The 115,343-nt window shown below is 50.8% G+C and carries 94 protein-coding genes and 5 pseudogenes (1 of these 99 running past the window's edge); 23 read left to right on the top strand and 76 right to left on the bottom strand.

The window, feature by feature from the left end; genetic code table 11:
- From glnA to ACTHRH_RS11995, 9 genes and pseudogenes are all read right to left on the bottom strand, one after another.
- On the bottom strand, positions 1 to 282 hold the 5' end (the start) of the coding sequence (gene glnA, locus ACTHRH_RS12035; protein WP_144933500.1) for a type I glutamate--ammonia ligase. 1,047 nt of this gene lie to the left of the window's left edge; only the first 282 of its 1,329 coding nucleotides appear in the window; it begins with the start codon at positions 280 to 282; its stop codon lies off the left edge, out of view.
- Positions 283 to 320: 38 nt separating this feature from the next.
- Positions 321 to 722: a MerR family transcriptional regulator gene (locus tag ACTHRH_RS12030; protein WP_144933499.1), complete on the bottom strand. Its 402-nt coding sequence runs from the start codon at positions 720 to 722 to the stop codon at positions 321 to 323.
- A 215-nt stretch (positions 723 to 937) separates the two neighbouring features.
- Entirely contained in the window at positions 938 to 2,194 is a 1,257-nt protein-coding gene (locus tag ACTHRH_RS12025; RefSeq protein WP_144933498.1) for a methionine gamma-lyase family protein, read from the bottom strand.
- 90 nt (positions 2,195 to 2,284) lie between these two features.
- Positions 2,285 to 3,571: a GTPase HflX gene (gene hflX / locus ACTHRH_RS12020; RefSeq protein ID WP_440415689.1), complete on the bottom strand. Its 1,287-nt coding sequence runs from the start codon at positions 3,569 to 3,571 to the stop codon at positions 2,285 to 2,287.
- Between the two features lie 27 nt (positions 3,572 to 3,598).
- A pseudogene (locus tag ACTHRH_RS12015) lies at positions 3,599 to 4,012 on the bottom strand (AAA family ATPase); the annotation flags it as partial.
- A complete protein-coding gene (locus ACTHRH_RS12010) occupies positions 3,984 to 5,633 on the bottom strand; it encodes a recombinase family protein (protein ID WP_440415703.1) in 1,650 nt (549 codons plus the stop codon). The pseudogene ACTHRH_RS12015 and the gene ACTHRH_RS12010, both read right to left, overlap by 29 nt.
- Positions 5,634 to 5,775: 142 nt before the next feature.
- Positions 5,776 to 6,018 carry a hypothetical protein gene (locus tag ACTHRH_RS12005; protein WP_144933494.1) on the bottom strand — a complete coding sequence of 81 codons (243 nt, stop codon included), beginning with the start codon at positions 6,016 to 6,018 and terminating at the stop codon, positions 5,776 to 5,778.
- Between the two features lie 128 nt (positions 6,019 to 6,146).
- Positions 6,147 to 7,265 (bottom strand): GerAB/ArcD/ProY family transporter, encoded by a 1,119-nt coding sequence (locus tag ACTHRH_RS12000; RefSeq protein ID WP_440415687.1) that lies wholly within the window; start codon positions 7,263 to 7,265, stop codon positions 6,147 to 6,149.
- Between the two features lie 28 nt (positions 7,266 to 7,293).
- On the bottom strand, positions 7,294 to 7,518 hold the full coding sequence (locus ACTHRH_RS11995) for a hypothetical protein (protein WP_144933492.1): 225 nt from the start codon (positions 7,516 to 7,518) through the stop codon (positions 7,294 to 7,296).
- A gap of 311 nt (positions 7,519 to 7,829) precedes the next feature.
- Between ACTHRH_RS11995 and ACTHRH_RS11990 the strand changes: the two genes are divergently transcribed.
- The 9 genes from ACTHRH_RS11990 (at position 7,830) to ACTHRH_RS11950 (ending at position 15,810) form a co-directional block, all read left to right on the top strand.
- Positions 7,830 to 9,359, top strand: a complete 1,530-nt coding sequence (locus ACTHRH_RS11990; RefSeq protein ID WP_440415684.1) for a spore germination protein — start codon at positions 7,830 to 7,832, stop codon at positions 9,357 to 9,359.
- 209 nt (positions 9,360 to 9,568) lie between these two features.
- Positions 9,569 to 11,095: an FMN-binding glutamate synthase family protein gene (locus tag ACTHRH_RS11985; RefSeq protein WP_440415682.1), complete on the top strand. Its 1,527-nt coding sequence runs from the start codon at positions 9,569 to 9,571 to the stop codon at positions 11,093 to 11,095.
- 20 nt (positions 11,096 to 11,115) lie between these two features.
- Positions 11,116 to 11,853, top strand: coding sequence for a YqjF family protein (locus ACTHRH_RS11980; protein WP_379289499.1), 738 nt, complete (start codon positions 11,116 to 11,118; stop codon positions 11,851 to 11,853).
- A 60-nt stretch (positions 11,854 to 11,913) separates the two neighbouring features.
- The gene (locus tag ACTHRH_RS11975) at positions 11,914 to 13,113 is read left to right on the top strand and encodes a Ger(x)C family spore germination protein (RefSeq protein WP_186328211.1); all 1,200 of its coding nucleotides are present in this window, start codon (positions 11,914 to 11,916) and stop codon (positions 13,111 to 13,113) included.
- Positions 13,114 to 13,119: 6 nt separating this feature from the next.
- Positions 13,120 to 13,356: a hypothetical protein gene (locus tag ACTHRH_RS11970; RefSeq protein ID WP_144933487.1), complete on the top strand. Its 237-nt coding sequence runs from the start codon at positions 13,120 to 13,122 to the stop codon at positions 13,354 to 13,356.
- A gap of 17 nt (positions 13,357 to 13,373) precedes the next feature.
- Positions 13,374 to 14,219, top strand: a complete 846-nt coding sequence (locus tag ACTHRH_RS11965) for a GerAB/ArcD/ProY family transporter (protein ID WP_440415679.1) — start codon at positions 13,374 to 13,376, stop codon at positions 14,217 to 14,219.
- The gene (locus tag ACTHRH_RS11960; protein WP_440415677.1) at positions 14,182 to 14,472 is read left to right on the top strand and encodes a hypothetical protein; all 291 of its coding nucleotides are present in this window, start codon (positions 14,182 to 14,184) and stop codon (positions 14,470 to 14,472) included. Before ACTHRH_RS11965 ends, ACTHRH_RS11960 begins: the two co-directional genes overlap by 38 nt.
- A gap of 84 nt (positions 14,473 to 14,556) precedes the next feature.
- On the top strand, positions 14,557 to 15,516 hold the full coding sequence (locus ACTHRH_RS11955) for an AAA family ATPase (protein WP_440415675.1): 960 nt from the start codon (positions 14,557 to 14,559) through the stop codon (positions 15,514 to 15,516).
- Between the two features lie 87 nt (positions 15,517 to 15,603).
- A complete protein-coding gene (locus ACTHRH_RS11950; RefSeq protein ID WP_144933484.1) occupies positions 15,604 to 15,810 on the top strand; it encodes a cold-shock protein in 207 nt (68 codons plus the stop codon).
- A 296-nt stretch (positions 15,811 to 16,106) separates the two neighbouring features.
- Here ACTHRH_RS11950 and ACTHRH_RS11945 read toward each other — a convergent pair.
- A pseudogene (locus ACTHRH_RS11945) lies at positions 16,107 to 16,676 on the bottom strand (AAA family ATPase); the annotation flags it as partial.
- 357 nt (positions 16,677 to 17,033) lie between these two features.
- Between ACTHRH_RS11945 and ACTHRH_RS11940 the strand changes: the two are divergent.
- On the top strand, positions 17,034 to 17,795 hold the full coding sequence (locus ACTHRH_RS11940) for an N-acetyltransferase family protein (RefSeq protein WP_440415673.1): 762 nt from the start codon (positions 17,034 to 17,036) through the stop codon (positions 17,793 to 17,795).
- Positions 17,796 to 17,893: 98 nt separating this feature from the next.
- Here ACTHRH_RS11940 and ACTHRH_RS11935 read toward each other — a convergent pair whose 3' ends face one another.
- The 17 genes from ACTHRH_RS11935 to ACTHRH_RS11855 form a co-directional block, all read right to left on the bottom strand.
- Positions 17,894 to 18,523, bottom strand: a complete 630-nt coding sequence (locus ACTHRH_RS11935) for a YdcF family protein (protein ID WP_440415671.1) — start codon at positions 18,521 to 18,523, stop codon at positions 17,894 to 17,896.
- Between the two features lie 30 nt (positions 18,524 to 18,553).
- Positions 18,554 to 19,213, bottom strand: a complete 660-nt coding sequence (locus ACTHRH_RS11930; protein ID WP_440415669.1) for an alpha/beta hydrolase — start codon at positions 19,211 to 19,213, stop codon at positions 18,554 to 18,556.
- A gap of 832 nt (positions 19,214 to 20,045) precedes the next feature.
- Positions 20,046 to 20,750: a peptidylprolyl isomerase gene (locus ACTHRH_RS11925; RefSeq protein ID WP_186328215.1), complete on the bottom strand. Its 705-nt coding sequence runs from the start codon at positions 20,748 to 20,750 to the stop codon at positions 20,046 to 20,048.
- A 290-nt stretch (positions 20,751 to 21,040) separates the two neighbouring features.
- Positions 21,041 to 23,620 (bottom strand): PBP1A family penicillin-binding protein, encoded by a 2,580-nt coding sequence (locus ACTHRH_RS11920; RefSeq protein WP_440415667.1) that lies wholly within the window; start codon positions 23,618 to 23,620, stop codon positions 21,041 to 21,043.
- A 42-nt stretch (positions 23,621 to 23,662) separates the two neighbouring features.
- Positions 23,663 to 23,824, bottom strand: coding sequence for a hypothetical protein (locus ACTHRH_RS11915; RefSeq protein WP_440415665.1), 162 nt, complete (start codon positions 23,822 to 23,824; stop codon positions 23,663 to 23,665).
- A gap of 289 nt (positions 23,825 to 24,113) precedes the next feature.
- Positions 24,114 to 24,353 (bottom strand): RNA chaperone Hfq, encoded by a 240-nt coding sequence (hfq, locus tag ACTHRH_RS11910; RefSeq protein WP_144933478.1) that lies wholly within the window; start codon positions 24,351 to 24,353, stop codon positions 24,114 to 24,116.
- A 66-nt stretch (positions 24,354 to 24,419) separates the two neighbouring features.
- Positions 24,420 to 25,391, bottom strand: a complete 972-nt coding sequence (miaA, locus tag ACTHRH_RS11905; RefSeq protein ID WP_440415663.1) for a tRNA (adenosine(37)-N6)-dimethylallyltransferase MiaA — start codon at positions 25,389 to 25,391, stop codon at positions 24,420 to 24,422.
- Positions 25,388 to 26,161 (bottom strand): class I SAM-dependent methyltransferase, encoded by a 774-nt coding sequence (locus ACTHRH_RS11900; protein WP_144933476.1) that lies wholly within the window; start codon positions 26,159 to 26,161, stop codon positions 25,388 to 25,390. The genes miaA and ACTHRH_RS11900 overlap by 4 nt, the downstream gene beginning before the upstream one ends.
- A gap of 130 nt (positions 26,162 to 26,291) precedes the next feature.
- Positions 26,292 to 28,445: a DNA mismatch repair endonuclease MutL gene (gene mutL, locus ACTHRH_RS11895; RefSeq protein WP_144933475.1), complete on the bottom strand. Its 2,154-nt coding sequence runs from the start codon at positions 28,443 to 28,445 to the stop codon at positions 26,292 to 26,294.
- Between the two features lie 121 nt (positions 28,446 to 28,566).
- Positions 28,567 to 30,018 carry a S41 family peptidase gene (locus ACTHRH_RS11890; protein WP_440415660.1) on the bottom strand — a complete coding sequence of 484 codons (1,452 nt, stop codon included), beginning with the start codon at positions 30,016 to 30,018 and terminating at the stop codon, positions 28,567 to 28,569.
- A 41-nt stretch (positions 30,019 to 30,059) separates the two neighbouring features.
- Positions 30,060 to 32,711: a DNA mismatch repair protein MutS gene (mutS, locus tag ACTHRH_RS11885; protein ID WP_150959967.1), complete on the bottom strand. Its 2,652-nt coding sequence runs from the start codon at positions 32,709 to 32,711 to the stop codon at positions 30,060 to 30,062.
- A 992-nt stretch (positions 32,712 to 33,703) separates the two neighbouring features.
- On the bottom strand, positions 33,704 to 35,158 hold the full coding sequence (locus ACTHRH_RS11880) for a putative amidoligase domain-containing protein (RefSeq protein ID WP_440415658.1): 1,455 nt from the start codon (positions 35,156 to 35,158) through the stop codon (positions 33,704 to 33,706).
- A 224-nt stretch (positions 35,159 to 35,382) separates the two neighbouring features.
- The gene (locus ACTHRH_RS11875; protein ID WP_144933471.1) at positions 35,383 to 35,952 is read right to left on the bottom strand and encodes an outer spore coat protein CotE; all 570 of its coding nucleotides are present in this window, start codon (positions 35,950 to 35,952) and stop codon (positions 35,383 to 35,385) included.
- Positions 35,953 to 36,242: 290 nt separating this feature from the next.
- Entirely contained in the window at positions 36,243 to 37,070 is an 828-nt protein-coding gene (locus ACTHRH_RS11870; protein ID WP_440415700.1) for an ABC transporter permease, read from the bottom strand.
- Positions 37,057 to 37,854, bottom strand: a complete 798-nt coding sequence (locus tag ACTHRH_RS11865; RefSeq protein WP_186328208.1) for an ABC transporter ATP-binding protein — start codon at positions 37,852 to 37,854, stop codon at positions 37,057 to 37,059. The genes ACTHRH_RS11870 and ACTHRH_RS11865 overlap by 14 nt, the downstream gene beginning before the upstream one ends.
- A 68-nt stretch (positions 37,855 to 37,922) precedes the next feature.
- Positions 37,923 to 38,924 (bottom strand): ABC transporter substrate-binding protein, encoded by a 1,002-nt coding sequence (locus ACTHRH_RS11860; protein WP_144933468.1) that lies wholly within the window; start codon positions 38,922 to 38,924, stop codon positions 37,923 to 37,925.
- A 439-nt stretch (positions 38,925 to 39,363) separates the two neighbouring features.
- A complete protein-coding gene (locus ACTHRH_RS11855; RefSeq protein ID WP_440415654.1) occupies positions 39,364 to 40,878 on the bottom strand; it encodes a carboxypeptidase M32 in 1,515 nt (504 codons plus the stop codon).
- 114 nt (positions 40,879 to 40,992) lie between these two features.
- Between ACTHRH_RS11855 and ACTHRH_RS11850 the strand changes: the two genes are divergently transcribed.
- From ACTHRH_RS11850 to ACTHRH_RS11840, 3 genes are all read left to right on the top strand, one after another.
- Complete coding sequence (locus ACTHRH_RS11850; protein WP_440415652.1) at positions 40,993 to 41,352, top strand: iron-sulfur cluster biosynthesis family protein; 360 nt, start codon at positions 40,993 to 40,995, stop codon at positions 41,350 to 41,352.
- A 214-nt stretch (positions 41,353 to 41,566) separates the two neighbouring features.
- Positions 41,567 to 42,025, top strand: a complete 459-nt coding sequence (locus tag ACTHRH_RS11845; protein ID WP_144933465.1) for a hypothetical protein — start codon at positions 41,567 to 41,569, stop codon at positions 42,023 to 42,025.
- Positions 42,026 to 42,030: 5 nt separating this feature from the next.
- The gene (locus tag ACTHRH_RS11840) at positions 42,031 to 42,312 is read left to right on the top strand and encodes a YxcD family protein (RefSeq protein WP_144933464.1); all 282 of its coding nucleotides are present in this window, start codon (positions 42,031 to 42,033) and stop codon (positions 42,310 to 42,312) included.
- A 292-nt stretch (positions 42,313 to 42,604) separates the two neighbouring features.
- On the opposite strand, the gene ACTHRH_RS11835 is transcribed toward ACTHRH_RS11840, so the two are convergent.
- From ACTHRH_RS11835 to ACTHRH_RS11790, 10 genes are all read right to left on the bottom strand, one after another.
- Positions 42,605 to 43,291 (bottom strand): MIP/aquaporin family protein, encoded by a 687-nt coding sequence (locus ACTHRH_RS11835; protein WP_144933463.1) that lies wholly within the window; start codon positions 43,289 to 43,291, stop codon positions 42,605 to 42,607.
- A gap of 269 nt (positions 43,292 to 43,560) precedes the next feature.
- The gene (gene nagA / locus ACTHRH_RS11830; RefSeq protein ID WP_440415649.1) at positions 43,561 to 44,727 is read right to left on the bottom strand and encodes an N-acetylglucosamine-6-phosphate deacetylase; all 1,167 of its coding nucleotides are present in this window, start codon (positions 44,725 to 44,727) and stop codon (positions 43,561 to 43,563) included.
- 275 nt (positions 44,728 to 45,002) lie between these two features.
- Entirely contained in the window at positions 45,003 to 45,629 is a 627-nt protein-coding gene (locus ACTHRH_RS11825; RefSeq protein WP_440415647.1) for a hypothetical protein, read from the bottom strand.
- A 29-nt stretch (positions 45,630 to 45,658) separates the two neighbouring features.
- Positions 45,659 to 49,315 carry an S-layer homology domain-containing protein gene (locus tag ACTHRH_RS11820; RefSeq protein ID WP_440415645.1) on the bottom strand — a complete coding sequence of 1,219 codons (3,657 nt, stop codon included), beginning with the start codon at positions 49,313 to 49,315 and terminating at the stop codon, positions 45,659 to 45,661.
- Positions 49,316 to 49,627: 312 nt separating this feature from the next.
- The gene (locus ACTHRH_RS11815) at positions 49,628 to 50,203 is read right to left on the bottom strand and encodes an S-layer homology domain-containing protein (protein WP_440415643.1); all 576 of its coding nucleotides are present in this window, start codon (positions 50,201 to 50,203) and stop codon (positions 49,628 to 49,630) included.
- Positions 50,200 to 53,319: a chitobiase/beta-hexosaminidase C-terminal domain-containing protein gene (locus tag ACTHRH_RS11810; protein ID WP_440415641.1), complete on the bottom strand. Its 3,120-nt coding sequence runs from the start codon at positions 53,317 to 53,319 to the stop codon at positions 50,200 to 50,202. The genes ACTHRH_RS11815 and ACTHRH_RS11810 overlap by 4 nt, the downstream gene beginning before the upstream one ends.
- Positions 53,320 to 53,333: 14 nt before the next feature.
- The gene (locus ACTHRH_RS11805; RefSeq protein WP_440415639.1) at positions 53,334 to 54,815 is read right to left on the bottom strand and encodes an RCC1 domain-containing protein; all 1,482 of its coding nucleotides are present in this window, start codon (positions 54,813 to 54,815) and stop codon (positions 53,334 to 53,336) included.
- 306 nt (positions 54,816 to 55,121) lie between these two features.
- Positions 55,122 to 57,683 (bottom strand): LuxR C-terminal-related transcriptional regulator, encoded by a 2,562-nt coding sequence (locus ACTHRH_RS11800; protein ID WP_150959976.1) that lies wholly within the window; start codon positions 57,681 to 57,683, stop codon positions 55,122 to 55,124.
- Positions 57,684 to 57,819: 136 nt separating this feature from the next.
- Entirely contained in the window at positions 57,820 to 58,857 is a 1,038-nt protein-coding gene (locus ACTHRH_RS11795) for a FecCD family ABC transporter permease (protein WP_144933458.1), read from the bottom strand.
- On the bottom strand, positions 58,854 to 59,915 hold the full coding sequence (locus ACTHRH_RS11790) for a FecCD family ABC transporter permease (RefSeq protein WP_150959977.1): 1,062 nt from the start codon (positions 59,913 to 59,915) through the stop codon (positions 58,854 to 58,856). The genes ACTHRH_RS11795 and ACTHRH_RS11790 overlap by 4 nt, the downstream gene beginning before the upstream one ends.
- Positions 59,916 to 60,114: 199 nt before the next feature.
- Here ACTHRH_RS11790 and ACTHRH_RS11785 point away from each other — a divergent pair, with 199 nt between their 5' ends.
- On the top strand, positions 60,115 to 60,669 hold the full coding sequence (locus ACTHRH_RS11785) for a hypothetical protein (RefSeq protein WP_144933456.1): 555 nt from the start codon (positions 60,115 to 60,117) through the stop codon (positions 60,667 to 60,669).
- A 60-nt stretch (positions 60,670 to 60,729) separates the two neighbouring features.
- On the opposite strand, the gene ACTHRH_RS11780 is transcribed toward ACTHRH_RS11785, so the two are convergent.
- From ACTHRH_RS11780 to ACTHRH_RS11715, 14 genes are all read right to left on the bottom strand, one after another.
- Positions 60,730 to 61,542: an alpha/beta hydrolase gene (locus ACTHRH_RS11780; protein WP_225312699.1), complete on the bottom strand. Its 813-nt coding sequence runs from the start codon at positions 61,540 to 61,542 to the stop codon at positions 60,730 to 60,732.
- Positions 61,539 to 62,525, bottom strand: a complete 987-nt coding sequence (locus ACTHRH_RS11775; RefSeq protein WP_144933455.1) for an ABC transporter substrate-binding protein — start codon at positions 62,523 to 62,525, stop codon at positions 61,539 to 61,541. Before ACTHRH_RS11775 ends, ACTHRH_RS11780 begins: the two co-directional genes overlap by 4 nt.
- 30 nt (positions 62,526 to 62,555) lie before the next feature.
- Positions 62,556 to 63,767, bottom strand: a complete 1,212-nt coding sequence (locus ACTHRH_RS11770) for an AraC family transcriptional regulator (protein ID WP_440415635.1) — start codon at positions 63,765 to 63,767, stop codon at positions 62,556 to 62,558.
- Positions 63,768 to 64,145: 378 nt separating this feature from the next.
- Positions 64,146 to 66,785, bottom strand: a complete 2,640-nt coding sequence (locus ACTHRH_RS11765) for a DUF4855 domain-containing protein (protein WP_225312701.1) — start codon at positions 66,783 to 66,785, stop codon at positions 64,146 to 64,148.
- Between the two features lie 257 nt (positions 66,786 to 67,042).
- Positions 67,043 to 68,593 carry an extracellular solute-binding protein gene (locus tag ACTHRH_RS11760; protein ID WP_150959978.1) on the bottom strand — a complete coding sequence of 517 codons (1,551 nt, stop codon included), beginning with the start codon at positions 68,591 to 68,593 and terminating at the stop codon, positions 67,043 to 67,045.
- Between the two features lie 108 nt (positions 68,594 to 68,701).
- Complete coding sequence (locus ACTHRH_RS11755) at positions 68,702 to 69,568, bottom strand: carbohydrate ABC transporter permease (protein ID WP_440415632.1); 867 nt, start codon at positions 69,566 to 69,568, stop codon at positions 68,702 to 68,704.
- 75 nt (positions 69,569 to 69,643) lie between these two features.
- Positions 69,644 to 70,579 (bottom strand): ABC transporter permease, encoded by a 936-nt coding sequence (locus ACTHRH_RS11750; RefSeq protein WP_150959980.1) that lies wholly within the window; start codon positions 70,577 to 70,579, stop codon positions 69,644 to 69,646.
- A 174-nt stretch (positions 70,580 to 70,753) separates the two neighbouring features.
- The gene (locus ACTHRH_RS11745; protein WP_440415630.1) at positions 70,754 to 72,970 is read right to left on the bottom strand and encodes an AraC family transcriptional regulator; all 2,217 of its coding nucleotides are present in this window, start codon (positions 72,968 to 72,970) and stop codon (positions 70,754 to 70,756) included.
- Between the two features lie 574 nt (positions 72,971 to 73,544).
- Complete coding sequence (locus ACTHRH_RS11740) at positions 73,545 to 74,924, bottom strand: ABC transporter substrate-binding protein (RefSeq protein WP_150959982.1); 1,380 nt, start codon at positions 74,922 to 74,924, stop codon at positions 73,545 to 73,547.
- Positions 74,925 to 75,053: 129 nt separating this feature from the next.
- Positions 75,054 to 75,842, bottom strand: coding sequence for a carbohydrate ABC transporter permease (locus ACTHRH_RS11735; RefSeq protein WP_150959994.1), 789 nt, complete (start codon positions 75,840 to 75,842; stop codon positions 75,054 to 75,056).
- A 99-nt stretch (positions 75,843 to 75,941) separates the two neighbouring features.
- Positions 75,942 to 76,877: a carbohydrate ABC transporter permease gene (locus ACTHRH_RS11730; RefSeq protein ID WP_150959983.1), complete on the bottom strand. Its 936-nt coding sequence runs from the start codon at positions 76,875 to 76,877 to the stop codon at positions 75,942 to 75,944.
- A gap of 163 nt (positions 76,878 to 77,040) precedes the next feature.
- Positions 77,041 to 78,636, bottom strand: a complete 1,596-nt coding sequence (locus tag ACTHRH_RS11725) for a response regulator transcription factor (protein ID WP_225312703.1) — start codon at positions 78,634 to 78,636, stop codon at positions 77,041 to 77,043.
- Positions 78,633 to 80,357, bottom strand: coding sequence for a cache domain-containing sensor histidine kinase (locus ACTHRH_RS11720; protein ID WP_150959984.1), 1,725 nt, complete (start codon positions 80,355 to 80,357; stop codon positions 78,633 to 78,635). Before ACTHRH_RS11720 ends, ACTHRH_RS11725 begins: the two co-directional genes overlap by 4 nt.
- Positions 80,358 to 80,565: 208 nt before the next feature.
- Complete coding sequence (locus tag ACTHRH_RS11715; RefSeq protein WP_150959985.1) at positions 80,566 to 81,693, bottom strand: glycoside hydrolase family 88 protein; 1,128 nt, start codon at positions 81,691 to 81,693, stop codon at positions 80,566 to 80,568.
- Between the two features lie 214 nt (positions 81,694 to 81,907).
- On the opposite strand from ACTHRH_RS11715, the gene ACTHRH_RS11710 reads away from it, so the two are divergent.
- Positions 81,908 to 82,327, top strand: coding sequence for a hypothetical protein (locus ACTHRH_RS11710; protein WP_144933452.1), 420 nt, complete (start codon positions 81,908 to 81,910; stop codon positions 82,325 to 82,327).
- Positions 82,328 to 82,602: 275 nt separating this feature from the next.
- On the opposite strand, the gene ACTHRH_RS11705 is transcribed toward ACTHRH_RS11710, so the two are convergent.
- The 20 genes and pseudogenes from ACTHRH_RS11705 to ACTHRH_RS11610 form a co-directional block, all read right to left on the bottom strand.
- Positions 82,603 to 83,469, bottom strand: coding sequence for an SMP-30/gluconolactonase/LRE family protein (locus tag ACTHRH_RS11705; RefSeq protein ID WP_144933511.1), 867 nt, complete (start codon positions 83,467 to 83,469; stop codon positions 82,603 to 82,605).
- A gap of 89 nt (positions 83,470 to 83,558) precedes the next feature.
- The gene (locus ACTHRH_RS11700; RefSeq protein WP_144933450.1) at positions 83,559 to 84,404 is read right to left on the bottom strand and encodes a carbohydrate ABC transporter permease; all 846 of its coding nucleotides are present in this window, start codon (positions 84,402 to 84,404) and stop codon (positions 83,559 to 83,561) included.
- A 41-nt stretch (positions 84,405 to 84,445) separates the two neighbouring features.
- Positions 84,446 to 85,318 carry a carbohydrate ABC transporter permease gene (locus ACTHRH_RS11695; protein WP_191964361.1) on the bottom strand — a complete coding sequence of 291 codons (873 nt, stop codon included), beginning with the start codon at positions 85,316 to 85,318 and terminating at the stop codon, positions 84,446 to 84,448.
- A 100-nt stretch (positions 85,319 to 85,418) separates the two neighbouring features.
- Positions 85,419 to 86,798: an ABC transporter substrate-binding protein gene (locus ACTHRH_RS11690; RefSeq protein WP_186328203.1), complete on the bottom strand. Its 1,380-nt coding sequence runs from the start codon at positions 86,796 to 86,798 to the stop codon at positions 85,419 to 85,421.
- 596 nt (positions 86,799 to 87,394) lie between these two features.
- Entirely contained in the window at positions 87,395 to 88,189 is a 795-nt protein-coding gene (locus tag ACTHRH_RS11685; protein WP_144933447.1) for an IclR family transcriptional regulator, read from the bottom strand.
- 192 nt (positions 88,190 to 88,381) lie between these two features.
- Positions 88,382 to 89,320, bottom strand: coding sequence for an aldo/keto reductase (locus ACTHRH_RS11680; RefSeq protein ID WP_144933446.1), 939 nt, complete (start codon positions 89,318 to 89,320; stop codon positions 88,382 to 88,384).
- A gap of 232 nt (positions 89,321 to 89,552) precedes the next feature.
- Complete coding sequence (locus ACTHRH_RS11675) at positions 89,553 to 91,562, bottom strand: exo-alpha-sialidase (RefSeq protein WP_191964362.1); 2,010 nt, start codon at positions 91,560 to 91,562, stop codon at positions 89,553 to 89,555.
- Positions 91,563 to 91,876: 314 nt separating this feature from the next.
- Positions 91,877 to 92,647, bottom strand: coding sequence for an SDR family oxidoreductase (locus ACTHRH_RS11670; RefSeq protein WP_150959988.1), 771 nt, complete (start codon positions 92,645 to 92,647; stop codon positions 91,877 to 91,879).
- Between the two features lie 75 nt (positions 92,648 to 92,722).
- Positions 92,723 to 93,505 carry an SDR family oxidoreductase gene (locus tag ACTHRH_RS11665; RefSeq protein ID WP_150959989.1) on the bottom strand — a complete coding sequence of 261 codons (783 nt, stop codon included), beginning with the start codon at positions 93,503 to 93,505 and terminating at the stop codon, positions 92,723 to 92,725.
- A complete protein-coding gene (locus tag ACTHRH_RS11660; RefSeq protein ID WP_144933442.1) occupies positions 93,502 to 94,341 on the bottom strand; it encodes an HpcH/HpaI aldolase family protein in 840 nt (279 codons plus the stop codon). Before ACTHRH_RS11660 ends, ACTHRH_RS11665 begins: the two co-directional genes overlap by 4 nt.
- 195 nt (positions 94,342 to 94,536) lie before the next feature.
- Entirely contained in the window at positions 94,537 to 95,514 is a 978-nt protein-coding gene (locus tag ACTHRH_RS11655) for a Gfo/Idh/MocA family oxidoreductase (protein WP_144933441.1), read from the bottom strand.
- Positions 95,515 to 96,219: 705 nt separating this feature from the next.
- On the bottom strand, positions 96,220 to 96,708 hold the full coding sequence (locus tag ACTHRH_RS11650; RefSeq protein ID WP_144933440.1) for a GNAT family N-acetyltransferase: 489 nt from the start codon (positions 96,706 to 96,708) through the stop codon (positions 96,220 to 96,222).
- Positions 96,709 to 96,874: 166 nt separating this feature from the next.
- Positions 96,875 to 97,297, bottom strand: coding sequence for a VOC family protein (locus ACTHRH_RS11645; protein ID WP_144933439.1), 423 nt, complete (start codon positions 97,295 to 97,297; stop codon positions 96,875 to 96,877).
- A gap of 161 nt (positions 97,298 to 97,458) precedes the next feature.
- The gene (locus ACTHRH_RS11640; protein ID WP_186328201.1) at positions 97,459 to 97,599 is read right to left on the bottom strand and encodes a hypothetical protein; all 141 of its coding nucleotides are present in this window, start codon (positions 97,597 to 97,599) and stop codon (positions 97,459 to 97,461) included.
- Positions 97,596 to 97,949, bottom strand: coding sequence for a metalloregulator ArsR/SmtB family transcription factor (locus ACTHRH_RS11635; protein ID WP_144933438.1), 354 nt, complete (start codon positions 97,947 to 97,949; stop codon positions 97,596 to 97,598). Before ACTHRH_RS11635 ends, ACTHRH_RS11640 begins: the two co-directional genes overlap by 4 nt.
- 110 nt (positions 97,950 to 98,059) lie before the next feature.
- Positions 98,060 to 98,977, bottom strand: a complete 918-nt coding sequence (locus ACTHRH_RS11630) for a helix-turn-helix transcriptional regulator (RefSeq protein ID WP_144933437.1) — start codon at positions 98,975 to 98,977, stop codon at positions 98,060 to 98,062.
- A 186-nt stretch (positions 98,978 to 99,163) separates the two neighbouring features.
- Positions 99,164 to 100,587 (bottom strand): annotated as a pseudogene (locus ACTHRH_RS11625) (ATP-binding cassette domain-containing protein).
- 224 nt (positions 100,588 to 100,811) lie between these two features.
- Positions 100,812 to 101,270 (bottom strand): DoxX family protein, encoded by a 459-nt coding sequence (locus ACTHRH_RS11620; protein WP_440415621.1) that lies wholly within the window; start codon positions 101,268 to 101,270, stop codon positions 100,812 to 100,814.
- An 18-nt stretch (positions 101,271 to 101,288) separates the two neighbouring features.
- Positions 101,289 to 101,750: a DUF2269 family protein gene (locus ACTHRH_RS11615; protein WP_150959991.1), complete on the bottom strand. Its 462-nt coding sequence runs from the start codon at positions 101,748 to 101,750 to the stop codon at positions 101,289 to 101,291.
- A 26-nt stretch (positions 101,751 to 101,776) separates the two neighbouring features.
- The gene (locus tag ACTHRH_RS11610) at positions 101,777 to 102,367 is read right to left on the bottom strand and encodes a TetR/AcrR family transcriptional regulator (RefSeq protein WP_144933435.1); all 591 of its coding nucleotides are present in this window, start codon (positions 102,365 to 102,367) and stop codon (positions 101,777 to 101,779) included.
- A gap of 224 nt (positions 102,368 to 102,591) precedes the next feature.
- Here ACTHRH_RS11610 and ACTHRH_RS11605 point away from each other — a divergent pair, with 224 nt between their 5' ends.
- From ACTHRH_RS11605 to ACTHRH_RS11595, 3 genes are all read left to right on the top strand, one after another.
- Positions 102,592 to 103,173 (top strand): TetR/AcrR family transcriptional regulator, encoded by a 582-nt coding sequence (locus tag ACTHRH_RS11605; protein WP_144933434.1) that lies wholly within the window; start codon positions 102,592 to 102,594, stop codon positions 103,171 to 103,173.
- A 26-nt stretch (positions 103,174 to 103,199) separates the two neighbouring features.
- Positions 103,200 to 104,402 carry an MFS transporter gene (locus ACTHRH_RS11600; protein ID WP_144933433.1) on the top strand — a complete coding sequence of 401 codons (1,203 nt, stop codon included), beginning with the start codon at positions 103,200 to 103,202 and terminating at the stop codon, positions 104,400 to 104,402.
- A gap of 357 nt (positions 104,403 to 104,759) precedes the next feature.
- Positions 104,760 to 106,013 carry an MFS transporter gene (locus tag ACTHRH_RS11595; RefSeq protein WP_379291608.1) on the top strand — a complete coding sequence of 418 codons (1,254 nt, stop codon included), beginning with the start codon at positions 104,760 to 104,762 and terminating at the stop codon, positions 106,011 to 106,013.
- A 69-nt stretch (positions 106,014 to 106,082) separates the two neighbouring features.
- On the opposite strand, the pseudogene ACTHRH_RS11590 reads toward ACTHRH_RS11595, so the two are convergent.
- A pseudogene (locus tag ACTHRH_RS11590) lies at positions 106,083 to 106,193 on the bottom strand (CysS/YqeB C-terminal domain-containing protein); the annotation flags it as partial.
- Positions 106,194 to 106,497: 304 nt separating this feature from the next.
- Between ACTHRH_RS11590 and ACTHRH_RS11585 the strand changes: the two are divergent.
- The 5 genes from ACTHRH_RS11585 to ACTHRH_RS11565 all read left to right on the top strand — a co-directional run bounded on the left by ACTHRH_RS11585 (position 106,498) and on the right by ACTHRH_RS11565 (position 111,952).
- Positions 106,498 to 108,240 carry an ABC transporter ATP-binding protein gene (locus ACTHRH_RS11585; RefSeq protein ID WP_379291672.1) on the top strand — a complete coding sequence of 581 codons (1,743 nt, stop codon included), beginning with the start codon at positions 106,498 to 106,500 and terminating at the stop codon, positions 108,238 to 108,240.
- 197 nt (positions 108,241 to 108,437) lie between these two features.
- Positions 108,438 to 109,199, top strand: a complete 762-nt coding sequence (locus tag ACTHRH_RS11580) for a MerR family transcriptional regulator (RefSeq protein ID WP_379291610.1) — start codon at positions 108,438 to 108,440, stop codon at positions 109,197 to 109,199.
- A 46-nt stretch (positions 109,200 to 109,245) separates the two neighbouring features.
- A complete protein-coding gene (locus tag ACTHRH_RS11575; protein ID WP_440415617.1) occupies positions 109,246 to 110,181 on the top strand; it encodes an ABC transporter ATP-binding protein in 936 nt (311 codons plus the stop codon).
- Complete coding sequence (locus ACTHRH_RS11570) at positions 110,178 to 110,912, top strand: ABC transporter permease (RefSeq protein WP_379291614.1); 735 nt, start codon at positions 110,178 to 110,180, stop codon at positions 110,910 to 110,912. The genes ACTHRH_RS11575 and ACTHRH_RS11570 overlap by 4 nt, the downstream gene beginning before the upstream one ends.
- A 398-nt stretch (positions 110,913 to 111,310) precedes the next feature.
- Positions 111,311 to 111,952, top strand: a complete 642-nt coding sequence (locus ACTHRH_RS11565; protein ID WP_379291674.1) for a transcriptional regulator — start codon at positions 111,311 to 111,313, stop codon at positions 111,950 to 111,952.
- A 304-nt stretch (positions 111,953 to 112,256) separates the two neighbouring features.
- On the opposite strand, the gene ACTHRH_RS11560 is transcribed toward ACTHRH_RS11565, so the two are convergent.
- From ACTHRH_RS11560 to ACTHRH_RS11545, 4 genes and pseudogenes are all read right to left on the bottom strand, one after another.
- On the bottom strand, positions 112,257 to 112,394 hold the full coding sequence (locus ACTHRH_RS11560; RefSeq protein WP_379291616.1) for a hypothetical protein: 138 nt from the start codon (positions 112,392 to 112,394) through the stop codon (positions 112,257 to 112,259).
- A gap of 90 nt (positions 112,395 to 112,484) precedes the next feature.
- Complete coding sequence (locus ACTHRH_RS11555; protein ID WP_379291618.1) at positions 112,485 to 113,195, bottom strand: alanyl-tRNA editing protein; 711 nt, start codon at positions 113,193 to 113,195, stop codon at positions 112,485 to 112,487.
- 149 nt (positions 113,196 to 113,344) lie between these two features.
- Positions 113,345 to 113,611 carry a hypothetical protein gene (locus ACTHRH_RS11550; RefSeq protein ID WP_379291620.1) on the bottom strand — a complete coding sequence of 89 codons (267 nt, stop codon included), beginning with the start codon at positions 113,609 to 113,611 and terminating at the stop codon, positions 113,345 to 113,347.
- A 31-nt stretch (positions 113,612 to 113,642) separates the two neighbouring features.
- Positions 113,643 to 115,192 (bottom strand): annotated as a pseudogene (locus tag ACTHRH_RS11545) (2-isopropylmalate synthase).
- Positions 115,193 to 115,343: the final 151 nt, after the last annotated feature.

Genomic DNA, 115,343 nt, shown 5'->3' with positions numbered 1-115,343 from the left:
GACATCGCAAATCAAACGGGCCACCCGATCCTCGGCCACCCAGGGAAAAATAACCCACGTGCTCAAATCGGGATACAAGTACATATCCGACTCTTCGATCCGTACATATCCTTCGATGGAGGACCCGTCGAACATCATTTTATTATCCAGTGCTTTGGGTAATTGGCTCAGGGGAATTTCCACGTTCTTGATCGTACCCAGCAAATCCGTAAACTGCAGTCGGATAAAACGAACGTTCTCCTCCTTGGCAATCTTCAAGATGTCTTCCTTCGTATAGCTCATCCTATGTCCTCCTCAACTAGGCTGGAAAGCGGTCTATATCATCTTTTGAAATAAGTGGAAATATCTCCTTGATTGAGAGAAACCTGATCCAGGCGGTTCCCGCCGTTCAGCTGCTGCTTAAGCAAACGATGCAATTGCGGATCAGTCGGCTCCTGCCGCTTGAGCGCTGACGGCTCGCGACCCATCCTTTCTCCGTCGGCCGCCTGATGAATCATCCGCTTGATCCCGGCAATGTTGATGCCTTTTTCCAGATGCTTCTTAATTTCCAGTAAACGTTCGACGTCATTGAACGAAAACAGCCTCTGATTGCTGTCTGTCCGAACCGGCTTCACCAGCTCGTGCTGCTCATAATACCGGATCTGCCTGGCGGACAAATCCGTGAGCTGCATAACTATCCTCATCGGAAACAGAGCCATGTTTCTGCGGATTGCGTCGCTCATCAGCCATCACTCCCATGAGTGGTAATCTCCATACTGATTGTAACTTTCCGGCTCTCACCGCGTCAAGAAACTGCTGCCTCCAATTTGGTTCCCTGCCTCCTTATAGACAGAGTGAAATAATAGGCCAAGACCTGCTCTTTTTAAAAACTGCTTTATCCCAATCAGAAAGTGGCTCCATTTTTAATGCTCTAATGAACTTAAACTTTCTAATGCAGCTACAGAGCCAGCAGCCCCCGCTGCCACAGATGCTCCAGCGCTTTGACGGCGCCGAGCTTCGCATGCGAATAGGTAAGCCCTCCTTGCATATACGCAATGTAAGGCTCGCGAATAGGCGCGTCCGCCGACAGCTCCAGGCTTCCCCCTTGGATGAAGGTACCGGCGGCCATGATGACCGCATGCTCATAGCCCGGCATTTCCGAAGGCTCCGGCACCACATAGGCATCCACCGCCGCAGCCTGCTGAATTCCTTGTACGAAAGCAACGAGATGATCTGGCCCGGTGAAGCGAATCGCCTGAATGAGATCGGTTCTCGCCTCATTCCAGCGAGGGCTTGTCTCAAAACCGAGCTGCTCATACAGGCAAGCGGCGAAGATGCTCCCCTTGACAGCCTGTCCGACAAAGTGGGGAGCCAGGAAGAGCCCCTGATAAATACTTCTGGTCGTATCCAGCATGGCTCCGACTTCCCCGCCGATTCCCGGGGCTGTCAAACGATAGGCTGCCTGCTCCACGTACTGCCGCTTGCCTACGATATAACCGCCGGTCGGAGCTATGCCCCCGCCCGGATTTTTGATAAGCGAACCGGCCATTAAATCGGCTCCCGCCTCTGTCGGCTCGAGCGTCTCGGTAAATTCTCCGTAGCAGTTGTCGACAAACACGATGACATCGGGCCGAAGCTGCTTGACAAAGTCCGCCATTTCCCGGATTTGCGCAATTGTGAAGGAAGGCCTCCAATCATAGCCCCGGGATCGCTGGATGCCGACCACCTTCGTCTCGGGCGTCAGCTTCCGCCGGATCTCCTCCCAATCGGGGCTGCCGTCCTCCCGCAGATCTACCTCGTCATAGCGGATTCCCCAATCCCGGAGCGAGCCGGTACCGTCTCCAGGACTTCCGATCACCTTATGCAGCGTGTCATACGGGGTGCCCGAAATGTAGAGGAGCTGATCTCCCGGCCGCAGCACACCGAACAAAGCGGTAGAAATCGTATGAGTTCCAGAGGCAAAATGAGGCCGGACCAATCCCGCCTCCGCCCCGAACACCTCGGCATAAACACTGTCCAGCACCTCCCGTCCGCGATCGTTATACCCGTAGCCTGTCGAGGATGCGAAATGATAATCACTGACCTGGTGCTTCTGAAAAGCACGGATGACCTTCCATTGATTATGGTCGATCACTCGGTCTACTTCCTGCAGCCGGCCTTGAATTTCCCGTTCGACCCTTTCGATATATGGGCTTAAAGCTTCATTCACTTGCATGATTTTCTCTCTCCCTTGTTCTGTCTGCACATAATCAATATTTAAGGCACGATCCACCGGCTCGCCGGGACCGACCAGCGCAGAAAGGTCTCAGAACTCGTATTCCTTCAGCGCATGGCCATGTACCTCATATTCCGGGCGGCCGATCTGAACCGTCAGCCTTATCTCTTCCCCATCGGTTTGCGAAGAGGTCACTTCTCCGATCCTGTAAGCCTGCGCCAACAGATCGCCGCGATGTGCGGGAATGCGGTACTCCAGGCTGACCCCGCCTATTTTATCCTGAATCCGCTCCTTGAGTTTGTCCAAATCTTCCGCGCGATAAGCCGACAGACGCATGAAGTCGCCGGGCCCCGTTAACAGATCCCGTTCTTCCGGCGAACACAGATCGACTTTATTAAACAGCGTAAGCTGCTCCTTGCCCTGCGCCCCCAGTTCCGCCAGCACTTGCTGGACGACCTCCATCTGCTCCTCCCTCATCGGCGAAGCACTGTCCACCACGTGCAGAATGAGATCGGCTTCCAGCACTTCTTCCAGCGTAGCCCGGAAGGCGGCCACCAGATCATGGGGCAAGTTCTGAATAAACCCGACCGTATCCGTCAGCAAGATTTCCTTCCCGGCCGGAAGCTTCAACAAGCGGGAGGTCGGATCCAGCGTGGCGAAGAGCTGGTTCTCTACCAATACATCGGCATGCGTCAACTGCTTAAGCAGCGTCGACTTGCCGGCATTCGTATATCCGACCAGCGCGGCCTGGTACACTCCGGTTTTTCTCCGCCTCGCCCGATGAAGCGTGCGGTGGCGGATCACTTCGGCAAGCTGCCGCTTTAAATCGCGGATCCGGCTGCGGATGTGCCTGCGGTCGGTTTCCAGCTTGCTCTCCCCGGGCCCTCTCGTTCCGATCCCTCCTCCGAGACGGGACAGATTCTTGCCATGACCGGACAAGCGCGGAAGCAAGTAAGTTAATTGCGCAAGCTCCACCTGGAGAATTCCTTCGCGCGTCCGGGCTCTCCGGGCAAAAATATCAAGGATGAGCTGAGTCCGGTCGATGATTTTCAAATCCAGCGCTTCCTCCAGATTCCGCACCTGGACACCCGATAGCTCCTGGTCGAACAGGACCATATTAGCGTTCAGCGCCTCCGATAGCTCCCGAAGCTCGCTCACCTTTCCTTTCCCGATGAACCACTTCGAATCGGCAGCCTCGCGGCTTTGAACGACGGTATCGAGAACAGAGACCCCGGCCGTCTCGGCCAATCGGATCAGCTCCTCCATGGAATAGCCCGCTTGGCGGGCCCGGCTCTTCCTATCCTCCTGCGTAAGCAGGCTGACGAGAATGGCACGCTCCTCCGCTGCGGCGATCACATCATGAGTGGTCGGCTTCATACAACGTCTCCTTCAAAAGTTATTATTTCAGGCCCGGTCCAGCCGCAAGTCTTCCGGACGCAAGGTCATCAGCTCCTGCCGCGACGGATGCTGCTTGTTAAGCTGCAGCAGACGGACCGCTTGATGCCGCATAGCCTTTTCGATCAGATTCCGCACAAGCCTGGCATTGCTGAATGTCCCGAAGCTGTTCTCGATTTCCCGTGTCAAATACTGCTTCAGCTTCCATTCCGCTTGCGGATGGAAGGAATACTCCCGTTCCTTCATCATCCAATGAGCAATCTGCATCAACTGCTCCACCGTATAGTCGGGAAAATCCACCTGAATCGGAAACCGCGACGGCAACCCCGGATTGGTCCGCATAAATTCATCCATTTCATCCGGGTATCCCGCCAAAATAAGAACGAACTGGTTCTTATAGTCTTCCATCGCTTTGACTATGGATTAGGTTTTGATAAGTGCATTCGCTCATCGCCATTATAAGCTCAATCCTGCCATCCTCATGAAGCACCGCTTGGTCGATTAACAATCCGATGAATGCACGTTTGTTGGCCATGCTCAATGAAGAGGACGAAAGCAAATCTTTCAGTTGTCGCACATATTTTATCACACGGTCCGCATAATTAAAATTTTCGCAGGCGTGTTGAAGCATTTCATCAATGAACTGCATATCCTTCCGCAAAATATTCAATTGTTCGTCCAGGCTCTCCAGCTTCGTCTGAAGCTCTTCCTTCGTCCGAATGATGCCGTAAGCATACAAATCCACATATTTGCTTCTCGCCCCGGCTTTGTCCGTGATCATGCGCTGGAGCTCCGCTTTGCGAAGCTGCAGCTCCTGCAGCTTGTGGTGGCTGGACAATCCTTCTATATATTTAATGACGTAGGGCTCGGGTTTTGCAAGAAGAACCGAGAGCCGCTGCCAGACGATCGCATCCACCCGGTCGACCCGCCAATTCCTCCCCCGGCATACCGGTCGGGCGGGGTCCGCCGCTCCTACCTTATATCCCTTCTTTGTCTTACCGGTGCAGGTATAGTACTTGACTCGGCCTCCGGCTGTCTTCGTCGTCACGCCCGACGTCACCGCGGCTCCGCATCTTCCGCACCGGGCCAGCCCTCTCAGCAGATAGTCCTCGGAAGGCCGTCCGCCTGTCTTCCTCCAGCTCTTAAGCCTGTGCTGGATTTGCTCGTACGTCGCTCTCTCAATGTAGGCCGGAATCGGGATGGCTATCCACTCCTCGCGGCTTTTGCGGACCGACCGCGGCTTGCCCTGCTGCTGGACGACTTCAGTTTTGCCGTAATAATAAGTTCCCGTATAGGATTCGTTCTTCAAAATTCGGCTGACGGTCGCCTGATACCATACAGAGCCGTTCGGAGCCGCAATCCCTCTGGAGGACAGTTCTCTCGCTATCCTCGAACATGAATAGCCTTTATTCAGAACCATATCGACCATCATCATATAGATACGTCTTTCTTCCGGATTTTCCACGATCCTGTCTTCTTCCGTATCGAAGGAATAACCGTATAACCGGCGCATCCCGACTGCCTCGCCCTTCAGTGCTTTTGTTCTTCGCCCACGCTTCGTGTTGGCCAAAATTTTGGCTTTGTTATACTGCGCGATGCTTCCCTGTACATTGAACATCAGCATGGATTCGGGGTTATTTTTATCCAGATCGAATTCGACAAATTCAATGTCGCAGCCCAAATCCCATATTTTGGACGACAGCTCGATTTGCAAATGCAGATACCGGCTCATTCGGTCCGGATGCAGAAAGATCGCTTTAGAGCCGATTCCCCGCTCCAGCAAATACAGCAAATAATTAATCAGGGGACGGTCCGGATTGTCACCATGTTCCCCCGCTTCTACCAGGATCATTAACTGCTCGCGGCTATAGTGATGCTTGCTCTCGGCATACCGGACACACCTCTCGATTTGCGACTCCAGAGAATAGCCATATTTGGCCTGGTCATCTGTAGATACCCTTACATAAACAAGAGCCTTGATCTGTTCGATCAAGGCATTCAATTGTTCCGTATGGAGTTGGTAAGCTTCCCGGATAATGATCATCGGCACCACCTTGCGGGTCTGCAAGTGAATAGAATCCTATTGCAGAATGCAAGCCCTATCCTCCCGAAAGAGCTTGCTTCGCGCCAAAGCCCGGATAACCGGAACGCTGTTAACTCATGGTTAATGCTGTTTCCGCTTACCGCTATTTCCGTTCCCCCTCCTTCTGACCGGACTTACATAATGGAAGAGATGATAGCTCTAGAAAATAATCCCGGCCCCGTCTTTCCGTCCGGGTCTCCTCCGGGTCCGGATACTTGCTCAGGACACCGGCCACCCAGGCAGCCAGCTCCCGAGCGAGCTGTTCCTCAGACTTCCACGCAGAAGTATTGCCGCTTCGGAATACTAAATCAGCGGATAATTCCTTCTTCATTAATCTTCCGGTCATCCTCCCCTTTCTGCTCCATGATAATACGTATTCCGTTCGAGAATTGTCCGATTCGTTCTAATTCATATTCCCCGTCTATTCGGCAGGAACGGCCCAAGAACCTCGGACACTCAACCGATCCGTCCGTTCTAAGCCTCTTCGTTGTCCCCGCCCCTCTGAAAACGGCGGCGAACCAACGCCAATACGAGAAGAAGGAATGGAAGCAGGACGCCAAACAAAAAAGTAATAACCGGCAGTGTAAGTCGGCTCCATTCCATCAAATGGGCGGAATTGGTAAACAGGTCAACCGACAATGCCCACGCGACCAATGCTAACGGAATGATATAAATCGAATTCTGACGAACCCCTGTCAGCTTCCCCAACGCCTGCAGAGAGGCATAAAAATAGATCAGCAGCTTGATAAACAGCGAGATCATCCAAATAGTGGGGATCGATGCTTCAATCCGAGTAAAAAAGTCCCCTATATTCACCCTTTGCGCCAAGACATAACCGGGAAAAGTGTAGGTCGCTGCTGCTTTGGCCCCTAATACGGAGATGGCCACCGTACATATAAGCCAGAGAACCAAACCTCCCCACAGAGTTCCCCATATAAAATTTCTGGCTGCCTTGCGGCGATTCTTCACATGGATTGGATAAATCGTGAGAAAGAAAAATAACGGAAAGGTAGAGAAGCTATTATAGGAAATCGCTCCCCGTAACAAGGATGATAATGGTGTGGTTAGGGCCGGCTTGAATTGATTCGCATCCATCTCGGGAATGAGGGCTGCAGTCAGCAGTACGAACAAAAAAATAAAGACCAGAATGTAAATCTCGCTGGCCCGGGCGATAGTAGCCAACCCCAAACGCAGGGCATAAACAGCCGTGATGACAAACAATCCGTTCAAATAAAAGATCGGAGTATCCGGAAAGATCTGATTACCGAGAAAAAAGCCTACATAGTACACCAAGCTGATCACACAAACGAAGTAGGCAAACAGAAAGGTTAACGCAATGGCCAGCCTGCCCGCCCATTTGCCCATCAAGATTTCCATCAAATCATACAATGTCTTATCCGGATAGAAGCTGGCCAAACGAAGGTACAAACCAACGACAAGCAAGTTGATGATAATCCCGATCCCCAGTGCCAACCATGAATCCTGCTGCGCTTCTTCAGCCAATTGCGAAGGAACGAACAGGATCGAGCTGCCGATCGTAAACAGAGTAACCAGCAGGCAGAACTGGCGGGTGGTTATCTCAGAACGGTTCATGCAATCATTCCTTTGCCCTTCAATTCTGTCATCCCCCGAACCATTCCACAAGCGGACTCACAGCTATCATGATCCATTCCATCAAGTTGGGAAACGGAAGCTGCAAGCTCTTAATGATTCCGATAGCTATCGCCGCCAACAGGGCAATGCTAAACAAGCGAAGCTCTCTGTAGAGCTTCTTACGTCTTAATCCGGGAACCTCCAGCCATACTCCCAGGGCGCCGGCCAATACGATCACCACGGCATACTCCAATGTTTCTCCCTCGCTTCCGGCACACTGTCAAATACAGGACTAACTTCGCGCCATGCCATATAACGACAGTCTGCTATCCTGGCCGGATGGTCCATGGATTGATTGTCGGGCGGCGCTTAATCTGATAATTCATTATTGACATAATTAAAACGGGATAATCATGGGGCAGGCACTTCCGGGCCGGATGCGGGAGGGTGCCGATTCACCGGCTTCCCTTATATTAAGAACATGTTATTCACGAATCACCCATGTTTAGGTCGTTTGCGATATGCCAATAATGTAAGCAAAACTCGCTTAATTGAGGTAGGCCCATGAGATTAAATCTTGTCCTTCAGGACAATCTGAACTTGCTTAGAGAGGCTTTTGGAAACAGCGACGACCTGATATTCCGGGAGCTTACCCTCGGTCCGCCCCCGGGCATCCGGGCAGCCTTCATATACATAGACGGAATGGCCGACCGGACCTCCGTCTATCGCCTAATAGAGTCACTTGCATCTCAGGCCGCTCACGACCAGTGGAGAGATTCCTCCGAGGCGGTCAGGCTTATGCGAATTACAGTAGGAGATTATCGCAGCTTGACCGATTGGGAGACCGTTCATCATGCTATCCTCTGTGGCGAGACGGTTATCTTGATCGATCAGCAAGCTCAGGCCTTTTCTGTAGATACGGTCGGTTTCGAACACCGGAATATAACGGAGCCTACCTCACAAACCGTGGTGCGGGGGCCGCAAGAAGGATTTACCGAGGCTCTGCAGACGAACATTACGTTGATTCGCCGCAAAATTAGAGACCCGAACTTATGGTTGGAAATGAACCCGGTCGGGCGCATAACGAAGACCAAAGTGGCGATCATGTACATGAACGGTCTGGTCAATGAGACGACATTGGAAGAGGTTCGTATACGCCTGCAGCAAATTGATATAGACGGTATTTTGGAAAGCAACTATGTAGAAGAGTTTATCCAGGACAAAACCTATACCGTCTTCCCGACGATCAACAATTCGGAACGGCCCGATGTCGTGGCGGCATCTCTGCTGGAAGGAAGGATAGCTATCCTTGTTGACGGTACGCCTTTCGTGCTGATGGTGCCCGCTTTGTTCACCCAGTTCCTTCAGTCGGCAGAAGATTATTATCACCGTTCGGATTTCGGTCTGCTGCGGCTGATTCGATATGTTGCTTTTTTTATCTCCTTGTTCGGTCCCTCTATTTATATCGCCGTCACCACCTTCCACCAGGAGATGCTGCCGACAGACTTGTTGATCAGCCTGGCTGCCCAGAGAGAGGCCATTCCGTTCCCGGCCTTTATTGAGGCGTTGATCATGGAAATCACCTTCGAGCTGCTGCGTGAGGCGAGCATACGAATGCCCAGAGCGATAGGCACGGCCATTTCCATTGTCGGAGCCCTCGTATTGGGACAAGCAGCGGTTGAGGCGGGCCTGGTTTCCCCCGCGATGGTTATCGTCGTATCCATCACCGCCATTGCCGGCTTCATCTTTCCAAGCTTCGAAATAGGAATATCGGCACGTATTCTGCGCTTCGGGTTCATGGGGCTTGCGGCCTCCTTTGGGTTCTATGGAATTTTCCTCGGAACGATTGCTCTCGTTCTTCACTTATGTCACCTGCAATCGTTCGGCGTTCCGTATATGACCCCGTTCGCTCCTTTTCGCGTTTCCGACCAGAAGGACAATGTCATCCGCATGCCTTGGTGGAAGATGTATACCCGGCCGGATATTGTAGTTAAGCAGAATACCGTCCGCACCAGAGATAGCGGACAGAGCGGCGGCGGGCGCTCCGGAACCGGAAGCGAAGCTTCTGCACAGAAGCAGAAGGACGAACAATGATGAGAATTCAAATGCAAAAAAGCTCCTGACGGAGCCCTGTAAAATCCACCAAGGGAAAGCCACACGTCGCATTCCGGGTCGGTAAATCCGGTGGACGACCATTATTAAAAACGCGGGTTCCGGGAATGAAGCTTGGATGGTTCAAGAAGCTCCCGCCCCCTGCTATCCTCAGGTTTAACTTACGATGACCATACAGAAGGAGATGCCTTATGCAAACATCGTTGATAGGGTCATTCCTGGTTTCTATAGCGGGCACCCTGCTGGCCTTCCTGCTTGTTATAGGCATGCTGGTCATCTTCTTCAAACCGATTACACAACGGCTGCTCGCTATGTTCATGAAAAAACTGATGTCTGAACGATATCCGGTTAATATTTGGGAGATGGTTACCGCCTTGACCCGCACAAATCCGATCAAGGTGATGGAGAACAGCCTCCGGGCGGCTTCCGGCGCCATTATTGAGAGGCCATTCGGCAGTCCACGCAAGCATCTGAGCTTCGACGGGCTGATTTTTACACCGGCTCAGTTAGCCGTACTCCCTGCCCACGAGGATGAGAATGTGGACCTTGAGGTGACCATCGGTCCGAAGGCCAAGAAGCCCATGACGCTGCAAATTCCTATTATGGCCGGAGCTATGGGGTATGGAATAGGAGTGAGCGAGAAGGTCAAAATCGCAATGGCCCGAGGAACAGCCGCCGTCGGAACGGCGACCAACACGGGGGAAGGCGGTTTTCTGCCCGAGGAACGCAATCTTGCCAAATTTCTCATCTTGCAGTACAACTCCGGCCACTGGTCGAAGCAGCCTTCCATTCTCAATCAAGCGGATGCTATAGAAATTCATATCGGCCAGGGAGCTACCGCAACAGCCGCGAGCATTATTCCGCCTGAATTTATGCCCGGCAAAGCGCGTCAGGTCATGAACGTGAAGGACGGAGAAATCGTCGTTATTCCTTCCCGTCACCAGGAAATTAACCAGCCGGACGACCTGATCCCTTTGGTTGAAAGGCTGCGTTCGGTGACCGGCGGAGTGCCCATAGGCGTGAAGCTCTGCGCCAGTGCGAAGCTGGAGGCGGATCTGGAGGTAGCTATCCGGGCGAACGTTGATTTCATCAGCTTAGACGGAAGCCAGGCCGGAACGAAAGGCGGTCCGCCGATTCTCGAGGATGATTTCGGCCTCCCCACCCTGTTTGCCTTATGCCGTGCCGTCCGTTATTTGAATCAACGCGGAGTCAAGGATCAAATCAGTCTGTTGGTCGGCGGCGGGTTTTCCAATCCGGGGGAATGCCTGAAGGCTCTTGCGCTGGGAGCAGACGGAGTATACATGGGCACCGCCCTGCTGTGGGCCATGACGCACGAGCAAGTGACCAAAGCGATTCCGTGGGAGCCGCCTACGCAGCTTACCTTTTATCCGGGGGAGATGGCCGAGCAGTTCGATGAAAATCTGGCCGCCCGTCATTTGGAGAACTTCTTCACTTCCTTCGTCGAGGAAATGAAGCTGGGCATCCGCGCCCTCGGGAAAACCAGTCTGCAGCAGGTGCAGGCAGAAGATCTGGCCTCGTTGGACGAATGGACAAGCAAGGTGACCGGCATTCCCTTGGCCACGCAAGCTTACGACCCGCTCGGAGGTCCAGACCCGATGGAGCCTGCAGGGGACACCCAGGCAGTGCCGCAGAAGCCGACTTCTCCGACCTACCCGCAGAAAGGGAAAAACTGGTTTGACTATTTCAAGAAAAAATAATGAACGAGGGGGAACGCCGCATGAGCCATAGCCATTTCCCTCCGGCACAAGACGAGGACGCCTGGATCATGAAACAGAGCTGGCAGCATGTGCTGTTCCTTCACTGGCCGGTTCCGGTTTCCTCTATAAGAGAGAGGGTCCCCCGGCCTTTAACGATAGATACGTTCAAAGGGCAGGCCTGGCTTGGGGTTGTCGCCTTCCGCATGACGGGAATTCGGTTAAGGGGCTGCCCCGTTCCTTACCCCTTCTCTTTCCCGGAAGTGAATGTACGTACCTATGTCTCCCACCAACAGGGGCCGGGAGTGTATTTCATTACTCTGGACGCCTCCGATCCCATTGTGCTGAACATCGCCAAATGGTGGTACAAGCTTCCATACTACCGGGCCAAAATGCAGCTTAAGCACAAAGACGGATTTTTGAAGCTTTCAAGCCGGAGAGTGACATCGGAGTCCCCTTCTTTTGCGGCCCATTACCGTCCTTTGTCCGCGCCTTATCAAGCGGAGAAAGGCACTTTGGAGCACTGGCTGACGGAACGATACCGGTTTTATTGCATTGCGAAGCCGTACGTGAAAATCTACTGCGGTCAAGTCTTCCACCCTCCTTGGCCGCTGCAATCCGTTGAATTGGCCCAATTGGCGAACACATTGACGGATGCCTTGGGAATCCACTTACCGGACGAGCCTGTATTATTGCACTATTCCAGAGGGGTGAACGCCCGTTTTTCCGCTTTGCACACATACCCGGCAGTGTTCGTTTAAATTGATCGCCCCGAGTTAATAATGTTACTTATAACCAATGACAGAAGAATGGTGAGCCTAATGAAACGCCGCTTGAGTGTTGCACTTGTATGGGTACTCCTTACAATCCTTCTGACCAGCTGCTGGAGCCGCAGGGAACTGAACGACCTGGCGATTCAGGTCGCCGTGGGCATTGACAAGGCAGGAGAATTATACAAATTGACGGCACAGGTCGTCGAACCGTCCGAAGTGGCGAAAAAAGGGGCGGGAGGCGTTCGCTCTCCCGTCACTACTTATTCGGCCACAGGCAAGACTCTGATGGAGACTTATCGGAAAATGACGTTGACATCCCCGCGGCGATTGTACGGGGCTCACCTTCGCATGATTATTCTGAGCGACGAAATTGCCAAGGAAGGGCTTAATAAAGTAATGGATGTTTTCTCCAGAGATCATGAATTCCGAACGGATTTCTATATTGTCGTAGCCAAAAACACCAAGGCGGAAAATATGCTTAAAATCGTTACCCCCTTGGAGAAAATACCGGCGAACCGGCTGCTGTCTTCATTGGAAACCGCGCAGAGATACTGGGCCCCTGCTGTTGGAATTGCCATGCACGACCTGATCAACGACCTGATTAGCGATGGACGCGAGCCAGTCTTAACGGCGTTGGAATTGATAGGAGATCAGCGAATAGGCGAAACCCAGCAAAATGTCAAGGAGATCACTCCGGAAGCCGTCCTCCGGTACGCCGGTCTCGCCATTTTTAAGGATGACAGGCTCATCGGCTGGTTTGATCAGGATAACAGCAAGGGGGTAACCTACCTTCGCAAAAAAGTAAAAAGCACTGTGGCCATCATACCTTGTCCGGAGGGGCAGGGAGAGATAACGATTGAAGTCGGTAGGGCCGACAGCAAAATGATAACGAAGCTTAAGGACGGGCAGCCGGAGGCACAAGTAAAGATTAACATTGAAGGCAGCATCGCCGAGGCTAGCTGTTCCATCGATCTGACCAAGAGAGTCGTTCTCCATCAATTGGAACAGTTATATAAGGAAAGTTTGGAGAAGAAAATCCTGACCTCCATTCGTGCCGGACAAAAACTAGGCTCGGATGTGTTCGGCTTCGGAGAAGAGGTTCACCGTTCCAACCCGGCCTACTGGAAAAAAAATAAAAAAGACTGGAATAAAGCCTTCAGGAAAATGCCGATTCAAGTCGATGCGAAAATCAAATTGAGGCATTCCGGAACGATCGGGAACCCGTTTATGAAGACAGCTAAGGAGTAGGTTTGGATGTGGAAGAGTATTGGAATTATTCTGATCGGAGTTCTAATCGCGATCAAGGAAATACCTTATCTGAGAAAGCATCGACTGGCGAGAGAAGAAATTTTCTTCTGGCTTCTGCTCCTTATGGCCACAGGTTTGACGGCCGCTTATGTCATGAAAGTAAATATTCCTAATCCGCTGGATTGGATTATTGTCCTATATAGACCAATTAGCGAAGCATTGAAGCCTTGGCTGATAGAATAGAGGTGGGTCAGATACAGATGAGCGATAAATACACGGTCCGGCAATTTGCCATCATGGTCGCTCTGTTTTCCATTGGCACCGCCATTCTTATCGTCCCTTCCAGTATGGCTGAACTCGCCAGACAGGATGCCTGGATCGCCGCTGTGATTGGCACAGGATTAGGGCTGTGTCTATCCTGGCTGTATACGGTCGTGGGCAAACGGAACCAAGGCTTAACGCTGATGGAAATGAACGACAAAGCCTTCGGCTCTTTGGCGGGAAAAATCATTTCCCTGACCTTTGTTTTTTTCACCTTCGTTACCTCAGCCGAGCTGGTTTATTTCATGGGGCAGTTTATTACGATTCAGATTCTGCCCGGAACTCCCATGTGGGCCGTCAATATCACATGTATAATGCTTGTGCTATACAGCGTTCGATTGGGCTTGGTAACTATTGCACGTTCCGCTGACATTTTGTTTCTGTTCGTGGTGTTTTTATTCTTTATCCTGTTGGTAGCCCTTTCCCCGCAAATTGATATCAATCATCTGGGGCCGGTCATGGCCGAAGGACCGAAACCGATTATAAAGGCATCTGTTTTTTATATGAGTATTTTTTCCTTGACTCCCGTCGTGTTCCTGATGTTCTATCCATCCGGTGTGAACAAGCCGGACAAAGCAAACCGCGCTTTCGTCATTGGGGCTGCTATTGGCGGAGCCGTGCTTATCCTTATGATCTTTCTGGCCATAGCCGTACTAGGGGCACAAATGACCGAAATGCAAGTGTACCCCAGCTACTCTTTGGCCAAGATGATAAACGTGGGGGATTTTTTCCAGAGGGTCGAGGTCATTGTGGCCACCCTTTGGTTTGTTACTATTTTATTATAAAATGACCATCCTGTTCTATGTCTCTGCTACGGGTCTCACCCATATTTTCAAGCTGAAAGATTACCGTCCGCTGACTTTGCCCTTAGGAATGATCCTTGCGATTCTGTCTCTGATCGTCCACCCGGATTACGCTCATAATGATTACTACAATAAACAAATATGGCTCCCCTACGGAGGCACCTACGGCATTATACTGCCATTGGTTCTGCTCGCGGTCACTTCCTTCAGGAGGAATGCAAAAAATAAGGGTTAACAGTAAGTCCGGGAGACGGTTTTACCATTTTAAAATATTCTTGCCCCTTCGCTAATATAATGTATAAGCGAGGTGGTAAGCTTAATGGCGGAAAGTGCTGAAGTAATCACTAAGGAGGTCCGGATTAAGAAAAATCCCGGGCAGATCAACATCGTTCTTAACAAGAGAGAACCGGAAGAAAATCAAGACCGCAAAATACTCGAAATTGATCCATGCAAAGAAGTTCTGGATGAGCTTCATCAAATGATCGGTTTGGATAGGGTCAAAAAATTGGTTTATGAAATTTACGCCTTCCTCAAAATCAATCAGCTGCGGGAAAATGCCGGGCTCAAGACAAACAAGCAGGTATACCATATGATTTTTAACGGCAATCCCGGTACTGGAAAGACAACGGTTGCCCGGATACTGGCTAAATTATTCCAGAAAATGGAGGTCTTGTCCAAGGGCCATCTGGTGGAGGCGGACCGGGCGGATCTTGTCGGGGAATATATTGGCCACACCGCCCAGAAAACCCGCGAATTGGTCAAAAAATCGCTTGGAGGAGTTCTCTTTATTGACGAAGCCTATTCTCTCTCCCGAGGAGGAGAGAAGGATTTCGGCAAAGAAGCCATCGATACCCTTGTCAAAATGATGGAGGATCACCGTAATGATTTCATCCTGATCCTGGCCGGCTACCCGCTGGAAATGGAAACTTTCATCTCCCTGAATCCCGGCTTACCTTCTCGCTTCCCCGTACATATTGATTTTCCCGACTACACAATCGAAGAATTAATGGACATCGCACGTCAGATGGCGAAAGATCGGGATTATGAGTTGTCCGAAGCATCGGAGCAGAAGCTGAAAGCGGACTTGGTCCAAGAGAAAGAACAAAATCTTGTCAATTTCTCCAATGCCCGCTATGTCCGAAATGTCATTGAGCAATCAATCAGAAACCAGGCCGTACGATTAATGCAATTTTACTCTCCGCAGATCAATCGGCTATCCAAGAAGGAGCTGCGGACCCTTCGAGCCGAGGACATTCTCATCCAAGAGCAGGGATACTGACCGAATAATTACCTGCAGATCATCACATATTATAAATGCGGTTCGATGGAAAATATTGTGGGATCATGATGGAAGGAGGGCTTTGTTTTGTATTCACGCAAAACTTTTGAAGAAATCGAACAAAGAGAGACGGAGGTATGGGCTTGCACCAATCAGGATTGCAATGGATGGATGAGACAGGATTTCTCCTTCGTGGACACTCCGGCTTGTCCCTTATGCCATAATTCTATGGAAAAAGAGGCCCGAATGCTTCCGGTTGTAGAAAATCTTACTCATCGAATGGTAAGTACTTAATGACACGATGCCTGCCGGCCTCAATCGATGATCCGTTCACGGCTCTCCCAAACTTTCTCTACATGCGCTAATTGCTTTAAATAGTTAAAACGCATCTATAAGGTACAAGGAAGCCGTATTCATAAATGCCCTTTTGGCAGCAGATTTTTCGAGAACCAGGGTCGTCCTAACTTTAAAACGAAAATCAATGAAATTCATGCTTCAGCCTCCTCCCTGCCGCGAGAAACCAGGTTCCTCTCAAGGGGAGGATTTTTTACGCCCATTTTCCGCCCAATCAATACCCGCATAAAAACCTAATCCATCGCCTTAACGAGGGTGTCGATGGCTTCCTTGCCGAAGTCCTTGTCGCCTCCCCGGGCCAGGCTGTAAGCCTCATCGATAAACAATGCCCCGCCCATCGCTTTCTTAATCAGTTCCTTCGTCTTCAATGCGGTATGCCCTATATATTCGCCGACCAGCTCCGCACGATCCACCTCGATCAGATGACCTTTGGACAGCACCCCCAGCTCATGCAGCAGCTTGGCGACGATTCGGGCGACGGTGGTCTTTCCCGTTCCCGGATTTCCTTTGAAGACCATGTGATAGACATGAGCGTCATAGTGGAGACCCGCCTCGGCCCGGTACTGCTTGATCAGCAGCAGAGCGTAGATTTCATAAATAAGCTCCTTCACATTCTCCAGTCCGATCATTCGGTCCAGCTCTTTCAGAATCGCGGAAAATTGCCGGGTCGGAGCTCTGTCGATCTTGGACAAGGGCGGCGCTTCGGCGGCAGCGGCAGTCCCTTCAGGTGAATTCAATACAATGCTGATACGCCGCGAAGGATCTTCCGGATTTCGGTGGATGGTTGCCGTATATCGACCGCTCATATCGGATCACCTCGTATATTTTTTGTGTAAGCAGTATACGCAGGAGCCCAGAAAAGGGTTCCCGACAAGCCCCGCTCCGCCCCGCCTTCGCCCTAAAGACGCCAAGGAAAATGTGGATGGCCGCGTTGGGAGAGTCTGCAACTGGTACGATTGACGACCCGGTGATTTTTATTTCATGCGGCTAAACCAATTGGGAAAAACTGGCGATCTCAGGCACCCTTATTATTTGCAGCATATCTCGTCTTCGGATTTTACTCAAATAAAAATTCAGTCAAAAACACATTGCATATTTATTCATTAAAATGTATTATTATAAAAATCATGAAAATATCGAGGTGCAGACGGGAGGAGCTTATAGTGGAGAAAGACCGGGCGTTCATAGCCTTTATTGAACAATTGGCCGCCAATACCTGGCCTTCTATCGTTCAGCAAGCTTATGGGGGCTGGAAGCTAAGAGCGGCCGAAGGAGTTACCCGACGGGCCAACAGCGTATGGACTTGCGGGGATCTGCCGGAAGGAAACTGGCGGGAAGAGGTCAATGCTTTTTACAGCCGCCGCGGGCTGCCGGTTTGTTACCAAATCAGTCCGGCCTCTCCGCCGGAGTTGGACAGACTGCTGGAGTTTGAAGGGTATCGCAAAGAAATGGTTACGACCGTAATGATCTCGAGTATTGAAAAAGTCAGGGCTTGTCTAAACCCCCCCGAAGACGATTACATCATCCTCCATTCCGGCCCTTCCGGGGAATGGATAGATGACTTTATCGCTTTCGAGCAATTCCCGGTAACGCGAAAGCCGGTCTACGAAAAAATGTTTGCCGCTATCGGGCCTAGGCATACCTTTCTCACTTTGAAAAATGCCCGAGAGGAGACGATCGGGGTAGGAACGGCCATCGTCGAAAGAGGCTGGGCGGGATATACCAACGTCGTTATCGCTCCTCCATTCCGCAGGCAGGGTGCCGGCCGCCGCCTGGTCCGCGCGCTGGCCGACTGGAGCGGCCAGAACGGGGCCTCGAATCTTTATCTGCAAGTCTCCGCAGATAATGAGCCGGCTATCGCCCTCTATACCCGTTCCGGTTACCGTCCCTTATATCAATATCATTATCGGATTGGAGGAGGATAAACGAAAAGCTCCAGGTTGTCCAATTGTCCAGCATAATGCTTCTCCGTGATACATGACAGCGTCTGACGAACGTGCATCTGTTCCCCCGCGGTCCAAATTCAAGGAGCAGATGAAAGGCCCAGCCACATCATCCATTTGTCCAAGGTCCATTTCCCGTAAGCCAGCGTCTCCCTCGTCTTGTGCCAAGTAATATTCATCACTTCCGAATCGACCGTATACACTCTCGGGTTCTCGAAATGGAGGAATCGGGCCATATCGAGAGCCCGGGCGCCATGATAATGATGAGTAACAATGATGGCCGTCGTCCATTGATTCGCTTTCATAATATTCTGGCTGAAGGACAAATTTTGCAGCGTATTTCTGGCCTCATCTTCCTTGAACAGATCGGATTCGGGGATGCCGCGCTCCAGCAAATACCTCTTCATCCCTTCCGCCTCGGTCACGGTCGAGCCATGTGTACCCAGTCCCCCGGAAAGAATAAATTTATCTACTATGCCTTGCTCGTACAGATCGACGGCCCCTTCCAGTCTTTCCCGAAGGCCCGGACTGGGGACGCCATTCCAGAGGGCGGCCCCAAGAACGATCGCGACATCTGCCGGCTCCGAATTTTGGCTGTGCTGAACCGAGTAAATTTTCCACTGCACATACCCAACCCATAGGACTAGCAAGCCTGCCAATATCCCGGCGGTTTTCAACCAGAATAAGGCCTTGGCTTTTCTTCTTTTCATTCGGTTCCCCCTCAGCTCCCGCGAACACAATCAATATTGCAAAAACTGCTCCACTTCGCCGAACAAACGATCCGCTTCCTCCCCAAAGCAAAGCAAATGCCGGGAATTCGGCAAAATCAGCAGTTCCTTAGGTGCGGATATTTTCTCGTAAATATACTTTGCACTGTAAGGATGTACAATATGGTCCTCCGCCCCTTGGACAATCAGCGTCGGTACGGACACTTGCTCGAATTCCGGCCTGATCTCCTTGACCAGCTTCATAAATTCCACCACAGCGCGCACAGGCGTCCCGGCCTTGCCCGGCGTATCCTTCGTTCTGCTTCCAGCCAGCCTTCCGGCGATATCCCGGATCATCCTTCCCGGGCTGATGTAAATGACCGGCGTTCCCAGTAAGGCCAGTCTGCGAACCGGAAGCCGGTTAGCCACATAAGTAGCCAGCAGTCCGCCCATGGAGAATCCGACCAGATCGATCGGACCACAGCGTTCAACCAGCTTCTCGGCTTCGGTTAAGGCTTTGGCTATCCAGTCGGCCCGGGTATAACGCTTGAGTTCACGTAATTTCCCTCCGTGGCCGGGAAGCTCCGGAACCGTGCATAGCACTCCCCGCTTCCGCAAATGGTCCGCTAAAGGACCTAATTCATAAGGTCCTCCGGTAAAACCGTGGATTAGCATACAAGCTCGCGTGGACACTGGCTATCTACCTCCCAAGGGCACCTCATGAGTGCCGTTTCCGAGAAGAATTCCAAATGCTGCCCCGCACACTTTTAGACTTACTTGCCATTAAACGTACTGCTGCATTAATTCTAGAAGTAAAAATTTTCAAACGAAGCCCTGTAAATCCCCCACAAGCACGTGAGCTGTCGCGCCCTGTAAATTCCCCACGTGACGCGTAGCCTTTGAAGCTTATTCAGGGTACTTTGCGGGAGCCCTGTAAATTCCCCACAAAGTGACGCATAGCCTTCGAAGCGTATTCCGGGTACTTTGCGGGGAGCCCCCTGGAATTAAAAGATTTAAAGCCTGCAATTCTGCACGAATTTTAGGTCGTTTTACTCCGTATACGCGGCAAAGCCTGAAAAAAATACACCTTTTTTCTCGTTCCAGGGATAATCGGGTGATTTAATGTCGAAATTAGAATATTTTCGCAGGCTTTTCTCCATAAGTATCCGAATCGCTTCTAAATGGATGTATTATCGCAGCAATTCTTGATCCATTACCGGTCGTTGCCTTTCCTCTACTCTCGGTCGCTCTTTATGACCTGCAATTAATACTTGCTTTTAATACAGTACTTTGCGACCAGCCCTGTAAATACCAATTATTGTTTTACACTGTAAAAAATTAAAGAATTCGATATGTGGCAAGGATAAACGGCTATCGCCGTCCTTTGGACAGGCTCGTTTACCGATGAAATATAAGAACAGGTATAAGGTGAAACTTATCCTTTCTATATTTTAAAAAATAATCAGAGGCAGGTTCTGCTAAGAAAGAGGCCGCTTCAACAGCAGCCTCTATGTCCAAGGCCGGTTTATTGTCCGGCTTCATGAATCGTCACTTTGTTGATCGTCACGGTCTCCGTCGGAAGGCTCGGCGTGCGATCATTCCCCTTCGGGTTCATCTTAACCGGTGTAGCCGCAATTTCCTGCACGGTATCCATACCTTCAATCACTTTGCCGAAGATAGAATAATCCGGCTGCAAATTCAGGTTGTAGCTATCTTCACCCGTGCATATAAAAAACTGGCTTCCGTTGCGGTCCTTCCCGGACTTCGCCATAGCGACTATTCCAGGCTCGTAGGTATACCCCGAGTCCAGTTCGTCCTTAATGTAATACCCGGGCGTTCCGGTCCCCGTACCCGTCGGATCGCCGGTCTGAATCATGAAGGTCTCAATGATTCGATGGAAAGTGACTCCATCGTAATAGCCCTCCTTTGCCAGAAAGACAAAATTATTGACCGTATTGGGCGCTTCTTTCGCAAATAACTCAATTGTAAACGTGCCTTTGCTCGTTTCGAATTCGGCTTGATAGGTTTGTTCCGGATCGATAGTCATAGCCGGGGGCTGTGACCATTTCTTGGCTTGTCCCGGCGAGGCGGATGGAGCCTGTGTCGTTGCCGGCTGCCCGTTCTGGCTGCCTTGCCCGGCTTCCCCGCCCGATTTGCCGCCGCACCCTGCCAACAGTGCTGCGGCTAGTGAACAGACTAACGCTGCTTTAAATCCTTTACTGTATGGAATCAATGATGAACACCTCAGTTGGAAAAATATAACCCATTATAGCATATTGAAGAAATCACTCTCAAATCTTGCGATTGCTTTAACGAAAGAGATTCGATAGTAAACATTGAGCAGAATGACCTTCCCCCAGTACATCATTTGTTCAACCAGATAACGATGAAAGAAAAAGAGCGAGAGTTAGCGGACAATTGCCCACTCCCCTCGCCCTTTTTTGGCGATATATGAACTTTTCACCGGTTGAGCCTGTTTCTCCATATGAATGAACTAACTGTTGAGACAACCCCACCGGATCATGGAGCCGCTGTCTCTCCGCCTTCTTCCTGACCCCGATTGTTCTCAATGGGATCAATGATCTCCGGCGTTCCCCCCGGATTCATTGTCGAATTGGAGGAGGATTGATGACGATCCGGGTCATCGGGCTCCCGACCCGGGCTTGGAGTCGGGGTCGGATCGGGCCGATTTGATGAATCCGGGTTCTGAGACGGGCTCGGATTCGGATCAGGTGTTTCCCCCGGCTCCCGATCTTTGTCTTTGTCTTTATCTTTGTCTTTATCTTTATCCCTGTCGTTATCTTTATCCTTGTCTTTATCCCCATGATCCGGATTGTCGGGCGGTACCGGTGTCTCATCGGGAGAAGAATCATCTTCTCCGTTCTCCCCCGGTATAGCTACCTCCACAACATTCGATTGTTCCCCGGTCGTATCTTTCTCCGGATCATAAGCAACGACATAGTATTGATAGGTTTCTCCCGGGAAGGCTGAAATGTCGTTCGCCTCCGCCGTCTTAACCTCCAGCAGGAAGCTGAAGTCCCCTTCATTGGAGCCTTTCCGGTAAATCTTGTAATTGACATTACCGGTTACCGCTTGCCAGGAAAGCTTGACCTTCCGGCTTTCCTTATCGTAATGCGCGTTGAAATTCGTCACCGTCTCCGGTTTTTCCTCATCGGCCGGCGGCTCCTCCTCCACCTTCGTACCCGGGAACGGTTTGACCGGCTCCTTGGCCAATGCCTTGGACATTACTTCCTTGAACAAGGCGGCCGCTTGACCGCTCTTGATCGTGATGTAGTGGTCTTTGTCCGCTTTGTCGAAGCCCATCCATACAGCTGCGGTCCATTCCGGAGTATAACCGGCAAACCATATATCCTTGTCGCGTTTGTCCACGAATGGATGCTGGGTCGAGCCTGTTTTACCGGCGACCGGGCGGTTCATCGCGGCGCTGGCGCCCGTTCCTCCCGGCTCCACGACCTTCTGCATCAGTGCCGTCATGGATCGGGCCGTAGATTCTTTCATCACCCGTTTGCCCTTCGTATTTTTAAAGGCATGAATTTCTTTGCCGTTTCTATCCTTGATGCTGACGATGGCATGAGCCTCATGCATTATTCCATCATTGGCAAAAGCGCTGTACGCCTGCGCCATCTCTAACGGCGAAACCCCGTAAGTCATTCCCCCGAGAGCGATAGCGAGGTTCCTGTCATTTTCATCAAAAGTAATTCCAAGCCCCTCTGCGAAATTCATCGCATACTTCAGGCCTACTTCATTCAACAGCCATACGGCAGGCATGTTCCAGGAATACTTCATCGCATCGAACATCGTGACTTCTCCGCGATATTGACCGCTCAGGTTGCTGGGCGAATATCCGTTGAAAGACATTTTCTCATCCTTCAGCATCGAATAAGGCGTAAATTTGCCGGATTCGATCGCCGGAGCAAAGCTGATGATAGGCTTGAAGGATGAGCCCGGCTGCTGCTTGACCAATGCACGGTTCCAGCCCTTCCGCTCATAGTCCCGTCCGCCAATCATCGAGACAATTCCGCCCGTCTTATGGTCAATAATGACCATACTTCCCTGCATAGCCATCGTCTGCTTGTCTGTCTTCTTCTGGAACATTTTATCGTTCTTGAAGGTTTCCTCCAGAATTCTCTGGGCATTGGAATTCAGGGTCGTCTCGATTCTGTAGCCGCCAAGCAGCAGCTCCTCTTCCTCGATATCGTATAGCTTGCTTGCTTCCTGAACCACATAATCAATATAGGAAGGAAATTGATTGCTCGTCTGGATGTCCGTCGACATGGCGGGATCGTAGTCCACCGCCTTCGCCTGATTCATCTCTTCCTCTGTGATCAGCCCCTGCTGATGCATCAGCGTGAGGACAACCCCGCGCCGCTCTTTCGATTTCTCCGGATTATTAAGAGGAGAGTAGGTCGTCGGCGCTTTGGGCAGTGCCGCCAGCGTAGCGATCTGCCACAGCTCCAATTCGTTCAGGTCGGAAATGCCGAAATAGCGTTTGGAGGCCATCTTGATCCCCCAGGCGCCGCTTCCGAAGAAAATCCGGTTCAGATACATTTCCAGTATTTCATCCTTCGTAAACTCTTCCTCCAAAGCGATGGCGATGGAAACCTCGGTCGCCTTCCGGAACACCGTCTTGTCCGCACTGAGGAACAGGTTTTTGGCCAACTGCTGGGTAATCGTACTGCCGCCCTCCACGACTTTGCGGGCAATGACGTCCTTGACCAATGCCCGGCCGATCGCCCATAGATCGATACCTGTATGCTCTTCAAATCTTCTATCCTCGGTCGCGATGAAAGCTTTACGCAAGAGCGGCGGAATATCATCGAGAGCTACCAGCTCCCGGTTTTCCAGATAAAGCTTGGCCACCTCGTTGCCTTGAGAATCCAGAACAACGGAGCCTTCCGTAAGCTGCAGCTTATTAGCCTGCTCATCCAGTATATTTTTCCCCATGTAAATAATGATCAAATATCCGGCCAAGGCGACGACAACGGCCAGAGCGGCGGTGACCAAACTCAATGCCGCCATTTTCCTCCATGTAAAGACACGTTTCTTCGGTTTCGCTTTGGCTTTCTTCTTGGATGTCAAGTTTCTCTCCCCCTTGTCTCCTCCCTGGAAGTTATCTTTCTTCTATCTCTTGTCCTTGATCTCGCTTCCGGTGAATGATGGATGGCTTCTCGTCAAGTTTGCATAAACGATCAGCAATTCATGCCTGTTAAACATCCAACGGTTGAATCCTTTCGTCATGCCAGGCCAAAGCCTGCGCAGATCCGTCCCCAACCGGATTTTCAATCTTTATTCACCGGCAGCACGCAAGCTCAACCTTCCCTTCCTAATGTATAAACGAATATAAACGATTAAAAGTTTCATAGCAAGCCAAAACCCACGGCACCTCTTGTCAAACATTAACCTGCAAAAGGCCAACCGAACCTTTCAGACTACCGTTCTTGAGAACAATCCGTAGAGAAAAACATGCACAGACCGTTAATAATCCATCCGGAAAAGCCTCCAGAAAAAGAACAACCCTTCACCTGAATCAGGTGCAAGGGTTTTCTCCGTTTACCAATATTTACATAATCGTCTACTTATCTGATTCTATCTCCGGAGCAAACGATACCGCTCGCATTGGCGTGAACGTTGATATCGCATGCTTGTATACCATCTGCTGTCTGCCTTCGCTATCGATGATGATCGTAAAATTGTCGAAGGCTTTAATAAGCCCGCGAATCTGGAACCCGTTCGTCAGGTAAACCGTTACGGGCACACTTTCTTTACGCAACGAATTAAGAAAATTGTCCTGAATATTAATTGTTTTGTTCATCCATTGGTCCTCCTTCAAATAGTTGGAACAGACAGCCATCTAAACTTTATGGAAGAATTAGCTACGTTACGAAGTGTATTCCGTATGGGGCGTTAACTTTCCTGCTATTATATCATTAATTGTCCGCAAATGTTTAGAAAAATTTGAATGGTCTGTCACATCGACCCAACAGATGTCCTTCATTCGTCTAAACCAGGAAAGCTGGCGCTTGGCAAAACGCCTTGTGTTCCGTTTAAGCAGCGTAATTGCGTCTTCCCAAGACATCTCGTTGCGTAAATAAGCGGCGATTTCCTTATAGCCAAGTCCTTGCATGGAAACAAGGTGCTCCCCATATCCGAGACGAAGAAGCTCACGCACTTCTTCGACGAGTCCTTCCTCGACCATCTGATCGATACGGTCTTCAATACGTTTATATAGTAATTCCCGGTCCATTGTCAAGCCTATGATGCAAAGATTATAAGGAGATTCCCTGCGCTGCCCGGCCAGATGCTCCGACAACGGAATTCCTGTCAAGTGGGCGACCTCCAGAGCCCGGATGACCCTGCGGTGATCGTTCGGGTGAAGCCGCTCCGCGGTGGCCGGATCGATCTGGCGAAGCCTGTCATGAAGAGCCTGCTCCCCATGCTGCTCCAGATAAGCCCGCTGTTCCTCACGGAATGGTTCGTCGGAGCCGGCATCGCTAAATTGAAAATCATAGCACAGCGATTCAATATACAGTCCGGTGCCCCCGACAATGAAAGGCAGCTTGCCCCGGGCGCCGATTTGCTCGATAAGCCGCCGGGCCCGTTCCTGAAATTCGGCTACGGAAAAAGGATGATCCGGATCGTGAATATCGATCATATGATGGGGAACCCGGGCTCTTTCTTCCTTCGTCGCCTTGGCCGTGCCGATATCCATGCCCCGGTATACCTGCATCGAATCTCCGGAAATGATTTCGCAATGAAGCGATTCGGCTATATCCAGGCTGAGCCTTGTCTTGCCGACGGCCGTCGGCCCTACGAGAACAAGCAGTTTAGGTTGGTCAGATTCACGTGTCATCCTGAGATCACCCCGTAAGCGATTTTCGAGCTGGAACGAACGACCTCTCCGAAGCCAAGCCGTTCGAATTCCCGGCTTCCCCGCAGCTCCTTAAGAACAACCGCTCTCCGCGCAACCCGCTTGGCCTCCTCAATGGCGGAAGGCTGCAGGGAGGCGGAATTCGCCACCTCTCGAAGCGGGGACAGGTGGCTGGTCTCCTGCACCGGCTCCCGGAACATCGGATCGAAGTACACGATATCGAAGCTCTTGTCCGCAAGCTGCTTTAAATATTCCGCATGGTCCCGGTGAACCACCTGCACCCGGCGCATCGCTTCGTTCAGTTGGGGAATTTCGGAAATATAGGTCTTAAGCCCTTCCTTCAGCAAAACGGCCAGAGCCCCCTCGCTCTCCAGCGCGGTCACATGCCCGCTGCTTCCGACCGCATGAGAAAATACAATGGCATCCGAGGCCAAACCGGCGGTACAGTCCAGCACCGAATCTCCTTCCCGGACACCGGCGGCTGCGAGCAGCGAGTCGGACTCCCCGCGCACGATTCGCTTGATTCTTACCAGCGCCATGCTGGGATGAAAAAATAAAGGCGGCTGCGAGCCGCAATAATAATTCAGCTCTTGCTCGGAGACGGACCAAATCCGTTCCTCTCCATATTTATCGGCAAGCTGCTTGAGAGATTGGCGTTCCCGGGGCACCCAGGTCCAGCCGTTCTCGGCAGCAATCCTTCGGGATCGCGCTATCGCGCCATCCGTAGGGTTATATGTAGTCGTTACAATCATGCCATCACCCGGTCATTTCTATGCTCGTCTGCAAGAAAACATCTTCCCTTGCCCCAAGAGTATACTCTATTTTGCCCCAAAAGTATAATCCGGCTCCCCTATGCTGCGGAAGCCGGAATCATCTGTTGAGCTACATTACTCTTTTAAACATTTTTTCCAGTTCATATGTGGAGAAGCTGACGACAATCGGCCGCCCGTGCGGACACGTATATGGAATCCGGCAGGAAGCGAGCCGTTCCAGCAATGCCTCGATTTCCGCCAGGCTCAGTCGCTGGTTCGCTTTAATGGACGCTTTGCAGGAGCAAAGCGTAGAGGAAGCTTCCCGCAGCTTGGCCACGTCAATCTGTTTCTTCTCCGCCAATATCCATTCGGCCATTTCTTCTATAATGTCCTTCTCTTCCCCTTCCGGAAACCAATGGGGATAGGCGCGGACGATGAAGCTGTTCCCGCCGAAGCTCTCCAGATAGACGCCGACCTGTTCGAAATAGTCCAGCCGCTCCTTAAGCCGTTCCGCTTCCGCAGAGGTGAATTCCAGGGTTAGCGGAACGAGCAGCTCCTGGCTGGCCTCCTGAGGCTGGCCGAATTTATCATAATAGTATTCGTAATTAATCCGCTCATGGGCGGCATGCTGGTCGATCATGTACAAGCCATCCTCGTTCTGGGCGAGGATGTATGTGCCATGCAGCTGGCCGATCGGCTCGAGCCGCGGGAACGCGGGCATCCCGCCGCCTGCCTCCGCCTGCGCGAGCACGCCTGCGGCCGCCTCCGCCGCCGCACGCGCCTGCGCGCCTGCGCCGCCGCCGAAGCCGCCCTCGCGGCCGGCCGTCCCTGTACGGGAACGATTCCCGTACGGGGACGCTGCCGGCCCCTGCGGGGCGGCCGACCGCGCCTGCGGCCCGCGGCCCGACGCTGCGCCGGCGGCTGAGCGCCACGCGTCGTTCGCGTGGCTGGGCCGCTCCGGCGCAGGCGCGGTCGCGTCGGCGCCGGCAGCGGCGGGCGGCTCGGCTGCGCAGGCGCGCGGCGATGCGCCGGGCGGCGCGCCGTCACCGGCGGCGGCCGCTGCGAGCAGAGCGTCGTCCGGGCCTATATGTGGCCCGGTGGGACGCTGCTCGCTGGCGGGCGCTTCGCCGGCCGGGCGCGCCGTAGGCGCATCCGCCGCGGCAGGCGGCGCAGCCTGCGGCGGCGGGGGCAGCGGCTGTTCGCCAGGCGCTGCGGCAGGCTCGCTGCCGTACCACGCCAGCTGCTCGTGCACCACAGGCTGGCGCTTCACCGGCTTGGAGCCGCTTGGTATCAGCACCTCCTGCCGCAGGGCCGAGCGCACCGCCTCCTCCAGCAGCTGCATCAGCTCCGCTTCCTTGCTGAACCGGACCTCGAGCTTCGAAGGATGAACGTTGACATCGATCAGGCTCGGGTCCATCTTCAGATGGACAGCGGCCAGCGGATACCGGTTAATGGGCAGCAACGTATGGTAGCCCTTCAAAATAGCCTGAACGAGTCCATAATTGCGAATATACCTTCCATTAATCAACGAAGAGATTCCGAGTCGGTTCGCCCGCGTCCATTCCGGCAGCGAAATGAACCCGGTCAGCGTATAATCCAATGTCTCCCCGGAGACGGGAACCATTTTCTTGGCTGCCGCACTTCCATAGACGGCTGCGATAACCTGCAGCAGATCTCCGTTGCCCAGTGTCCTCAACAGCGAGTTGCCGTTATGCTTAAGGGAGAAAGCTATTTCGGGGTGTGCGAGCGCCAGCCTGTACATGAAATCCGACACGTGGCCTAATTCGGTCTGGATCGTTTTCATGTACTTAAGCCGGGCCGGCGTATTGTAAAACAGTTCCTTCACCAAAATATCCGTGCCTCTATTGGCCGCTGCCTCCTCCTCTGTAACGACCGTTCCGCCTTCCACCACTATCCGCCGGCCGAGTCCTGATTCATTGTCGGAGGTCAGGCATTCCACCTTGGCTACGGCAGCGATACTTGGCAGGGCTTCCCCTCTGAAGCCGAGCGTACGGATGTGAAATAAATCTTTGCCGCTCGAGATTTTGCTGGTCGCATGGCGGAAGAAAGCGGTCCGGCAATCCTCCGCCGCCATCCCCGACCCGTTATCCGTCACCCGGATCAACTGAATGCCGCCTTCCTCCAGACTGACGTCCACCCGGGTGCTTCCGGCGTCTATCGAATTTTCGACCAGCTCTTTCACGACCGAGGATGGCCGTTCCACCACTTCACCTGCTGCAATCTGGTTAGCGATATGCTCGTCCAACAGTCGGATAATTCCCATCCGGACCGCCTCCTTTCCTCATTTTCCAAGCGTATCGTTTAATGCAAATTTTATAAGTGCCACATAATAGCGGCCCGATCCGGCCGATTGGGACTTCATTTCTGATCGGATAGCTTGTGCATTAAGATATCGTAAGAGTCAACTGCCCGGCTTCGTCGGACCAATCGAATTTGCCGTACGATTGCTTGAAGGCATTCAGTTCAATATACGTCATGTCTTCTTTCATCTTCATTTCCGCTCCGAGCGGGAATTGAACCGCATGGCCATCTAGCGTCATTTCAACCATTTGCCGGTCGGCCTTCCATTCGATGGTGCTGCCGGCCAGAGAAGCAAGAATGCGGGAATGAACGAACGTACGGCCTTCTTCGCGAAGAACAGGCACGCTCCCGGCAAATTCCACTCCGTTAATCCGTACCGCCTGTCCCTCCGACTGGCTTACCTGCAAATTGTCTGCACCGGCCGTACGAAGTGCGGTTAACAATTGAGGAAGATCTCCCTCTGCGTGAACGTCCGGCGTAATTCCGACTCCGTTCACTTTATCCGATTTCGGAGTCAAGTACTCTTCTATCGTCAGCTTCAGGACACTGCCATCGGATAGCTCATAAGAAGCCTGTACGCTACCTTTGCCGAATGTCTTCGTACCTACAATGGTTGCCTTGCCGTGATCCCTCAATGCTCCGGACAACAATTCCGATGCGCTGGCGCTGTTCTCGTTGACCAGAAGAACGACCGGATAGCTCACTTCAGAACCACCGTCAACCTTGATCTCAGCCTTCTTCCCGCTGCGATCCTGGGTTTGCACGATGACCCCTTCCTTCACAAAATGCTTGGCTATCTCAACCGAAGCATCCAACAGCCCTCCGGGATTATCCCGAAGATCTATGACCAAGCCGCGGATGGACTCGTTTTTCCACTGCTCCATAATCTTGGAGAACTCCGCTGCCGACTCCGTGGAAAACATGGTCAGTTCAATATAACCGATGCCTCCTTGCAGCAGTTTGCCCGTTGCCACAGGCACCGTTACCTTTTTCACCGTCGCCTTGATTTGCAGCGTTTCCTCGCCCCGGCCAACGGAAAGCTCCACTTCCGCATTTTCCTCTTTCGGAATAAGGGCAACCATTTCATCCAGAGTCATTTGCTCCGTCACCGGCTGGCCCGCGACAGACAGTACCCGGTCACCTGCCATCAAGCCGGCTGCCTCCCCGGGGGAACCGGGAATCACCCGTTCAATGGCGATTCCTTCAGGAATCTTCGTCACTACAATCCCCAATCCGGTATACTGTTGGTCTATTGTGTTCTGGAAAGCTTCCCATTCCTCAACCGTCATAAAACTGGTATAAGGATCATCGACTGCTTGCAGCATGCCCTTGATAGAAGCTTCCGACAGCGTCTCAGTATCCACACCGCTCACATGAAGATTCTTCAACAGCTCATAAACTTCAAGTACACGATACTCCAGGTCATCCACATATAGTGCTTCGTTTGCCTCTTCCGCATAAGCCGGAAGCGCAAGCGTCAATGCCATAATGACGGCGAGCATAAGCGATTTCCAGCGATAAGTCCTGTTCTTCAATCTGATTCCTCCTCCATTGGATTGCAGCTTTCGGGTATAAATTAACAATCGTTCTTGAGTTCATATAGAAAATTCATCGCCTGAAGAGGAGTCATATTGATCAAATCGGCATTTTTCAACCGTTCCATCACCTGCTCCGCCTTGCCTGACGATTTACCGTCTGAAGCGGCGTTATACCGGGCTGCTTCTCGTTCCCGGGATTTCGAGCCCGAGGCTCCCGGTTTTGCTTCGGATAGGGAAGCCTCCGGCGGGAAGAAGCTCAACTGGACCGCCGCTGCCGCCGCTTCCTCCTCGGCATGCTGTACGGCGGCTCTGGCCTCGAAGGCGTTAAGCAGCGTGTAGGATCTCTGGATGATCGATTCCGGGAGGCCGGCAATTTGTGCGCAATAAATTCCGTAGCTCGTGCTCGCAGCCCCGGGGATCAGCTTGCGCAGGAAGGTAACCTGCTGCCCGCTTTCTTTAACCGCCATACAGAAATTACGCAGGTGCGGCAGGCTCTCGTCCAAATGTGCCAACTCATGAAAATGAGTCGAAACAAGCGTCTTACACCCAACCTGGTCATGCAGGTATTCGATCACCGCCTGGGCTATCGCCATTCCTTCCCCCGTGGATGTCCCGCGGCCCAACTCGTCGATGATGACCAGGCTGCGATCCGTCGCTTTCTCGGTCATCACCTGAATGTCCATCATTTCGACCATAAAGGTGCTCTGCCCGCCGATCAGATCGTCGGCCGCCCCGATCCTCGTAAAAATCCGGTCAACCAGCGGAATGACCGCACTCTCCGCCGGGACGAAGCTGCCGATTTGCGCCATGATCGACAGAATGGCCACCTGCCGCATATAAGTGCTTTTACCGGCCATGTTCGGACCGGTAATAAGCATGATCCGGCCTTCGTTCATCTGCAGCTCCGTATCGTTCGCGACAAAGGCATGCTCCTCCAGCACCGCCTCGACAACCGGATGTCTCCCCGCCTTGATGGACATATCGCCGCTCTCTGCCAGGACCGGACGGCAGAACCGCCGTTCGGCGCCTACCGTTGCCAGAGACTGCAGAACGTCGATGGTGGCGATGATCCCGGCCAGCTTCTGCAGCCTGTCCATCTGTCCGGCGATTCGCCCGCGAAGCTGCTGGAACAAGTCGTATTCGATGACTACAATCTTCTCCTGGGCTTCCAGAATGAGTGCTTCCTTCTCCTTCAGCTCGGGCGTAATGAACCGCTCGGCATTCGCCAGCGTTTGCTTGCGCTCGTAGGTGCCCTCGGGGATCGAATGCAGATTGGAACGGGTTACTTCTATGTAATATCCAAATACTTTGTTATATCCGACCTTCAGCGATTTAATTCCGGTCTTCTCCCGTTCCCTGCTCTCCAGTTCGGCAATCCATTGCTTTCCGTTGCGGTCGGCTTCGCGGAGCTGGTCGAGATATTCGTGATAGCCGTCACGGATCAGCCCCCCGTCTCTTACGGATACCGGCGGTTCGTCAACGATCGCTTCCTCGATCCATGCGCGGATGTCCTGGCAATCGTCCATTCCTTCAACGAGCTTATGTAGTGTGGAGGAACCCGACTGGACGCATACTTCCCGCAGCGCCGGAACTTGCCTGAGCGAATGCTGCAGCGCCACCAGGTCTCTGCCGTTCGCGTTGCCGTAGGAGATCCGGCCGACCAACCGCTCCAGATCGTAGACCTCCTTCAGAGCCGAGCGGAGATCATCGCGGACGATGACCTGATTATGTAAGCGTTCCACGGCTTCTAGCCTTTCCTCGATCGGCCCGCGCGTTATCAGCGGCTTCTCTATCCATCGGCGCAGCATCCTCGCCCCCATGGAGGTCACGGTTTGGTCCAGAAGCCATAGCAGGGAGCCCTTTTTCGAACGTTCGCGAACGGTTTCGACCAATTCCAGGTTGCGTCTGGTGAAGGGGTCCATTACCATGAATTGATTCGTCTCATAACGCCGGATGGAAGTAATATGAGCGAGCGCTCTCTTCTGCGTTTCACTCAAATACGCCATAAGGACCGAAACGACCTTCTTCTCGGCTTGTCCAAGCGTGCCCCACTCTTGCTCTCCAAAGAAGGAGCCGGCTTCCGGATCCTCCGCCTCTCTGACCGTATACAGCGGAGCTTTGGCCTGGCCTTGCAAGGCTGTTCTAACCCTGTTCAGCAGCGCCTCCTCCCCGATCACCTCCGAGGGAGAATAGACGGACAGCTCGTCCAGAAGCGATTCCTCCGCCTCCACCTCTGTCACATACAGCTCCCCGGTAGATAGGTCGCAGGCCGCGAAAGCGAAGCTTCCTTCCACAGAAGCAAGACAGGCCACATAGTTGTTGGTGCCTTCCGGCAGCTGCTTGCCTTCCATGACCGTTCCCGGAGTAACGATCCTGACAATTTCCCGGCGGACAATTCCCTTGGCCTCCTGCGGATTCTCCACTTGCTCGCAGATCGCCACTTTATAACCCTTATCTATTAATCTGGAAATATAGTTATCGGCCGAATGATAGGGAACGCCGCACATCGGAATCCGCTCTTCCGCCCCGCCCTCCCGACCGGTCAACGTCAGCTCTAGCTCCCGTGAAGCAATGATCGCATCCTCGAAAAACATCTCATAGAAGTCGCCAAGCCGGAAAAATAGCAAAGCGTCCTTCGCCTCGGCTTTGACGGACAAATATTGCTGTATCATCGGTGTATACTTAGTCATTTCAAACCCCCATAACAGAAACAGCGTATAAATTTCATTATAACATGAATGGTTGGAGGCCCGCCTGATTTTTTGACAACTCATTTCCATTTCTTTAGAGGTCCGCCAGGACAAGCTTGGATTGAACCAGGTATACATCCGGCCGTTAGCAGCGACGTCTGCGGATCGGATCCTCCAAACGTTTGCTGGCTCTATTAAACAGTTTCTTTTTTCACGGTCACGCTGTTTCGAAAACTCGCTGCAAATCACCGACATGACTTAGGGCATCCGTTCAGAGAGCGACGGCACCTTCATTAATATAATGTAAGTGGGAGAATCGACGAGTTCCATCAGGGTCCGTGGAGTCAAAAACCTGCGAAAGTACATCTTTTGGAATGTTTGCCGAGCTGTCTCGGGGAAAGCCTGCAAAGATACATCTTTTTGGCTTGTTGAAGCGGCGGTTTGGTTATTTCGAACGAGAATTCCTGTATTTTCGCAGGCTTTTCTTCCCGATATCTAGATTCGCTACATAATTGATGTACTTTCGCAGGAATTTATGTTCGCCGAGGAATGAAGTGCCGATAATCACTGACGTTGCTGATTATTCGGGATATAGTCATGCATATTTTCGCGAACCTTCTCCACAACTGTACCGGTGATGTCCCAAAAGACAAGCAAAGTGCATGACTTTTGGCGAAAATCCGGCAAATCCCGAAAAAGACGTGCAAAACTGCATGTCCATTCCTGGAAAAATATGGGATATCAACAAAATGGATAAATTTACGCAACATTTGCATGTCTTTGGCTGATCTCAAGTTAAATATTACAAAAAGACCTGCCGTTTTGCAGGTCTTTCTTCATCAGTCTTTTAGAAGCTCGCAAAAATTATGCCAAAACGCACGTTCGAAAAGCATGAGCATCCTTTGTCAGAAATGCGTAAATGTGAAGCCTGTTGGTCCAGACCGCTCCTGGCCGATGGCGCAACTCGGGCTAGGGATATTTGCCCTAACTGATCAGAGCCTCTCCAAAGTTTTCCGGCCTGCCGGAAGGTTCAATTCCGAAGCGGCGGGGAGCTTCCAGGCACCGCGAAAATCACCCGCCGGCAGAACCTTCCCGCCAAATACGATTTGCTTCAATGCGTCCAGCTCTTTCCTGTAGGTGGAATAAGCGGTCAATCGTTCAAGCTCCCCCCATAGTTCACGGACCACCGGGCGCAAATACGTTTTGTTGCCTTCGTAAAATGCCTGCTGCACCTCGAACCGTGTCAGCGGCTCCTGCTTTAGCTCGCCATAGTGATCGATGATGCAGCGGGTCAGGCACAATACCCCTGCGCTCAGACGGGGGGAACCGAGCCAACTCGCCAACGAGCGGTATTCGAATCCGCCATGGGCTTTGCGGCGAATATCTCCCAGATAGCCATAGCGGGGCCGGCGATATCGATCACGCTCTTCCTCCGTCAGCAGCATCGGGAGGGCCAAATAATTATCGAGCATCCGGACCAATCGGGAATGAAGCCAGATTCCGCTAATATGAATATGGCCGCCGAGCGGAATCCCGCGCACGGGCATGCCTCCCGCTACCCAGGCAAGATCGCGGTCCGTAATCAACCGGGTCGCCTGCAGAAGACTTCTCCGCAGATGGCGGACCAATTGCCTCGGATCGGAGGCGGGTTCCGGACGCAGCTCCACCAGCGGCATGAACGTTCGCTGTCCGCGCACAATCACGTTATCGCAGCCGACTGCCCCTTCCTTGTCCATAAAACGGGAGGCGGGAGTAATTTTCCCTTCCCGATTCTGCAGCACGAATTCCGGGTCCGCCCCGAGCATTGCTGCAGGTGCCCCTCCCGCCTGCTTCCTGACATCCGCGGCAAATTGACGGATCGCCTCGACAAGCCTTCGGACCCAGCCGCCCATCAGCTTCGGATTGGGCTCCACATCAACAATGACGGTCCGGCTGTCCGCCGTTACCGCCGTTCGTACCAGTGCAAAGTCCAGGCCCAAAGCATAAACCGCTTTTAAAGAATCCTTAACCGCTCTGCGCACAGGGTGGCTCCAGTTCTCCTCCCCCAGCTCACGGAAAGCCGGACGGATGGCGGAGGCCGAACGAGCCAGCAGAGGTTGAGCGGCCTTCTTCTCGTAGACGGTCAACACTTCCAGATGAAAGACGGGGATCATATACTCATGTGTATACATAGGAAAGCCGCTTCGTTCCGCCCTCGTTTGAAGTATTCCCGGCTTTAATCCGTGAAGCCTCAGTATCTCTTCCCTCTCCGGCCGGTTACCGGCCCGCAGTACGGGTTTCAGCCGATTGAGCGTCAGCACTCCTTCCGGCTCCTCCACCTTCGTCCCCCACCGAATGACCGCTTCTACCGGAAAGTCTTCCGGCAGCCTATCTCCGTGCGGCAGGTCCAACTGCTTCAGCAGAGGCTCCAGTTCTCTCTCCCGGCCATGCAGCACAAAAATCCCCATAACCGCCCCTCCTTGCCGGCACCAACCCTGATGCCGAAAAAAAGCTTCCATTGATGCATACTCGGAGATGTCGTCGAATCCTTCTTTAGAGGTAGCTTTTTATGCCAATAAGAGTCTTATTTTACGAATTATTTATGCTGTAAAAAAATAAGACCCTTATGCGGTAAAAAAGAGGGCTCCCGCCCTCAGCATAATAAAGCCTGTTACATATAATGGTTAATAAGTCAGGTGTAGTCCTCGTCGATCAGTTCAGGATCCAGATCTTCATAATCGCCGAGATCCTCGCCATCAAAGTCATAGGATTTATCATGGAAATCCGGGCATCCGTTCGGATTCACAAGGACGCATACTTTCGTTTCCGCCACCATTTCGATCATAAACTCCCGCTCTACCCTAATAATGACACAGCTACCGTCTGCCGATACGCTCGCCTCGACGCAGTTCGGTTCCTGTGTCGCAGTAGCAGATACTTCTGCCGTGGAAGCCCTATGTTTTTTGTCAATGTAAGATAACGGGATGACATCGACATACGAAACCGTTTCTTTGGCTACGTCCGTCTTCGTATTCCGATCATACGAATACCAGATGTTAATATCATAAGTACCTATTACTTCTACTCCGTCGCTCGCTTTGGCCGCTTCGTACTGATGATTGATAATCCACGCGCCTAGGATGCTGGTTGGAGCATGAGACGGAGTTACGGTATGGCTCACCTGACTGAATTTACGTCCTTTGCCGCAAACTGCTTTTGTTATGATCTCTCTAAACTGCAGATCTTTATCTGTAATCGACATCGTTTCAACCTCCTCCATACAATCATTCTTTTAAATTGTATGCAGGACATTCGTCTAGGGTGACAAAAATTTTTGAGAATCCGAGAAACCACGCCAAACTTGTTCATTCCTGATTTTCTAGGATTTTTGGCGGCTGCCCTTGCCTTGTCGGACAACCCTCGGCTTTCTTCCTTCTTTTTGTCTTCTATTCTTAAACCGGATGTCGACGGAGGGAAGGAATCCCCCCTGCAGCGTGGGAGTCCCCTCCGGGCCGCCGGTTCCCGACGAAGTCCGCCTGCTGAAGCAAATCTTTAATTCTTCCTTGCAAGCCTTCCTTCCAAGTAGGCTACCGCTTGATACATCAAGGTCGCTACGATCGCGATAATAAACAGACTGCCGATAACCAGAGAGAAGTTGAACACCTGGAAACCGTAGATGATCAAATAGCCCAGTCCTTGTTTCGACACAAGAAATTCCCCGACAATCACCCCGATCCAAGCCAGACCGACATTCACCTTCAGAGTGGAAACAATCGTCGGAAAGGAAGCCGGCAGAATCACCTTGCGAAACACCTGGGTCCGCTGCCCCCCGAAGATCCGGATCACCTTCACATAGTTCGAATCCACCTCGTTGAAGCTGGAGTAGATGACCAGTGTCGTTACTATGACCGTTATAGCCAATGTCATGGCAATGATGGACAGGACGTTGGGACCCAGACCGACAATAAAAAGAGGTCCGAGCGCTACCTTGGGCATACTGTTCAGGACGACGATGTAGGGATCGAGAACCTTTTGCAAAAAAGGCGACCACCAGATCAAGATCGCTATAGCCGTACCCACAAGCGTACCTAGAATGAAGCCGACCAGTGTCTCCAGCACCGTCACCCCGATATGCGGAAGCAGACTGCCGTCCAGCAGCTTGGAATACAGCAGCTCGATGATTTTGCTGGGGTAGCTGAACAGCAATACATCTATCCATTTATTCCTTCCCGCCATTTCCCATAGGATCAACCCGCCCGCAAGGATCGCCAGCTGGGACAACCATACCAGCCACTTCATTCTTCTGCGCTGCGCCAAATATTGTCCGAAGATCGATTCTGTCAAAGCTGTCCGTCCAGATGACTTGTTACCGGTTAGCATCATTGACACCACTCTTTCTTTCTTGAGTCTCCAGCTCCCTCCAAATTTGATTGAAGATCGGGTGAAATTCAGCCGCCTCCCTGGCCTTGAAAGGCGTCTCATGCCTTATCGGCTCCGGAATGATAATCTCCTTGCGCAATATGCCGGGGTTGCGGCCCATAACCAGTACGCGGTCACTCATCGCCACCGCTTCGGAAATATCGTGGGTGACGAGCAGGGCGGTTTTGCCTCTGGCCTTCAGGGTAGCGGACAGCAAATCCTCCAGCTCCAGCTTGGTCTGATAATCAAGCGCCGAGAAAGGCTCATCCAGAAGCAAAATATCCGGTTCGGTCACAAGAGTCCGCACCAAAGCCACACGCTGCCGCATCCCTCCGGACAATTGAGAAGGATACTGATCCTTCGTATCGGCCAGCCCCAGCTCATTTAACAGATGAAGGGCATACTCCCGGTTAGCCTTCGTAAGCTGACCGGTCAGTTCCAACCCGACCAAAACATTCTGGTAAATAGTCCTCCAGGGAAACAAATAATCCTGCTGAAGCATATAGCCGACCTTGCCTGACGGGCTCTCTACCGTTTCTCCAAAAATCTGCACCGTCCCGGATGTTGGCCGGATCAGCCCGGCGATTATCGAAAGCAGGGTTGTTTTTCCGCAGCCGCTAGGACCGACCAGACCGACAAACTCACCTGGTTCCAGCGACAGGTTGATCTCTTCGATGGCGAGGGAGGCGCCTCTTTCGGTTACGTATACCTGAGTAATCTCATTCAGACGAACTGCGGCTTCCATTCCGATTCCCCCTTTGCCCGTAAATATAGATTTACTTCACCACTCTTGTTTAAATCCCTCAGGAATTGTTACTCCTTCTGTTTGGCCTGTTCCGCATACTTGTTGTTAACCAGTGCAGCCGGTTCAATTCTTTCCTTCAGCTCTCCGGCTTCCTCCATGACATCAAGCAGATTATTCCACTCCTCGTCATCGATGATAGGATCGCTTGCATAGCTTCCTTGCTCTTTATAACGCTGAACTACGCGGATTATAATGTCCTTCTCCGTATCCTGGAAGAAAGGAGCGATGGATTCGGCTATGGCCTCTACCGGCTGGCTGTCGACCCATTTCTGCGCGCGTTGAACCGCGTTAGTGAATTTTTGAATAATCTCTTCGTTCTTGTCGATATAGCTTTTCTTGGCCATAAAAACGGTATAAGGCAAACGTCCGCTCTCCACTCCGAACGATGCTATGACCGAGCCTTTGCCTTCCTTCTCAAACACGGATGCCTGCGGCTCGAACAGCTGGACATAATCTCCCGTGCCCGAAGCGAAGGCTGTCGGGATGTTGGCGAATTCGACGTTTTGCAGCAGGTTCAAGTCTTTATGCGGATCGATTCCGTGCTTCTTCAATGTAAATTCACCCGCCATCTGTGGCATTCCGCCTTTGCGCTGACCAAGGAAAGTGCTCCCTTTCAGCTGCTCCCATTTGAAGTCCGGCATCTCCTTGCGGGCTACCAGAAACGTCCCATCCGTTTGCGTCAGCTGGGCGAAATTCATGACCGGATCATCACTTCCCTGCTGATGGACATAAATGGAAGTTTCCGAACCGACCAGCGCGATGTCGATCCCTCCGGAAAGCAGTGTGGTCATCGTTTTATCTCCGCCGAAGGTAGTCGTCAGCTCCACCTCCAGCCCCTCCTCTTTAAAAAAACCTTCTGATAGGGCTACATACTGGGGAGCGTAAAAAATCGAACGGGTTACTTCTCCCAGTCGGATTTTCGTTGCTCCTCCGTTTTGCGAGCACGCGGGCAGTATAAGCCCGAGCGCCAGCATCAGCACAAGGAACGCTTGCCATCCCCGTTTACTCATGAACATCATTCTCCTCCCCGCTAGTGATTGTTCCCTGTATCATATGCAGAAGCCCAGCAAGTGGTTTAACCTCAGCCGACTTTTTCCCTATTTCCTGCTGTATACCTGGGAAAAAAGAACGAACCCGAATGCTCTATCCGGATTCATCATCTGAGCGTTATCCCTTCCAATCAAGGAGTGAATAACCAATCATCACAACACTTCTTCTGGAGTGTCGCGATAACCTTCCTTCATGACCCGGCAGTTAGCCACATTCAATTCTATTTCAGCATGCGCCGGTCACTGATTCGTTGTTTGAAGCTTCGTCACTTTCCTTCGGAACGGAATGGACGCCTTAGGTAGAAATCCATTTTCATCCGTCTAACAGACTCCTTGTATCCTCCATATGAGAAAAAGCGCCCCGGAATAAGGGCGCTTCATATTCATGCGATCCACCTGCTTACAGCTTGTAGATCGGTTTATATTTCTCTTCCAAATACCGGACTAGGTAATCCGGATTCAGTTCCTCGCCTGTCACCTGAAGCACAATCTCTCCGGGGTCCAGCAGCTTGCCGTACTGATAAATCTGCTCGGTCAGCCATTCCTTGATCGGCAGCAGGTCCCCTTTCGCTATTTTGTCTTCCGTATCGGGCATCTGACCCAGCAGAGTATGGCGGAATTGGGCCGCATACATATTTCCTAACGCATAGGACGGGAAGTAGCCGAACATGCCTCCGGCCCAGTGAACGTCCTGCAGTACGCCTTCCCCGTCATTCGCCGGGACAACCCCTAAATAGTCCCTATATTTCTCATTCCAGAATTCGGGCAGATCCGCAACGCTCACCGTTTCTTCAAACAGTGCTTTCTCGATTTCATAGCGGATCATGATATGTAAATTGTAAGTGACCTCATCCGATTCCGTACGGATCAAGGATGGCTTGGATTCGTTGATAGCCCGGTAGAAGTCGGAAAGCGGCACGCCATCCAGAAGTCCGCTGAATGTCTGCTGTAGCTCACCGTAGTACCGCTGCCAGAATGAATAGCTTCGGCCGACCATGTTTTCCCAGAAGCGGGATTGAGACTCGTGAATGCCCATCGAAGTGCCGGAGCACAGATTGGTACCCATCAAGTCTTTGGTTATATTTTGTTCATACAGAGCGTGACCGCCTTCATGAATCGTGCCGAACAGTGCCGTCGCCAGATCATCCAGCACAAACTTCGTCGTGATCCGAACATCTCCGGGATTAAGTCCGATAGCAAACGGATGCACCGTCTCATCCAGACGTCCGGCCTCCAGATCATAGCCCATCTCCCGCAGGATGAACAGGTTGAACTGCCGCTGCTTCTCCTTATCGAAGGTTTGCTTAAGGAAGGATGTGTCCGGCTGATGGGGAGACTGCTGTATTGCGGCTACCAGCGGCACTACCCGCTCTCTTAAGGCTCCGAACAGCTGATCCAGCTTAGCCATGGTCATGCCCGGCTCATACATGTCCAGCAGAGTATCATATTTGTTAGTTTCATAGCCCAAGAACTCGATAAATTCGAGATTTGTGGCCACTATTTTTTCAAGATAGGGACGGAATTTGGCAAAATCAGAGGTTTCCTTCGCCTCCTCCCAGACAGACTCGGCCTGTGAAGTAAGGACGACGTACTGCTGGTATAGATCGGGCGGAATTTTTTTGCTCCGGTCATACTCTTTCTTTGCCACAGCGATCATTTTTTTCTGAGTCCGGTTCAGCCGTTCTTCATGGTCGGGCCGGGACAGCTCTTCCAGGATGGCTCCCATCTCGTCGGATGTCGATAATCTGAACAATTCCCCCGACAACTGTCCGATCACTTGTGATCGGCCTTCGACTGCTTTCTTGGGGGCACCTGTCCGCAAATCCCAGTGCATCAATCCGACGGCTTCTCCATAAGCGATCATTTTTTTGATCAGTTTTTGAAAATCATTCAAATGCTGTTCAAAGGCGCTCATTCCGACAACTCCTTCCCATTATATGGTACACTTTGATATTACTTTTTCTTCGTTTTATAATCAACATGTAGATTAATTACATAAGAGCGCCGATAAGTACAAGGAGTGATGATGATGCATATAGAGGTGGGACAGGCTGCGCAAAGCGAAATTTTACAACGGTTCGGCAGAGAAGGCTATGCCCTGAAGCTCGTCTACGATTCGGAGGGATGCGGATGCGCTGTGAGCGGGGTTCCGCAAATTTGGGTGGTGGATCCGATGGAGCCTTCGGAGGAATCTTCTGCGGCCGCATGTTCTCCTATTTCTATCCTTTACGAGAAGAGACAGGAGGTTTTTTTCGAGGATAATCTGAGGCTGGATTATAATACCGAGAAGAAAGTGTTCCAGCTCAAGAGTAATCAGCAAATCTACAACGCCTCGATGACCTTGCTGGACAAAAGAAATACCACTTCGTCCGTTTCCAGAACGCAATAGATTGTTATAATCCCAAGAACGGCAAGCTTGGAGCCGGGCGTGAATGGCTGCAGCGCTAAGAACCGGATGTGCCTTCCCCTTGGAAAACCGTTTATAGTCCGAGGCCTGCTTGCCAAGTAATAAAACCTTTTTTCTAACTATAATGAAACGGTTGCTCTGGACGTCCGTATTTAGTATTGTATAAATAGATTTTACAAACTTCAGGAGGGGAACTATGAAAAAGTTCATGCTAGTATTTATGGCCTGCTTCTTATTATTTGCCACGGCAGCTCCGGCCATCGTCGATGCCAAGCCGAGAGGCGGAAGCTACAAGTCTAATACCGGCAGTTTCAAACAGCAGCAGAACACACCGTCCAAGAGCCAGGATAGCGTCAACAAGGATTCTGCTACCAACCGTTCTACGAATAGCACCGGTACGGCCGCCAATGCCAACCGCGGATTCTTCAGCGGAGGCAGCTTTATGAAAGGGCTAATGATCGGCGGACTCGCAGGTATGCTGTTCGGAGGCTTGTTCGGCGGAATGGGCTTCATGGGAGAAATTCTTGGTCTGCTGGTTAATCTTGCTGCATTGTTCATCGTCATTTTTGTCGTATTTGCGATCGTTCGGGCAATCTTCAACGCCATGGACCGCCGCAAGAAGCAGCAAATGCACAACGATCCCTACAAGAGGTAAGATAGATGATACTGAACGAACAAGAACTTATTAACGCTATCTGCCTTCACATTGCGGAGCGCAAGCAAATTCAGCCTACTCAGGTGCAGGTGCAGCTCATGTGGGATGAGGAGCTGGGCTTCTCCGCCGAAGTGACGGCAGAGGGACGCAACCAATATTTGATCGAAGCGAACATGAAGGAAGCGATCGAGAGGTACATGCTTACCCAGTACGACCGCCGCGTTTTCCGCAGCGAGATTGAACTGGATGTCGAAGACGAAATGTTCGCGATTATTCGCGAGGAATAATCAATCCACTCATACTACCACGGCTGCCTATAACGGGTTATGCGTTATATAGGCAGCTTTTTTACGTGCGAATCATTATTTTGCCACTCCTGCCCTGCCCTTGCTTATTAAGTGGCTAATTAGCAAAAAAAACCGCTTGCACAATGAAGTGCCGAGCGGTTTTTGTTGCAGAATTAACGGGTGTCGGTTCCCAGGCAGTGCCAATCTGTTCAGGAAGGCTGCAAGTTCCCCGATTCCGCAAGTATTCGTAATGATATTTTAATGCTATCTAGGTTGAACCCATTTGCGGCAGCTATGCCTCTTTGCCAACATTCAACAGCCGGTATACGATGGCGGCCATCACCGCACCGATGAGAGGGGCCACAATAAATACCCATAATTCTGCCAGAGCTTCCCCGCCCAATAGAATGGCCGGACCGAAGCTTCTTGCCGGATTGACGGACGTGCCGGTAAGGCCTATGCCCAGAATGTGAACGAGCACCAGCGATAACCCGATAACCAGCCCTGCTACATGACTATTCGCAGAATCGGAGGTGACGCCCAATATGACGTATATGAAGATGAAAGTCAATACGATCTCCACGATGAACGCCATGCCCGCGGTGATTCCGATTCCGTACCCTTCACCGAATCCGTTCTGTCCCAGACCAGTTACGGGCAGACCCGTTGAATGAATAATAGCGTACAGCAGCACCGAACCCGCTACGGCCCCGGCTGTCTGAGCTATCACATAACCTATGAATTCCTTTCCCGACATCTTGCGACGGATGAGCATTGCCAGCGAAACCGCCGGATTTATATGGCATCCGGAGATGGGGCCGATCACATAAGCCATCGCAACGATGGACAATCCGAACGCGAAGGCGATTCCCAGATAGCCTAACTCGCCCCCGGCCGTTGCCGCACTTCCGCAGCCTATCAGCACCAGCACCAACGTACCGATGAATTCGGCCGCATATTTTTTCCATGAGGGATACATTTCTTTCCTCCTTCCCTTGTATACTTGAACCTGAAATAGAATACAAGGTCAAACTAAACAAAAAATGAACAGCTGTTTAATCACAGGTGTCTCCCGCCATATTTTGTTTCCTGCATACCTCTTCGAAAAATAGACGTTACCTGAATTAAATATCAGGAGCAAATGAAATAACACCTCCCACCGATCACGTCGAAGAGAGGTGCTTATCACTTTAACCCGGCCAGATCCTGGGATGATTCCGAGCCGGAAACTTTCCCATGCGTTAAACATTAAATCCGTATGGTAGAGGGGATTAATTTTCCTTCGATCATCGTCCACTGCACGTCGAAGCTGTCGTTGAGCAATACTAGATCGGCCTGGCAGCCGGCAGCGATTCTTCCCTTATGCCGACGGCCTAATATATTCGCAGGCGTCGTCGATGCCATCTGAACCGCATCGGTTATGGAAATTCCGAGCTCGACCGTCAATTGCAATGCTTTATTCATTGTAATCGTGCTCGAGGCTAACGTTCCGTCCTGTAAACGGGCAATCCCGTCGGCTACTTCGACTTGATGCCCTCCGAAAGTATAAATTCCGTCTCCCAAACCCATGGCTTGAAGAGCATCCGTAATCAAAACCATGTTATCGGCGCCCTTCACACGATGCATCAATCGAACGATGGCCGGATGGAGATGGACATTATCCACTATAGCTTGCAGGCTCACATGCTCCTCCTCAAAGGCGGCTGCGACAAGTCCGGGATCCCGGTGATGAATGGGCCGCATGCCGTTGAAGCAATGAGTCACGTGACTGGCCCCACGGGCGAAGGCAAGCTTCGCCTCTTCATAGGTAGCATCGGAGTGGGCGGCCGCCACAATGGTCCCTTGTTCCCGCAAGTAAGAGATCATTTCCATTCCGCCGGGTAATTCGGGAGCAATCGTCACCATTTTAATCCAACCGTCCGCTTCCCGGTAAATTCTCCTCATCTCTTCGATATCGGGATGCCGGAGGAATTTTTCATTCTGCATTCCTTTCCGTTTCTCGTTTAAATAGGGGCCTTCCAAATGAATACCCGCGATCGCGGCTCCTTCCTCATGACCGATGACCCGCTTCACACTTTGAATCATCCCCAGCAAATCTTCTATCGTCGAGCTTACGGAAGTGGCCAGAAATGAAGTGCATCCGCTTGATGCACAGGCAAGGGAAACTTCCTGGACACTTTGTGCCGTACCATCCATCATATCAAAACCGTTGGCTCCATGAATATGTACATCAATCATTCCGGGAATGAGCAGCATTCCTTGACCATCGATAAGCTCGTAATTTTGTACCTGCCCCGAAGATAGAGGCCGGGTGTCGATTTTTTCTATTAATCCGTCACAAATCCAAACATTAGCCGGCCATAGCACCTCATTCCCGCATACGGCCCTTACATCATAGATAATTTTGCGGTTCAAGCGCATCTCCTCCTTCTCGTTTGCTGATAAATAGAGCGTAGCATACCCCGGGGCAAAAAGAAAAACCCAAAGTGGTTTCTTTCCTGACTAATCCGGGCGTAATACAACTCCTAATGACGTTATTGTATTCGAATCCGATCGCCCTCCTGCAGCTGCCCGCTTCTCTCCTGTATAATACCAAACGAATATACTTCGCCCGCTTCCGTTAACATAAATGGTATGCGTTTTCCGCCGCGACGCAGTTGGACTGATCCGTTGGTTAACCGATTCATCAGTTATAAATTTCCTTGTTTCTTCAAAAGGTCGTTTAAAATTTTAATCGCCTCTTGTAATTTCTCGTTTAATGATTGGAACTCCATCCAATCCTGCTCAAGCTCGGTTTTGTAAAAATCAATCCTGGTTTGTACCGAATCGACGGCCTGTTCAATATCTTGCTTCATTCGGATTTTGACCAGACTTCTTCTCAAGTCATGATTGCTCTCGTTCAATTCGGCTGAACCCCGGATGATGTCTTCTTTCGAACCTGCCACTGTACTCGGAATCGGCGTTTTAGGCGTCGAATCGGCTGCAAAAGAACGATGCAACTCGTTGAATTTAGTTAACAGACTCACCAGTTTGCTTTGTTCAGTCTGCTTCAATCTGATGTCATCAAGTTTTTCACTGACCTGATTTTGCAGCATCTCCACCCTTTTTCGCTGAACCTCGATCAGTTGACATTCAATATCACAACTACCAGGATCACCCGGAAAACCAGGTGAAAAACCGGATGTATTTAACATCATGGCTTGCTTGACTGCAGCTTGGGCAGAAACGTATGGTGAGTTAAACGGCATCAAACCGGACATTGCGATCATCACACCCATCCATACTGCCAAAAATTTAACGATGTTTTTTCGGTTCATGAACCACACCTCCATCTTTACATCTTCAGTTATGAAGAAGAACGTTCCAGCATCCTGAGCAGCATGACTGCCGCTTCCGCACGAGTGGCCGTGTCGTTCGGTACGAACCGGTTCCCTCCGCGGCCATCGACGATGCCAAGTTTGCGAATCGCTTCTACTGCGCCCTTCGCCCACTGTGGAATAGCTTCGTTATCGGCAAAGCCGGTTGTCGCACTCGAATTAGTCTGCATCTTAAGAGCCCTTGCGATCATCGCCGCCAGCTCTGCACGAATGATCTGCGCGTTCGGACGGAAGCTGCCGTCTTCATATCCTTCTACAATCCCCGCTTGTACCGCCTGCGCAACGGCCTGTTTCGACCATGCACCGATTTGTTCGTTGTCGGTGAACATAAGCGCGGCACCTTCACCTTTCAGTTTCAAAGCGCCTGCCAGCATCACCGTAAATTCGGAGCGAGTGACCGGATGATGGGGCTTGAACGTTCCGTCCGGATAACCACTGACAATTCCCTTCTCAGCAGCGCGTTTGATGTAGCTTTCCGACCAGTGTCCGGGGATGTCGGTAAAGGAGATCGCCGGTATTACAGCTTCAACAGGTTGGATCCGCTCTATAGTGAGCGTGTACGTCTTCCGCGAACCGTCTTCTGCCACAACGATCAGCGGAATGATATTTCCGCCTTCTTTCAGGTCGATTGCGAAACCGCTGCCTAGCTGTTGATCCTGCCATGTCACTTTGGCTGCCGAGTGCTCGGCAGATGCTTTCAACTCGATTTGTTTCGCTTCCGTCTTAGCCGTATAAAACAAGGTATCCGATCTAAAGGAAGGCATTAAAGAAACACGTTTGCCATCCACCCATACCTCAAGCGCTTTTAAATTGGCGTTGCTGGATAAATACCAGCCGGCACCGGAACCGCCTCCCGAATCTCCACCGCCGGACGAAGCACGAGGGAGCGTTCTTGCCGCATTGCTTAATCCGGATTCGCTTTCGTTCCCCGCAGCATCATAGGCATGGACAGTAAAGCGATAATTAGTATCAGGTGACAGGTTTCTCATCGTATACATATAGACGCTGTCCGTTACCGAATATTCATATTTGTCGCTTGCTCCGTCCGCCTTCTTCTCGTCATTCAAGTAGAGACGATATCCGATAACAGCAACATTATCTTGTGCAGCCGGCCATGACAGTTTGACGCTGGTTCGGGTGATATCCGATACGAGCAGTTCGCTCCTATCCGGCCATGCCGGTGGTTCGGTGTCCGGTTCGGACGGATGCGGCAACGTCTTTGCCGAAGCGGTTAGTGCCTCACTCTCGTTCCCTGCCCCGTCATAAGCCGTTACTTTGAACGTGTAGATTGTATCTACCTTCAATTCGGCAACGGTAGTTTTATAGGTGCCTCTGCTGATAGTTATCCTTTTCTGATCGTTGACGTAAATACGGTAGCCGGTTACTCCGATGTTATCTAATGCGCTCGGCCAGGACAGGCTCACGCTCGATTGTGTGATGTCCGAGACACTCAGTTCATCGCCTTCATGCCATTGAGGTGGTTCGGTGTCCTGTTCCATTGAATCTGCTTGCAGCATAACATTCATTGTTCCTGCAGTCGTTGTGTCACTAATCAATGTCGCTTTTAAGGTTGCCTGCCCCGTCGATGCTTGGGCCGTTACCGTCAACAGACCTTGTTCAGAATCAATGCTTACTCCATCGGCATCTGTGACGCTCCACCATACAGGCTCATTCGGCATCATTTCATCATTTTCATCCAGCACAATCGCTTCATATTGCTCCGTTGCGGACGTTTCGCCGCCAGTCGGGATGGTGATCTCCTTGGCACCACGGATTTCGATCTTACTTGGAGCTGGCGTGTCTCTTATTACCTCTATCCTGATTTCCGCCTGCAAGGAAGTCGGGTGATGAATATACTCGGGCAATTGCACTAGTCCGGTAATGGTATAAATTCCCGCCTGCTCAGGGTCATAATCAGTTTGGACAACATCCCAAACGACATCAAGGTCAACTTCAGCGGCATTGGATAGTTGAACGCGAACGGCCTCAGGCAAGCGAAGATGCTCGATCGCTATTCCTTTGGGGACTTGCAGCGGGTGAAATGGTTCAACCCATGCAATTGTTGCATACGGAGTTGCCGATACCGGTTCCGCAAAGCCGCTCTCCGCTCCCCCCGCACTCACTGCTTTTATCGTGAGCCAATAGGGCAGGCCAGCGGTCAGGTTGTTGACGGTATAGACCGTATCTGTAACGGCCTCCTCATGTATGCTCACCCAATCCGCAGGATCATCGGGAGCCGTTATGCCTTGATGCATATAGATCTGATAACGGGCAGCTCCATCAACCCAATTCCATGTCAAATGTACTGCTCCCTCATCGGCATTAGCTGTGACTTCGTCCGGAGCAGCAAGGGATATCGCGCCAAGCACATACAACTTCCCATTCAGTGAACCCACATAGATCGTACCGTCCGCGCCGATCGCCGGGGAGGAACGAGTCCCACTCTCTATTTGATAAAACCACTTTAGGCGATCCGCTTCATCCGCAGCATGCGAATCCAGCGCATACAACTTCCCGTCGTACGATCCGACATAAATCGTGCCGTCGGCGTCAAGGATCGGCGAGGATCGTATGCCATTCTCAGTTTGGTAAAACCACTTTACACGATCAGCGTCACTAACAGCATCCGGATCAAGCGCATACAATTTTCCATCGGAGGAACCGATATAAATCGTGTCGTCCAAGCCGATTGCCGGGGAGGAAACAATCGCGCCATCGGTTTCATAGAACCACTTCACACGATCCGCATCACCTGAAGCATGTGGATCCAGCGCATACAGTTTCCCATCGTACGAACCGACATAAATCGTGCCGTCGGAACCAATCGCTGGTGAAGATTCGATCACCAAGCCTGTATCATAGAACCACTTTACGCGTTCCGCTTCATCCTTAGCATGCACATCCAGTGCATACAATTTCCCTTCATACGAACCTACATAGATGATGCCCGCCGAATCGATAACCGGAGAAGAAACAATCCAATCCTCAACGTCATAAATCCATTTCACACGATCCGCATCACCTGAAGCATGCGGATCCAGTGCATACAATTTCCCATCATACGAACCGACATAGATCGTACCATCCGCCCCGATGGCGGGGGATGAAGCAATCCAATCTCCTGTTTCATAGAACCAATTCACACGATCCGCATCATCTGAAGCATGTGAATCCAGCGCATACAAGTTTCCGTCATGCGAACCGACATAGATCGTGCCGTCCGCGCCAAGCGCAGGCGAAGAAACGATCCAGCCCCCTGTGTCATAAAACCACTTTACGCGACCCGCTTCATCCTCAGCATGCGGATCCAACGCGTACAACTTCCCATCATTCGATCCGACATAAACCGTACCGTCGGAACCAATCGCCGGCGAAGATTCCAGCATATCCCCTGTTTCGTAGGACCACTTCTCCTCATCAAGCGAGCTGCCCTTATATCCGGATTGTCTCGTCCAATTGAATGCCGTTGGCTGTGCAGCATCCGGATCGTACGCTCCGCCCTCATAGCCAATCCCTTGATCGAACAGAACATCGACAGCCCTTCCGATCGAGGTGGGGAACAGCCCTATACAACTAATCCAAATCGTGAGAATCAGAAGCCAAACTTTCTTACTCCGCTGACCCATCCCATACAAGTCCTCCTTTTGCTTCTTTTTGAAATTCATTCCTGATGATTATACAAATATCCCGCTTTTTTGTGATCAACCTTGTCTGTCGCCATAAATCAAAAGGTTGAGTTAGGGGGTGGAGATATACCGTGAAAACATGAAAACCATTCCTCTTTCTTTCCTAATTGAAAAAGAGGCATTTCCTATTTGCGAGTGGAAATGCCCCTTTCATCGTCTTAATCACCTGTTCGAATATCGCTCACTATAGCGTCGTCCGCCGTTACTTATAGAAATCGGTGGGTTTTATCATACGGTGATCTTTGCGTTCATTTATTTGTGTTCTAACATCCGAAGCAGCATCACCGTTGCTTCCGCGCGGGTAGCCGTTTCGTTCGGCATGAAACGGTTTTCGCCACGGCCATCGACAATGCCCAGCTCGCGAATCGCCTCGACCGCACCTCTTGCCCATTCCGGTATCGTCTCGTTATCGGCAAATCCGGTTGACACATCAGCGTTAAGCTGCAGTTTAAGCGCCCGGGCGATCATCGCCGCCATCTCTGCACGAGTGATGCGGTTGTTCGGCCGGAAACTGCCATCATCGTATCCTTCAATAATTCCTGACTCTACAGCCTGTGCAACGGCTTGTTTTGCCCATTCACCGATTTGTTCGTTGTCGGTGAACGTAAGCGTGGCACCTTCACCTTTCAGTTTCAATGCGCCAGCCAGCATCACTGTAAACTCGGCTCGAGTGACCGGATGGTCCGGTTTGAACGTTCCATCGGGATAACCGCTGACGATGCCTTTAGCCGCGGCATGCTTGATGAAGCCTTCCGCCCAATGTCCGGCGATGTCCGTAAATTTAATGACCGGTTCGGTTGGCTTTGGCGTTTCGCGGTAAATGGTCAACGTATTTTCTTCTTCGTCCCGTTCATCGCTTGTACCGTCAGCACAACCGTATTATTACCTTCCTTCAAATCGATTTGGATGCTGTCCGTAAAGACTTTATCCTCCAGCATCACTTTCGCACCGAAGTGAGCTTGTTTCGCCACAATCTCGACCCGCTTGGCTTCTGTACGTGCTGCATAATCTGTCGTTTCCGAAGCAAACGATGGGTCCAGCTTCAGCTTCTTATCATTGGCCCATACTTGCAAATCTGCCAGATCAGCGTTATTGGATAAGATTGGGCCGACAACAATGCCCGAATGGCCGGAATCGCCTCCTGCTGCTCTTGGCGTTGCTGTTGCTATGTTGGAGAAGTCGCTGGCGCCTTCTGCATATATAGCTTTAACGGCGAACGAATAGGCCTTTCCGTTCGTCAATCCCGTGACCATGTAGGAATTCGCGGTAATATTTGATTGGGTGAGCTTCCAGTTCGCCGGATCGACAGGAAGCGTTGCATTTTCCGCTTGGTAAACTGCGTAAGTCACGCTACTTGTTCCTGTGACAGCATCCCACTTTAAGGTAACAGAACGATCACCCGCCGAAGCGGTCAGATTCGCTGGTGCAGGTAGCGGCGTAATCGTATAATGCTCCTCCATCACTTCGCTATCGAGCATGCCTTCCTTCACCGCAATCGCCTTAATCGTCATCTCCGATGTCACTTCGATAGGCGCGGTATATTCGACGCTGCCGCTGGTCGGATCGCTGCCATCCGTTGTGTAGTAAATCGTCGCCCCATCGGTCACCGTGCTCAATGTTACCTTGGTGCCTGACGGAACCGTACCGCCAACCGGACTTGCAATTGGCTTCGCAACTTGCTCTGGGGGCAGGATGGTATAACGCTCCTCCATCAATTCGCTATCGAGCATGCCTTCCTTCACCGCAATCGCCTTAATCGTCATCTCCGTTGTCACTTCGATAGGCGCGGTATACTCGACGTTGCTGCGGGTCGGATCGCTACCATCTGTTGTGTAGTAAATTGTCGCTCCTTCAGTCGCCGTGCTCAATGTTACCTTGGTGCCTGATGGAACCGTACTGCCAACCGGACTTGCTATTGCCTTCGCGACTTGCTCTGGGGGCAGGATGGTATAATGCCCCTCCATCAATTCGCTATCGAGCATGCCTTCCTTCACCGCAATGGCTTTGATCGTCGTCTCAGATGTCATTTCGATAGGCGCTGTATATTCGACGCCGCCGCGGGTCGGATCGCTTCCATCTGTTGTGTAGTAAATCGTCGCTCCATCGGTCGCCGTGCTCAATGTTACCTTGGTGCCTGACGGAACCGTACCGCCAATCGGACTTGCGATCGGTTTGGCAACTCGCTCCGGCGCCCCTTGTTCGTTTAAGGTGATTTCCAGCTTGCCGGTGACACCGGGATTTGCTTTCACACTTGCCGTTACTGTTATCGATCCGGCAGACGCTTGATCGGTTACCGTCAACACGCCCGTTTCCGGATCGATGCTGACGCCTTCCACCGCTGTAACGCTCCATTGCACTTTCTCATCCGGCATCACTTCGCCATTTTCATCCAGCACATCAGCTTCATACGTCTCCATTACCGGCTGTTCATCGTTGGATGGAATCGTAATCTCCGTGGCACCGTGAATGCTGATCTTGCTCGGAACGGGTGGTTCCACTACTCTCGCTTGCAAAGTAACACTGAACTCTGCGGAAATAGCTGTGTCACTAACCAACGTCACCGTTAACGTTACCTGCCCCTCAGACGCTTGATCCGTTACCGTCAACACGCCCGTTTCCGGATCGATGCTGACGCCTTCCGCTACTGTAACGCTCCATTGCACTTTTTCATCCGGCATCACTTCGCCATTTTCATCCAGCACTTCGGCTTCATACGTCTCCATTACCGGCTGTTCATCGTTGGATGGAATCGTAATCTCCGTGGCACCGCGAATGCTGATCTCACTCGGAACGGGTACTTTTTCACCTTGATACTCATATGCGCCCAGGTCAACACGTTCACCGACAAAGCGTGGATTGCCGTCCCGATCGGTTGTAACACCGGCTGGGACAAGATCGTTATTCCCGCCATTGATCGCCGGCGAACCTTGTTTCAACCTATAGTCACCCTTTATCGTTGGCGCGTTGTCGAGAGACTCGGGAGCTTGAAACAGCGTATCGACAGTGACACTGTCCAGATCAACCCCATCAGGGATCACGGCATTTGGTTCGCCGATCAGGCTAGATTGAATGTTCGGGCTGATGGAATCGTGGTTTATTACATTGGTTCCATTGCCCCAGATAATGCTATTGTGGATCGTAGTAGGGATGCTCAAATTATAATTATACATCCCGCCACCAGCACCTGCCCTATTCCCACTGATCGTCACGTTTATTAAAGTCGGAGTGCTTTGTTGCCCGTTCAATATCCCGCCGCCAGTGACGGCTGAATTCCCGCTAATCGTCACATTCGTCAACATGGGACTGCTATTATGATGGTTGGACATTCCACCTCCAAAATAAGCTGAGTTTCCACTTATCTTCACATTCGTTAACGCGGGACCGCTATCGGCATTGTACATCCCGCCGCCGGTATGGGTTATTTCACTCCCGGCCGAATTCCCGCTTATCGTCACGTTCGTCAACGTAGGACTGCTGTTATCGTTATGCATCCCTCCGCCCGAATTGTGAGGATATTTGCCGTTGGCCCTTCCCCCTGTTATCGTTACACCATCCAAAACAGCGGTTTGATCCACACGACTGTGGTAGAACACGTGGTACACATGGTCGCTATCATCATCGCCCGGCCCGATTTTCCCGCTCAGTATCGTTTCGTTGTCGATAAAATCGCGCTTTGCAAGATCGAATGTCTTCGGATCCTCGTTCCCGGCGAACCCGCCATAGATCGATACGTCGTTCTTCATCTTGAAATGAACCGTTCGCGGATCGTTCCCGATTTGGTTGCCGGTCGGGACGTATGTGCCTTTGGCGATCCAGATTTCGTCGCCCGCCTTCGCTTTGTCAAGAGCATCCTGCAGATTGCCAAAAGCGTTAGCCCAACTGCATCCTGAGCCGGTGCTCCCTTGCCTTACATAATGAATCGTTGCATTTGGGCATTCTTCCACAGGCGTACTGTCGCTTACATAATGTCTAGTGTTCGCGCTTTCCCTGCAGTGAATCGAAATTCCAGCGTCATCGTACCTACTGGCAGTTTCGCGAGAAAAAGCTTTGCCAACGTTACCGTACTGCCGTCCTCCTCGTAATCCACGCCTGCCGCAAGTTGCGCCGGCCCATTCCAGATGCCGGTCAACTCATTGCCGTTTAGTGTCAAAGATACGACGACATCCTGTTGCTCCGCCGGATTTTTGTCAAAGGTTGCTTCGTGTGGGGCGATTGAACTGTTCGGAATGATTTCTTCAACGAGTACTAAAGAATGGGTAAGTCCTGCTGCAATCACGCTCACCTTCGACAATCCCTGAATCTTCTCAGGAACAGGTTTTATACGCCCGTCTCCATGACCCAACTGACCGGAATCGCCAAGCCCGAATGAGTATACTTCACCCGTTTCCGTCAACACCAGGGAATATTCATTTCCCGCGGCAATCTCTTTGACGATATTCTCAGTCAAGCCTTCAATTTTCTTCGGAATGGGTTCATTCAATCTGCTTCCATGCCCTAATTGACTGTGGTAACTATTGCCGAATGAATACACTTCGCCCGCTTCCGTCAGGACAAGAGAATGCATCCCTCCTGCTGCAATAGCCTTGACTTCGATCCCGGTCAAAGCCTCCATTTTCTTCGGCAAGGATTGATTCATGGTATCTCCGTGTCCTAATTGACCATAATAACCGCTGCCATACGAGTATACCTCTCCTGCTTCCGTCACCACGAGAGAATGCAGGCCTCCTGCTGCAATGGCCTTGACATCGGACAAACCTGCAATTTGCCGCGGACTGCGTTGATGTGCATCTCTCCCATGGCCCAATTGTCCCAAAGAACCGGAGCCGAATGAATATACTTCGCCCGCTTCCGTCAATACAAGGGAATGTCCTCCCCCGGCTGCAATGGCCTTGACTATGATCCCGGTCAAACCCTCGATTTTCTTCGGCAAGGATTGATTCTCGTCATCTCCGTGACCCAATCGACCAGTAAGGCCATACCCGAAAGAGTACACTTCTCCTGCTTCTGTTAACACAAGAGAATAATGATCTCCCGCGGCGATCGCCTTGACTTTGATCCCGGCCAAAGCCTCCACTTTCTTCGGCAGGGATTGATCCTCGTTATCTCCATGTCCTAATTGTCCGTAACCGCCGCGACCAAACGAGTACACTTCCCCTGCTTCCGTCAATACAAGGGTATGTTCAGAGCCCGCCGCAATTGCCTTGACCTTGTGGCCTCTGAAGTACTCGATCTGCTTCGGACTCATCTGATTATTAAAATCACCATGGCCCAATCTGCCTTTACCACCTGCGCCAAACGAGTATACATACGTTCGGACTTCCTCATCCGGCAACTTGACAGGATCATCTGCCGCATGCACATGTGGGACAGCAGGCAGCAGACTGGACAGCAGCAGCAAAAGGGCCGCCAATAATGAAATACAGCGTTTCCAACTTCTCAACCTTTACACCCCATTACTCGAAAAAAATGATACCCATTAGCCGTTTCAGCTTTTTCAAAGAATGCTTGCAAAAATTTGAATCGCCTCCTGTAAATCAATCGTTGGAACGAAGCTCCGTTTAATTGCTGCCCTCTTCCTCTCGAATACATTCCATACAACCCCTCCTCTCTTTGACCTCTTAACGGCTTCATCCAGAAGATTATACAAACTTCCCTCCCGGTTGTGATCAACCCCTCTTGTCATAAAACGATCCGGGGTGGAGCAAGGGGGGTGGAGATAATCCCCGCAAAAAAAAGAAGGAACGGATCAGAACAGCTTGAGTGTTCTGGCACGTTCCAAAGCTTGCAAACGGCTATTGACCTGCAGTTTGCCATAGATATTGTTAATATGAGTTTTAACGGTCGATAACGAAACGTTTAATTCATTCGCAATTTCCTTGTTTGACATCCCGGTCTGCATAAGCCGAAGAACACTTTGTTCTTTGGAGGTTATAGAAGGCATGTATCCCTCGTTGGAAACCGACCTCCCTCCTTCGATTGGAGAGATGAGCCGCAGCAGTCGTTTCACGTAAGGTAAAGGAACTTTTCTTCCGGGACGGTGATGTTGATTTTGACGCAAATGTATAAATCGACTCAATAATTGCCCGATCGGTACCCCTTCATCAACAAAGGTGCGTATGTACCCTTCGGGCCAAGCCAAGGCGAGCGCCTCTTCCAACGCATCCATGCTCTGTACATGCTTGCCCTGCAAAGAAAGCAACCGGCTTTTATGAATGAGCAAACGGATCTTGTCGCTTTGCCGTCCTGCCTGGCTCGCGATGAGGATGAGCCGTTCCGTTAAAGCCACTGCTTCCTCTGTCTTCCCCTGCTCTGCCAACAGGGTGGCCAGCAAGTCATATTCCCCGATCATCGATAACGGAATTTCATCCCCGGAGCGAAGATCGCTCATTCGCAGCCATTGCCTCACCGGCTTCTCTTTCCCTTGCATCCTGCCCTGCATTGCCCGGAACCATATGATTTTCCTGGACAAATGGGGCTTGACCTTCGGAGCCGTATGTTCCGTCAACTCCTGAAGTATAGAGCTTGCAATTTCCCAGTTGCCTTGCACCGCAGCAATGCGGGCAAGCCACAGCGAGGCTGTCGCAGCAAGGCTGGGGTTGTCATTGGATCTTCCGATATCGTATGCCCGCTGCATATACGTCCTGGCTTCATCCAGGCGATTCCTTTCGTACTGCAGCTTTCCGAAATCTATACTCAGGTGAGCGACAAAATATACATTTTGTGTTTTGGACCAAATGGACAATAAAGGTGTCAGTACCTGATCGGCCAATCGAAGACTGTCTTCCGATACATAGATGTCCCAAACGGGATGGTAACCGTCCGAATCGTTGCCAAAGCCGATGAATAAATCACCTTGTGGGTGTCTCTCAACAAATTCCTTGGAGAATTGAACGGCATATTCGAAATCCCGATCCAAAAACGTACGGAATGCAGCCAGAAAAGCCAGGCCGGCTTGCAGCGTCTCGGATTCGTCGGCATGAAGGGAGCCTGCGTCCTCTTCCAGCTTGCGGATCGCCCGCCAATACCCGTCCGTGGCTGCCTCGGTATGCCCGGCTAAATACTGGGAAGCGAGTTTAGTCAACAGCATCATCGGCTTGGCAAACAACAACGAATCGGGAATATCGCTTAGCCACTTGCAGAGCATCGTCCATTCGTTCATCATCAACTCCGGCGCCATCGCTTCCAATATAACAAGCGCATCTTCATAACTCGCTGCCGTCAAATAATGCTCTACCGCCTCATGAGGATATCCGTTTTCCTCTAACCATCTTCCTGCCGCGATATGAAGCGTCTCCCATAACTGCGGTTCTTTTATTTTCAACTGCCCTGCCAAAAAATGCTGAAACAAATGATGATACCTATACCAATTCCTCTGCTCGTCCAAAGACACAATAAACAGGCTCTCCTGCTCCAACCAATGCAGCCATGCGGCACTTTCGGTCATTCCGGTAACCGCCTTGCAAAGTTCGCCGCTCATCCGCTGCAAGATTGACGTCTGAAGCAGAAATTGCTGCAGCGCTTCAGGCTGCCGGGATAACACTTCTTCGAAGAAATAATCCGAAATGTCACGCTCCGTTCCCGTCATCTTCCGGATAATCGCGGCTGGATCGAAATTGTCGTTCAATGACAAGACAGCCAGCCGCATGGCGGCTACCCACCCTTCCGTTCGTTCCTGAACGGCTGCCGTTTCTACGCTGGACAATTCCACCCCGGAGCATTTTGTGAAAAATTCGCTCGTCTCTTCCGGATCGAAACGCAGATCACTCGCTTCTAATTGATTTAGCCCATCTCCCACCCGGATTCTGGAAAGGGAAAGCGATGGTGAAATTCGGCTTGCGATATAGAGATGAACGTGAGAAGGAAGTCGTTCCAGCAGGTAGATGATTCCCTTCAGCAGCGTTGGTTCTTCGATTTGGTGAAAGTCATCCCACACAAGTACTATCGTCTGCGATAAGCGATGCAGCCCGTTAACGAGTGCGGCAATCAGCGAGTAACCGGATGCGTCTTCCGCAGCATGACGAAGCACAGCCTGTTCGTCGAAGGCCGGGTAAGCTTGTTTCAACGCCGCAATCGTATGTGCCCAGAAGCGCAATCGATCATTATCTCCCATATCCAGCGATACCCAGGCGACGGGGCTTTCCAACACTTCCGCCCACTCGCTGAGCAGTGTGGTTTTGCCGTATCCTGCAGGGGCTGTGACCAACGTGAGTGCGCGATTCAGTCCTTCTTTTAAACGATGGATGAGACGAGGACGCGTAATAAGCGCAGTTCGTGGCCGGGGAATATGCAATTTGGTAGCAATGATCATTACATGACCACTTCCTTTTTGGCAATCATCCATGAGGATGAACATTTTCTCTATTTTACCAAATAAGGTCATATTCTGCCTGGGATGATCTTGCAAAACCGCCGTTTCTTCAAATCCGGCCTCGCTTCCGGACTGCTTATCCGGCTTTCGCCTTCGCCAGCAAATACAAAAAATACGGGGCACCGATGACCGCAACGACAATACCTGTCGGAATATCCGCCGGCTGGAAGATCCAGCGTCCGATCGTATCGGCCAAGATCATCAGCAAGCTTCCGGTCAAAGCCGAAGCCGGCAGCAGCAGCTCGTGCTTCGGGCCGACTAGCCGGCGGGCCAAATGCGGACCGATCAGGCCGACAAATCCGATCCCGCCGCTCACTGCCACAGAGGAACCGGCCAAGCCTACTGCTGCGGCAAGCAACTGAAGCCGTTCTTTGTCCACCGGGGCGCCAAGTCCGGTCGCCGCCTGCTCACCAAGGTTCAATACGTTCATGACCCGGGCTTTGCTAAAAACAAATGGGAGAAGCGCAGCTATCCATGGCAGCAGGGCGAGGACAAATGTCCAGTTCGTTCCCCAGATGCTGCCGGCCAGCCAAGTGGCAACAAACTGATACCTGGCGGGATCGAGACGAAGCGTCAGCACGATCATGGCCGCGCTAATCCCCGCAGCTACCGCGATTCCGGTAAGCACTAGCCTGGTCGGCGAGACGCCTTCATGCCGTTGGTGAGCAAGCGTGTAAATCAGCAAGGCCGTCAACCCGGCCCCGACCAAGGCTAGAACCGGCAGCAGGAATACCGGGGCCGCTGTCGTTGCCGGAAAGAAATAAATGAACAGCATGACCATGAGTCCGGCCCCGGCATTGATCCCCAAAATCCCCGGATCTGCCAGCGCATTGCGGGAGACGCCCTGCAGGATGCAGCCCGACACGGCCAATCCTGCACCGACCAGAATGGACAGGACAATGCGAGGCAGCCGGAAATCGAACAATACGAGCGACTGCTTCTCCGTGCCCAAGCCTGCCAGCGTCTTGAGTACATCCCATGGAGACAGGCGAATATAGCCGGTATTCATGCTAATGACGAAAGAAACGATAATTAGCACAGCCAGAACGACCATGACGGTTATCCCCCGGGCCGTTCTAGTTCGGGCGGAGGGTACGGCTTGCCCCGTTTTCATGAGAGCTCCCTCCTCTGTTTACGTGCCAGATATAGAAAGAACGGCACTCCGATCAAGCTGATCAGCGCCCCTATTGGAGTTTCATACGGAGGGTTGATGATTCTGGCCCCCAGATCGGCGAACACGACAAGCAAGCTGCCAAGCACTGCAGAACAAGGAATAATCCAACGATAATCCACTCCAACCAGAAACCGCGTCAAATGCGGGATAATCAGGCCGACGAAGCTGACGGCGCCGACTACCGAAACAGCGGAACCGGCCAGAATGAGAACGATGATTGTTCCCGCAAGCTTGACGAGCCCCGTCCGTTGTCCGAGACCGGTAGCGACCTCTTCCCCAAGGCTTAGCATGGTAACGGATCGGGAGAGCATGATCGCCGCGAGCATTGCTCCCGCAACCCAGGGAAACATGATTTTCAGTTGAAACCAGTTCGTGCCCGCCACGCCGCCTGCATACCAGAATGCCAAATCCTGCCCGATGCGGAAATAGAGGGCGATACCTTCGCTTAGCGCTGCGAGAAGCGTACTGACTGCCGCTCCGGCCAATACAAGACGTACAGGCGTCAATCCCCCTTTGGCCAGCGAGCCGATACCGAACACAAGCCCTGCTCCCACACCGGCGCCGAGGAATGAATATAAGATTAGAACCATAAACGGCAGCCCGGGAAAAATGGCTAAACATATCGCCAGAACGAAGCCGGCCCCGGCGTTGAGTCCGAGTATTCCGGAATCTGCCATTGGATTGCGGGTCATGCCTTGCATCAGTGCGCCCGCTACCGCAAAGCTCGCACCCACCATTGCTCCGCCAAGCACACGCGGCAGACGAAGCTCTTGAATGATTTGATGCTGGGTGATATCCGGATGAAACCAGACTATAGCTTCCCATACAGTGCCAAGCCCTATATCGGCAGCACCAAAGGAAACAGAGATCGCAATCCCGAGCAATAATGCTACGGTTCCTCCCAACATAATTAAGATCGCAGCGAGCGGCCTTACCCGCAATTTCGCCGTTTCTACACCTGATTCATTCTTGTTCGCTCTTTCTGTCCATTCCGGCATACCCGTTCTCCTCATTCTTATAAATCGATGTGTCCAAGTTACACTGGAAGCTGCCGATTAACCGGGGAAGATTTTGCAGCTTCCGTGACACGCTCCTATGAAACCATCCAAATAATTCCGCAGTATATATAAAGAAAGATGTACACCGGCAAAGATTAGCTGAATTGTTATTACATATTCGGAAGGAGAGTAACCGCCTATGGAAGCTCTGTCAAAAGCGATTAAATACGTACTCCGCGGTATTGTCTTTGCTGTTTATTTTCCATTCTACCTGTTGATTCGCCTGATTAGCGCTGTTATAGACGTTCTTTCTCCTTCCATAGAATGGCTGTTCAACAAAATCATCATCCCGTTCGTGCTGGCACTCATCAAGTATATTATCGTGCCTGTGTTTGAGGCTGCCTCAGGTCCGCTTGAATGGCTATGGAAGCACGCCATTAAACCGACTCTGATATTTTTGTGGAAGTATGTCCTGTACCCTGTCATGTATTACGGCATATATCGTACGCTATTTATATTATGGAACCATGGTTTACGCTGGTTCTGGCGGGAAGTTCTGCTTCCGGTGCTGCGCTATAGCGGCATTGCAGTAGCATGGCTGTTTCGCGTGCTTGGGCGGTTATGGATGCACATCATATATTATCCGTTGAGATGGGGGTGGAGACATGTAGTGTCTCCGGCGATCCATTGGATGACGCGTGAAATTATAAAACCATTGCTGCAATGGTTCCGCAATCTGTTTGATGCGAAGTGACCGTATCGAATAAGGAACGGTCACCTGGATCGGTTTGGACCGGCTCCCACAGGCCGACACTTATGCTCCGCCCAGTGTAAATTTTAGTAATCTGCTTAGGGCCGCAGGCAGTACGCTAACATGGTTTTCATCAGCGAATTTCACCATTTCCGAATGAAATCCGCAGGCAGCAAGAGGCTCTAGGCTCTCCGCCAGTTGTTCCGCATCCTTGACCATGTAGTCCAGTTCATCGGCTCCTATCGTTATCAACAGGCGCGGGTAGATACGAGCTTCGGCCAGCGTCGTCTCGAACTTTATTTTCTCCTGCAGAATCGCCCGGTTGTTCCACCAAATCGAGGGGCTGCCGGCAATATAATGCTGGAACAATTGCGGGCGGCTGAATAAGGCATGGAGAACTAACAATCCCCCGAGCGAATGTCCAAAAATCGCTTGCCGCTCGCGATCAACCGGATATTGTCCGAAAATCTTCGGCATTAATTCCGCTTCCATAAAGTCGAGGAAAGCATCCGCCCCTCCAAGATCGGGCCATTCCCACCCGTTCGGCCGTTCCGGCAAGTGTTCCGCTTGAGCCGGCGTCGTAAAGTCATAATAGCGCCTGTTCCGGTCAAACGGCTCTCTGGACGGGTAGCAGATCCCGACGATCATGGCCGGATCAAAACCATGAGGTTTACGGGTTTGCAAACGAGCCGCTTCAACCAAGGTTCCGAATACCGCGTCTCCGTCCAGAGCATAAATTACAGGATAACCACGCTCGGGAGGATCTTCACCGGGTACTGCAATCAGAATCCTGTATTCCAATTGTTTATGGCTGGAGCAGAGAACTTGTTCAACACATCCGGGCATGCAGTATTTTTCTGTTCTGTCCATGTTCATGGCGACAACACCCTTACAACATCCTCTACGACTTTCTCATATGCAATCAGGCCGCTTCCAAGCCAGTATTCATCGTTTACTTCGTACACATGGCCTCGCTGAACGGCTGGAACGCTCTTCCAGATGCTGCTTTCCGTCATCTCCTTCATCCGTTCCGTCCCTTGTCCATAAGCATTGATGACGAAAATATAATCCGCATCCAATTCCGGAAGAATTTCCAACGAGAAATTCAAGCTGTTCTCGTTCTCCGTCAGCTTGGTCATGTCAATGCCCAAATGCCGATTAATGACATACCCGCAAAAGTAATTCCCGCCCATCAAACTCACGCCTCTATTGGCAAACCGGATGATCGCCACCTTCTTGTCTGCTGCGTTCTTCTCGATAGCCGCTTTGGCGTCCTCGACTTTCCGGCGATAATTGTCCAGTGCTTGCTTGGCCTCATCGGTCTTGCCTAACAGTTCTCCCAATATTTCGAGTGATTTCTCGACATCACCCGCTGCGTTGCTGAACACATAGGTTGGCGCGATCTTGGAATAATTCTCATAAACGCCGTTATCCGCATAATTCGCCGTATGCAGAATGATCAGGTCGGGGTTATACGACAGCAGCACCTCCGAGGACGGCAGCCCGCCTGAAAAATCAAGCTTTGGAATGTCCTGCAGTTCGTTCTGCAAATAACGATGACCCTGGTTTCCGTTCGACCATTGCGCAACAGGTTTAACGCCAAGGCTTAGCAACGCATCTTCCATATATGGAGCAAACACTCTGACGGGCGGTTTCGGCAGAATCACCTCATGTCCTAATTCATCGGTAAATACCCGTTCTGCGGAAACGGCAGCTTCGGGATTCTTTGCCGCAACCGTTGGATTCGCTTTTGAACCGCTCATATCCGTTTGATTGGAACCGCATGCGGCTAGCAGACTCATGCTCAGCAGCACACTGATTCCAAATCGTCCCCTTGTCGAACGAATTTTGTACAGCATTCATAAATCTCCTCTCAATGATAATCATTCTCAATATGGGAGATTATATATGATGCTCATCGAAGTCTCCATGGACTTTCGCCACATCCGTTTTGGATTTTTGCCAGTGAAGAAAAGCAAAATCTCATCCAACATCCGGTCGATAGCCGTTGCCGAATATTCAAACCACGGATCGGAAGGAATGGTATAAACATGTCCGCGATTCACCGCCTTAAGCTTGCACCATGCTTCGTTATGCTGAAGCGACAGCCAATAAGCCCGTGATACAGGTTCGGGACAGACTGCGACCAGAATACGATCCGGATCAAGCCGGTCCAGTTGTTCGATCGTTAATTCTGTATTATATAAAGCTTCCGCTGGATAAGCAGGCGTCACCTTCAAATCGTAATACAATAAATCATGGATTCCCTGATTGCAATATATGTACAGGACTTCGCCGCAAAGACGCAGCACTACAAATGAATCCGTATCGGGAACGGGGGCAAGCTGTTTTCGCGCGAATTGCACTTTTTGCTCATAGCTTTGAATCCAGGCCTTGCATTGCTCCTCCCTCCCAAGAAACAACGCAATCTGATGAAGCTGCTCCCGCCAATTCAGCGGTGGACAGGGAAGGAAAAGCGCCGGAGCCGTATCTTCAAGCTTCCGTCGTACATGTTCCGATAGATGCACATCCCCGACAATGGCATCAGGCCGCGACCTGACCCATTGACGCCAATCAGCTTCCCGGAGGCCGTCATATTCCAGACATACTTCAATTTGTGAACGATAAGCATAGTAGTAATAAGGCGTCCACTTCGAATTTAAGGGAGCCGACACCGGAATGATCTTCAAAGCAAGTAATTGTCCGATAACCGACGGGGAGCATGCAGCAACCCGTATCTTTCGTTTCTTGACAAATTCGGACGGGGAAATCCCCACTTCTTTCTTAAACTTCCGGCTAAAGTAGAATTCATCGCTGTAACCTACCTTATGGGCGATCTCACGCATCCGATATTCCGATTCGAGCAAATATCGTTTGGCCCGATTGATTCTCAGGTCCGTCAAGTAATCCATGGCACTTTGGCCAAAGGTCTTTTTGAATGCATACACAAAATATTTTGGACTCAGATTGGCCATATGAGCCAATTGCGCAATGGACAGAGGCTCATGATAATGATTCTCCATATACTCTCGAATCTGCTGCAAGTTCATCCCGGAGGGTCGATCTGACGATGTGACAGAGCTGCGGTCATCTGCACCCATGAAATTTATTCCCCCTTTAGACCAGTACTAGGCGGAAGTATTCATCATTATTCCGAACAGTAGTTAATTCTCTAGACTCCATAATCTTAATTGATAACGATTATCATTGTCAATTGAGATTGGCCGGATCGATGAGCAAACGGGGACAATGCCGCTGCACTAGATAACGGACCAGTCATATAGTGATTCAAAAGCAAAAGCCACAGATCACAGCGTGAAAATAACGCTGCGTCCATGGCTTTTATTACGAAACATAAATTAGCATAAATCGTGGCGCGGCAGAATTTGTCATGGAATGCCCTATCCTCATCCAAAGTCAATATCATGGAAGTCAGGCCGGATGCCATCGAATTCTGAGCTCGCGCGGGAAATCATATTTTACCGCCTCGGCGGCAAAACTACGGCTCCATTCGCCTTGCCGTCAATGCCGAGAATTTCGATTTCATCAAGGAAGACCCAGACGTTGACCGGGAATTCGACCTTGACGTAGCGGGCGTACACTTTATCGGCTCCCGCTTTCCCCGGTACGCCGTCTGCTACCCCGCTCCAACTCACGAACTCGGCCGAGGCAGCATCTTGTGCCGGTGGGGGAGAAACGGTAGCCAGCGTGCTCCAGGTTTGGCCGTTAGTTGAAACGGAAAAAGCGACGTTCTGAGGGAAATAGATGCCGGGTCCTTGATCCTGAAGAAAATGGGCTCTAACTACCCCGATCGATTTGTTGCGGCCCAAATCAAATGTGATGGTGCGGCTTCGTTCCTCGGGGTAGGCGCTTCCCGCATGACCCTGCCACTGCTCGTTGCGGAAATCCGTCCCGCCGAATAGGCCGTTCGTAAGCTCATTCCCGGAATCGGGATAGTTGCTGTTAGGCGGTCGCGAAATTGTATAGCTTAGACCTTGAGCCAGATTACTCAGGCCCCAGCCGTCAGACCAAGTTTGAATGAGAACTTGGGCGTAAGTATCAAGCAGCGTTGCTGCCGAGGCCGAAATCAACCCCTGCGCTTGGACGGCCGGGTCGTTAATGTGCGCGAGAAAATCCTGCATATACGTTACGGCGTCCTTCGGCTTGTTTTGTTCCAGAAGAAGCTTGATGATCTGCAATCGATACGACAACTCATTGCCAAAAACCGAATGGATTTCGTTCGACGCGACATAACGCTGTACCAGCTCCGTCATCGTCTCCGGCGCCGGGCTGCTGTCAATGGCGTACGTTCCGTTCAAATACTGATACAGCCAGTCATACATTAACCGCAAATTCGGATCCTGGCTTACGCCCAAGTTGTATACAGCGTTATTGCCTTGATAGTAAGCTCTGAAGCCATTTTGCATCAGGCCGGATCTGACGCCGCTGTCCAAGTATTCGATAAAACGCTCGCGAAGTACGGGATCTGTCAGCATTCCGTCATCAAATTCAACTTCGTTCCCCATCCCGTACCGCTTTGCAGTATTCGTAGCATCGTCCAGACGGTCGGAATCCATTCCGCCGAAGAAATAGTTAGGCTGAAGCGCAGCGGCATCGAACCCTACGTCTTTCCACATAAACATTTTGTAAGCATAGGAGTGTGGAATCCAGAAAACCTTCATGTTCATGGCGTGCACTTTATCCGACACCATGCGAGCTATGTCCGGTCCCGATTCGGTTATGTCGATTTGTTCCGGCATCCAGTACATCCCGACAAGATCAAGATTGGAGTAGTTGGCAGCCTGCCATCTTTGCCGGGCCTGGTCCAGCCACCACTGCACCGCTTTTCCTCTGTTTTCAGACGCTTTTTCTTTGCCTACGACAGAGTCGTTGAAATTTAAGGAACCGCTGCCGTCAATGTCGCCAAAATCTGTCAAAGAGTCCCCCGGACTCGGAATCATGAGGACAACTTTCAGTTTATAATCGGGTTGGTTCAGCTTGGCTCCGACTTCCTTGACAGCCTCATCCAACTGCTGCATATCCCCCGAGGCTGCAAAGGTTTTATCCAAATACCATTTCCAATCGTCCAGGTTCGCTTGTCCAAGACCGAAATCGCGACCGGCAGGCGAAGCAATCCCGAGATATAGGACGCCGTCAAAAAGCCAGTCGACCGGCTCGCCGTCTTTATTTACATAACTGATATTAGGGATGATCCGTTCCTTGTTCCAGTCGCCCAAACCATCCGCGTAATGTCCGTTATACAACAGATTCAGATTCCGGATCCCGGCCGTAGCTTCCCCCGGCTCCAAAAAATGAGGCTGCTCGGCAGGAACCTTTACCGCCCCCTCAATCTTGCCGTCCGCACCCATAATTTCGATTTCGTCAATGTATTCCCACTGCGTAGGATGCATGTAAAAGGCTACCTTCACATAACGGGCATAAGCCAGCTTGCCATCCGTATTCCCGCCTTTGATTCCGTCCCGGCTGCCGTCCCATTCGAAGGTCTCCTGTCTTGGCGGTCCTTCTCCCCACAGAAGCTGGGTGGCGTTATGGGAAAGCAGTCCCCAATTTTCCTTATCGTCGGAGACATACATCGATACCGACAGCGGCACGAGGATCGAGTTCGCAGGATAATCTTGAAAGAAATGAGCCGTGATCTTTCCAATTGACTTTTCCTCCCCGAGATCGAACACGACTTCGCGCGTTTTTCCGCGCAGATGTCCTACCCATGCCGGGTCATTCATGTCAAATTGACCGTATTTTCCATCCGTAAGCTTGTACCCGACGTCAGGACGCGATGCCTCTGGCTCCTCGGACCATTCATAGGGGAGGCCGGCCGCAAGATTGCGGAATTGCTTCTCCTCCACTGCCGAAGATGCTGCCGCTTGATTTGCGTCTCTTGCTTGTGGTGACTGCTCCGCTGCCGGTTCACCTGCATCCGTCGGATGATCCGGTACGAACGGTGGATTTCCTGCATCATTTCCTTCCATCTTCTCTGCATCCCCCGCCTGCGCAATAATTACTGCCGGAGCAAGCGATTTCGCCTGCACCGCCGAAACCGGGGCCATCAGCAATACTGCTGCCGTCAGCACGGATCCCCATTTCTTATTCGAAATCATCTGGATCAACTCCTTTTTAATCTCGAGTATAGAAATGCCTGAAATCTTTACCCGCTTTGTGATGAATACCCGAATGGATCCCCCCCTTTCGCTGAAATCCGGCATAAACCATTATTGGAATCGCTTTCAACAACAAAGAGCTCTCATTCGCCACTCCCCTCTTTGCTCGCGAACTTATGCGGCATCCGGCATACCACTTCCCAAGCCCGGACGCCGCGGATGTCCGCCATTATTATTGCGCTGCAAGTAATTCCGGTCTATTTCGCCTTTGCCGCAAGGAACTCATCGATCTGCTGCTGCAGCTCCTGCTGGATTTTTTTGAGGGCAGGGCCGGCTTCCGCTTCGAATTTCTTCAATGTCTCGTCCGGATCGATAACGCCGTTGAACAGCGCGTTGTAATATTGCCCATCGACTGTATTGTACTGGCTGACCTCGTTTTGCACCGGGGTACTGTCGAATTCGAAGCCGGCCAAAATGTCGGTGGTGAACATGTCGGCATCGCGAAGCACGGCTTCCTTCTCATCATTAGCCGGATCGCTATTTACATCACTGCGCTCATCAACCGGATTCCATACCCAAACATAGCCGAAACCAGGGTAGCCGGATGTATCCAGGAATTTCATCTTGTCCCCGCCTACCGCTTCCCAGTGCTTTCCTTCGATTCCGTAAGAGAGCAGGTCGTAGTTTTCCTTCTCATTCGCCCAGTTGAGAAACATGATTGCCCGCTCCTTGTTCTTGCTCACCTTCGGAACAGCCAGGAAGTTCCACTGTTTGAAGTTGGTAATGTTTGCGCCCTTCGTCGAATCGAAGAAGGTGACCGTCTCCAGTTCGCCGCCCGGCACATTGTTCTTGAACGTGTTCTTGAATGAATCACCGATGCCGAACGCACCGTTTGTGACGATTGCTACTTTGCCTGCCGAGATCGGCTGGTGAAAATCTTTCGTCGTCAAAATGTCCTTGAAAATCAGTCCGTCTTTAAACCATTTGTGCGTATTCGCCAGCCACGTTCCGATCGGCTCACGATCCTCCAGCAAATTGTATACTTTCCCGTCGTTGTTCTTGTAGTAGAGCATCAGGCTGTTGCCCAGGGCATGGGTCGGTCTGACATGGGTTTCGTAATCGTTTAGCGCATGGTGAGCGACAAATGAATAAGTAGCGGAGCCTGCGGTCATCGGGATGATGCCCTTCTCCTGCTCCTTCACCTTGTAGGCAAAGTCGATCAATTCTTCATACGTCTTGATCGGCGGTACGCCCAGCTTCTCGCGAATGTCTTTGCGCACCATGTAAGAATTGCCGGACATGTAGCTGACGCCTAGCGGAACGGCCATAATTTTGCCGCCGTATTTGTTGTAGTCCCACATTTGCGGCGGCCGTTTCTCGAGCACCGTTTGGCCGTACTGGGCCAACAGGTCGTCCAGCGGCTCATAGAATCCGCTAGCGATCATCTGATTGATGTGCAGCCATGGCGCATCGAAGATGAGATCGATGTTTTCGCCGGAAGCAAGCGTCACCTGTGTCTTCTGCGCCAGATCGGACCAGGGCACGAACACAAGGTCGAGCTTGACATTGATCGTATCCTTCATTCGCTTTTCCGCTTCGGCGATAACCAAATCCATATCTGGCGGCCGGTCGCCGGGAATCATGATTTTCAGCGTCACCTCTTCAAGCTTGGTGTCACCGCCGGCGCCGTCTCCGGTCTGGCCCGACGGTCCCGACGTCTTCCCTTCCCCTTCGTTCTTGCCCGAGCAGCCTGCAATTGTGACGAGCGCGATCAAGAACACGAGCGCGATGGACAATAGTCTTTTCATGGTTCGTTCCCCCTGCTTCAAAAAATAGAGAAAATAGGCGGATGATCCGGTTCGAAAACGGCAGCGATCGCAGCTCGAACCGGCCAAACGCGCTTGCCGTTTGCCGTTCTATCCTTTCACCGATCCAAGCGTCAAACCTTTAATAAAGAAGCGCTGAATGAACGGATAGACGAACACGATCGGGCCGATGGTAACGCAGACGATCGCCAGCTGCATGCCATAGGTCGGCACGACGACGTTGTACTGCGTCTGGCTCCCGCTCACATAAGCCATAACATTCAAATTGGACATGAGCTGGCGGATCATCATCTGCAGCGGCAGCATCTTGTAGTTGTCGATAAACAGCAATGACAAGTACCAGTCATTCCAATATTGCAGCGCGTAGAACAAGCTCACCGTGGCGATAACAGGCAGCGAAATCGGCCAGATGATGCGAAAGAAAATATAAAGATCATTGGCGCCGTCCACCGTCGCGGCTTCATTCAACTCATACGGCAGCGTCCGGTAGTAGGAAACAAGAATAAAGGCATAGAACGGATTAAGCAGATAGGGCAAAATGAGCGCCCAAATCGAATCCTTCAGATGCAGCCAGTTGGCGATCAGCATGTAGAAGCCGACCAGCCCTGCACCGAACAGCATCGTCAGAAAGGTCAGAAACGATAAAATGTTACGGTACTTCACTTTCCGGTGGCTCAGCGTGTACGCATAGGTTGATGTTACGAGGACGCCCATCGCCGTACCGACGATCGTCACGATAATCGTAATGCCGTAGCTGCGAAACACCTGCTTGCCCGAGAGCAGAAATTCGTACGCATTGAGGCTGAATTTGCCCGGCAGCAGCTGGTACCCCGCCGTCTGAAGAAGCGATTCATCGGCGAACGAGTTGATGAATACAATCCAGAACGGAATGAAGCAAAACAGGGCAAACGCGCTCAGCACCGCGTACACCAGAACAAGAAACAACCGTTCTCTCATGTCGATCACACCTTAAACTGTCCGGCGATAAGGCCGCATGGGCCCGGGCCGTTGCCCGCTTCGCCGAACCCTTTATTAGAATAATCTTGAATCCGCGTCCACCTTGCGCGCGATCGCATTGAAGATCAGAATCGTGACAAGCCCCATACAGGATTGGTACACGATGACGGCAGAGGACATGCTGAAATTACCCAATTGCCGCAGCGCACGATACGCATACGTATCGATGACATCTGTCGTCGGAAAGAGTACCCCGTTATCTCCGATGATCGCGTATATCATGCCGAAATCGCCGTAGAAAATGCGGCCGATGCCAAGCAGCGCCAATACCATCACGATCGGCCGCATCAGCGGCAGCGTAATGTAGAGCATCTGCTGCAGCCGGCTCGCACCTTCAATTCGGGCGCTCTCGTAATATTCCGCGGAGATGCCCGTAATGACCGCCAAAAAAATAATGGAATTATACCCGGCAATCTTCCAGGCGCTAATTACGGTTAAGATATACGGCCATACGCCGGGCGTCAAATACCAGTCCACTCCTTCGTAGCCAAAGACGGCAAGCGCCCGGTTAATTAGCCCCTCCGATGTGCCGAACAGCGTCAACGCCATCATGCTGACGACAAGCCACGAAATAAAATACGGTAAAAAAATAAACGATTGTGTGATTCGTTTGAACAGCCTGTTTCGGACTTCGTTCAGAAAGATGGCCAGCACGACCGCGCTGCCGAGGCCGGATACGAGAAAAAGCGCATTCAGGAAAACGGTGTTCAGCGTCACCCGCAGCCAGTCTTTCCCGTTGAAGAAAAATTCGAAGTTTTTAAATCCGACCCATTCGCTCCCCCATAATCCATCCGATAGCCGGTAATTCTGGAAGGCGAGCAGATGCCCCAGCATGGGCATATACGCGAATACGACCAGAAATGCAAGGCCGGGCAGCGCCAGTAAGTACAAATACCGGTTCCGTGACAGCTCGCGCACAAACGTCCCGCCGAACCTTCCCCGTCGCTCCAAAAAGCGTCCCTCCTTTCTTGTGCGGCTTGCAGGATTCGAACGGAGCCATCGTAGCATTCACCGCGGCAGCTTGCCTAGTTCTCATTGGCCGGATTCGGTTCTCACTCGGCTGATTCGCGGGTGTTCACCCGGTGGTTATTGGCCCGTCGGGTTCTCAAGCGCCCAATACGCCTGCTAATTCGCAGATTTCCCGGCTATCGGCCGCATCCGCTCGCCCGCCTTGCTGTCGCGGTATTGGCTCGGCGTCATGCCGGTCGCTTTTTTAAATGCGGTGAAAAAGTGGCTTTTCGTCTGAAAACCGGACTGCTCTGCAATGTCGGTGACCTGCATGTTCGTCTGCTCCAGCAGCTCCTTGACCTTCCCGAGCCGCTCGTTCAAGATGAAATTCGATAGCGGCATGCCATATTGATCGTGGAACAGCTGCCGAACATATTTGGCCGACAAAGCGATATGATCTGCGATTTCATCTACCGACAGCATCGGGTCATGGATATGATAGCGGACGTACTCGATAATTTCCCTAACCAGCTTTTCCTTGCGGTTGAAGCCCTTCTGGTCGCCAAGCAGCCGAATAATCCGCCCGGCCTCTTCCCTCAGCCATTCGTGAACATCGGTAAGCGTGGCGAACTGCCTCAAGTGACGCTCAATCCCTTCAACACTCTGGATGGACGTCATTTTGCTGAATGCCTTGATGATTGCAAACAGAAGCAGCTTCAGTTGGAATTGGCATTCGCTATATTTCATCGTCTGCAGGCGCGCGAACAACTCGTCCAGCAATTCCAGCACCTTCTCCTCTTTGCCGCTGCGAATGGTCTGGATCAGGCTTTCATGCACGGCAGAGTCGAGCGGCGCCTGCAAATCAGCATACCGCTCAAAGTCTTGTTCGACGTAGATTTTGTCATCACCGCTGACAAACTTGAATAAAGTCAGCTCGTTCATATCGTCGTATACTTTGCGCAAATCGTCATGCACACGCCGGGCCGTGCTTTTCGCAATCGTCACGTCCAGCTTGACGTACCTGGTGACTTGACGGCGCAGCTCCTTCAGCTCTTTGGTCAGCTCGGAATCAGGGGAGGAGCTGGCCGCGCCGACCAGCACGACCAGGTGATCGGAGCCAAAATCGATCACCTCTATCGGCCGTTCCGGCCGTCCCATCAGTTCCTCCGCGATATTGCCGATGGCATACTTGAGCAGCTTGCGGGAGACGAAATCGTACTGCTCGGACATCTCATAATAGGAATCAATCTTGATAACAGCCAATTGAACCCAGTCATAGTCAAGCAGCCGCGATTCGCGGGCAATCGCCGCTCTGGCGCCGTCGGTCAGCCTGCCCTGCAGCAGCCATTGCCGTAAATATTCGGTCTTGATCAGCGGATAATGATCTCGAAGTATATAGAGGCCCTGCTCGATGACGCCATAATCGTTCTCCCCCTTCACGCCCAGCTTCCACTGCAGTTGATCCGCCAGCCGACGGAATGGCCCGACGAAACGGCGCGAATTCCAATAGGCGACGAGAAGCAGCGCTGCAAGCAGCAGGAGCGAGCAGACGATGATGACTGTTTTGAACGCCCCGGCCTTTTCGCGGAATTGCTTCATTTCAGTGACGGAGATAATGATCCACTCCGGCGATTCCAGCCGCGCATAGTTGACGAATGCTTCCCCTCCCGCACGATTCAGTTCGAATGAACCCTGCTTCAGCCCCGTTTGGATGTTATCGATGGTTTCCTCGATCCGCTCATCCCATTCGCCCAGAATCCACTTTCCTTGATCATCTACGATAGAAAGCACCGTATCCGCCCTTCCGTCGCCTGAGATCAAATGCTTCTGCAGCTCCCTCTTGTCGAACAGGACGACAAGATACCCGTCGCGGTTTTTCTGCACAGGAGTCGAGGGAAGCTGAAGCGCCAAATACGAGTTGTTACCTATCCGGTGATCAAAATAACGCAGGAAGGCCCCGGAAGTGCCCTCGATCCGCTGCAGCATCGGCTGATCGGCAAATTCCTCGAACGAAAGCAATCCGACCTTGGAGTCGAGCACCTCGCGCTTGCGGATGCTGAACAAGTAAGCGGATTCAATATAAGGCTCGTTAGATAAATATTTAGTTAATACCCCCATCGTTCTGGCATTTTGCAGCAGGTTGTCGGCGGAAGCATACATCCAGTTTTGCACGGCATGGTCTTCGTACATGTTCAGGCTGTACCTTTTTAACTTGTCCAGTATGTACTCGATCCGCTCCGCCATTTCGTCGATACGGTCCTGATTGTACGTCCCCATCTGGGAATAAGCGAAATGGGAAAATCGGTTGGCCAGAAACAACGAGAACGGTATGATTGTAATTGCAAAAAAAATGCCGCTTATCACGAATATGCGCCAGGATGTAGATTTGAACATAGTATAGTCCTTTACCTCCCTCGTCTTAGCAGTTCTCTTTCGACCGATATGTCCTATCATAATGCAACGCTTTCCCGTCTGCCTAGTTCTCATTTGTCCGTCAAGTTCTCATTCACCGGTTTCACGCCGCTGCAAGGGAAAGCCGCACGTCGCATCCGGTCGGTTAGGACGTCGCAAAGACGAGCAAAAGTGCATTAGAATTCTGCCTTTTTCTTAAAAGAGGGCGAAAGACGGTCAAATGTGCAGGTCTTTTTCACGAGAATGGACCGATTTCGCAAAAATCGCTCCAAAGACCTGCATTATTGCTTTAGAATCTGGTATGTAGCGGCTTTTTCCTAAAAAGACCTGCATTATCGCTTTAGAATAACGCACCACGCGGCTTTTCCTAAGGCTGCGGGCAGAATCAAAGATGTGGACGGGCCGGAGGCCGTCCCATCGAGCGACGGATACGCTGGTTAGGAGAACGGTTCTTTCGATTGGAATGATCCGTTCTTCTTTTTTAACCCGAACCGAAGCAAAAAAGATAGCTTTGAGACGACCGCAGTCTGACTCCCAAAGCTATCTTCAAGTTCAATTATTTAATAATTCCTTTTTCATTAATGATTTTCGTCGCTTCATCGACCATCCATTTCTGAACTTCATCAATCGGCGAATTGCTCAGCATAAATTTACTGAAGCCGTCGTTGATAATTTTAGTCAACTCGGACGAAGCCGTTGTCATGACCGGAGAAGCATCCAAAAATTGAATGTCGCTGCCGGCAACCGCATTTTTCAAAGACTCCACATCATACCATTCTTCCTTGCCGGCGATCAAACGATCGAGAATGGCGTCATTATTCGCTTTCTTCCAGCCCGAGAATTCGGTTCTCGCCGGGGAATCTGCCGTCGTCATATATCTCATCAATTGGAACGCGGCTTCTTTATGCTTGGAAGTTGTACCTATTGCCAGCTGGTTGCCGCTGGTGAAATATTTGCCGCCTTCGTATTCTTTAGGCTCGGCTCCTTGCGGAGGCAGCGGCACCGGAGCGAACGCCGTCTTGAATTGGTGCGGATATTGCTCCTGATTGCCCGCATCCGGAATCGTCCAGTTGCCGGTGAGAATCATAGCGGCCTCTTCGTTGAAAAATTCCGTGCGGTAGTTCAGCTTGGCGGCCAACACGTCTGCATAAGGCTTCGCGGATTTATCGGTCTCCTCCATATCTTTGCGCAATTGGAAGAAATACTTGTACGTCGGGTCTGCCAGAATCGTCGTTCCGTCGCTGTAGAGGAACGGATCCTTCATTACCGTCTGCGCCGGAGCATTCATGTACAGCTCCCAAGTGTGAAAATACGTGCCATACTGCTTGTCCACGCCTTCGCCTTTAGTCAGCTTCTTGGCATACTCGCGAAAATCGTCCCAAGTCCAGCCGTAGGTCGGGACCGGCAGCCCCGCTTCGTCCAGCGCATCTTTGTTTAACATTACGTAATTGATGCTTTTCGTGTACTGCATGCCGTAATATTTGCCGTCAATTTTCGGATTGACATAATATTCGTCTTCAGGGACCAAATTGTTTTTCTCATAGAATTCGTTCAACGGAGTCAGCGCGCCCCGGCTCGCCCGCAAGAGAACATCGCTAAGGCTCGGGAGCTGTACTACGTCGACCGCTTCACCGGAAGAAATGAGAAAATCAAGCTTTTTCAGCATTTCCACAGAATCACCGGGAACGAGCACGACATGCTCGACCTTGATATTCGGGTTCTCTTTCATGAACTCTTCCAGCATGGCATCGGTACTGGCCGACTGGGCATCGTTATCCCAGTTGTAATACTTGATGGTGACTTGATCCTGATTTCCACCGGTATTGGAGTCGCCCCCCGATTCGGAACCGGATTTGCCGCATGCGCTCAACAACAGGATAAGCATCAGCGACAGACTAAGCAATAATGAAATACTGCGTTTGCTTTTTTGATTCATTTTGCTTCAACCCCCGTTACTATATATGGTTCGAATAACTTTCAACATCAGTATAAACACGGGCGTCTGCGGCCAAGTGCAAAATTTTGAGGTCCTGGGCAGACGATTTTGACCTTTTGCGCCAAAACTTTAGCCCTTCACACCGCCGAGCGAAATCCCGTTAATCACTTGTCTCTGCATCGTAATAAAGACGATCACCAGCGGAACAATGGCTGACAAGGCTGCCATCATCATTATCGCATAATTGTTCGTATAATCATCTCTGAATAACGTCATTCCAAGCGGAATTGTATAGAGCTCTTTACTGAGCAGGAAAATGAGCGGATTCTGGTAATCGTTCCAGGTCCAAATAAATTTAATAATCGCCACGGTAGCCAGCACCGGCTTGCACAGCGGGAGCATGATGGACACGAACGTTCGAATATGTCCCGCACCGTCAATCTTCGCCGCTTCGATGAATTCGTCGCTGACACCGGCCATAAACTGGCGCAGCAGAAAAGTGAAGTAGATAGAAAACATGCTCATCAGGATCAGCGCGGCATGCGTGTCATAAAGGCCGAACCAGCGGATCAGCAGGAACCGTGGAATCAACGTCGCCTGATCCGGTATAATCATAAACGATATAAGGGCAAGAAACACCAGATTTCTTCCCCGGAACCGCAATTTGGTCAAAGCGTAAGCAGACATCGCAGATATAACCAGGGCGATGCACGTCGTAATGACTGCAACAAACAGCGAGTTGGCATAAAAGTGATAAAAAGGCACTTTCCCCATCCAGACGGTCTTGAAGTTGTACAGCACGTTGATCTTTTCGGGAATCCATTGGATCGGAAAGCGCATCACATCCTTTTCAAACTTGAAAGCGGCGGATACCATCCAAATTAACGGAATCAGGAAGACGATGGATATCCCTGCCATTATTATAGTTGTTATTATTTTTGCAAAATTTTTACGAATTAGCAGCAAGACGATCCCCTCCTCAAATAGAATGCGTGTTCAATTAAAGTCGACTCTCCCTTATAGCGCGTCTTCCTGTCTCATCTTCCAGGTGAGTGCCGTTACAAGCCCGATAATGGCGAACAGCAGCCAGGAAATCGCGGACGCGTAGCCCATGTTATAAAATTTGAAGCCTTCCTCGTATATGCGGTACACAAGCACGGTCGAGGAATTGTTCGGGCCTCCTTCGGTCAGGAAAGAAACAATGTCGAATACTTTGAACGAACCGATCAGCATTGTAATGAACAGGAAAAACGTCGTAGGACGCAGCAAAGGAATGGTGATTTTGAAAAATTTCTGCAATGCGGTTGCTCCGTCGATTTCCGCGGCCTCGTACAGCTCTTCCGAAATGTTCGTCAGACCGGCCAAATAAATAATGATCGTGTAACCGAGCCCCGCCCAAGCACTAATAATCGCAACGGATAACAGGGACGTCTTCGGATCTGCCAGCCATTTCGGCGGATTGGAGATTCCAATATCCATCAGAAACTGGTTGATCGGGCCAAGAGAAGGATGGAACAAAGCGCTCCATACGGCGGCTACCGCAATAATGGACGAAATATAGGGAATGAAAAATGCCACTTTGAAATAATCCTTCAAATATACTCTGCTTTGGATCAGAACCGCCAGCACCAAGGCGATGGCAATCGGTACCGGAACGGTGAAAATGGTGTAGATCAAATTATTTTTCAACGCTTGCAAAATAGTCGGGTCATTAAACATACGAATATAATTGTCAAGCCCGATAAATTTGATCCCTTTCACTCCGGACAACAAATCCCAGGAGGAGAGGCTCAAGTACAGTGAAAAACCGAGGGCAAATACGTTCAGAAGCAGCATGCCCACGATCTCCGGCACAAGAAAGAGCCACCCGACCAGCGCTTCCTTACGCTGCGGAGTCCAAAATTTCCGGGGTTTCGGAAAACTGTCGGGCGTCGTTTGTTTAGCAACATCCACGTCGTATCACCTCAACATTTTGTTCGTTGCTATTAATGATAATCCAGCGCCCTGCCGCTCAAAGGATGGATTCTGACCAGCTATGTGAACTATTTTGACTTTTTTATACCGCCATCATTTCCTAAATAAAAAAAAGCTCCTGACGGAGCTGGGTGATTCGAATTTATTTGGCATATCTGCCTGCGGAGTGCCGCGTTTTATAATCGCTGGGGGTCATACCGATATATTTCTTGAACACCTTCGAGAAATAGGTTCGGTCCGAGTACCCGAGACCAATAGCCAGCGATTCGAGGGTTTGGCTTGACGTTACAAGCATCTTCGCGGCTATTTTCATCTTGTATTGATGAACATAATCCGTAAAATTGATGCCGGTCAATCGTTTGAAGTAACGCGAGAAATAACTCGGATTCAGAAATAAATATCGGGCCATGTCTATGGAAGTAATGTTCTCGGATAAATGCCGGTCGATATATTGCTGAATGACCTGCAGCTTCGGTTCCCGTACGGCTGGGCCCGTTTCGTGCCGGTTCTCAGCGATCCGCACAAGTTTGTTCACCGCCAAATCCATCGCGTCCCGCAATGTTCTTGCGGAAGATAGATAGAAATAGAACGCCTCATCGGAGTTCGGGTTTCCAAACATCATTTCAATGCTGCGCAGAAGATAAGATACGTCTCTGATGAATTCGCCCGGCTCTACCCTTTGTTCCAGTGCAGCCTGGCCAATATTTGCAACGATGTGACGAACGGCCTCGATGTCTGACTTCAGCAAGACCCGTTCCAGCTCGGGTTTATACGGATCGAGAAAGCCTTGCGGGGACGGCAGGAAAATATTTTGCACAAAACGATTGATTTCCGAAACCGTCAGTTCGTCGCCCACGTAAAATTCATTTTTATGATGAATCAATGATTGGTAGATGGGTCCGATCGACTGTACGAGCATTTTATCCGTTACAGCAACCGTACTTAACCGTACTTTTATAAATTGTGAACAGCGCCACCGCAGCTCCTGCAAATAGTTATGAAAATGCTGATTCGCGTTATTCGCCAAGTTAAGCCTATAGTTGTATAGTACGGCAAGGTGGCCCTGTTCCATAAACGGCGTGATGCCCTCGTAAGAAGCCGACAGCTCTGTCGCAATATTGTAAATGGCATACAAAATAAGCGGCAGGTCGCTTTGGTCGTACAGTTGTTCATAGGAAGAGTAGTTGAGATGAACAATGCCCAGCATAAACCAGGGATACCCCCACGAAATGCCAAGCTGAGAAGCATACCCGAGCGTCGTCTCGGGATGAACTCCGTCGATAACTCTCTGAAACAGACCGTGCTTGAAAAGCTCGTTATTGTAATTGGACGTCTCATGATCCATTCTGGTCGCTTTCGCCTTCAGCAACCGGATCGATTTTTTCAAACTCTGCTCCAATTGCTCCGCCGTTAACTGATCCTTGAGCAAATAATCGTCCGCATTCAGCCTTAAGGCGCTTTGCGCATAATGAAAATCCTCGTGGCAGGTCAGAAAGATTACGCGAATTTCCGGCTGCATCCGGGTGAATGCGGCCGCAAGCTCAATTCCGTTAGTCTGAGGCAAGCCGATGTCGGTAATTACGATGTCCGGCGCCGTTTCTTTAAACATGTGCAGAGCCTTGGCGCTCGAATAGGTCGTCCCGACGATATGCAGGTTGAGCGACTCCCAGTCGATCATTTGCCGCAGCACTTTCAGCATTGGCACATCGTCGTCGATTAACATGACTTTATGCATCATAGTCTCGTCCCCCCCGACAAGAAAAGGTTTCGTTCTCCCACAGGAATATGCAGAATGGCACTAGTGCCTCCTAGCGGATTGGAGCAGAGCGTCAAGGCTGCGGACGGACCGAATGTCAGCCTGAGCCTTTGGATCACATTGATCAGCCCCACCCTTTCGTAGGAGGAATAGGCTTCCGTATCGTCGGACGACAGCCGGCCGTTCAGTTCCTTCATCAGCTCCTCCTCCATGCCGCATCCGTTATCCTCGATCTCGATGGTCATACGATCATCCGCGCTTCTGGCGCGAACCGTGATGACAGCATCGGGCCTGTCCATTAGTCCGTGCACGATGGCGTTTTCGATTATCGGCTGCAGAATCAATTTGGGGATCACCGTCTGCTCGAGCCCCGGTACCAGATCCACCTTCAGCTCCACTGGAATTTCGTTCCGGATTTTCATAATATCGACGTAATGGCCGAGCAGCTTGCATTCTTCCTGCAGAGTGGCCGGTTCATTGACCTTGAGATACGCCCGCAGCAGGCTCATAAGCGAATCGATGATGCCGCTGTGCAGCCGGTCCTCCTGCAGGATCAAGCTGCATTTGATCGAATTCAGCGTATTAATCAGAAAGTGAGGCCGGATTTGCATAAACAATGCTTCTAATTCCATCACTCTCTTCTGCTCTTGCTCCTGCTCAATGTCATTAATCAAGCCTTGGAGCTGATCCAGCATCGTATTTAACGTACGCCCCAATTCGGCGATATCGTCCTTGCCCTTGACCTCAAGCCTTGCGTCCAGGTTGCCTGTCCCGAATTGGCGGACTACACGCTGCAGCTTTTGAATGGGCATGTGCAATCTTTTGGCAATAAAAATGGACGATATGGAAAAAATGATAAAAAATAAGAAAACAGCGGCCATTCCGGCGTAAAACGTTCTTGATATTTCGCCCGTGAACGACTCTTGAGACGCCTCGTAAACAAGAGTCCAATCCGTCTTGTCCAGCGAGACTTCCGACCGCAGGCTAGAATTGGCAGGCGCCGTACCATGCAGCGAAAGGTCCTCGTTGCCTGCAATCCGATTTCCTTCAGCGTCGAACAGAGCTACCTTCCCGAACTCCACCGGCTTCAGCAGCCCTTCGAAATAGGACTCGGAAATACCGATCAGGAGGACGGACAGAAATTTGTTATCATGGCTGTCATGGATGACTCTGGCGATATAATAACTGCTCTTGTTCGTCGATTGGTCGGTTGCCATACCGAGCCATTGGAGCGTTTCCGGCCGGTTGAAATCGACCTTGCCCAGCAGCAAGTCAAGGTTCTGGCTGACAGGCGTCAGCTCTGTCGTATTGGAAGAAATAATAAAGCGTTCTCTGTTCACCAGATACATGCGTGTATGGTTATTCAACGGTTTGGATGCGATCAGAGAAAATCCGTCCCTGATCTGCGTAAAGTTCGTATAATCATCGAACGTGCGGATTCGATCCGTATCTGCGAATTTTTCAAGATATACCCTGAAATTTGAGTCATTGACAATAAAATGCGAGGCAAACGTTACGTCGTCGATCGTCTTCCCTATTTCATCGATCATCACGTTCAGGAAGTTATCATTGCTTAATTGCAGCTTCTCTACCATCGTCTGCTTGATGAGAACGAAGGAGATGACCGACACGGCTATGATAGGCAAAAAAATAAGAACGAGAAACGACAGCTGCATTCTTCGGTAATAGGTCAATTTGAACATGTGACTCGGCCTCTTCCATCCTGCTTTACTTTCATTGTATCAGGACAACGAAACGGCCGCATTTCCTTTTTATACATATGTTTTCTCCCGTTCCCGAATTTTTGCATGCCTTATCCGTGCGCCCTTACGTCGGCACCCTTTCGATGCGGCCGGTACTTTCCTTATTTAACGCAGCATGGGCTGCAGGCCCTATTCACAGCTTGCGCCGCTAATCGCGTTCATACCAGTAGCCCCCGATTCCACGTTCCAGGCGCATGAGCGACTCCAAATAGAAATAATCGCCCCAAATCATGAAATCATCGGGCGACAGCCCGCCGCGAACGTGGTAAGAGCCCCGCTTGAGCAGCCCTTCCGCTTCCTCTCCGACCGTCGAGTAACACTGCACCAGCGAGGTCATCGATTTCACGAGCCATTCCTGAAAATAAGCCCGCTCGGGGTCCTGCACATTCAATTGGGAAATCAGCTCCAGCAATCCCGCAGCCGCAATCGCGGATGCCGAGCTGTCGCGATAGGTGTCGGGCGTGACGGGAACGTTAAAGTCCCAGTACGCAACATGGTCTGCCGGCAGATGCTCGATGAAATACCGGGCCATGCGTTTGGCTGTTTCCAGATATTGCGGCTCTTTCATATACCGGTAAGATAACGCGAAGCCGTATATCCCCCAGGCTTGGCCGCGCGTCCAGGTTGAGCCGTTCGTATACCCCTGGTGCGTCGCCCCGCCGATCGGCTCTCCCGTTTCCGGACGAAAGAAGAAAGTATGGTAAGAACTGTCGTCCCCTCTTACCAGGTAGCGTCTGCTTTTGTCCGCCTGGGTCGCGGCCGCTTCCCTGTATTGGGGGTTGCCGGTCTGCTCACTTGCCCAGTACAGAAGCGGCAAATTCAACAGGCAATCAATAATGATGCGGCCGCCTTCCTTCGGGTCGCCCGCGGGTCCCCAGGCTTGAATGTAACGGCCCGGCTCGCGCCACCGCTTCATCAGTACATCGGCCGCCTGAAGGGCCAGCCGCCGCGCTTCCTCGTCCTTCTCGACAATCCATTGCGCTTTGGCCGACAGGGAATACAGAAATCCGACGTCATGATGATCAAGCACGACATGATTGATTAAACGTCGGCGAAAGCTATCGACGGTTCGTGACGCGGCCGCCCGATAACGTTCGTCCTGTGTATATTCATAACAAAGCCAGAGCATGCCGGACCAAAATCCGTTCGTCCAATCGTTGTTCTCGATTTGCCGGTAAACCCCGTTTTGGCTGACATGGGGGAATCGGTCCCCGAACCGGTCGATGTTGTTTAACGTCTTGGCGACGGCGTCTTCAATCGCTTTTTTCCACACCATAACAAGCTCCCTTCGCTTTCTTACATTGCTTTCTACCCATTTTAGCGAAATAAGGAGAGCGGTGCGGGTTCAAATTTTAGCTGAAGTGTGCAATATTTTTACCCTATTTCAAAAACGCCTATTTTATCGAAACCAAATCAAATCCTATCCGTAGAAGTATTCCAGGGGAAAAAGTGCTTACATAATACGGCCCCGGAAACGAGGATTTTTACTTATGAGTTCCAAACGAATTGTGATCGTCTGTACGATGGCTGCCGCCATCGCCATTGGCATCGTATGGAATGAGGAGAAAAGCGCTGCAGCATGCGTCGATAAATATAAAATTCTAAGCAAAATCTCCGGCGGCGACGGAACACAGCAAGACGCCGCCGTTCGAGATCCTTTGCTTCATGCGCTTGGCGCTGCGTCGGATGAGGAAGTCTACTATTCGTTATATGATGGCAAATCACTGGCTGACATCGCCGCCGCTAACAATGCCGATGTACAGAACGTCATCGATCTGCAAATCGCCGAATTGACCGAACAACTGGACGCACGTCTAGCAAACGGCAGCCTGTCTCGGGAAGCGTATCTGGCCCATAAATCGGAAGTGGCGGATATTATCGAGCGCAGCGTTTACGGCGGGAACTTATGAAATAAACTTTGAACAACGTAAAGATGTCATTATTTCGTTAGGTATGTATTTTTGATAAAGGGGGACTTCTTACCGGGGTACCCTGAACAAAGTCATTCAGGAGATGGAGGAAATGGGAGGGCAGGGACCAGCCAATGGCTTGACCTGCCAAACCGCCTACAATTATTTTCGCAGCAAATGTTTACAAAGTGTTAGGAGCCGTGAGAACGGCAAGAAAGCTTGGGTTAACCATTCCTGGAGATATAAGCATTGTTGGTTAACTAACTGAGAACTTCTCATCCTTGAAACGCAATCGTTCGCATCCCTTTTACTCCCGGCTTTGTTCGGAAGAGGCTGCCCGCTAGCGGATACTCCTCCAGCTCTTGCTCGGACATGCCTACTCGTGCCGAAGTTATATACAACTCATCCAAATTAGGGCCGCCAAAGGTACAGGAGGTGACCAAAGGAACCGGAAGCTCAATCTGTCCAAGCTGCCTGCCGCTTCCGGGGTCCCATCTGGACACCCGGGCTCCGCCCCAATGAGCTATCCAAAGCATTCCTTCCTCGTCAATCGTCATACCGTCCGGCAAGCCCTGATCTTGTTCCAAGCGGATGACCACCCGTCTGCTGCTGATTGCTCCTGTCGCCGCCTCATAGTCAAAGGCAGCCACCTCCCTCGTTGGCGTATCAATGTAATAGAAAGTGCCCCCGTCCGGACTCCAGGCCAAGCCGTTGGAGCAGGATACGGATTCCACCATCCGCGATACATTCCAGTCTTCGTCGAGGCGATACAAGGCTCCCTGGAAGCTCTCCCCGGTTAACGACATCGTTCCGGCCCAGAATCTGCCCGCCGGATCACATTTCCCGTCGTTAAAGCGGTTGCCCGGCAGATGCTGTTCGGGATCATGAATGGCCGTCAGCTTTCCACTATCCGGATCGTAGGTATGGAACCCATGCTGAAGCGCCAGCAGCAGGCCGCCCGCCTGGCGAGGAACGAGTGCGCCGATCATCTGATTCAATGCGGTCTTATGTATCGTCTCCCTATGCGGGTCGTATTCGTAAATCGTTTGCCCGATAATATCCACCATATACAGCACTTCCCGCTGTCCATCCCATGTCGGCCCTTCCCCCAGAACCGCTTGAATACCAGCTATCGTTTCTATCACTGTCCGTCACCTCGTTAGTTTGTAGGGGTCTTCTGAACTTGAATTTGTATTTTCTAAAGGGCCACACCGATTCAGCCGGAATACCGTTATCCTTTAACGGCGCCTACCGCAATTCCTTTGACGAAAAACCTCTGAAAAGCAAGGAAAAACAGCAGCATAGGGATAAAAGTGACCGTCGCCCCGGCCATTGCCAGCCCCAAATTAATGCTCTGCGTCCCATAAGCCAGCTTCGATACCGCAAGCGGCAGGGTGAACATTTCCCTCTTGTCCGTGACGACCAGTTGCCATAAATACTCGTTCCATACCGCCACGAACGAGAAAATCCCCAGTGCGCCGATCGCCGGCTTAATTATTGGCAGCACTATGCTGATAAACGTTCGGATTTCCCCCGCTCCATCGATCCGGGCCGCTTCCAGAAGCTCGTTGGGCACGGACTGCATAAACTGCTTAACCAGAAATACCCCGAACGGATAAGCGATAAACGGTACGATCAGACCGGCATAAGTGTTGATCCATTTCAAGTCGGCGATTAGCAGGTAGAGCGGAATCAACAGAACCTGATGCGGTAGCATCATCGTGATCAGCATCAGCCAAAACAACTGCTTCTTCCCGGGAAACTGCTTCTTGCCAAAAGCATACCCCGCCGTCGTACTGGTAAGAATAGCCCCGATCGACGCACAGCCGGCAACAAAAATGCTGTTGAACAACCAGCGGAAGGCCGGATTATTTGTAAACAATTGATTATAGTTGGCCAGCGTCGGTGACTTCGGGAACCATTCCGGAGGTATCTTCATCGTGTCTGACAAAATTTTAAAAGAGCCGGTCAGCATCCAATACAGCGGCATTAGGGAAAATAGGGCGAGAACAATCACGACCGCCAACCCCAATATACTCCAGCCTTTTTCTGGCGCACTCATTTTGCGGTAATTCATCTTAACGGGCCCTCCTTTTCCATCAGCGGTCTTATCAGAAGTCAAAACTCCGTGTCCTGTCCGAGCAAGCGGAAGTTAAACCAGGCCAGGAAGCTGACAATGACCAGCATAACCACACCAAGCGCGGAGGCGTAACCGAAATTAAAAAAATCGAATGCCGTCTGATAAATGCGGTAAACAATCGTCTGCGTCCCGTTGGCCGGCCCTCCGTTGGTAAGGAGCATGATAACGACAAATACCTGGAAAACGGCTATCGTCTGCGTCACCATAACAAACAGCGTTGTCGGCTTTAATAGAGGAAGCGTAATCCGGAAAAACCGCTGACGGCTGTTTGCCCCATCTATCATTGCCGCTTCCTGCAAATCTTGGGGGATTCCCCCTAAGGCAGCCAGAAACAGAATGATAGGCTGGCCAAGCACCAGGGTAATAACAACTATAATAATCGAAACGAGCGCTTTGCCGGGGGTTCCCAGCCATGCAACCGGCTCCAGTCCTATCAGACCGATTAAATAGTTAAAAAGCCCGTAAGTGGGATTATAAATCCAAAGCCAAACCATGGAGAGGACTACTCCGCTCGCTACAACTGGCATGTAGAAAGACATCCGGAAGAAGGTCTGGACATGTTTGTTTAACGGATGAACCACTACGGCTACCAGGATAGAAATAACGACTACGGCCGGAACAACGCCCAGTGTAATAAGCAGCGTATTGACTAACGCTTTCCAGAAGGCGTCGTCATGATAGAGGGCAACATAATGCTGCAGTCCAACGAATTTCCTTGTGTTCAGCTTAACGTCATATAAGCTGAAGCCTACTCCTTGAACTAAAGGCAACAATGTAAAGATGACAAAAAAGAAGTAAGCCGGAAGGAGAAAAAAATATGCCCATCTAGCCTGTATGATTCTTCTGATCAACCTTAATGCCCTCCTTCCTATTCTATCCCCTAAGCACTCGAAACCTTAAGACAGGGGTAAGGAATGCCCTTCACCCAGGCATTCCACACTTTTCCCCATGTTATTTCGCCAGTATTTTATTGACTGCCCGCTCATAATCCTCCAGCGCTTGAGCAGGTGTTTTCTGCTTTAATAGAACCGCTTGAATTTCCGGCTGCAATAGAACGCGGAATTCCGCATATTTCGGATGAGTCACGCCCATATCCTCCAGCCCTCGTTCTTCAATGATTTTCTGCAGCACCCTATAGTTCGCGTCATCCTTCATAGGGACTCCGGCCGATTTCTTCACCGGGAATTGTCCAGCGCTCTTCGCATATACCTGCTGATGCTCCGTATTGTTCAGGTATAACAGGAATTCGATAACCCATTTCAATTTATACTCGTCATCTTGCTTGAATACAGCGAATCCGGTAGGTCCTACAGGAACCCCATTGCTGACTCCTTCGTCATTAGGCTGGTGGACCATGACCAGATCGTGCTCCCCGTTCGTCTTGCCTTCTTCTTTGGCGGCATTCAGCCTCGCCCAGACGGCCAAAGTATCGCTAACCGAGCCCAACTGCCCCTGCCACATCAGCGTATCTATTTCCCCGGCTTGAGTCGTAACGGCACTCGGCTGCAGCTTGCCTTCATCGTTCAGCTTGACCAGATATTCCAGCGCCTTGACAGCTTCCGGGCTGTTTAACGCTGTCTTGCTGTAATCGCCGTCCTTGAACAGCTTGGCTCCGAAGCCCCAGAGAAGGTTCAGGATGCCTTGGTCGCCCTGAGGAACCGCAATCTGTACGGCATAAGGGAAGACTTTATTCTTCTCGGCAATCGCTTGGATCGCCTCATCGAACTGCTCTATCGTCCAGTAAGGGTTTTCAGGTGTCGGCAGGAGATTCTCCTTGCCCTTCTTCGACCATAATTCCTTGTTGACGACAAGGCCTGCCGCCCACGCATAGGCTGGGAGCGCATGAAGGTGCCCATCGATGGTATACAAATCCAGGTAATCCTGAATATAATCATCCAGCTCCTCCTTAGGCAGCAAGTCTTCTAAATTCTCCAGCACCCCTTCATAGGCGTATTGTGCAGTTCTTCCAAGGTAATCACGTAAAATATCCGGAGGTGTTCCGCCAGCAATAGCTACAGGCACTTTCTTTGGAAGATCATCCCATGTAAGCGTTTGAATATCGATGGTTACGTGAGGGTGAAGATCCATAAATTTTTGCGCTTGAATCTTCTCGTAGTCGCCGTAATTTTTAGTCTCATCTTCCATTCCCTCAATTAATTGGAAACGCGGGTCAATCCAATAAGTGATTGTGACCGGCTTTTCTTTGGAGTCCCCATCTCCCCCGGCATTCCCCTCTGATCCGGTGCCCTTTCCCTGCTGACCGGAGCAAGCCGTGGCCATTAATAAGATCGCGAGCAGTCCGCTCATAATCGGTAGGCGAAACCTTCTCATCCATCTCCCCCCAAAAGTCATAATAATTAATGTATAGAAACAGGCGAACCTGCAGCTATAAAAGGAACACCGGGCCGATCCGTTGTTGGAGGACTAAAGATGCCATTGTCGTTCGTATCACAATGAGAGACATAGTCTCTTTTATTACTTATATTCTATTATAGACCCTAATTAGTGTCAAGCACGGAATGAAATCGCCTTCATGCCGCATCCGGGTCGGTAAGGAAGTCGTAAAGACGAGCAAAAGTGCATTAAAATCCGCCCCTTTCCCCAAAAAAGAGCGAAGGACGCTCAAATGTGCAGGTCTTTTTGACAAAATGGGGCCATTCCGCAAAAATCGCTCCAAAGACCTGCATTATCGTTTTAGAATTAGGCATTTCGCGATTTTTTCCAAAAAAGACCTGCACTATCGCTCTAGAATTAGGCATCGTGCGTCTTTTTCCAAAAAAGACCTGCTGTATTGATTGTCTTTTACATAATCCGGTGGATGACCTGAATAAGCTCTTAAAGCTTATACTTTCTTATATTTAGAAAAAAAGCCGGGTTCCTTGTGGGAACTCCGGCTTGTTGTTCATATCCTTGTGGTGCTGCAATTCCTATCTTGCTCCAAAATACCCCAGCCTGCGGGACAATTGTGCGGCGAGGCCCTTAATTTTGATCCCGATTTCATGGATCTGCTCATACGAGACGTTATAGCCGCTGACGCTGATTGCCGCAATGACATCGCCTCCACGGTCACATACCGGTGCGGATGCGCATCTCACACCCACTACCGCTTCCTCGTTATCAATCGCATAACCGTTCTGTCTTACCCTCTCCAGCTCTTCCAAGTACTCCTCTACCGATCCGATCGTAGTGCTTGTCAGCTTCTCGAAGCTGCAGTTTTCCAACAGCTTCCTGGTCTTTTCCTCCGGCAGCCAGGCAGTCAAGGATTTACCCAAGGCGGTATTATAGATCTGCTTCCTTTGTCCGACGGCTCCAAATAAATACTTGAAGTGATCCGGTTCCACGTTCACCATATACAGCACGGAGTCTCTGTCAAGGATGGCCAGGTGCGCAGTCATGCCTATTTCCTCGACCACCTGCATTAGTATCTGCTTGCCCTCATCTACCAGGGAAGTGGAGCCTGTAAATACGGAGCCGAGCTCAAATGCCTTCGGGCCTACCATATATTTGTCGGTATCCCGAACCTGTTCCAAATAACCATGTGCCTGCAGGGTCAGCATTAAACGGTGAACGACGCTCTTGTGCAGCCCGAGCCGCTTGGCGATTTCCGTTACCCCCATAGGGCGCCTTTCCTCTATAAAGCTTTGCAGAATTGTCAACGACCTGTCCACGGACTGGATCAGGAAATAGGGGGAATCTTTCGATTTGATGGATGAGTCACTCATGACAAGTCACCTGCTCCCGCTGTATTTAAATATAAGTTCAGTAAGGCCCCAGTGTAGTGAAAGCTGTGCAATATACAATAGCTTCATGACATACAATAAAAATCCGCAGAAACGGTTAATAAAAGTATACACAAACCAAAGAAAAAAAGAAATACGCTGTCTCGTTTCTTCGACAGTGGCGAGTTTTATATGTTAGCGGGGCGCCCACAAATGGGGGGTGATGACTGCATCATCTATATTTGCAAAACGGTTCAAGATCTCTTCCCTAAGCTCTTCAGGCAATGGCGGTCCGGCCATCAGCCGCAGGTTCTCCCTAATCTGCCCCTCTGTTTCCGCACCAATAATGAGGCTGTCTGCGCTGCCGCAATCCCTGACGAACGAAACCGCCATCTGGGGCAGCGGAAACCTGTACTTCCCGGCCAGGTCGTGAAGCTCCATCAACGGCGACTTTGCCTTGGCCATCGTTTTCCCAAGCTCATTCGGCTGCATAAGGATAAGACCCTGCAGGAAAACACTGCGCACAAACACCAGCTTTCCCCTCTCCTTCAGTTTCCGCAGCCAGCCATTGCGCAAGGGGCGGTGGTCAAGCAAATTCATAGGCAGCTGGACCGCTTCATAAAGATCGTTAAGCAAACGGCTGCCGATCAGCGAATACTCTTCCTCGGTGTTATATGCAACGGAAATGCCGGCACGCTCGATTAAGCCTTCCTTACGCAGGGATCGCAAGCCGGCCTCAATAGCGTCCCCATGCTCCTTCAAAACATCGGTATTATGCAGCATTAACAGCGGAATGGAGGACACACCCAGCAGTTTCAAGGAATCGATGGCCTCCTTACGCATGTTCTGCTCCAGCTTATCGGGATCAATCCTCCCGCCGACTCCCGTCTTCAGCTTGGTAATAATGAAGGGACTCTTGCCTCGGCTGAACCGGCCAAGCAGCGCTTCCGCGCGGCCGTACCCCGCAGCAGTATCGAATGAAGTTATGCCCTCGCTCCAGGCCAGCTCCAGAAGCCGCAGCCCCTGTTCCTCCGTAAGCATGCCTTCCCGGTTGTTAATGCCATATGGAATCCCCAATTGCACCGTACCCAAAGTAAGCTTCGATATCTTCCGTTCAGCAGTTGGTCTCATCATTATGCTCCCCTCTACGCTTCACTCAACAACCGTCGAGCTAGAAATTCGCTGTCTTTTTGCCACACAAAATGCAGGGCCATTGTCTTCCTAAATATTTAGGGGGGCAATGGCCCTGTCTGACTAGAGGACGATTAGAGGCAGCCTATTCATGGTTTATATAAAAGCCGGCCTAACGGGGAACTCCTCTTCCCCTGCCCCATAGTTGTATAACTACGAATCTTTACAAGGAGTGTTAGTATTCTTCATAAAGCCTCAATTCGTTCAGCTGAGGCCAGCCCTCGGATCTTGTTATTTCCACCTTAACGTACTTGGCCGCTTGAACAGTGTCGAAATGATGGATTTCCATACTGTCGCTGTTGTGCCTGGCCCCGGTGTAGGAAATGACCGGTGTCCATGTCGTACCGTCTACGGATAGAGATACGATAGCGTCCTCCGCATACTCTCTGGGCTTCAAATTGACCCCGATGGCACTAAGCTCCCTCACAGTATCCAATTCAACGGTATAGTATGCCGGTGGCGGTGTAGGTGAATTTCGCGTGGCGGAATCCCAATAATCCAGACTGCCGTCCAGCGGTCCGGTAATGCCCACCCTGCCCGATGTATAAGTCATATCGGTATCAATTTGAATTTGGCCGTTATTGTATAGCGACAGCAGATCGATCTGGGATAACGCAGGCTCACCGTACAAAGCTATTTCGCTCAGAACCGCTTGCCCGGACGCTTTCGTAATTCTTACCCTAACTTCCTTGGCCAGAAGCCCCGGATCATATTCATGGATATCAAGAATCCCCTGCTCATGAACAACGTCGGTGTAAGAAAACAAGGAATGCCATTGACCCTGCGCATCTTTATATTCGACAACCGCGCTCTCCGGTCTTCCGGCTTGCGGTTTCAAGTTGATCCCGATAGCGTTAAGTTTGTAAGTTTTCGGTAAAATAAGAGTGTAGTAATAGGATTCCGGCGGCATGGGGACGCTTCCCCAGGCAGCATAATTCAAGCTAGCCACCCCATCAATGGCTCCTGTTGGTTTGACATTCACGCGGCTAGGAGTACCCGGATCCTCATAAGTCATATTGGTATCAATCTGCAGGCTTCCGCTATTATACATGGCAAGCAGCTCCATACGGTCGGTACGTTTCTCAACCGTTACATCCTCCGGGTTAAAATACTTTCCGCCTATGAAGCCCTTGGTGGAATGAGCATCGTAGAAGACAATAAAGATCCGCCCATCGGAAAGCTCAACCGCACTCGGATAAGCCATGTCCGTAGAGCCGGGGCTTTTATAAATTAGAGCATCCTCCCAGTCCTCCCAATCGGTTCCGGGCTCCATTACCCGCCCTACTACAGCTCTTCCGCTGCTGAAGTCAAATTTGCGGTCTCCCCACGTATGAAGCACAGTACCATTACTGAGCACAAGCAGATCCGAGCAGTGGGCGTACATCGTGGTTCTGACCGCGGCACTCCAAGTGTGCCCGTTATCAAAAGACTCCGATTCCCAGGCAATCCCATTGTCGCTGTCTGAATAAGTTCGGTGCATGCTTATCAGGTGCCCGCCGCCCAAATCGGCAATAACCGGTTCAACAAACCCGATAGCTGGAAACAGATTCGGCTGAGGCAAGGGTATCGGCTCGGCCATCGTCGCTTCCAACGACGGATTCCAGGTCAAGCCACCGTCCGAGCTGCGAACAACTACCGATCGGCTAACCCCTTGATCGGAGGCGTAAGAGCCATAGATAGGCAGCAGGAGCTCTCCGGTATCCAATTCAACCATTTTGGAAGAAACTGCAGCGTTTATCAGATTCGTTTGCACCTTGGTCGGCGCGCTCCAGGTCAAGCCCTCATCCGTGCTTCGGGATACGTATACTTGATTGACTCCGTTATCAGGTTTGAACCAGTTCAGAAGCAGCGTTCCGTCAGACAACAGGGTAATGGAAGGATCGCGGTCATCTTCAGGCGTATCCATGATGATCCGCGGTTGAGACCAGGTCAGTCCTTCATCCGTGCTCTCTACCATAGCAATTCTGCCATTCGTGCCTTGATGTGCGGTTGCACTGTAGTAGACTACAACAAGCTTGCCGGACGGCAATTGCTCCATAGAAGGAAAATAGGTATTGTAACCATCAGCCGTCTTTGCCGCTACAATCACATCCGGCTCTGACGGATTTGGTACGGCTGCCAATGCGGCCAAGGGAATCATCAACATTAGCAAGCTCATCAGCATGATCATCGGTAATTTTCTCATATGAGCATCCTCCGAATTAGATTTGGCATTCCTTGACACCATAGCGTAGGGCTTCCATTCAGCAGGTTCCGATGACTCCGCTCCGAAATCGCTTCTATTTATCCGTTAATGAATCAAGTTCATTTATTCCCTGTCGGCTCGTCCCCACCCCCCTTCGAAAGACAAGCTGTCCGGTGACAGATGCAAGTAGTGCATGTGAACATAAGTAAAGCAAATGCATTATTCTCTAAAATGAGGGCGCTGGTGAATAACAAATACGGAGTTACTTGCTATCCCAAAATTGCGAATGGACAACTAACAACGAAATCGAGACGCTACCAGGCGGTCCAACCGCCATCCACTACGATGTTGGATCCGGTTACAAAGCTGGAGGCGCCGGATGCCAAGTAGAGTACGGCTCCTACGATTTCATGCGCCTGTCCTACTCGGCCAAGCATCGTCTTGCTGTTCAGACGGGTCAGAAAAGCTTCATCCTGCTGGATGTTGGGATTCGGGAACGGTCCTGGGGTAACACTATTCACGCGGATGCCCTTCGCAGCCAGATGAGCCGCACAATAACGGGTAAACTGGATGACGGCCGCTTTGCCGGCTCCGTAATTGGCAGGGTTGTTCGCCCCGCTGGTTCCGTAGATGGACGGGTCGGGCGAAACCATTCCATACATGGAAGCGATATTGACGATGCTTCCGCCCCCCGCAGCCTCCAAATGCGGCACAGCTTCACGGGTACAGCGGAAGCAGGTACCCACCGCCCCGTCCAATCCGTACGCCCAATCCTCGTCGGACATCTGCTCCACGGTGCCCAGCGGCCCGTAGCCGGCCCCGTAAGTGGCGCAGTTGATCAAGACATCGATGCGGCCGAACGTTTCCCTAGCTTCGTTGAACAGGCGGCGGATCGATTCGGTATCAGAGACATCACAAACCGCACTTACGATTCTCTCTCCCGTATGCTCTGCGGGCTGCAAATCAGCCGATACAACCGCAGCGCCAAAATCAGACATGGCACGAACGATTTCTCGACCTAAATAACCGCTTCCTCCGGTTACGACAACGGTTCTGTTTTCCATGGAAAACAAGCAACTGTACATTCTTCGAGCCTCCTCGATTATCAAATCCATGCCGGTCGTTACCTTACCGGGCTGAGCTTATGCAATCCAAACCCGCTATTTGGCGGTGTAGCCGCCGTCTACGGGAAGGTTGACCCCGGTGATATAAGCCGAAGCATCCGATGCCAAAAAAACGATGCTGCCCATCAGATCGCTTTCCCCCGCCATCCTCCCGAGGAAGGTCCGTCTGCTGTAGCTTTCAATAAAAGCCGGAGGCGTACGCTCGGAGGCCATTCCTCCCGGGCTAATGCAGTTGCAGCGCACCCCGCTCTTTCCATAATAGCTGGCCGTAAAGCGGGTAAAATTAATCATGCCGCCTTTATGAAAGAAGTAGTCGGGAACAAAGCCGTGGAATTCGACATCGCGGTATATTTCGGCGTCAGGCCCCACCATGCCTTGGATAGAACCTACATTAATAATAGATCCCCCTCCCTGTCGGGCCATCACATCACCAAAAGCGCGGGTCATTGCAAATAATCCCGCTGCGTTAACCTCCATGCTCTTGGTGAACGTCTCCAAGGGGTCCTGCCAAGAGCCCATCGTACGCAGCACCGCATTGTTGACGAGGATATCGATGCGTCCGTATTCGTCCAGCAGCGTGTCCCTTAGAGCCAGAATAGACGGCTCCTCGGCCTGGTCCAGCTGGCGGGCGGTAACCTGCACCCCTCTAGCGGCGAAGTCTGCCTCGATCTCGGCGAGCTTGTCGCCATTGCGGGAAGTCACCTGGGTAATCGCCCCCGCCTGAGCGAGCGCGGAGGCGATTTGCCGCCCATACAAACCGCTGCCTCCGCTTACAACAGCTACTTTACCCTCGAGTGAAAAAGATGACATAACGTTCATGTTGTTCCCTCCTTCGAGCTTTCCGAGTAAATGCTGTCTGCCGGTCTTCCGCAAGAGGACAACAGCCGCTTCATAATGGCATTGTAATACTGGCTTAAAGCGACTACATCCGCCCCAATACTGATGAACCTGTAACCAAGCCCGATCAGCTCCTCGCGGTTGTCCACGGTCCCTACGGTGCCTGCGAACTTCCCGTATTTGTTGGCAAGATCGGCTATCCGCTTCCGCGTTTCCAACAGCAGGGGATGATCCATCCGGCCGGGAGCCCCGATCGATTGGCTGAAATCGCCCGGACCGAAAAAGATCATATTAACCCCGGGCAAAGCAACGATCTGCTCCAGCTCATCCAACGGCTCCACATCTTCAATCTGCAGAATCAAAAAGCGTTCTTCATTCGCCTGCTTGATGTAATCGTTAAAGTCCACGTTGCAGTATGCTCCATCCGAGTTGCCCCCGTCGACCGGCCTCATGCCAAGCGGATGGAATTTCGTGCTGCGGACCACCCGCTGCGCGTCCTCCAGGCTCATAATATGCGGCACCATAATGCCGGCCGCGTCCATTTCCAGCGGGCGGATATAGTCGCTGTAGCTTCCGCGTGCAACTCGGACAATCGTATCCGCATCGTAAGCCTTGGCGGCCAAAATTTGCTTTTCTACCGCAGACCAGTCATTGGGCACATGCTCCATATCGGTCCAGATACAATCAAAGCCCGACATAGCGGCTATTTCCGCCGAACGGGAATCGGCCAGATTAAGTTTGGTGCAATAAGCTACTTCTCCTGCATGCAGCTTTCTCAGTACTCTACTAGGCCGCATTGCGTACTTTCTTACGGACATAGCGGTTCCTCCTGATTATTGAGTTGTTATGGCTGGCAGCAAAGTATTAACTGAGGGGCCTAGAACTCCAGCTAAACGGTAAGCTGATCCGTCACAGGCTAACGTTCGACGGATCGTCAACGGCAAACAGGCGGTTGATCTGTCAACGGCTGCCCGGCCGACAACCTGATTCCCTGACAGAATTAAGCAGTTCTATCATTCTAACCCAGCAAGGGAAGGTGCTATATCCTTCACCGCAATTTCCGCTCCCTGCTGTTCGCGGCTTCGGATTCCCGCTATGACAAGCTTCATCAATTCAGCTGTCTCCGCAAACGGAAAGGGCCTTTCGCCTGTGCGCAAATAATCGATAAAAGCTTGAAGCTGGGCTTTGAACGAATAGAAAGTATCTTGAAAGGAAACATACGCATGCCCCGATGTACCGCACAGAAGCACGGGGCCGAAAGCTCCATACATATCGGCTGTAACGGAAATCACTATATCCGCCCCGCACCGGTGCTTAAGATGCACGATGTTCCTGTCCTCGGTGCCCGTATTCCGCACCGTCAAGAAACCCGGCCCCACAATAGGATAAATTCCTTCCAGCGCATGGATACCGTACCGTTCCCAAGACTTGGCCATAGCCACCGTTACATAGCGCAGCTGCCCTAAATTTGCCGTTGACAGCCGATAAGGCATATATTCCTTGCTGTACCTCATACTGCTGGAGGACAGGATTGCCCTACCCTCTCTCGCCCATTGGGCAAATATCGCTAAATCGCTTTCATTATCCACCAGCGGCTTATCCACGAACACGGGAAGACCTGCCTCCACGAAAGGCCGGCACCGCTCCACATGCTCTCCCCCTATGTCGGTTGCTATAATGACCGCATCCACCTGGCCAATAACCTGCTCCGGATAGCTTGCAATATGGGGAATTAAGGACGCCTCCGCGACAAGCCGGGCATCTTCCGGCGAATCCGTCCAAATATGAGTCACCTTAGCTCCCTTGATGCGCAAATTCTCCTTAGGCTCTTTAGCCAAATACTCCGGAATGCCGGGATAAGGACAGTTCTGCATAGCCCTCTCATTGTATCCATTGAAGATGGCGCTCCAGGAATAAGGATGCCCGTTGCCATCAACCATGCCGATCATCGCCAAACGAATAACTTCCCTCTTTACCAAAGCGTTGGTCATATTCAATCCCCCACTCTTAGTTCTCTGAAAAGTCTTGACTCGTTCGCTCTTATTTAATGGAATTCTGAAAAGGAGAATCTTGTTCGTCTCATATATAGAGACGCTATACCTATATAGGACTTTAACTCATTATATAATAGTTAGGAACAGACGTAAATGAGAAAAGCCGATTTTATCGAAACCAAATCGGATGCTTATTTAGCCCATAAATCGGAAGTGGCGAAAATTATCGCTCGCAACGTGTATGGCGGGAACTTGCCTGCGGAATCGGTTTAATGATCGAAGAAGGAAAATAAAAGAGCGAGGTTCGTGGTCGGGTACCCACAAACACTCGCTTTTTTTTGCATCGCCGTTAAGGCAAGCGAAAGCCGCCCGCCGCCAGAGTCGATTTTGACATGCAGAGAAGAATTCCTCGGCCATATACCCCTCAGCCGTTCGCGCTTCCGCGAAAGCCGGTAATTTTTACTGAATTATCGGTACGGCCGCTTTCTCTCTCGCTAAAGAGGATCATCCGAATGTTCTGCATAGGCTGGAGTAAACGATGCACTTTACTTTAGTCCTGGATATGCTGTACTACAAGATCCATTTGGGATCGTTATCCAACTTTGTGTAACCGTACATGATCTTTGAATTTCACGGCAGCTTATCCCAAAGATCTTAATACTCAACTTTCAGGTTTAATGCGATCTCGCACCGAAAGTCGAGCTATAATTTCAACCGGGAAAGATCAAGCTCCATCTCTACTAGATCCAAGCCCGGGGCAAAACCATCCGGGCAAACCCGCTTTGCGACGAACCCGAAACGTTCGAAAAAGCCGCGGCTGTACTGCGACGTTTCAATGGTTACTCTGGTAAATTTCGGCTCCGCCGCGATCCTCTTCAATCGCTCGACGAGAAGCCGCCTGCCCAGCCCGCATCGATGAAGATCCCGGCGGACCATCCCCCAACAGAGAGCGGCAACGGTCCCGTCTTCTCCTATAGCGCCATAACCGCCACTGGCGACAATCTTCCCGTTCTCATCCTCCATGACCAAATACGGCCACTTCAAATCATCCAGATCAGAAACAAAATCTTTAAGCTCCTCGGGCGCAAAATATTTCGGTACATTGCTCTCAAACAAAGCCATACATGCTTCCCGATCTTCCTGACGGTATGGACGTACATGGTATGGTCCGCCGTGACTCGAGTGGTTCATCTCTTCCTCTCCGCTTCTTTTCATTATGCATAATGCGTTTGTTCCTCTGGCTACTATTATACATGCATGGATGTTTGCAACCAATCGTCTGGAGAGTATTGTTGCCTATGTGTTATTTCCTATAGTTGGGCTGCTCTTTCCCGCCCTATGCGAGCGGGACGATAGATCAATCCTCGATCTCCCAAGCAGGATTCCAGACGATTTCCCATAAATGGCCATCGGGGTCCTGGAAGTGTCCCGAGTACCCGCCCCAGAAAGCGTCATGCGCGGGATCCGTAATGACAGCCCCTGCATTCCGGGCTTGTTCCATAATTCTGTCCACTTCTTCCTTGCTGCCTACATTATGGCCGATGGTCATTTCCGTCGGGCTCGGCGATCCCAGAGGGACCTTCGCCTCATGGGCGAGATCACGGCGGTTCCAGATGGCCAGTTTGACACCGGCCTGCAAGTCGAAAAAGGCGACCGCCCCGTGTTCAAACTCTTTGCCTATGATCCCTTGGGTCGGCAGGCCCAGTCCATCCCGATAGAATTTTAATGATCTTTCCAAATCGTCCACGCCTAATGTGAGTACGGAAATTCGAGGCTTCATTATTCTCCTCCTGTGTCGATGTTTAATCTTTTCAGCAAATCATCGCATATTTAGGTCCATAATCATTGTACAAAACGGACAATCGATTTAAATACTTGGCCTGGAGCTAATCCGTAGTAATGTTTAAACTTGTTAATTACGGTCGGGATCGGCTCCCCTTCTCACGCGATGGCTTGGACGAGCTTATCCAGCGATTGATTCATGCCGGCAACGGCATTGTCTGACATGGGCCCAAGCACTGTCCAGCCGTATTCAAACGTGCGGGTAATGACAAGGGCTTGCTGACTCTCTTTTGGATTCATTCGGGTTTCTCCTTTTCAATTTGGTTATTTGCATGTTTCTTCATTTCTTCTTTTAATACTGCATCCAAGGTATCCAGTCTTCGGCTCCAGCGCTGTCTCATCCGCTTAGACCATTCCTCGAATTGGACCATTGCTTTAGTGTTGATTCGATAGATGCGCTGCTGTGCCCGCTTTTCCACCTCTACCAAATTCGCCCCGCGAAGAATTTTCAGATGTTGGGAAATCGCCTGCGGGCTGACTTTGAATTGATCGTAAATCTCGGATGCAGATAACCCGTCATGATCAGCGAGCATCTCCAGAATCCTGCGCCGGGTCGGGTCGGCAAGTGCAGAAAATATATCGACAGGCATCGTTAGTCGTTTTCCTCCCTTCCGGTTATTTCTGACTTCATATTAAATCTTTTCCTTAATAAAGTAAATGCTTAAATAAAATAAACAACAACATTTCTACGGCCAAACCGTCAATGCTGATACAGACGCGAAATTTGAAGCACTTGGCAGCGGAATTCATCAATAAACTCCGGCGGTGCCAGCACCCTTACATGAATCCCAAAGCTCAAAAGATGCTGTACGGCCTTCTCCCTCGAATAATAATAGGCCTTTATCAGCAAGGTTCCATCGGGATTCTCCGCAATATCGGCGGCTTCGAACTCTTCCCTGACCCTAGCCTTCGCCGCGGGGTTAAAGCATAGCATTACATCCACGCCATCCGGCGGCTTTATGTTGCGGTCCTTATCTATATCCTCAATGGTCAAGTTGCGGCGGACGAACCTTTCAGATAAGAGCTTCAAATTGTTCATGCGGGATAAACGAAAGACCCTGAGGGCCGAACGGATACGACAGAACCCCCATAAATACCAAGCGCTCCGCTTCAGGTACAATCCCATGGGCTCAACCGTTCGGGACGTCTCTGCTCCCCTACTATCCATGTAGTCAAATTTCACTGTATGCATCTCCCGGACAGCAAGCTGAAGAGACCTTATCTTCTCCTTGACATCCGCATTCGAAGAGTGCCGGAAATCGAGGCTGAATGAGGCAGAGGTTGTGAAATCCTCCGGGATCAAAGCCCCGATTCTTTCAAGCAGCTCGGTCAGCTCGGAGTTATCCGTTGCCGATTGAATGCCTCGCAACGAAGTATAGATCGCAACTAAATGTTCCAGCGTCAATACTTGTTTATCTATCCGGTAGCCCGGCATAATTTCATACCCTCCGTCCGGACCGGGATAGGAAGCAACAGGAATTCCAGCCTGATTAATCGCGTCGATATCCCGGTAGACAGTCCTTAAGGATACCTCGAACCTGTCCGCCAACTCGGCGGCAGTCACTCTTTTATTACTGAGCAGACACATTGTAATAGCAAGTAATCGATCCAGCTTCAAGCCAAATCCCCCCCTATCCCGATTATATCGGCAACAGACCAAAAGCACGAGCGGCCCCCCAGCCTTCCGCAACGCTCCAGACTCCCGGCGCGCGGTGTTTGGCGTCGCATGACGGTGGTCAACCACTTAGCCATCATCCCAGCAACGGCTGACACCCAAGTGTACTTCATCCATCTTGAGCATTCTTCATTTTCCTATATACATACCTGTTAACGATCCCTGAGCGTCAGATAGCTGCCTTGGCGTTCCTGCAAAAATAACCTGTCCGCCTTTATGACCGCCTTCCGGTCCAAGGTCGATCACCCAGTCCGCCTGTCTGATGATATCCAGGTTGTGTTCAATAACAATGACCGTACTGCCATTATCCACAAGTCGGTTTAGAATGGTCAACAAATGATCCACATCCGATAGATGAAGTCCCGTTGTCGGCTCGTCCATGACATAGATTTTTCCTTTCCTGTGCAATTCGCCCGCCAGCTTAATACGCTGGCATTCCCCTCCGGACAGCGTGCTTAACGGTTGGCCGAGTGTCAAATAATGCAAACCAACATCATCTATAGCCTGCAGCTGGCGTCGTATCTCTTCTTTATCAAAAAATTCAAGCGCCTCTCACGGTTCAAGGTGAGATAATCCAGCCCTATGTCGATCAGATGCTGCAGCCGCTCCGACAAAGCGGATACGAGCGGGGCCGCGATCAAATCTTTGATACGGTTTATCACTTTATGAAGCTCGCTTATCTCCATCGCAGAGCATTCCGCTATGTTAAGTCCGTTGATGGTGCAGCTTAAAGACGCCTGATTAAGACGGGCGCCCTTGCACTCCGGACACGCGACAAGGGTAATGAAGCGGTTCACCTTGCTTCGGGTACTCTCGGACAATTCGCTGCTGTCTCTTTGAATATACAGACGGTTGAATTTGTGGACGACTCCTTCATAATCAGACTGGATCGGTCCTCCCTTGGACGGAAGCTTTATTTTTTTGCCTTTGCCGTACAGCAGCAGCTCCCGCTCCTGCTCCGTATAGTCCGCAAGCTTCTTGTCATTATCGAATAAACCTGACAAGGTATATGTTTTTAAATACCACGACCCTACGGAAAACACGGGAAATAATATCGCTCCTTCATTTAATGACTTCGATGGATCAAAGAGTTTGCGAACATCGAGCTCCACCTTTTTGCCGAGGCCTTGACATCCCGGACACATGCCTGCCGGATCGTTAAAGGAGAAGACGTGGGAGTACCCGACGAATGGCTTGCCTACGCGCGAGTAAAGCAGGCGGAGCATCGAATAAATATCGGTAATAGTGCCCAATGTCGAACGAGAGTTGCCCCCCAGACGTCTCTGATCAATAACGATGGCGGTGGACAGATTTTCTATCGAATCCATATCAGGCCGGCTGTGTTTAGGCAGACGATTTCGGATAAACGCCGTGAATGTTTCATTTAACAGCCGCTGTGCTTCCGCACTTATCGTATCGAAAACGATCGATGATTTACCCGATCCCGACACTCAGGTAAAAACCGTTATTTTCCGTTTGGGGATTCGAAGCGATACATTTTTCAAGTTATTTTCCCTGGCTCCCCGTATGACAATGTACTCCTGCTGTGACATGGAACTCCCCCATTCGCTTTTTATCTAAAAGTATAAACCTACGACCCTGACATCCGTTTGTCAGGAATTTGCGGGACAAATTTTATTTTTGCAAAAATTATGCCCGTCCTTTGATGCCCATAAATAAAAGCCCCCTTACAATCACATGGAGAGAAGCTTCTCAATGAGAATGTCCAGGAGGCTTATAGCCGACCTGCCTATGATATTGTTTTAACCCTTGCCTGTCATCCAAGCTCTGGACCGAACATCGGTGATGACAGCAGGGCCGCCGCTATGAAAACAATCTGCAGCACAATACGGAAAGACAGCTTTGGCACAGGCTTGCCGTCGATCGTCAATTTTTCCCGGGCGGCATATACGTTGGCGGGAAACATGGCAAGAAGCAGCACGGTCAAGCACACAGATGCAGCAAACGAGAAAGCCGGCAGCAGCAGGCCGATAGCCCCTGCAATTTCCAGACAACCGGTCACGGTCACAATCCATTCTCTTTTTGGAAAAAAGGGCGGGACCATCCGTATCAGATCAGGACGCCTCTTGCCCCAATGGGCGGAGGCGGCAAGCAGCAGCATGACCACTACAGCCGCCCGCAGGGAAGAATGCCAACCGTCGAAATAAGGCCAGCCAAGCAAGCCGATGCCCCGAAAGAGCACAAAGGATGAAAGCAGAGCGATAAACGGAGCCATTGTTATCCCTCCCCGGATTTAGAAGCTTTTTGCAATCATCAGATAAAGAATAACAACCGGCAGCAGAGTGGCGATGGTGCCGAAGACAGCCCACCAACGGGAAGCTCGGGCGTACTCCTCCGTGATGTACCCGCGATCCACACATGCGGCGCTATAACGGATCATGGCCCGCTGCAGGGGAAGGAGCACCGCCAGCCAGACTACGCCGGTAACCGCAAACAAGATCAACGACGCCATTAGCCAATTAAATCCCTGAGCGAGCATTTCCGTCTGAACAGCCATAACAATCCCCGATAGAATGATCAGGACGAGTCCCGGCAGAGTGAACACAAAATCGGCAAGCATGACGTTTTTGACCGCAGAGTGAATGACGACCGGATTTTTGTGCAGGTCCGCGCGAATTTTCCAGAACGCCGCCGTAACGATATTTCCGACAAATAATACGACACCGGCCAAATGCAGTAACAGCCATAAATGCATAGCGCATTTTCCTTTCTATGAAGCTATTATTTTTTCAACAGATGGGCCATGAACGCCGATAAATCCCCGGCAGCGAATGAAACGGGGAGCGCTGGCAGCGAAGCCCGAACGCGCAGACCGAAAGCGAGCAGAACGAACAATTCCGCCGTCTTGTCCGGATCGACCGACTCCTGTATCACACCGTGCTGTTGGCCGATCATAATCCATTGTTTGGACAGATGCACCGATCTCTCATAGAAGCTCCGGAGCACTTCCGCGACGGCGGGTTCATCCTCCCTGCCCAGCAAATACACGAGAACCTTATTGGTTACCTCCTCTGCATCCTCCAAGCCGGCCAGATTGTTCGAGATGATTTGCATCGGTCCGTCGAACGTTCTTCCGCCCTTCTCAACTTCGCTCATAAAATGTTCGTGGATCTCCTCCAGCCGTTCCTGCAGCACCCAGGCAAAAATTTCATCCTTGCTCTTCACATAATGGAAGATGGCCCCCTTGGACAACTGCGATTGATCCATAATATCCTTCATCGTTATAGCGTGGCAGCTTTTCTCCCTAAGCAATTGTTTTGTCGCATCCAGTAATTGCCGGATGGTTTGTTTCCTGCGATCCTCATTCTTCATAATCATTCCTCCAGACATTTTACATACTCCAATTATAAAAACCGACCGTCGGTTTGTAAATAGGTATGGCAAATATTTTTCAACAAAATAGCCCATGGGCAAAATAAGGTCTCTCATGTCCGCAACATTTGTCCAATATGCCGGGCGGGCTTATTTTTTGCTTGCATATCATTTTTTATTTTGCTATGATGACTGACGAACGTTCGTTAATTGAGGTGATAGGGTTGAAAAGCAATGAAATTAAAGAAGCCGCGTTAAAATATTTCACCATCCATGGCTATGAAGGAGCCTCCCTGTCTCAAATCGCTGAAGAAGTCGGCATGAAGAAGCAATCCATTTACGCCCATTTCAAAGGGAAGGATGATCTTTTCCTGCAGGTTTTACGTGATGCGAAAGAGACGGAGCTGTCTTCCAAGTTAGAATATTTTCGTAATATGGATTCCCGCCATCCTGAACAGAATTTATATGGTTTTCTGCAGCTGGTCATAGATCTTTTCCAAAAAAATGAGCAGTTAACGTTTTGGCTGCGGATGTCCTTCTTCCCGCCGGCTCATCTGGCTCAAGCTATCGAGAAGGAAGTGATTGATCTCGAGGAGAAGGTACAGGCGGTACTGGAGAGCAAATTCCGGGATTGGATCGATGCCGATGCCATTGTCGGAGAGGCAGCGAAAACACCGACCCTCGCCTTCTTGGGAGTCGTCGATTCCATAATGATTGAGTTAGTATACGGCAATGATAAGAGAAGGCTGAAAGAAAAGCTGGAAGCCTCCTGGACGGTATTCTGGAGAGGAATTTCGCATCATTGATACTTAGAGAAAGAAAGTGTTGATCCATGAAAAAAACAATAAAAGAACAAAAAATGGTATTAGTCATACTTCTGAGCAATATATTCATAGCATTTCTGGGCATCGGCCTCGTCATCCCCGTCATGCCGTCTTTTATGAATATCATGCATTTGTCGGGAAAGACGATGGGCTATCTTGTAGCGATCTTCGCGGTGGCACAGCTTCTGACATCTCCGTTCGCAGGACGATGGGTTGACCGTTATGGCAGGAAGAAAATCATCACCATCGGCCTGCTCCTTTTCAGCGTTTCGGAACTTATCTTCGGTTTGGCTACGGAGGTATTGTGGCTTTACCTGTCCAGGATTTTGGGAGGAATCAGCGCCGCCTTTATTATGCCCGGGGTTACTGCATACGTGGCAGACATTACGTCTCTCGAGGAGAGACCCAAAGCGATGGGTTACGTTTCCGCGGCGATCAGCACCGGCTTTATTATAGGGCCGGGCGTCGGTGGCTTTATCGCCGAATATGGCGTTCGCATGCCTTTCTTCTTTGCGGCGGCGATTGCCTTCATAGCCTGTATCTCATCTATTTTTATCCTAAAGGAGCAGCTTACCAAGGAACAGCTTAAGGAAATCTCTGCGGCTGCAAAGCATACTAGCTTTATTACAGATTTAAGAAAATCGCTTAATCCGCTTTACATTATTGCCTTTATCATCGTGTTTGTTCTTGCTTTCGGATTATCGGCCTATGAAACGGTTTTTAGCCTCTTTTCCGATCATAAATTCGGCTTTACGCCCAAGGACATAGCCACCATTATTACGATAAGCTCCATCTTCGGCGTTGTTGTGCAAATCTTCATGTTTGGAAAAATGGTCGATATTCTCGGTGAGAAGAAGCTGATCCAATTATGTTTGATTTCTGGCGCCATAATGGCGGTCGTATCTACCGTAATCTCGAACTTTTGGGTCGTGCTGGCCGTAACCTGCTTCATCTTCCTCGCCTTTGACCTGCTTCGTCCGGCATTGACAACCTCCCTATCCAGGTCTGCCGGCAAAGAGCAAGGATTTGTGGCGGGAATGAACTCCACCTATACGAGCCTGGGTAATATCGTCGGGCCTGCGGTCGCTGGAATATTATTTGACTTAAACATCCATTATCCTTATCTTTTCGCTGCTGTCATTATGGCCATCGGACTCGGGATTACAATGATGTGGAAGGAGAATCCGATGGGAGAAAGCTTGCAGGAATAATCGGAAGAGCCTTGGGCGCCGAAGGAACCAACCCGGTTCCTTCGGCGCTTTTCCGCTTTTGCGAAGGCCCGGACCCTGTTTGACTACACCGGAAAGCAGCGCCCTCACGGAGGCTTCATCGGCTATTTATAAGTCTGGTCTTGACCGAAATGTTAAAAAGGGGTAAAAAGAAGGGAGTGAAGAAAGTTTTCCCAGAAAAAGGAGCATGTAGGAGAAGAATGAAGGTCGCCCACATTCTCGGTTTGCTTCATATCGAACCGGTTGGGCATTTTCAGGTCTTACGCACAAGGTACAAGGTACCCTGTGACGAACAGACGGCCTTTCTGACCCTCATGACAATCTATGAACCTTAATTTATTGAAAGAAACGACGACCGGCAACGGGCAGCGGCCGGTTACGATCATTGCTATTGTTACCGCACTCTGTCTGCTCGGAGATTCCATGCTGTACATCGTACTGCCTATTTACTGGAAAGAAGCCGGCCTCAGTGCATTATGGGAGGTCGGCGTTCTCCTGTCGGTGAACCGTTTTATCCGCCTGCCATCGACGCCGCTAATCGGTCTGCTTTACAGAAAAATGCCTCTACGCATCGGACTATTCCTTGCCGTGCTGCTGGCTGCTGCAACGACAGTCGGTTACGGACTTTTCGATGGATTTGCCATATGGCTCATTCTCCGAGGCCTGTGGGGGATAGCCTGGTCTTTCCTGCGTATGGGCGGCTATTTAACCGTTATCCGTTACTCCGACGATTCGAATCGGGGGCGATTGATGGGACGCTTTAACGGAATATCCCGGCTCGGAAGCCTCGTTGGCATGCTGGCCGGCGGCATTCTCGTTCCATTGTGCGGCATGGATGCCGTCTCCATCGTATTCGGCTTGTTCATGCTGGCAGGTCTTCCCTATGTCGCCCTCTACATTACCGGCGGTAAAGCAAATGATACCGAAGCTTCGCAGATGCAGAAGGAAGACCGGAGCATAAGCAGAAGGATTTGGACCAAGCCAGTTATCATAATCATCGCTACCGGCCTGCTGCTTTATCTTATCCAGACAGTCATGGTCGCCACTTTAAGTCTGTTGATCGAAACCAACTATACTCAGCCAATGATGCTGATCGGCATAGTCATGACGAGCACGATGCTGGCAGGCATACTCCAGGCGGCCCGCTGGGCGTGGGAGCCGTTCCTCGCCGCCTGGGTCGGCAGGCGCTCGGACGGCCCGAAGGGTCGGCTGCCCCTCTTCTGCCTGGCGCTGGTCGTCTCGGCGGCCGGATACGCCTTGGTGCCTTGGAACCTTCCGCTGTACGCTTGGTGCGCGATTATCTTGTTCATCATGGCGGCCAGCACAGCCGTCTCCACTTTATTGGACGCCTTGGCGTCGGATGTCGCCCGGCTCTCTTCCGTCGTAGCGGTCATGACCGCTTACTCGGTGGCTACCGATCTAGGCTCCGCGCTGGGCCCGATGTTGACATACTTGTTGGTCGGCCTGCCTAACGGAATGTTGTATCTTTATCTGGGAAGCGCGATCGTTCTTCTCCTTATCGCCTTATGGCACCGGCCATCCGCGAAGCCGACCACGGACGCTGTCCGGCAAGACCGGGGCGTCCAGCCCTGAAGCGCGGCTAACGGCCTCGATTGGACTATGCCGCTTCTATCTGAATAGTATCGTGCCCAAGCCGAGCTATCATTGTGAAAATTTAATCGTTGGAACTTGCCTCCAATACTGTCGGATCCCCTCCTCTCGGACGATGATTCCCAGCTTGGCAAGTTCCTTTTTCAACTCTATAATTTCCTCATTATCTTTCTCCTATTTATTTTCTCCCGTGCAATCTCATATCCCGACTTCCCAAAGACGACCAAATGCTTGCCGTCCCCGCCCTTTAAAGGTTACCCCGGGTTTAGCAAAAAAAGATGATAATCATTCATTATAACGATTTGTTAAATTGTCCGCATCGTATTTGGGGTGCTAGAATAAATGCAAAAATGACTGGAGTGATAAAGGATGGAAAATTATCAAATAACCGCTGCGCTGAACACCGCCATTCTTATGAGGAAGGGACAAGATTTTTAATAAAGACTGAAGTTTGGAGGTATCTTTTATAAATAATCTCGGGAAGTTTTTAAGCTACTACAAACCGTATAGAAAGGTATTGTTTGCGGATTTGTTCTTTGCCTCGCTGGCTTCGATTACCGTGCTTGCCTATCCCTTGCTGATTAATCAAATAACAACCAAAGCCATAAGCGATGAGGGAATCGCTACAGAGTTGGTTATTAAAATGGCCGGGATCTTTTTGTTATTGATGATAGTGGAGTATGCCAGTAACTTCTATACCGACTATTTCGGGCATGTGATGGGGGCCAGGATGGAGTCCGACATGCGAAGCGATTTGTTTCAGCATGTTCAGAAGCTTTCGTTTAATTATCACGACAACACTAGAACAGGACAACTCATGTCACGTATAACGACAGACTTATTCGATATATCGGAGCTTGCACACCATGGGCCGGAAGATACGGTTATTTCTCTAGTGAGAATTGCAGGATCGTTCTGTATTTTGCTAAGCATTAACTGGCCGCTCACTTTAACCATTTTCCTCATTTTACCTATAATGCTTATTTTTGCATATCACTACAGCGTCAAGATGAAACACGCTCTCAAAAAGAACAAGGAACGGATAGCGGACATCAACTCTCAAATCGAGGACAGCCTGGCCGGAATCCGAGTGGTCCAAGCCTTCGCCAACGAAGAAATCGAAATGGATAAATTCAGAAGCAGCAGCAGCCGTTTTTTGGAAAGCAGGAAAAACACTTATTGGGTAGAGGCCCTGTTCTTTAATGGCTTGACCGGGTTCACTGCCTTCATTAATATTTCCGTTGTGATTGTGGGCGCCGTTCTTATCAGTTATCATCAGCTGCTTGTGACCGAACTGCTTACCTTCTTGCTATACATCAACACCCTGATCGATCCGGTGAAGAGATTAGTGAACTTTACCCAAAATCTTCAGAATGGGGTCGCCGGATTTGAACGTTTTATGGAGATTCTGAACATTGAACCGGATATTGCAGATGCCCCGGATGCGCTCGTGTCAAGCCGTGTAAAAGGAAAAGTGGAATTTATCAACGTGGGCTTTCAGTATGCCGTCGGTTCGCATTATGTGCTCAGCCGTATAAACCTGAAGGTAAATCCCGGTGAATATGTTGCGCTTGTAGGTTCATCCGGAGTTGGCAAAACGACCCTTTGCAGTTTAATTCCGCGTTTCTACGAAACCAGCGAAGGGACGATTGAAATTGACGGCACGGATATAAAAAAGATCAAGCTGAAGTCTTTACGTGACCAGATCGGGATCGTACAGCAGGATGTGTATTTGTTCTCTGGCACTATTAAAGAGAATATATTATACGGGAAGCCCGGAGCTACGGATGAGGATGTGATAGAGGCTGCCAAGCATGCAAATGCCCATAAGTTTATTATGGAGCTTCCGGATGGTTACGATACCTATATCGGGCAGCGCGGGATCAAGCTTTCCGGTGGTCAGAAACAGCGCATCAGCATCGCTCGTGTATTTTTGAAAAATCCTCCTATCCTTATATTCGATGAAGCCACCTCCGCCCTGGACAATGAGAGCGAGAGAGTCGTTCAGGAAAGCTTTGACAAGCTGGCCAAGAACCGCACGACCTTCGTCATCGCACACAGGCTGTCCACTATCCGAAGCGCGGACAGGATTATTGTCCTCTCGGGACAAGGGATTGCGGAAGAAGGCACGCATGTCAAGCTTCTGGAAAGCAACGGGATCTATGCCAAGTTCTACAGAATGCAGTATGATCAAGCGAACGTACCTTGAATCTCCTTGATCGGTTAAGAGCGGCTCGCAAACCGTGGGCTGCTTTTTACCGTTTCCTCTCGTATCGGTCCTAGTTGTGAACATTTACTGAAAATGCCTAGTAATCCCCCTCTGGTTACATATTTATTATTTTTCCCTTGAATCACACGTAACGTGTTGTTTTATACTTGGGATAACTCAAAGAAAGGGGTGCGTCAATGTACTCGATCGGGCAGTTGTCCAAGAAAACAGGTGTCACGGTCAGAACGCTGGATTATTATGATGAGGTTGGTTTGGTCGTCCCATCTTCCGCTACGGATGGGGGGCACCGTTTGTACAGCGAGAACGATGTTTTGCGGTTGGAACAAGTGTTGGCTCTTAAATATATGGGCTTTTCCCTGCAGCAGATTAAAAAGATTTTAAAAGAGTCTACCGTATCCTGGCAGCAATCGATAGATCAGCAATTAGCCATGGTCAAGCAGCAGCAGATACGATTACAGGCTCTTGAAAAAGCTTTGGAAGGCGTGCTGTACTCCATTGAATTTGAGGGGGAAGTGAATTGGTCCATAATTTTTGAAATGATCCGCCTGTTTCAGCATGACCCGGAATGCGCCTTCCGTATGTTTGAAAAGCATTTTAATAACGAAGAGGCCAAAGAGATTGTTCGCTTGAATGTCCGATTGGGCAAAGAAGATCTGCGCAAATGGCATGATATTATTCTTGAGATTCAAGCTCATCTCGATGAGGACCCCGGCTCGGATATATCCCAATCCTTGGCTAATCGGTGGTTGGAGCAGGTCCGGAGCATGTTTGGAACGGATGAGTCGCGCCTGGATAAAATGTGGGAGGTTGTGAAGGACCAGCAGGATGGCATCGCTTTTTATCCAATGAATGCGGAGGTCGTTCAATTTCTCGAACGTGCGGCTGCGATTATGCATGAGAGACAAACAAGCGGTGGGTTAGATTCGCTTTCCAAATAAACTTTTATTATCTGGAAACATATAACTTAGCATTCGGAGGTGCAGGATGATCCTGGATGTGAACGGGATGACGAAGGTGTTTCCCGGTCCTGACAAAACCAAGATAAAGGCGAACGACCGGCTAACCTTTCATATTAAGGAAGGGGAAATATTCGGACTGTTAGGTCATAACGGGGCGGGAAAGACGACGATCGTCAATCAAATTATAGGTTTATTGACTCCTGATGAAGGTGAAGTTACTTTATTGGGAAAATCCGTTCAAGAATCGCCTACTCGGGCAAGATCGCTTTGTTCCGTACAGCCTCAATCTCAGGTTCCCTTGGGATTTCTTACTCCGGCGCAGGCGGTTACGCTGATGGGTAAAATGCGGGCCGGAAAAAGGTTTGATCCGAAGCGGATGGAAATGCTCTTTGAAAGCTTGGATATGGGTGAGTGGATAAACAAAGAAGGACAAAAGCTGTCAGGCGGCGTTCGCAGGTTAACGGCTTTTTGTATGGCGGTTATTTCCCCGGGAAAGCTGGTCATACTGGATGAACCGACCAATGATGTGGATCCCGTTCGCAGGCGCTATCTTTGGCAAGTGATCCGGGAATTAACCAATGATGGAACCTCCGTCATATTGGTGACCCATAATGTCGTTGAAGCGGAAAAAGCGGTTGACCGAATAGCTATATTGGATAAAGGAAAGTTCCTTGTACAAGGGACACCCTCTGAAATAAAGAGCAGCATAAGTAATCTAATGCGCATGGAGATCACTCTAAACAGGGAGTTTACGGATTCCGAACTGCCGAATTGGGTGCATCTGTCGCATCGTAAAGGCAGCCAGCTGCTATTTTCCATTCATCCGAATTCCGCGCCGCTGGCGATTAATTGGGCAGGCGAACAGGTTGATAAAGGACTTGTTGCGGACTACTCCTTGTCCCCTACAACGATTGAAGATGTTTATATCGAATTAACTTCAAGAAAGGGGCAGGTCCAATGAACCAGATATTTAATCAGTATAAATACGTTTTCCAAATGCAATTTCTTAGAAATTCCGGTTATTTGATTTTCTTCGCTTTGATTCAGATCCTGCTGGCTATAGGGATTGTGATCGGTTTTACATATTTAATCCCAAACCCGGATCCGGACAGTATCCTTTTTCTGGCAACCGGTGCGCCTACTCTCATTCTGATCGTAACGGGCCTGGTTATTCTCCCCCAACAAGTTGGCACTGCCAAATCAGACGGTTATATGGAATTTATACGGACGTGGCCTATCCATCGTGCAGTCATTCTCGGAGCAGATACGACGTTATGGTTATGTATCACCGTTCCGGCTATCGCTGTTTCTTCAGCCGTTGCCCACTTCATGTTTCAACCCGGGTATGACGTGTCGTGGACCGTTATTCCGGCGCTGCTAATGATTGCATTAACGTCCATTGGCGTGGGATACGGACTTTCCTACTTGCTGTCTCCGGAAGCTTCTCTATCGGTTTCCCAAGTCATCGTGTTTGGCGCTCTCATGTTCTCGCCCGTCAATTTCCCGATGGAGCGATTGCCGGAATGGCTTCAGGCCCTTCATCAAGTTTTGCCCATATACTCCATGGCCGAAGTGATGCGCTCCTCTTTGGCGGCATCCACTTTCACGGCAAGTACAGGAAATTACATCAATTTACTCCTGTGGTGCGTGGCGGGTTATGGAGGCGCTATTTATATTTTAAATAAGAAGTAAGGACGACATGTTCTCCTAGCGATAGAATTCTTTATCACATTCCCCTACTGCTTCAGACAACCTGCTGTCCGGCACAATACATGCCTTTCTCAACTAATAGCCCCTGCCCTGTTCTTAGCACTCCATCTTATTTCTTCAATGACTAACCCAACTTTGCCGATTTACTCCCAAGATCGGCCAATACTTTCCGTACCAATCTGTCCCCAGCCTCAGCACGGGCAATGAATTTCCTCTTCTAGATATTGATCGGAATGAATGTCTTTTTCGTATAGACGTTGCCAAAATCTTGCTTTAGAGTTACACTTGAGATAATCGGGTCGTGAAGCACACGCCGCTTCGATACTTATGTATCGGGGCGGTTTTTTATTGTTATAATCTCGAAAAAGGTGGTGGGCATGATGCCGGCATTCGAGCAGAAATATGAGGAATGGCTGGAATCGAACATTGTGCAGGAGACAAATCCGAGAAGGCGCGAATTACTTGAGAAGGGGCTGGGGCACGGAACTACGGAATTTCTGCGTTCCGTTTGGTTTCCCGCTGTTCAACATTTCGATCATTTGTATCCCGAATGGGAGGTGCGTGATTTTCATGACGGATACCGCTACGTCGATCTAGCTTATATGCCCGGGGGAATGAAAGGCGGGATTGAAATTCAGGGATACGGGCCTCACGCCAGGGATCTTGATGTCAAGCGTTTCAAGGACCTGTGCTGGCGGCATTGCCTGCTGGCCCTCGACAATTGGATTTTCTTGCCTATCGCTTATCTTTCTATTAAGGATGAGCCTCGTCGCTGCCAGCAGCTTGTTCTTTCCTTCATTGGCAAATTCATGGCAACGGATGTACCGTCCGAGTTGGCTTGCCTTGAGGCGGAAGCCGTTCGCTTTGCCCGGCGCCAGATGCGGCCGTTCACACCTATGGAATTGGCGGCTCACCTGCGAATATCTGACCAATACGCCAGACGGATTCTGCATAAGCTCGTGGAACTGAAGCATTTGGAAGTGACGAGCGGGAATAAGCGATATCGCAAATATTGCTTATGAAACATACAACCGTTATTCGGGCAAAATGGAGCTTCTACATTTTCTAACGAAACCAGAAATCGCTATTCGTCAAAATAAAAGGTATTGAAGCCTTCTTTCGTCCTGATAACGATTCTGAGTTTCGTTATTTTGGAAATGGCATTAATTTTGCGGCAGTAGCGGTTCTCAGTTTCGTTAGCGACATTCAATAAATAAAATGGAGAGCCACCCGAGCGGCAGCCCGGATGGCTCGACTGATACTAGAGTCAAAGATTGGAATGCGAGTGGAATCACATGATCATGCGGATCAAAAAATTGAAGATGATTATCTTCTATTAAGAAGTCTATCAACTTTTCTTTCAATATTTCTGACTTCCCGTTTGATTTCTCTTAAACCGAATCTGGGGTTATCCAACTTTCTTTCGATTCTTCTGACTTCACGGCGGATTTCTCTTAAAATCATCTCTCTCACCTCCATCAGGTTGATAGTTAATCATATTCATAGAGATAGAGAAAGTAGTATGCGAATGAATTGCTTAATACGCTGAATTTTTCAATGTATTATTCTTACTTCCAGACGCTTGTTGTTTTTGCCTTTGCTCTTCACGTCGGTGATCTCCATTCGGCCGATCTCTCCGGTCCGCTGCACATGGGTTCCTCCACAGGCCTGTTCATCAACAGAATCGATAGAGACCAGGCGGACATGAGTAACGGAAGGCGGCAGCAGACTGACCATGGTCTTAATCAAGCCGGCGATATTCTCCGCCTCTTCCCTGCTTACCGTACGGTACGAAATCGGATGGTCCTCTTCGATCAGACGATTGGTTTCACTGACAATGTCGGCCAGCTGCTCCGGCGTCAGATCATGAAACTGGTTAAAGTCTATGCGGGCCCGGTCGGGATAAATCTGATTGCCGCTGCATAACGCTTCGAACTTCTGATAGACCACCGAACCGAGCACATGCAGCAGCGTATGGTGCCGCATCAGTCCATACCGGCGCTCCCAGTCGATTCGGGCAAGCGCGAGGCCTTTGTCCAGCTTCCCGGCCTCTTTCACATAGTGGACGATTTGTCCCTTCTCCCGCTTCACCTGGTAAACCTCGAAGGCTTGCTCCCCTTGCACCAGCACGCCTGTGTCATGCTCCTGCCCGCCGCCTGTCGGATAGAACACGGTTCGGTCCAGAATAACTTTGTCCTCTTCGATGTCTACTATCTCCACCTCGCATTCCTTGAGATAGCTGTCCGCCAAAAATAATTCCTTCAAAGCTCATCTTCCTCCCTATAGAAGTTATTTCACTAACTACTTCAAATAAACGGAAGAAAAACGGTTCGACACGAAGTGAACCGTTCATGTGGGATATCCCTCCGAGGAGAGCATCCTACTTACGTAGTTATATTTCTACCTACTATAATTCAGGATTTTGAATATGTCAATATTTCCATTCTTGACGTAGTGCTTTTCCTCGGGCGGCACAGTCTCACCCCGGGTTCACCATCCGCTTCGGACAGTGAATCCGGGTAGATAAGCGATTTGGCAATTTGCGACACCTCGCACCCTATAGCTTCTGCCGCTTCTTGGGCCGTTCGGGTGCTATCCGGCAGTTCCATAACCTGATTGTGATACCCCATTTCAGACAACAGGTTCTGTACTCGCCTCGCGCTTTCTTTTAACAGATTCATTCCTACGCTCCTCTTCTCTACAAAATAGAAATTAGCTTTGCGGGTTAGGGCTGTCACTGCCTGCATCCAGCAATGCGGCATTGATGCCGTTCAGGAAAGCTACTGCGCTGGCCTTGATGATATCCGTGTCCATGGCGCGTCCGGAGTAGATTTTGCCTTGGTACTCGATACGGATATTGACCCGGCCGACCGCTTCTTTGCCCCGGGACAGGCTGTTTATTTTGTAATCCTTCAATTGGACCTCCAGCCCCGTCAATGTTTTCAACACACTGTAGAGGGCATCGATCGGACCGTCGCCAACCGCGCTGCCTTTGAACGTCTCGGAGCCCTTCTTCAATTTGGCCGTAGCGGTAGGATACAGATCGTTCGTTACTACTTGAAAGGATTCCAGTTCGTACAGATGGCTGCTGTTTTCATTCAAGGTGCGGTGACTGGTCACCAGGTAAAACACATCGTGGTCGTAAACTTCTTTCTTGGCATCGGCCAAAGTAAGAAATTTGGCGAACAGCGCTTCGAAATCTTCGGCATCGCCCGGATCGAAGCCTATCTTCTCAACTGCGTTCTTGAAGGCATGCCTTCCGGAACGGGCCGTCAGGATCAGCTCCATGCTTTCCGCCCCGACCTCCTCGGGCGACATGATCTCATAGACCTGACGGTCTTTCAGCAGTCCGTCCTGATGTATGCCGGAAGAATGGGCAAAAGCGTTCTCGCCGGTAATCGCTTTGTTCACCTGCACATCAAGTCCCGTCAAATGGGTCAGCAATCTGGAAGTTCTGAGCAGCTCTGTCGTCTTGATCCGGGTGGAGCAGTGATAATGGTTTTCCCTCACTTTGAGCCCCATCACAACCTCTTCCAGCGATGTATTGCCTGCCCGTTCTCCCAAACCGTTGATGGTGCACTCGACTTTATCGGCTCCGTTATGGATCGCACTGAGTGTATTGGCCGTCGCCAGCCCCAGGTCGTTATGGCAGTGAACGCTAAGGATTACGTTTTCGTTCAAATTTTTTAAACGCTCGTTAATGCGCCGGATCAGATCGCCGAATTCCTCCGGAACGGCATAGCCCACCGTATCGGGCACGTTGATGATGGTGGCCCCCGCTTTGACTACGGCCTCGATCGTCTGCCACAAGTATTCGAAGTCCGATCGCGACGCGTCTTCCGTGGAGTACTGCACTTCAGGAAGCAAAGTTTTGGCGTACTTGACCGCATCTACTCCCATCTGCAGAACGGCTTCCTTGGAACGGTTAAATTTTTTGTCGACATGGATGTTTGAGGTACCCAGCACGATATGAATGAACGGATTTTGCGCAAGCTTGATGCTCTCATATACGGCATCGATATCGCTCTTAACCGCCCGCGCAAGAGCGGTAATCGATACGAATCTCCTACGGTGCGGACAATTTCCCGGACCGCGTTGAAATCTCCGGCGGAAGAAGCCGGGAATCCCGCTTCGATGATATCTACATTAAGCCGCTTCAATTGCTGAGCGAACTCAACTTTTTGATTGACGTTCAGCTTGGCGCCCGGCACTTGTTCGCCGTCACGCAATGTGGTGTCCAGCACGATGATATTTCGGTTCATCTCTGTTTCCTCCCTAAACCTTTTTGGATATCTATATGTCAAGCGGGGTTGATTAAACCCGGACTTTAATCAACACTGGACAGTGAAAAGTTCTTGTCGAAAAATTCATGGGAATAAAGGTTAAAGGTGCATACAGGAAAAGTAACCCAAT

Origin of the sequence: Paenibacillus sp. SAFN-117 (genome assembly GCF_051966115.1) — a bacterium.
Taxonomy (GTDB): Bacteria; Bacillota; Bacilli; order Paenibacillales; family NBRC-103111; genus Paenibacillus_L; species Paenibacillus_L residui.
The sequence above is the reverse complement of the archived record's forward strand: the minus strand, read 5'-3'. Positions and strand labels throughout refer to the sequence as shown.

Bases quoted from the DNA above. Each gene is read 5' to 3' on its own strand.
- ACTHRH_RS12030 (WP_144933499.1), bottom strand. From the start codon at position 722: ATGAGCGACGCAATCCGCAGAAACATGGCTCTGTTTCCGATGAGGATA.
- ACTHRH_RS12025 (WP_144933498.1), bottom strand. From the start codon at position 2,194: ATGCAAGTGAATGAAGCTTTAAGCCCATATATCGAAAGGGTCGAACGG.
- hflX (WP_440415689.1), bottom strand. From the start codon at position 3,571: ATGAAGCCGACCACTCATGATGTGATCGCCGCAGCGGAGGAGCGTGCC.
- ACTHRH_RS12010 (WP_440415703.1), bottom strand. From the start codon at position 5,633: ATGATCATTATCCGGGAAGCTTACCAACTCCATACGGAACAATTGAAT.
- ACTHRH_RS12005 (WP_144933494.1), bottom strand. From the start codon at position 6,018: ATGACCGGAAGATTAATGAAGAAGGAATTATCCGCTGATTTAGTATTC.
- ACTHRH_RS12000 (WP_440415687.1), bottom strand. From the start codon at position 7,265: ATGAACCGTTCTGAGATAACCACCCGCCAGTTCTGCCTGCTGGTTACT.
- ACTHRH_RS11990 (WP_440415684.1), top strand. From the start codon at position 7,830: ATGAGATTAAATCTTGTCCTTCAGGACAATCTGAACTTGCTTAGAGAG.
- ACTHRH_RS11985 (WP_440415682.1), top strand. From the start codon at position 9,569: ATGCAAACATCGTTGATAGGGTCATTCCTGGTTTCTATAGCGGGCACC.
- ACTHRH_RS11980 (WP_379289499.1), top strand. From the start codon at position 11,116: ATGAGCCATAGCCATTTCCCTCCGGCACAAGACGAGGACGCCTGGATC.
- ACTHRH_RS11975 (WP_186328211.1), top strand. From the start codon at position 11,914: ATGAAACGCCGCTTGAGTGTTGCACTTGTATGGGTACTCCTTACAATC.
- ACTHRH_RS11970 (WP_144933487.1), top strand. From the start codon at position 13,120: ATGTGGAAGAGTATTGGAATTATTCTGATCGGAGTTCTAATCGCGATC.
- ACTHRH_RS11965 (WP_440415679.1), top strand. From the start codon at position 13,374: ATGAGCGATAAATACACGGTCCGGCAATTTGCCATCATGGTCGCTCTG.
- ACTHRH_RS11955 (WP_440415675.1), top strand. From the start codon at position 14,557: ATGGCGGAAAGTGCTGAAGTAATCACTAAGGAGGTCCGGATTAAGAAA.
- ACTHRH_RS11935 (WP_440415671.1), bottom strand. From the start codon at position 18,523: ATGAAAAGAAGAAAAGCCAAGGCCTTATTCTGGTTGAAAACCGCCGGG.
- hfq (WP_144933478.1), bottom strand. From the start codon at position 24,353: ATGAACAAAACAATTAATATTCAGGACAATTTTCTTAATTCGTTGCGT.
- miaA (WP_440415663.1), bottom strand. From the start codon at position 25,391: ATGACACGTGAATCTGACCAACCTAAACTGCTTGTTCTCGTAGGGCCG.
- ACTHRH_RS11900 (WP_144933476.1), bottom strand. From the start codon at position 26,161: ATGATTGTAACGACTACATATAACCCTACGGATGGCGCGATAGCGCGA.
- mutL (WP_144933475.1), bottom strand. From the start codon at position 28,445: ATGGGAATTATCCGACTGTTGGACGAGCATATCGCTAACCAGATTGCA.
- mutS (WP_150959967.1), bottom strand. From the start codon at position 32,711: ATGACTAAGTATACACCGATGATACAGCAATATTTGTCCGTCAAAGCC.
- ACTHRH_RS11880 (WP_440415658.1), bottom strand. From the start codon at position 35,158: ATGGGGATTTTTGTGCTGCATGGCCGGGAGAGAGAACTGGAGCCTCTG.
- ACTHRH_RS11875 (WP_144933471.1), bottom strand. From the start codon at position 35,952: ATGTCGATTACAGATAAAGATCTGCAGTTTAGAGAGATCATAACAAAA.
- ACTHRH_RS11870 (WP_440415700.1), bottom strand. From the start codon at position 37,070: ATGCTAACCGGTAACAAGTCATCTGGACGGACAGCTTTGACAGAATCG.
- ACTHRH_RS11865 (WP_186328208.1), bottom strand. From the start codon at position 37,854: ATGGAAGCCGCAGTTCGTCTGAATGAGATTACTCAGGTATACGTAACC.
- ACTHRH_RS11860 (WP_144933468.1), bottom strand. From the start codon at position 38,924: ATGAGTAAACGGGGATGGCAAGCGTTCCTTGTGCTGATGCTGGCGCTC.
- ACTHRH_RS11855 (WP_440415654.1), bottom strand. From the start codon at position 40,878: ATGAGCGCCTTTGAACAGCATTTGAATGATTTTCAAAAACTGATCAAA.
- ACTHRH_RS11850 (WP_440415652.1), top strand. From the start codon at position 40,993: ATGCATATAGAGGTGGGACAGGCTGCGCAAAGCGAAATTTTACAACGG.
- ACTHRH_RS11845 (WP_144933465.1), top strand. From the start codon at position 41,567: ATGAAAAAGTTCATGCTAGTATTTATGGCCTGCTTCTTATTATTTGCC.
- ACTHRH_RS11840 (WP_144933464.1), top strand. From the start codon at position 42,031: ATGATACTGAACGAACAAGAACTTATTAACGCTATCTGCCTTCACATT.
- ACTHRH_RS11835 (WP_144933463.1), bottom strand. From the start codon at position 43,291: ATGTATCCCTCATGGAAAAAATATGCGGCCGAATTCATCGGTACGTTG.
- ACTHRH_RS11825 (WP_440415647.1), bottom strand. From the start codon at position 45,629: ATGAACCGAAAAAACATCGTTAAATTTTTGGCAGTATGGATGGGTGTG.
- ACTHRH_RS11820 (WP_440415645.1), bottom strand. From the start codon at position 49,315: ATGGGTCAGCGGAGTAAGAAAGTTTGGCTTCTGATTCTCACGATTTGG.
- ACTHRH_RS11800 (WP_150959976.1), bottom strand. From the start codon at position 57,683: ATGATCATTGCTACCAAATTGCATATTCCCCGGCCACGAACTGCGCTT.
- ACTHRH_RS11795 (WP_144933458.1), bottom strand. From the start codon at position 58,857: ATGAAAACGGGGCAAGCCGTACCCTCCGCCCGAACTAGAACGGCCCGG.
- ACTHRH_RS11790 (WP_150959977.1), bottom strand. From the start codon at position 59,915: ATGCCGGAATGGACAGAAAGAGCGAACAAGAATGAATCAGGTGTAGAA.
- ACTHRH_RS11785 (WP_144933456.1), top strand. From the start codon at position 60,115: ATGGAAGCTCTGTCAAAAGCGATTAAATACGTACTCCGCGGTATTGTC.
- ACTHRH_RS11780 (WP_225312699.1), bottom strand. From the start codon at position 61,542: ATGAACATGGACAGAACAGAAAAATACTGCATGCCCGGATGTGTTGAA.
- ACTHRH_RS11775 (WP_144933455.1), bottom strand. From the start codon at position 62,525: ATGCTGTACAAAATTCGTTCGACAAGGGGACGATTTGGAATCAGTGTG.
- ACTHRH_RS11770 (WP_440415635.1), bottom strand. From the start codon at position 63,767: ATGGGTGCAGATGACCGCAGCTCTGTCACATCGTCAGATCGACCCTCC.
- ACTHRH_RS11765 (WP_225312701.1), bottom strand. From the start codon at position 66,785: ATGATTTCGAATAAGAAATGGGGATCCGTGCTGACGGCAGCAGTATTG.
- ACTHRH_RS11760 (WP_150959978.1), bottom strand. From the start codon at position 68,593: ATGAAAAGACTATTGTCCATCGCGCTCGTGTTCTTGATCGCGCTCGTC.
- ACTHRH_RS11755 (WP_440415632.1), bottom strand. From the start codon at position 69,568: ATGAGAGAACGGTTGTTTCTTGTTCTGGTGTACGCGGTGCTGAGCGCG.
- ACTHRH_RS11745 (WP_440415630.1), bottom strand. From the start codon at position 72,970: ATGTTCAAATCTACATCCTGGCGCATATTCGTGATAAGCGGCATTTTT.
- ACTHRH_RS11740 (WP_150959982.1), bottom strand. From the start codon at position 74,924: ATGAATCAAAAAAGCAAACGCAGTATTTCATTATTGCTTAGTCTGTCG.
- ACTHRH_RS11735 (WP_150959994.1), bottom strand. From the start codon at position 75,842: ATGGCAGGGATATCCATCGTCTTCCTGATTCCGTTAATTTGGATGGTA.
- ACTHRH_RS11725 (WP_225312703.1), bottom strand. From the start codon at position 78,636: ATGATGCATAAAGTCATGTTAATCGACGACGATGTGCCAATGCTGAAA.
- ACTHRH_RS11720 (WP_150959984.1), bottom strand. From the start codon at position 80,357: ATGTTCAAATTGACCTATTACCGAAGAATGCAGCTGTCGTTTCTCGTT.
- ACTHRH_RS11715 (WP_150959985.1), bottom strand. From the start codon at position 81,693: ATGGTGTGGAAAAAAGCGATTGAAGACGCCGTCGCCAAGACGTTAAAC.
- ACTHRH_RS11710 (WP_144933452.1), top strand. From the start codon at position 81,908: ATGAGTTCCAAACGAATTGTGATCGTCTGTACGATGGCTGCCGCCATC.
- ACTHRH_RS11700 (WP_144933450.1), bottom strand. From the start codon at position 84,404: ATGAATTACCGCAAAATGAGTGCGCCAGAAAAAGGCTGGAGTATATTG.
- ACTHRH_RS11690 (WP_186328203.1), bottom strand. From the start codon at position 86,798: ATGAGAAGGTTTCGCCTACCGATTATGAGCGGACTGCTCGCGATCTTA.
- ACTHRH_RS11685 (WP_144933447.1), bottom strand. From the start codon at position 88,189: ATGAGTGACTCATCCATCAAATCGAAAGATTCCCCCTATTTCCTGATC.
- ACTHRH_RS11680 (WP_144933446.1), bottom strand. From the start codon at position 89,320: ATGATGAGACCAACTGCTGAACGGAAGATATCGAAGCTTACTTTGGGT.
- ACTHRH_RS11675 (WP_191964362.1), bottom strand. From the start codon at position 91,562: ATGAGAAAATTACCGATGATCATGCTGATGAGCTTGCTAATGTTGATG.
- ACTHRH_RS11670 (WP_150959988.1), bottom strand. From the start codon at position 92,647: ATGTACAGTTGCTTGTTTTCCATGGAAAACAGAACCGTTGTCGTAACC.
- ACTHRH_RS11665 (WP_150959989.1), bottom strand. From the start codon at position 93,505: ATGAACGTTATGTCATCTTTTTCACTCGAGGGTAAAGTAGCTGTTGTA.
- ACTHRH_RS11660 (WP_144933442.1), bottom strand. From the start codon at position 94,341: ATGTCCGTAAGAAAGTACGCAATGCGGCCTAGTAGAGTACTGAGAAAG.
- ACTHRH_RS11655 (WP_144933441.1), bottom strand. From the start codon at position 95,514: ATGACCAACGCTTTGGTAAAGAGGGAAGTTATTCGTTTGGCGATGATC.
- ACTHRH_RS11650 (WP_144933440.1), bottom strand. From the start codon at position 96,708: ATGAACCACTCGAGTCACGGCGGACCATACCATGTACGTCCATACCGT.
- ACTHRH_RS11645 (WP_144933439.1), bottom strand. From the start codon at position 97,297: ATGAAGCCTCGAATTTCCGTACTCACATTAGGCGTGGACGATTTGGAA.
- ACTHRH_RS11640 (WP_186328201.1), bottom strand. From the start codon at position 97,599: ATGAATCCAAAAGAGAGTCAGCAAGCCCTTGTCATTACCCGCACGTTT.
- ACTHRH_RS11635 (WP_144933438.1), bottom strand. From the start codon at position 97,949: ATGCCTGTCGATATATTTTCTGCACTTGCCGACCCGACCCGGCGCAGG.
- ACTHRH_RS11620 (WP_440415621.1), bottom strand. From the start codon at position 101,270: ATGGCTCCGTTTATCGCTCTGCTTTCATCCTTTGTGCTCTTTCGGGGC.
- ACTHRH_RS11615 (WP_150959991.1), bottom strand. From the start codon at position 101,750: ATGCATTTATGGCTGTTACTGCATTTGGCCGGTGTCGTATTATTTGTC.
- ACTHRH_RS11610 (WP_144933435.1), bottom strand. From the start codon at position 102,367: ATGAAGAATGAGGATCGCAGGAAACAAACCATCCGGCAATTACTGGAT.
- ACTHRH_RS11600 (WP_144933433.1), top strand. From the start codon at position 103,200: ATGAAAAAAACAATAAAAGAACAAAAAATGGTATTAGTCATACTTCTG.
- ACTHRH_RS11580 (WP_379291610.1), top strand. From the start codon at position 108,438: ATGTACTCGATCGGGCAGTTGTCCAAGAAAACAGGTGTCACGGTCAGA.
- ACTHRH_RS11575 (WP_440415617.1), top strand. From the start codon at position 109,246: ATGATCCTGGATGTGAACGGGATGACGAAGGTGTTTCCCGGTCCTGAC.
- ACTHRH_RS11570 (WP_379291614.1), top strand. From the start codon at position 110,178: ATGAACCAGATATTTAATCAGTATAAATACGTTTTCCAAATGCAATTT.
- ACTHRH_RS11565 (WP_379291674.1), top strand. From the start codon at position 111,311: ATGCCGGCATTCGAGCAGAAATATGAGGAATGGCTGGAATCGAACATT.
- ACTHRH_RS11560 (WP_379291616.1), bottom strand. From the start codon at position 112,394: ATGATTTTAAGAGAAATCCGCCGTGAAGTCAGAAGAATCGAAAGAAAG.
- ACTHRH_RS11550 (WP_379291620.1), bottom strand. From the start codon at position 113,611: ATGAATCTGTTAAAAGAAAGCGCGAGGCGAGTACAGAACCTGTTGTCT.